106 protein-coding genes, 3 tRNA genes and 6 pseudogenes (1 of these 115 running past the window's edge) are annotated in these 106,078 nt (G+C 53.9%); 63 read left to right on the forward strand and 52 right to left on the reverse strand.

The features are described 5' to 3' along the window. Both tcuC and ACWKXX_RS08220 read right to left on the reverse strand, forming a co-directional pair. Positions 1 to 152 carry the start of an MFS transporter gene (tcuC, locus tag ACWKXX_RS08215; protein ID WP_017693129.1) on the reverse strand. Its footprint begins 1,150 nt before the window's first position, so 152 of the gene's 1,302 nt are visible here — the first part of the coding sequence; its start codon is at positions 150 to 152; the stop codon falls past the left edge of the window. A gap of 260 nt (positions 153 to 412) precedes the next feature. Beyond that, positions 413 to 1,708, reverse strand: coding sequence for a serine hydrolase domain-containing protein (locus tag ACWKXX_RS08220; RefSeq protein WP_261666162.1), 1,296 nt, complete (start codon positions 1,706 to 1,708; stop codon positions 413 to 415). A 95-nt stretch (positions 1,709 to 1,803) separates the two neighbouring features. Between ACWKXX_RS08220 and ACWKXX_RS08225 the strand changes: the two genes are divergently transcribed. Beyond that, complete coding sequence (locus ACWKXX_RS08225) at positions 1,804 to 2,709, forward strand: LysR family transcriptional regulator (protein ID WP_062938725.1); 906 nt, start codon at positions 1,804 to 1,806, stop codon at positions 2,707 to 2,709. Here ACWKXX_RS08225 and fumA read toward each other — a convergent pair. Continuing rightward, a complete protein-coding gene (fumA, locus tag ACWKXX_RS08230; RefSeq protein ID WP_032648818.1) occupies positions 2,698 to 4,347 on the reverse strand; it encodes a class I fumarate hydratase FumA in 1,650 nt (549 codons plus the stop codon). The two genes, ACWKXX_RS08225 and fumA, sit on opposite strands and share 12 nt — an antisense overlap. Before the next feature lie 55 nt (positions 4,348 to 4,402). After that, a complete protein-coding gene (locus ACWKXX_RS08235; protein WP_261666163.1) occupies positions 4,403 to 5,911 on the reverse strand; it encodes an anion permease in 1,509 nt (502 codons plus the stop codon). 608 nt (positions 5,912 to 6,519) lie between these two features. Here ACWKXX_RS08235 and ACWKXX_RS08240 point away from each other — a divergent pair. Next, complete coding sequence (locus ACWKXX_RS08240; protein ID WP_163371726.1) at positions 6,520 to 9,300, forward strand: flavocytochrome c; 2,781 nt, start codon at positions 6,520 to 6,522, stop codon at positions 9,298 to 9,300. 58 nt (positions 9,301 to 9,358) lie between these two features. Further along, the gene (locus tag ACWKXX_RS08245) at positions 9,359 to 10,321 is read left to right on the forward strand and encodes an FAD:protein FMN transferase (protein WP_261666164.1); all 963 of its coding nucleotides are present in this window, start codon (positions 9,359 to 9,361) and stop codon (positions 10,319 to 10,321) included. Here ACWKXX_RS08245 and dcuR read toward each other — a convergent pair. Then, a complete protein-coding gene (gene dcuR / locus ACWKXX_RS08250; RefSeq protein WP_003859556.1) occupies positions 10,302 to 11,021 on the reverse strand; it encodes a two-component system response regulator DcuR in 720 nt (239 codons plus the stop codon). The two genes, ACWKXX_RS08245 and dcuR, sit on opposite strands and share 20 nt — an antisense overlap. Then, entirely contained in the window at positions 11,018 to 12,634 is a 1,617-nt protein-coding gene (locus ACWKXX_RS08255; protein ID WP_017383330.1) for a sensor histidine kinase, read from the reverse strand. The genes dcuR and ACWKXX_RS08255 overlap by 4 nt, the downstream gene beginning before the upstream one ends. A 153-nt stretch (positions 12,635 to 12,787) precedes the next feature. Here ACWKXX_RS08255 and ACWKXX_RS08260 point away from each other — a divergent pair, with 153 nt between their 5' ends. Then, positions 12,788 to 13,651: an N-acetylmuramic acid 6-phosphate etherase gene (locus ACWKXX_RS08260; RefSeq protein WP_059295031.1), complete on the forward strand. Its 864-nt coding sequence runs from the start codon at positions 12,788 to 12,790 to the stop codon at positions 13,649 to 13,651. A gap of 55 nt (positions 13,652 to 13,706) precedes the next feature. On the opposite strand, the gene ompC is transcribed toward ACWKXX_RS08260, so the two are convergent. Beyond that, positions 13,707 to 14,873 (reverse strand): porin OmpC, encoded by a 1,167-nt coding sequence (ompC, locus tag ACWKXX_RS08265; protein ID WP_063931541.1) that lies wholly within the window; start codon positions 14,871 to 14,873, stop codon positions 13,707 to 13,709. A 284-nt stretch (positions 14,874 to 15,157) separates the two neighbouring features. On the opposite strand from ompC, the gene ACWKXX_RS08270 reads away from it, so the two are divergent. The 3 genes from ACWKXX_RS08270 to ACWKXX_RS08280 are packed head-to-tail and all read left to right on the forward strand — an operon-like array spanning position 15,158 to position 17,808. Continuing rightward, complete coding sequence (locus ACWKXX_RS08270; RefSeq protein ID WP_261666507.1) at positions 15,158 to 15,859, forward strand: phosphohydrolase; 702 nt, start codon at positions 15,158 to 15,160, stop codon at positions 15,857 to 15,859. A gap of 43 nt (positions 15,860 to 15,902) precedes the next feature. Continuing rightward, positions 15,903 to 17,336 (forward strand): DNA cytosine methyltransferase, encoded by a 1,434-nt coding sequence (locus ACWKXX_RS08275; RefSeq protein ID WP_261666165.1) that lies wholly within the window; start codon positions 15,903 to 15,905, stop codon positions 17,334 to 17,336. Then, on the forward strand, positions 17,317 to 17,808 hold the full coding sequence (locus ACWKXX_RS08280; protein WP_047063130.1) for a very short patch repair endonuclease: 492 nt from the start codon (positions 17,317 to 17,319) through the stop codon (positions 17,806 to 17,808). The genes ACWKXX_RS08275 and ACWKXX_RS08280 overlap by 20 nt, the downstream gene beginning before the upstream one ends. Here ACWKXX_RS08280 and yedA read toward each other — a convergent pair. Beyond that, complete coding sequence (gene yedA / locus ACWKXX_RS08285; RefSeq protein WP_015572432.1) at positions 17,780 to 18,694, reverse strand: drug/metabolite exporter YedA; 915 nt, start codon at positions 18,692 to 18,694, stop codon at positions 17,780 to 17,782. The two genes, ACWKXX_RS08280 and yedA, sit on opposite strands and share 29 nt — an antisense overlap. 178 nt (positions 18,695 to 18,872) lie before the next feature. Here yedA and ACWKXX_RS08290 point away from each other — a divergent pair, with 178 nt between their 5' ends. The 3 genes from ACWKXX_RS08290 to dgcQ all read left to right on the forward strand — a co-directional run bounded on the left by ACWKXX_RS08290 (position 18,873) and on the right by dgcQ (position 21,829). Then, complete coding sequence (locus ACWKXX_RS08290; protein ID WP_017383336.1) at positions 18,873 to 19,784, forward strand: DUF808 domain-containing protein; 912 nt, start codon at positions 18,873 to 18,875, stop codon at positions 19,782 to 19,784. A 77-nt stretch (positions 19,785 to 19,861) separates the two neighbouring features. After that, on the forward strand, positions 19,862 to 20,044 hold the full coding sequence (locus ACWKXX_RS08295) for a YodC family protein (RefSeq protein WP_003859574.1): 183 nt from the start codon (positions 19,862 to 19,864) through the stop codon (positions 20,042 to 20,044). A gap of 84 nt (positions 20,045 to 20,128) precedes the next feature. Beyond that, entirely contained in the window at positions 20,129 to 21,829 is a 1,701-nt protein-coding gene (dgcQ, locus tag ACWKXX_RS08300) for a cellulose biosynthesis regulator diguanylate cyclase DgcQ (RefSeq protein WP_040117814.1), read from the forward strand. Here dgcQ and ACWKXX_RS08305 read toward each other — a convergent pair. Beyond that, positions 21,814 to 22,614: a mannosyl-3-phosphoglycerate phosphatase-related protein gene (locus ACWKXX_RS08305; protein WP_017383338.1), complete on the reverse strand. Its 801-nt coding sequence runs from the start codon at positions 22,612 to 22,614 to the stop codon at positions 21,814 to 21,816. The two genes, dgcQ and ACWKXX_RS08305, sit on opposite strands and share 16 nt — an antisense overlap. Before the next feature lie 295 nt (positions 22,615 to 22,909). After that, complete coding sequence (gene yodD / locus ACWKXX_RS08310; protein ID WP_017383339.1) at positions 22,910 to 23,137, reverse strand: YodD family peroxide/acid resistance protein; 228 nt, start codon at positions 23,135 to 23,137, stop codon at positions 22,910 to 22,912. 128 nt (positions 23,138 to 23,265) lie between these two features. On the opposite strand from yodD, the gene dsrB reads away from it, so the two are divergent. Beyond that, positions 23,266 to 23,454, forward strand: a complete 189-nt coding sequence (gene dsrB / locus ACWKXX_RS08315) for a protein DsrB (RefSeq protein ID WP_003859583.1) — start codon at positions 23,266 to 23,268, stop codon at positions 23,452 to 23,454. Between the two features lie 99 nt (positions 23,455 to 23,553). On the opposite strand, the gene rcsA is transcribed toward dsrB, so the two are convergent. The 14 genes and pseudogenes from rcsA to fliF form a co-directional block, all read right to left on the reverse strand. Next, the gene (gene rcsA / locus ACWKXX_RS08320; protein ID WP_017383340.1) at positions 23,554 to 24,177 is read right to left on the reverse strand and encodes a transcriptional regulator RcsA; all 624 of its coding nucleotides are present in this window, start codon (positions 24,175 to 24,177) and stop codon (positions 23,554 to 23,556) included. Between the two features lie 290 nt (positions 24,178 to 24,467). Further along, positions 24,468 to 25,260: pseudogene (fliR, locus tag ACWKXX_RS08325) on the reverse strand (flagellar biosynthetic protein FliR); the annotation flags it as partial. 6 nt (positions 25,261 to 25,266) lie between these two features. Continuing rightward, entirely contained in the window at positions 25,267 to 25,536 is a 270-nt protein-coding gene (fliQ, locus tag ACWKXX_RS08330) for a flagellar biosynthesis protein FliQ (RefSeq protein ID WP_003859587.1), read from the reverse strand. Positions 25,537 to 25,546: 10 nt separating this feature from the next. Beyond that, a complete protein-coding gene (gene fliP, locus ACWKXX_RS08335; protein ID WP_015572437.1) occupies positions 25,547 to 26,284 on the reverse strand; it encodes a flagellar type III secretion system pore protein FliP in 738 nt (245 codons plus the stop codon). Beyond that, the gene (gene fliO, locus ACWKXX_RS08340) at positions 26,284 to 26,658 is read right to left on the reverse strand and encodes a flagellar biosynthetic protein FliO (protein WP_015572438.1); all 375 of its coding nucleotides are present in this window, start codon (positions 26,656 to 26,658) and stop codon (positions 26,284 to 26,286) included. Before fliO ends, fliP begins: the two co-directional genes overlap by 1 nt. A 2-nt stretch (positions 26,659 to 26,660) precedes the next feature. Further along, positions 26,661 to 27,074: a flagellar motor switch protein FliN gene (gene fliN, locus ACWKXX_RS08345; RefSeq protein WP_003859592.1), complete on the reverse strand. Its 414-nt coding sequence runs from the start codon at positions 27,072 to 27,074 to the stop codon at positions 26,661 to 26,663. After that, positions 27,071 to 28,075, reverse strand: a complete 1,005-nt coding sequence (gene fliM, locus ACWKXX_RS08350) for a flagellar motor switch protein FliM (protein ID WP_003859594.1) — start codon at positions 28,073 to 28,075, stop codon at positions 27,071 to 27,073. Before fliM ends, fliN begins: the two co-directional genes overlap by 4 nt. A 4-nt stretch (positions 28,076 to 28,079) precedes the next feature. Beyond that, the gene (gene fliL, locus ACWKXX_RS08355; RefSeq protein WP_003859598.1) at positions 28,080 to 28,550 is read right to left on the reverse strand and encodes a flagellar basal body-associated protein FliL; all 471 of its coding nucleotides are present in this window, start codon (positions 28,548 to 28,550) and stop codon (positions 28,080 to 28,082) included. A 106-nt stretch (positions 28,551 to 28,656) separates the two neighbouring features. Next, complete coding sequence (gene fliK, locus ACWKXX_RS08360; protein WP_047731048.1) at positions 28,657 to 29,871, reverse strand: flagellar hook length control protein FliK; 1,215 nt, start codon at positions 29,869 to 29,871, stop codon at positions 28,657 to 28,659. After that, positions 29,868 to 30,311 (reverse strand): flagellar export protein FliJ, encoded by a 444-nt coding sequence (fliJ, locus tag ACWKXX_RS08365; protein ID WP_017383343.1) that lies wholly within the window; start codon positions 30,309 to 30,311, stop codon positions 29,868 to 29,870. Before fliJ ends, fliK begins: the two co-directional genes overlap by 4 nt. A gap of 21 nt (positions 30,312 to 30,332) precedes the next feature. Next, positions 30,333 to 31,703 carry a flagellar protein export ATPase FliI gene (gene fliI, locus ACWKXX_RS08370; RefSeq protein ID WP_047746713.1) on the reverse strand — a complete coding sequence of 457 codons (1,371 nt, stop codon included), beginning with the start codon at positions 31,701 to 31,703 and terminating at the stop codon, positions 30,333 to 30,335. Continuing rightward, entirely contained in the window at positions 31,703 to 32,410 is a 708-nt protein-coding gene (gene fliH / locus ACWKXX_RS08375; protein ID WP_047746711.1) for a flagellar assembly protein FliH, read from the reverse strand. Before fliH ends, fliI begins: the two co-directional genes overlap by 1 nt. Next, a complete protein-coding gene (gene fliG, locus ACWKXX_RS08380) occupies positions 32,403 to 33,401 on the reverse strand; it encodes a flagellar motor switch protein FliG (RefSeq protein WP_003859608.1) in 999 nt (332 codons plus the stop codon). Before fliG ends, fliH begins: the two co-directional genes overlap by 8 nt. Beyond that, on the reverse strand, positions 33,394 to 35,076 hold the full coding sequence (gene fliF, locus ACWKXX_RS08385) for a flagellar basal-body MS-ring/collar protein FliF (RefSeq protein WP_017383346.1): 1,683 nt from the start codon (positions 35,074 to 35,076) through the stop codon (positions 33,394 to 33,396). Before fliF ends, fliG begins: the two co-directional genes overlap by 8 nt. 228 nt (positions 35,077 to 35,304) lie before the next feature. On the opposite strand from fliF, the gene fliE reads away from it, so the two are divergent. Together fliE and yedD are read left to right on the forward strand one after the other, a co-directional pair. Beyond that, complete coding sequence (gene fliE, locus ACWKXX_RS08390) at positions 35,305 to 35,619, forward strand: flagellar hook-basal body complex protein FliE (RefSeq protein ID WP_032669595.1); 315 nt, start codon at positions 35,305 to 35,307, stop codon at positions 35,617 to 35,619. Between the two features lie 74 nt (positions 35,620 to 35,693). Next, on the forward strand, positions 35,694 to 36,107 hold the full coding sequence (yedD, locus tag ACWKXX_RS08395) for a lipoprotein YedD (RefSeq protein ID WP_003859613.1): 414 nt from the start codon (positions 35,694 to 35,696) through the stop codon (positions 36,105 to 36,107). Between the two features lie 102 nt (positions 36,108 to 36,209). Here yedD and amyA read toward each other — a convergent pair whose 3' ends face one another. The 4 genes from amyA to fliD all read right to left on the reverse strand — a co-directional run bounded on the left by amyA (position 36,210) and on the right by fliD (position 40,020). After that, positions 36,210 to 37,697: an alpha-amylase gene (gene amyA, locus ACWKXX_RS08400; RefSeq protein WP_003859614.1), complete on the reverse strand. Its 1,488-nt coding sequence runs from the start codon at positions 37,695 to 37,697 to the stop codon at positions 36,210 to 36,212. 98 nt (positions 37,698 to 37,795) lie between these two features. After that, the gene (gene fliT / locus ACWKXX_RS08405; protein WP_006811148.1) at positions 37,796 to 38,167 is read right to left on the reverse strand and encodes a flagella biosynthesis regulatory protein FliT; all 372 of its coding nucleotides are present in this window, start codon (positions 38,165 to 38,167) and stop codon (positions 37,796 to 37,798) included. Beyond that, positions 38,167 to 38,577: a flagellar export chaperone FliS gene (gene fliS, locus ACWKXX_RS08410; RefSeq protein WP_003859616.1), complete on the reverse strand. Its 411-nt coding sequence runs from the start codon at positions 38,575 to 38,577 to the stop codon at positions 38,167 to 38,169. The genes fliT and fliS overlap by 1 nt, the downstream gene beginning before the upstream one ends. 30 nt (positions 38,578 to 38,607) lie before the next feature. Beyond that, complete coding sequence (fliD, locus tag ACWKXX_RS08415; RefSeq protein ID WP_047716608.1) at positions 38,608 to 40,020, reverse strand: flagellar filament capping protein FliD; 1,413 nt, start codon at positions 40,018 to 40,020, stop codon at positions 38,608 to 38,610. Between the two features lie 269 nt (positions 40,021 to 40,289). Here fliD and ACWKXX_RS08420 point away from each other — a divergent pair. The 8 genes and pseudogenes from ACWKXX_RS08420 to sdiA all read left to right on the forward strand — a co-directional run bounded on the left by ACWKXX_RS08420 (position 40,290) and on the right by sdiA (position 47,480). Continuing rightward, a pseudogene (locus tag ACWKXX_RS08420) lies at positions 40,290 to 41,629 on the forward strand (FliC/FljB family flagellin). Positions 41,630 to 41,792: 163 nt separating this feature from the next. Further along, positions 41,793 to 42,512 (forward strand): RNA polymerase sigma factor FliA, encoded by a 720-nt coding sequence (locus ACWKXX_RS08425; RefSeq protein ID WP_003859623.1) that lies wholly within the window; start codon positions 41,793 to 41,795, stop codon positions 42,510 to 42,512. 54 nt (positions 42,513 to 42,566) lie between these two features. Continuing rightward, positions 42,567 to 43,118, forward strand: coding sequence for a flagella biosynthesis regulatory protein FliZ (fliZ, locus tag ACWKXX_RS08430; protein WP_015570235.1), 552 nt, complete (start codon positions 42,567 to 42,569; stop codon positions 43,116 to 43,118). A gap of 86 nt (positions 43,119 to 43,204) precedes the next feature. Then, entirely contained in the window at positions 43,205 to 44,005 is an 801-nt protein-coding gene (gene tcyJ / locus ACWKXX_RS08435) for a cystine ABC transporter substrate-binding protein (protein ID WP_003859627.1), read from the forward strand. 103 nt (positions 44,006 to 44,108) lie between these two features. Then, on the forward strand, positions 44,109 to 45,095 hold the full coding sequence (gene dcyD, locus ACWKXX_RS08440) for a D-cysteine desulfhydrase (protein WP_017384480.1): 987 nt from the start codon (positions 44,109 to 44,111) through the stop codon (positions 45,093 to 45,095). 21 nt (positions 45,096 to 45,116) lie between these two features. Further along, a complete protein-coding gene (tcyL, locus tag ACWKXX_RS08445) occupies positions 45,117 to 45,785 on the forward strand; it encodes a cystine ABC transporter permease (RefSeq protein ID WP_003859632.1) in 669 nt (222 codons plus the stop codon). Next, positions 45,782 to 46,534, forward strand: a complete 753-nt coding sequence (gene tcyN / locus ACWKXX_RS08450) for an L-cystine ABC transporter ATP-binding protein TcyN (RefSeq protein ID WP_003859634.1) — start codon at positions 45,782 to 45,784, stop codon at positions 46,532 to 46,534. Before tcyL ends, tcyN begins: the two co-directional genes overlap by 4 nt. Positions 46,535 to 46,757: 223 nt before the next feature. Next, positions 46,758 to 47,480, forward strand: a complete 723-nt coding sequence (gene sdiA, locus ACWKXX_RS08455; protein ID WP_017384479.1) for a transcriptional regulator SdiA — start codon at positions 46,758 to 46,760, stop codon at positions 47,478 to 47,480. A 64-nt stretch (positions 47,481 to 47,544) separates the two neighbouring features. On the opposite strand, the gene ACWKXX_RS08460 is transcribed toward sdiA, so the two are convergent. Both ACWKXX_RS08460 and ACWKXX_RS08465 read right to left on the reverse strand, forming a co-directional pair. Then, the gene (locus ACWKXX_RS08460; RefSeq protein WP_003859644.1) at positions 47,545 to 47,769 is read right to left on the reverse strand and encodes a DUF2594 family protein; all 225 of its coding nucleotides are present in this window, start codon (positions 47,767 to 47,769) and stop codon (positions 47,545 to 47,547) included. Beyond that, positions 47,756 to 47,836 (reverse strand): hypothetical protein, encoded by an 81-nt coding sequence (locus ACWKXX_RS08465; protein WP_418235935.1) that lies wholly within the window; start codon positions 47,834 to 47,836, stop codon positions 47,756 to 47,758. Before ACWKXX_RS08465 ends, ACWKXX_RS08460 begins: the two co-directional genes overlap by 14 nt. Positions 47,837 to 48,233: 397 nt before the next feature. On the opposite strand from ACWKXX_RS08465, the gene uvrY reads away from it, so the two are divergent. The 6 genes from uvrY to ACWKXX_RS08495 all read left to right on the forward strand — a co-directional run bounded on the left by uvrY (position 48,234) and on the right by ACWKXX_RS08495 (position 51,786). Beyond that, a complete protein-coding gene (uvrY, locus tag ACWKXX_RS08470) occupies positions 48,234 to 48,890 on the forward strand; it encodes a UvrY/SirA/GacA family response regulator transcription factor (RefSeq protein WP_017384478.1) in 657 nt (218 codons plus the stop codon). After that, positions 48,887 to 50,719 (forward strand): excinuclease ABC subunit UvrC, encoded by a 1,833-nt coding sequence (uvrC, locus tag ACWKXX_RS08475; RefSeq protein WP_017384477.1) that lies wholly within the window; start codon positions 48,887 to 48,889, stop codon positions 50,717 to 50,719. Before uvrY ends, uvrC begins: the two co-directional genes overlap by 4 nt. Before the next feature lie 56 nt (positions 50,720 to 50,775). Further along, positions 50,776 to 51,324, forward strand: coding sequence for a CDP-diacylglycerol--glycerol-3-phosphate 3-phosphatidyltransferase (pgsA, locus tag ACWKXX_RS08480; RefSeq protein WP_003859652.1), 549 nt, complete (start codon positions 50,776 to 50,778; stop codon positions 51,322 to 51,324). Positions 51,325 to 51,487: 163 nt separating this feature from the next. Next, positions 51,488 to 51,563, forward strand: a tRNA-Gly gene (locus tag ACWKXX_RS08485). A 51-nt stretch (positions 51,564 to 51,614) separates the two neighbouring features. Next, positions 51,615 to 51,688, forward strand: a tRNA-Cys gene (locus ACWKXX_RS08490). Between the two features lie 11 nt (positions 51,689 to 51,699). After that, positions 51,700 to 51,786 (forward strand) — tRNA-Leu (locus ACWKXX_RS08495). A 129-nt stretch (positions 51,787 to 51,915) separates the two neighbouring features. Here ACWKXX_RS08495 and ACWKXX_RS08500 read toward each other — a convergent pair. The 5 genes and pseudogenes from ACWKXX_RS08500 to ACWKXX_RS08520 form a co-directional block, all read right to left on the reverse strand. Beyond that, the gene (locus ACWKXX_RS08500) at positions 51,916 to 52,932 is read right to left on the reverse strand and encodes a phage integrase central domain-containing protein (protein ID WP_284329790.1); all 1,017 of its coding nucleotides are present in this window, start codon (positions 52,930 to 52,932) and stop codon (positions 51,916 to 51,918) included. Then, complete coding sequence (locus ACWKXX_RS08505; RefSeq protein WP_017384475.1) at positions 52,916 to 53,164, reverse strand: DUF4224 domain-containing protein; 249 nt, start codon at positions 53,162 to 53,164, stop codon at positions 52,916 to 52,918. Before ACWKXX_RS08505 ends, ACWKXX_RS08500 begins: the two co-directional genes overlap by 17 nt. 210 nt (positions 53,165 to 53,374) lie before the next feature. After that, positions 53,375 to 53,557 carry a hypothetical protein gene (locus tag ACWKXX_RS08510; RefSeq protein ID WP_017384474.1) on the reverse strand — a complete coding sequence of 61 codons (183 nt, stop codon included), beginning with the start codon at positions 53,555 to 53,557 and terminating at the stop codon, positions 53,375 to 53,377. A gap of 2 nt (positions 53,558 to 53,559) precedes the next feature. After that, entirely contained in the window at positions 53,560 to 54,120 is a 561-nt protein-coding gene (locus ACWKXX_RS08515) for a siphovirus Gp157 family protein (RefSeq protein WP_032654105.1), read from the reverse strand. After that, a pseudogene (locus ACWKXX_RS08520) lies at positions 54,117 to 54,611 on the reverse strand (hypothetical protein); the annotation flags it as partial. The gene ACWKXX_RS08515 and the pseudogene ACWKXX_RS08520, both read right to left, overlap by 4 nt. Between ACWKXX_RS08520 and ACWKXX_RS08525 the strand changes: the two are divergent. From ACWKXX_RS08525 to ACWKXX_RS08595, 15 genes and pseudogenes are all read left to right on the forward strand, one after another. Then, positions 54,612 to 55,178, forward strand: a pseudogene (locus tag ACWKXX_RS08525) (DnaB-like helicase C-terminal domain-containing protein); the annotation flags it as partial. Between the two features lie 41 nt (positions 55,179 to 55,219). Then, positions 55,220 to 55,897 (forward strand): hypothetical protein, encoded by a 678-nt coding sequence (locus tag ACWKXX_RS08530; protein ID WP_032654088.1) that lies wholly within the window; start codon positions 55,220 to 55,222, stop codon positions 55,895 to 55,897. Between the two features lie 3 nt (positions 55,898 to 55,900). Beyond that, positions 55,901 to 56,137, forward strand: a complete 237-nt coding sequence (locus tag ACWKXX_RS08535; RefSeq protein ID WP_032654084.1) for a hypothetical protein — start codon at positions 55,901 to 55,903, stop codon at positions 56,135 to 56,137. 110 nt (positions 56,138 to 56,247) lie between these two features. Beyond that, positions 56,248 to 56,517 (forward strand): annotated as a pseudogene (locus tag ACWKXX_RS08540) (DNA cytosine methyltransferase); the annotation flags it as partial. Beyond that, positions 56,517 to 56,855 (forward strand): hypothetical protein, encoded by a 339-nt coding sequence (locus ACWKXX_RS08545; RefSeq protein WP_032654082.1) that lies wholly within the window; start codon positions 56,517 to 56,519, stop codon positions 56,853 to 56,855. The pseudogene ACWKXX_RS08540 and the gene ACWKXX_RS08545, both read left to right, overlap by 1 nt. A gap of 176 nt (positions 56,856 to 57,031) precedes the next feature. After that, positions 57,032 to 57,223, forward strand: a complete 192-nt coding sequence (locus ACWKXX_RS08550) for a hypothetical protein (RefSeq protein WP_261666167.1) — start codon at positions 57,032 to 57,034, stop codon at positions 57,221 to 57,223. Positions 57,224 to 57,291: 68 nt separating this feature from the next. After that, a pseudogene (locus tag ACWKXX_RS08555) lies at positions 57,292 to 57,423 on the forward strand (DUF1367 family protein); the annotation flags it as partial. A 134-nt stretch (positions 57,424 to 57,557) separates the two neighbouring features. After that, the gene (locus tag ACWKXX_RS08560) at positions 57,558 to 59,546 is read left to right on the forward strand and encodes a hypothetical protein (RefSeq protein WP_032654058.1); all 1,989 of its coding nucleotides are present in this window, start codon (positions 57,558 to 57,560) and stop codon (positions 59,544 to 59,546) included. Between the two features lies 1 nt (position 59,547). Then, the gene (locus ACWKXX_RS08565; protein WP_032654055.1) at positions 59,548 to 59,997 is read left to right on the forward strand and encodes a GNAT family N-acetyltransferase; all 450 of its coding nucleotides are present in this window, start codon (positions 59,548 to 59,550) and stop codon (positions 59,995 to 59,997) included. 2 nt (positions 59,998 to 59,999) lie between these two features. Further along, on the forward strand, positions 60,000 to 60,467 hold the full coding sequence (locus ACWKXX_RS08570) for a hypothetical protein (protein WP_032654052.1): 468 nt from the start codon (positions 60,000 to 60,002) through the stop codon (positions 60,465 to 60,467). 2 nt (positions 60,468 to 60,469) lie between these two features. Next, positions 60,470 to 63,178 carry a transglycosylase SLT domain-containing protein gene (locus ACWKXX_RS08575; protein ID WP_032654050.1) on the forward strand — a complete coding sequence of 903 codons (2,709 nt, stop codon included), beginning with the start codon at positions 60,470 to 60,472 and terminating at the stop codon, positions 63,176 to 63,178. Beyond that, positions 63,178 to 66,069 (forward strand): hypothetical protein, encoded by a 2,892-nt coding sequence (locus ACWKXX_RS08580; RefSeq protein ID WP_032654047.1) that lies wholly within the window; start codon positions 63,178 to 63,180, stop codon positions 66,067 to 66,069. Before ACWKXX_RS08575 ends, ACWKXX_RS08580 begins: the two co-directional genes overlap by 1 nt. A 64-nt stretch (positions 66,070 to 66,133) precedes the next feature. Continuing rightward, entirely contained in the window at positions 66,134 to 66,475 is a 342-nt protein-coding gene (locus tag ACWKXX_RS08585; RefSeq protein WP_032654043.1) for a hypothetical protein, read from the forward strand. Continuing rightward, positions 66,472 to 68,082: a phage terminase large subunit gene (gene terL, locus ACWKXX_RS08590; RefSeq protein ID WP_032654039.1), complete on the forward strand. Its 1,611-nt coding sequence runs from the start codon at positions 66,472 to 66,474 to the stop codon at positions 68,080 to 68,082. Before ACWKXX_RS08585 ends, terL begins: the two co-directional genes overlap by 4 nt. Before the next feature lie 20 nt (positions 68,083 to 68,102). Next, positions 68,103 to 70,391 carry a phage tail fiber domain-containing protein gene (locus ACWKXX_RS08595; RefSeq protein WP_050597042.1) on the forward strand — a complete coding sequence of 763 codons (2,289 nt, stop codon included), beginning with the start codon at positions 68,103 to 68,105 and terminating at the stop codon, positions 70,389 to 70,391. Positions 70,392 to 70,419: 28 nt separating this feature from the next. On the opposite strand, the gene ACWKXX_RS08600 is transcribed toward ACWKXX_RS08595, so the two are convergent. From ACWKXX_RS08600 to ACWKXX_RS08615, 4 genes are all read right to left on the reverse strand, one after another. Beyond that, a complete protein-coding gene (locus tag ACWKXX_RS08600; protein WP_063613301.1) occupies positions 70,420 to 71,625 on the reverse strand; it encodes an O-antigen ligase family protein in 1,206 nt (401 codons plus the stop codon). 462 nt (positions 71,626 to 72,087) lie between these two features. After that, on the reverse strand, positions 72,088 to 73,557 hold the full coding sequence (locus tag ACWKXX_RS08605) for a glucosyltransferase domain-containing protein (RefSeq protein WP_032654033.1): 1,470 nt from the start codon (positions 73,555 to 73,557) through the stop codon (positions 72,088 to 72,090). Then, entirely contained in the window at positions 73,550 to 74,479 is a 930-nt protein-coding gene (locus tag ACWKXX_RS08610) for a glycosyltransferase family 2 protein (RefSeq protein WP_032654030.1), read from the reverse strand. Before ACWKXX_RS08610 ends, ACWKXX_RS08605 begins: the two co-directional genes overlap by 8 nt. Then, the gene (locus ACWKXX_RS08615; RefSeq protein WP_032648602.1) at positions 74,476 to 74,838 is read right to left on the reverse strand and encodes a GtrA family protein; all 363 of its coding nucleotides are present in this window, start codon (positions 74,836 to 74,838) and stop codon (positions 74,476 to 74,478) included. Before ACWKXX_RS08615 ends, ACWKXX_RS08610 begins: the two co-directional genes overlap by 4 nt. Positions 74,839 to 74,987: 149 nt before the next feature. Between ACWKXX_RS08615 and ACWKXX_RS08620 the strand changes: the two genes are divergently transcribed. The 4 genes from ACWKXX_RS08620 to ACWKXX_RS08635 all read left to right on the forward strand — a co-directional run bounded on the left by ACWKXX_RS08620 (position 74,988) and on the right by ACWKXX_RS08635 (position 77,579). Further along, on the forward strand, positions 74,988 to 75,218 hold the full coding sequence (locus ACWKXX_RS08620) for a class II holin family protein (protein ID WP_015571338.1): 231 nt from the start codon (positions 74,988 to 74,990) through the stop codon (positions 75,216 to 75,218). Continuing rightward, a complete protein-coding gene (locus tag ACWKXX_RS08625; RefSeq protein ID WP_032654028.1) occupies positions 75,199 to 75,738 on the forward strand; it encodes a lysozyme in 540 nt (179 codons plus the stop codon). Before ACWKXX_RS08620 ends, ACWKXX_RS08625 begins: the two co-directional genes overlap by 20 nt. Further along, entirely contained in the window at positions 75,735 to 76,097 is a 363-nt protein-coding gene (locus tag ACWKXX_RS08630; protein WP_032654025.1) for a hypothetical protein, read from the forward strand. Before ACWKXX_RS08625 ends, ACWKXX_RS08630 begins: the two co-directional genes overlap by 4 nt. 555 nt (positions 76,098 to 76,652) lie before the next feature. Beyond that, positions 76,653 to 77,579 carry a LysR substrate-binding domain-containing protein gene (locus ACWKXX_RS08635; protein ID WP_045910791.1) on the forward strand — a complete coding sequence of 309 codons (927 nt, stop codon included), beginning with the start codon at positions 76,653 to 76,655 and terminating at the stop codon, positions 77,577 to 77,579. Between the two features lie 5 nt (positions 77,580 to 77,584). On the opposite strand, the gene ACWKXX_RS08640 is transcribed toward ACWKXX_RS08635, so the two are convergent. From ACWKXX_RS08640 to ACWKXX_RS08665, 6 genes are all read right to left on the reverse strand, one after another. After that, the gene (locus ACWKXX_RS08640; protein ID WP_032648789.1) at positions 77,585 to 78,055 is read right to left on the reverse strand and encodes a hypothetical protein; all 471 of its coding nucleotides are present in this window, start codon (positions 78,053 to 78,055) and stop codon (positions 77,585 to 77,587) included. 165 nt (positions 78,056 to 78,220) lie between these two features. Continuing rightward, a complete protein-coding gene (locus ACWKXX_RS08645) occupies positions 78,221 to 78,937 on the reverse strand; it encodes an ABC transporter ATP-binding protein (protein WP_017384431.1) in 717 nt (238 codons plus the stop codon). Further along, positions 78,934 to 79,809, reverse strand: coding sequence for an ABC transporter ATP-binding protein (locus ACWKXX_RS08650; RefSeq protein WP_015570244.1), 876 nt, complete (start codon positions 79,807 to 79,809; stop codon positions 78,934 to 78,936). The genes ACWKXX_RS08645 and ACWKXX_RS08650 overlap by 4 nt, the downstream gene beginning before the upstream one ends. Next, positions 79,806 to 81,080, reverse strand: a complete 1,275-nt coding sequence (gene livM / locus ACWKXX_RS08655; protein WP_015570245.1) for a high-affinity branched-chain amino acid ABC transporter permease LivM — start codon at positions 81,078 to 81,080, stop codon at positions 79,806 to 79,808. Before livM ends, ACWKXX_RS08650 begins: the two co-directional genes overlap by 4 nt. A gap of 11 nt (positions 81,081 to 81,091) precedes the next feature. Beyond that, on the reverse strand, positions 81,092 to 82,006 hold the full coding sequence (locus ACWKXX_RS08660; RefSeq protein ID WP_003859667.1) for an ABC transporter permease subunit: 915 nt from the start codon (positions 82,004 to 82,006) through the stop codon (positions 81,092 to 81,094). Between the two features lie 68 nt (positions 82,007 to 82,074). Further along, the gene (locus ACWKXX_RS08665; RefSeq protein WP_126499127.1) at positions 82,075 to 83,196 is read right to left on the reverse strand and encodes a branched-chain amino acid ABC transporter substrate-binding protein; all 1,122 of its coding nucleotides are present in this window, start codon (positions 83,194 to 83,196) and stop codon (positions 82,075 to 82,077) included. 411 nt (positions 83,197 to 83,607) lie between these two features. Here ACWKXX_RS08665 and ACWKXX_RS08670 point away from each other — a divergent pair, with 411 nt between their 5' ends. Then, the gene (locus ACWKXX_RS08670) at positions 83,608 to 84,276 is read left to right on the forward strand and encodes a YecA/YgfB family protein (RefSeq protein ID WP_261666169.1); all 669 of its coding nucleotides are present in this window, start codon (positions 83,608 to 83,610) and stop codon (positions 84,274 to 84,276) included. Positions 84,277 to 84,304: 28 nt separating this feature from the next. On the opposite strand, the gene tyrP is transcribed toward ACWKXX_RS08670, so the two are convergent. Then, positions 84,305 to 85,516 (reverse strand): tyrosine transporter TyrP, encoded by a 1,212-nt coding sequence (gene tyrP / locus ACWKXX_RS08675; RefSeq protein ID WP_045342371.1) that lies wholly within the window; start codon positions 85,514 to 85,516, stop codon positions 84,305 to 84,307. Between the two features lie 191 nt (positions 85,517 to 85,707). Between tyrP and ACWKXX_RS08680 the strand changes: the two genes are divergently transcribed. Then, on the forward strand, positions 85,708 to 85,944 hold the full coding sequence (locus ACWKXX_RS08680; RefSeq protein ID WP_003859673.1) for a YecH family metal-binding protein: 237 nt from the start codon (positions 85,708 to 85,710) through the stop codon (positions 85,942 to 85,944). A 36-nt stretch (positions 85,945 to 85,980) separates the two neighbouring features. Here the strand turns inward: ACWKXX_RS08680 and ftnA are convergent, their stop codons facing one another. Next, entirely contained in the window at positions 85,981 to 86,478 is a 498-nt protein-coding gene (gene ftnA, locus ACWKXX_RS08685; protein WP_003859676.1) for a non-heme ferritin, read from the reverse strand. Positions 86,479 to 86,678: 200 nt separating this feature from the next. Beyond that, positions 86,679 to 87,017 (reverse strand): YecR family lipoprotein, encoded by a 339-nt coding sequence (gene yecR / locus ACWKXX_RS08690; RefSeq protein ID WP_015570249.1) that lies wholly within the window; start codon positions 87,015 to 87,017, stop codon positions 86,679 to 86,681. A 245-nt stretch (positions 87,018 to 87,262) separates the two neighbouring features. On the opposite strand from yecR, the gene ACWKXX_RS08695 reads away from it, so the two are divergent. Further along, positions 87,263 to 87,901, forward strand: a complete 639-nt coding sequence (locus tag ACWKXX_RS08695) for an RpiB/LacA/LacB family sugar-phosphate isomerase (protein WP_003859680.1) — start codon at positions 87,263 to 87,265, stop codon at positions 87,899 to 87,901. Positions 87,902 to 87,943: 42 nt separating this feature from the next. On the opposite strand, the gene ACWKXX_RS08700 is transcribed toward ACWKXX_RS08695, so the two are convergent. Further along, positions 87,944 to 89,362, reverse strand: a complete 1,419-nt coding sequence (locus ACWKXX_RS08700) for an MFS transporter (protein ID WP_017384426.1) — start codon at positions 89,360 to 89,362, stop codon at positions 87,944 to 87,946. Between the two features lie 214 nt (positions 89,363 to 89,576). On the opposite strand from ACWKXX_RS08700, the gene azuC reads away from it, so the two are divergent. Beyond that, entirely contained in the window at positions 89,577 to 89,660 is an 84-nt protein-coding gene (azuC, locus tag ACWKXX_RS08705) for a stress response protein AzuC (RefSeq protein ID WP_003859682.1), read from the forward strand. 106 nt (positions 89,661 to 89,766) lie between these two features. Then, positions 89,767 to 90,018, forward strand: coding sequence for a DUF2766 family protein (locus ACWKXX_RS08710; RefSeq protein WP_003859683.1), 252 nt, complete (start codon positions 89,767 to 89,769; stop codon positions 90,016 to 90,018). An 80-nt stretch (positions 90,019 to 90,098) separates the two neighbouring features. Here ACWKXX_RS08710 and ACWKXX_RS08715 read toward each other — a convergent pair whose 3' ends face one another. Further along, entirely contained in the window at positions 90,099 to 91,442 is a 1,344-nt protein-coding gene (locus ACWKXX_RS08715) for an anaerobic C4-dicarboxylate transporter (RefSeq protein ID WP_017693227.1), read from the reverse strand. A gap of 170 nt (positions 91,443 to 91,612) precedes the next feature. Beyond that, entirely contained in the window at positions 91,613 to 92,116 is a 504-nt protein-coding gene (locus ACWKXX_RS08720; protein ID WP_063863063.1) for a non-heme ferritin-like protein, read from the reverse strand. A 503-nt stretch (positions 92,117 to 92,619) separates the two neighbouring features. Here ACWKXX_RS08720 and ACWKXX_RS08725 point away from each other — a divergent pair. The 6 genes from ACWKXX_RS08725 to otsA all read left to right on the forward strand — a co-directional run bounded on the left by ACWKXX_RS08725 (position 92,620) and on the right by otsA (position 99,420). After that, on the forward strand, positions 92,620 to 93,177 hold the full coding sequence (locus ACWKXX_RS08725; protein ID WP_047727142.1) for a DJ-1/PfpI family protein: 558 nt from the start codon (positions 92,620 to 92,622) through the stop codon (positions 93,175 to 93,177). A gap of 316 nt (positions 93,178 to 93,493) precedes the next feature. Further along, on the forward strand, positions 93,494 to 94,483 hold the full coding sequence (araF, locus tag ACWKXX_RS08730; protein WP_047727144.1) for an arabinose ABC transporter substrate-binding protein AraF: 990 nt from the start codon (positions 93,494 to 93,496) through the stop codon (positions 94,481 to 94,483). 71 nt (positions 94,484 to 94,554) lie between these two features. Further along, positions 94,555 to 96,069 carry an L-arabinose ABC transporter ATP-binding protein AraG gene (gene araG, locus ACWKXX_RS08735; RefSeq protein ID WP_261666170.1) on the forward strand — a complete coding sequence of 505 codons (1,515 nt, stop codon included), beginning with the start codon at positions 94,555 to 94,557 and terminating at the stop codon, positions 96,067 to 96,069. Between the two features lie 14 nt (positions 96,070 to 96,083). Next, positions 96,084 to 97,064 (forward strand): arabinose ABC transporter permease AraH, encoded by a 981-nt coding sequence (araH, locus tag ACWKXX_RS08740; protein WP_003859689.1) that lies wholly within the window; start codon positions 96,084 to 96,086, stop codon positions 97,062 to 97,064. A 153-nt stretch (positions 97,065 to 97,217) separates the two neighbouring features. Beyond that, complete coding sequence (gene otsB / locus ACWKXX_RS08745; protein ID WP_023303910.1) at positions 97,218 to 98,021, forward strand: trehalose-phosphatase; 804 nt, start codon at positions 97,218 to 97,220, stop codon at positions 98,019 to 98,021. After that, positions 97,996 to 99,420, forward strand: coding sequence for an alpha,alpha-trehalose-phosphate synthase (gene otsA, locus ACWKXX_RS08750; RefSeq protein ID WP_015570257.1), 1,425 nt, complete (start codon positions 97,996 to 97,998; stop codon positions 99,418 to 99,420). The genes otsB and otsA overlap by 26 nt, the downstream gene beginning before the upstream one ends. 15 nt (positions 99,421 to 99,435) lie before the next feature. On the opposite strand, the gene uspC is transcribed toward otsA, so the two are convergent. Continuing rightward, a complete protein-coding gene (gene uspC, locus ACWKXX_RS08755) occupies positions 99,436 to 99,864 on the reverse strand; it encodes a universal stress protein UspC (protein WP_017384418.1) in 429 nt (142 codons plus the stop codon). A gap of 795 nt (positions 99,865 to 100,659) precedes the next feature. Here uspC and flhD point away from each other — a divergent pair. The 6 genes from flhD (at position 100,660) to cheW (ending at position 106,065) form a co-directional block, all read left to right on the forward strand. Beyond that, positions 100,660 to 101,010, forward strand: coding sequence for a flagellar transcriptional regulator FlhD (flhD, locus tag ACWKXX_RS08760; protein ID WP_003859693.1), 351 nt, complete (start codon positions 100,660 to 100,662; stop codon positions 101,008 to 101,010). Between the two features lie 2 nt (positions 101,011 to 101,012). Further along, a complete protein-coding gene (gene flhC / locus ACWKXX_RS08765) occupies positions 101,013 to 101,591 on the forward strand; it encodes a flagellar transcriptional regulator FlhC (protein WP_003859695.1) in 579 nt (192 codons plus the stop codon). 123 nt (positions 101,592 to 101,714) lie between these two features. Next, complete coding sequence (gene motA, locus ACWKXX_RS08770; RefSeq protein WP_003859696.1) at positions 101,715 to 102,602, forward strand: flagellar motor stator protein MotA; 888 nt, start codon at positions 101,715 to 101,717, stop codon at positions 102,600 to 102,602. Then, entirely contained in the window at positions 102,599 to 103,528 is a 930-nt protein-coding gene (gene motB, locus ACWKXX_RS08775) for a flagellar motor protein MotB (RefSeq protein ID WP_196064095.1), read from the forward strand. Before motA ends, motB begins: the two co-directional genes overlap by 4 nt. A 4-nt stretch (positions 103,529 to 103,532) precedes the next feature. Continuing rightward, positions 103,533 to 105,542 carry a chemotaxis protein CheA gene (cheA, locus tag ACWKXX_RS08780; RefSeq protein ID WP_017384416.1) on the forward strand — a complete coding sequence of 670 codons (2,010 nt, stop codon included), beginning with the start codon at positions 103,533 to 103,535 and terminating at the stop codon, positions 105,540 to 105,542. A gap of 19 nt (positions 105,543 to 105,561) precedes the next feature. Then, positions 105,562 to 106,065, forward strand: coding sequence for a chemotaxis protein CheW (gene cheW, locus ACWKXX_RS08785; protein ID WP_039270525.1), 504 nt, complete (start codon positions 105,562 to 105,564; stop codon positions 106,063 to 106,065). Positions 106,066 to 106,078: the final 13 nt, after the last annotated feature.

Raw genomic sequence — 106,078 nt, forward strand, 5'->3', positions numbered from 1 at the left:
TCACTGCTTGCCGGAAAAAAAGTATGGGCGATGTAGGTGGCATAAAAGCCGAACAGAAAGAAGTCGAATTGCTCAAGAAAGTTGCCCGACGTGACGCGGAAAATCGCGCCCGCTTTGGCACGAAGCGTTGCAGGTGAGGTTGAGGAAACCATGATTATCTCCAGTTTTATAGTGACGTTATGCTCGTCTGTTTCTGAAAACTGGATCAGGAAGTGGAAATTAATAAGCGCAAATAGCGCATGGACTGATGCGTATGGTGCATTAATGACAATGCATTGACCAGTATTTACATACTCAACAATAACTTAACATTTCGATGATCTTTTATTTACTCGATTTCGCTAAGTTGCTGATATATCAGTTTTGTGACATCGCGCAGGTGAGAAGCCAGGCGGGGCCTGGCTTGGGATTATCAGCGCAGCGCGTTCGCAATCGCGCTAAACATCAGCGACGCTTCCAGCGGCTGGGCGCTGAATGACGGCTCTGCCTGCGGCCAGGTGGACCACTGGACGATAACCAGATTTTCTTTCTGATTAACCATGATCATCTGACCAAATATACCCAGCGCCCACAGGGAATCCTTCAGCGAATTTTCGACTTTCGGCTCCACGTGTGTGGCGGTGGCTGGTACTTCGTTGTTCCACCACTGGTAGCCGTATAACCCCTTCGGATGCGCGTCGGACACCGATCCTTTGGCCTGTGTCCAGGCTGAGGACTGTTTCACCCAGCCCTCGGGGAGGATCTGCTTCCCGTCCGGCAGCGTACCGTTATGCAGGATAAACTCCCCGAAACGCCCCCAGTCTTCCAGCGTGGCGTTGAACCCATGCGCACCCACGTCGTGCTGGCCTTTGCTGTAGGCATGCCACACGCCGTCGCTCGCCATGCCGTACGGCTGCCAGATGGTCTTCTCCAGATACACCGCGAGCGTCATGCCGGTGGCGCGCTCAAGCACATCGCCTAACAGCCAGGCGCCACCCGAGGAATAGGACCAGTTTTCGCCCGCCGGGTGTTCACGGTGTAACCCCTTCACCAGGGTGCGCACGCAGTTGTAGGTGCCCGGCTTCGCTTCGCATTCGGTAAGCCGGGCGAAGTCAGATCGCGGGTTGGTGTAATCTTCGTTCCACGCCACGCCAGAGGTGTGGGTGATGAGCTGTTTTAGCGTTACGCCCTCCCAGGCGGTGCCTTTTAAATCAGGTTCGTATTGGGTGACAAGGTCGTCCAGGGAGTGGATTTTCCCTTCTTTAATTGCAGCACCCACCAGCGCGGAGACCACCGATTTGCCCACGGAACGCGACGTCCAGAGCGTTGAGTCGGTATTGCCTTCACCCAGGTATTTATAGGCCACTTTGCCGTTTTTCAGCACCAGCATGCCGCTGACGTTCTGGCGTTTCAGGTAATCCTGAAGAGTGTAACTCTTACCCTTCACCTGATAGCGGGCATCGGTGAGCGGTTTTTCTGCGGGCGGCAGCGGCGTAGCGTTGCCGTGGCGGAACACATCCCCTGCGTAGTTGCGGTAGTCATTGCGAAAGCCCACCACGCGATCGGCCTGGTTCCAGGTGAGCATGGTATGCGCGTCCGGGAGTCTGGCATCGAAAGGCGCCGGACAGGTGGTGAGGTCGGTACCGTTGCAGGCCGCCATAACGGCGGGCGAAAGCAGGCTGCTGACAACCAGCGCCGCGAGCAGCGTGCGGTTTGTTTTGATTTTCATATTTATCTCGTTTGGCTCAGGAAGGACTTCAGTTTAAGAACCTGCGGCCTATAATAAAAAACGCGTTATGGGGGAAAATCCCCCGTAAAAATTGCGTGGAGAATGGCGTGGCATCACTGATCTATTCCTTTGCCCAGCTTGAGGCGTTCACTGCCGTCGCTGAACACGGCAGCCTGATGAAGGCGGCCAGTAAACTCGGCAAAGATCGTACTACCCTGCGGGATCTGATCGATTTCCTTGAGGATGGGCTGGGCTATGCTCTGTTCCTGCGGGAGGGGCGCAGCCTGCGCCTGACGCCGGAGGGGGAGCAGCTTCAGCGGCAGGCGCACCTGCTGATGCGCCAGGTCAAAGCGTTTGAGGCGTTTGCCAGATCGGTACCGGACAGCGCGACGCAGGACATTGCCCTCGCTTACGATCCGTTCACCCCCAGAGCTTTTTTACAGGCGCTGATTGCCACACTGGCGACGAAAAAGATCCGCCTGAGCCTGACCAGCGCATCGCGCGATGAGGCGGAAGCGATGCTGGCAAACGGTCAGGCCGATCTGGGGATCTGCCAGGCGCGCAACCGCAGCGTGGGCAATGAGATGGAGTGGCGGGCGCTGGGGGCGATCGAAATGGATTTTTACGCCGCAACGGCGCTTTTTGCGGAGGTTGCGTCGCCGGTGTCGCTGCTCGATCTCTCTCTGGTGCCACAGGTGATTATGCATCCCGCGTCAGACGAGCCGGTTGCCCGTCGCCTGCAAATTTCAGGGCACACGCTTTTCACTAACGAACTGGAGATGCTGCGCAGCCTGCTGGAACAGGGCTGCGGCTGGGGGTTTTTGCCGACCCATCTTCAGGCAACGCAGTGGAAAAATGTAAAAAGGCTGCCCACCGAAGTGGGCAGCCAGGGGATAAGCCAGACGATGGTCACTATCTGGAAGCCGGGCAGCGACAAGCGCGGGTTGATCAACGATACGCTGTCGCTGCTTCCGGCGTTATGGAAACGTTCAGCGCTGTGAGCACCCTTTGCACTGTTTATTCTGGATCTGCTGGAAGAAGTCGTTGCCTTTGTCATCCACCAGGATAAACGCCGGGAAGTTCTCCACTTCAATTTTCCAGATGGCTTCCATTCCCAGTTCAGGATACGCCACGCACTCCAGGCTCTTGATGCTGTTTTGCGCCAGCACCGCCGCCGGGCCGCCGATGCTGCCGAGGTAGAAGCCGCCGTGCTTATGGCAGGCGTCGGTGACCTGCTGGCTGCGGTTACCTTTCGCCAGCATGATCATGCTCGCGCCGTGGGATTGCAGTAAGTCCACATAGGAGTCCATACGTCCCGCAGTGGTCGGGCCGAGTGAGCCAGACGCGTAACCTTCTGGCGTTTTGGCCGGGCCTGCGTAGTAAATCGGGTGATCTTTAACGTACTGCGGCAGTTCTTCCCCGTTGTCGAGCAGCTCTTTCAGCTTCGCGTGGGCGATATCGCGCGCCACGATGATGGTGCCGCTCAGCGACAGGCGGGTGGATACCGGGTGCGAGGAAAGCTGCGCCAGAATGTCGGGCATCGGCTTGTTCAGATCAATGCTTACCACGTCGCCTTCTCCCTGCTGGCGCAGGGATTCAGGAATATACTGGCCCGGATTGTGCTCCAGCTTCTCAATCCAGATCCCCTCGCGGTTAATCTTCGCCTTGATGTTGCGGTCAGCGGAGCAGGAGACGCCCATGCCGATTGGGCAGGAGGCACCGTGGCGCGGCAGACGGATCACGCGAATATCGTGCGCGAAGTATTTCCCGCCGAACTGCGCGCCAAGGCCGAGGTTTTGCGCTTCCTGAAGCAGTTCCTGCTCAAGCTGGACGTCGCGGAACGCCTGGCCGTGCGCGTTGCCTTCGGTTGGCAGGCCATCGTAGTAGCGCGCAGAGGCGAGCTTGACGGTTTTCAGCGTGGCTTCCGCTGAGGTGCCGCCGATAACGAAGGCGATATGGTAAGGCGGGCAGGCCGCGGTACCCAGAGTTCGCATCTTCTCAACCAGATAATTTTTCAGCTTCGCCGGGGTGATCAGCGCTTTGGTTTCCTGATACAGATAAGTTTTGTTGGCGGAACCGCCGCCTTTCGCCATGCACAGGAATTTATACTCGTCACCATCAACGCTGTAGAGGTCGATCTGCGCGGGCAGGTTGGTGCCGGTGTTCACCTCTTTATACATATCCAGCGCCGCATTCTGCGAGTAGCGCAGGTTGTCTTCAATATAGGTGTTATACACGCCCTGACTCAGCGCCGCTTCGTCTCCGCCGCCGGTCCAGACGCGCTGGCCTTTCTTACCCATAATGATTGCCGTACCGGTATCCTGACAGGTGGGCAGCACGCCTTTCGCCGCAATCTCGGAGTTGCGCAGGAATTGCAGGGCAACGTACTTATCGTTCTCGCTGGCTTCCGGGTCGCTCAGAATAGCCGCAACCTGCTTCTGGTGAGAGGTGCGCAGCATAAATGCCGCGTCGTGGAAGGCCTGCTGTGCCAGCAGGGTCAACGCCTCTGGCTCGACTTTCAGCACTTCCTGACCGTCGAACTCGGCAACGGAAACGTGCTCTTTGGTCAGCAGATAATATTCGGTGTCGTCATGCGCGAGGGGGAAGGGGTTCTGGTAGAAAAAGGGTTTGTTCGACATAGCGTATTGCTCCATAAAAATAAAACCGCCGGAGGGTTAGCCCGGCGGTCAGGAATCAGAACATCATGGACATCCACGGGTAGCCAATCAGCAGCAGAGCTGCCAGGAAGATGGCGCCGAAGATGGTGCCGAGGCGCCAGTAGTCTTTGGTTGGCAGGTAGCCGCTACCGTAGTAAATCGGGCTTGGACCGGTACCATAGGGGGTGATGATCCCCATCACGCCCAGCGAGGTCACCATCAGCAGAACGAACACTTCCATATTCATGCCCGGAATGGTGGAGGCGATGGTCAGCATCGCAGGCAGCAGCGCCGTGGTGTGCGCGGTGGTGCTGGCGAACAGGTAGTGCAGCAGGTAGAACGCCAGCAGCAGCACGATGGTGGCAACACCCGGAGAGATACCGCTCATCAGCAGGCCGCCTTCTTTACCCAGCCAGCTGATAAAACCGGTGGAGGAGAGGCCATCCGCCAGCGCCACCAGGGTGGCGAACCAGACGAAGGTATTCCACGCGGCTTTGTTACCGGTGATATCGTTCCACTCCAGCACGCCGGTCCACAGCATCAGGCCAACGATGAGCAGGGCAGCCATGGCCGGTTCAATCCACGCCGCGGCGAAGATCCACATCAGCAGCGCACAGCACACGAACACCAGCAGCAGGATCTCATTGCGCGACAGTTTGCCCAGTTTTTCCAGTTCACGGGTCGCCCACAGCGGTACTTCGTTGTTTACCTTCACTTCCGGCGGGTAGAACCAGTAAGCCAGTAGCGGCATGGTCAGGATCAGCAGGATGCCCAGCGGCAGGAAGGCGAGGAACCAGGTCCCCCAGGAGATATCAATTCCAACCGTGCTTTTTACCAGCGCCAGCGCCAGCAGGTTAGGTGCCAGAGCGGAAAGGAACATCGAGCTGGTGATACAGGCCGCGGTGATGGCTACCCACATCAGATACGAACCGATTTTGCGCGCGCTTGGGTCATTGGGTTTTGAACCGTACAGCGGCGGCAGGTTGGCGATGATCGGGTAGATGGTCCCGCCGCTGCGCGCGGTGTTGGACGGGGTGAACGGGGCCAGCAGCAGATCCGCAAACGTAATGGCGTAACCGAGCGTGAGGCTGCGACGGCCCAGGTACTTCACCAGAATCAGCGCCAGACGGCGGCCGAAGCGGGTTTTGTCGTAGCCTGCGGCGAACATAAAGGCACCGAAAATCAGCCAGACGGTGGAGTTACCAAACCCGCTGACCGCCCATTTAAAGGAGGCGCCCGCCAGCTTGAATTTTGGGTCAGCCAGCTGTCCCGGGCTAAAGAGTACCCATTGGCTGCACAGCGCAATCGCCACGACGCCGGTAAGACCGATCACGGCGCCCGGCAGCGGTTCGAAAATTAACCCGACGATGACGCCGACAAAGATGGCGAAGTAGTGCCACGCATAAGGCGGCAGCCCTTCCGGAACGGGGACAAACAACAGCAGGACGGCAACAATGACGGGCAAAGCCATCATCAGCAGTCGTTTTGCTGTTCCATTTGATGCCAGATTCGCCGCAGGAGGCGTTACAGCAGTTTTTGTATTCATAGTTTCACGTCTTAAGTTGTCAAAAATTCGTCGCCCGGCGAAAACACAAATTCGATTGAAATATCCTTTTTGCTTTTTTTAGTTATTTAAGGTGCGGATTTGTGTTTTCACTAATAGCGATTTAACGCATTTTGGTTTGCGCTAAATAAAAAATGATGATGTTTTTATATTGCTCTTTTGAATGCCATAACTATTGATCGCGATCAAAAAAACGGAACTGAATGGCTATTTTTATATTTTTTATAATAACCACTCTGAGTAGTGTGGTTATTCGCTAATTTTACGCATTTTATGTATCAAAACTATAACATTTAAATTCTGGTGCTTTTGTTTATCGTTGTTTTATAGGGTTTTTTGCTAGATTTGGTGTATTGGTTTGACCTTTTATAATTTAACTTTTTTTAAATTCTTGTGAACGAGTGAAACATTCCCGCTAACACCAATGTGTTATTAATGTTATCGAAGGGATTAAATAGTTTATTAACTAACGTAATGACTTTAGAAACTAAAAAAAGCTTTATATTACTATCATGACATCGGCAAAAAACACGAAATAAAAAATCATCCCGATAACGAATTCTTAATTTTTAAAGTTTGGAGTTTCTATTATGAGCACTAACGAACGTATTTTAAGCCCCTTCACATTACCGAATGGTACTGAACTGAAAAACCGTTTGTTAATGGCCCCGATGACAACCTGTACCGGTTATTACGATGGCACCGTGACCAGCGAGCTGGTGGAGTACTACCGCGCCCGCGCGGGCAGCATCGGCACCATCATCGTTGAGTGCTGTTTTGTTGACGATCTCGGCCTGGCGTTCCCGGGCGCAATTGGTATTGATAACGACGAGAAAATCGCCGGGCTGGCAAAAATCGCTGACGCTATCAAGTCCAAAGGCTCCAAAGCCCTGCTGCAAATCTACCACGGCGGCCGCATGGTCGACCCAAAACTGATTGGGGGCCGCACGCCGGTTGGCCCAAGCGCCGTTGCCGCGCCGCGTGACGGTGCCGCCACGCCGGTTGCCCTGACCGCGGAAGAGGTGGAAGGCATGATCGGCAAGTTCGGCGAAGCCGTGCGCCGCGCAATTCAGGCCGGGTTCGACGGCGTCGAAATCCACGGGGCGAATACCTATCTGATCCAGCAGTTCTTCTCCCCGAACTCTAACCAGCGCGACGACGAGTGGGGCGGCAGCCGCGAAAACCGCGCGAAATTCCCGCTGGCGGTGCTGGACATTACCCACAAGATGGTGCGCCAGTACGCGGACGACGCGTTTATCATTGGCTACCGTTTCTCTCCGGAAGAGCTTGAAGTCCCGGGCATTCGCTTCGAAGACACCCTGTATCTGCTGGAAAAACTGGCCGCGCGCGGGGTAGATTATCTCCACTTCTCCCTTGGCGCCGCCCTGCGTCCTTCTATCGTCGATACTCAGGACCCGACGCCACTTATCGAAAAATACTGCGCCATGCGCTCTGACACGCTGGCGCAGGTACCGGTAATGGGCGTTGGCGGCGTGGTGAATGCCACGGATGTGAATGAAGCGCTGGATCACGGTTACGACCTGATTGCCGTTGGCCGCGCCACCATCGCCTATCCGAACTGGACCGATCGCATCGCGGCGGGCGAAAGCCTGGAGCTGTTTATGGACAGTACCCGACGCGAAGAACTGAGCATCCCGGAACCGCTGTGGCGCTTCTCGCTGGTGGAAGCGATGATCCGCGACATGAGCATGGGCGAATCTAAATTCAAACCGGGCACCTTTATTGAAAAAGTGCAGGACGATGCTAACGAGCTGGTGATTAACGTCAGCCTCGAAACCGACCGCATCGCCGATATCGAACTGGCCTCCGGCCCGAGTGAAGACGTCGAGTTTGTCACCAGCTTCGAAGAGATCCGTACCCGTATTCTGGATGCCAACACCCCGCACGTGGACGCGATTACGGGCGCGACCAGCCAGAGCGAGGCGGTGAAAAAAGCGGTCTCGAAGGCGATGCTGAAATCCAGCAAAGCGCTGGCGGCGGAAGAGGGCGCTGACCCGAATGAGACTAAAAGCGTGGATGTGGTGGTGGTCGGCAGCGGCGGCGCCGGTCTGGCGGCGGCGATTCAGGCGCATGACGAAGGCGCGAGCGTGCTGATCGTCGAGAAAATGCCCACCATCGGCGGGAACACCATTAAAGCCTCGGCCGGGATGAACGCGGCGGAGACCCGCTTCCAGCGCGTGAAAGGTATTCAGGACAGCAAAGAGCTGTTCTACCAGGAAAGTCTGAAAGGCGGTGGCAACAAGAACGACCCTGAACTGCTGCGTCGCTTTGTCGAGAACGCGCCGCAGGCCATCGAATGGCTGGCCACGCGCGGCATTATGCTGAACGACATTACCACCACCGGCGGGATGAGCATCGACCGTACGCACCGTCCGAAAGACGGTTCCGCAGTGGGCGGGTATCTGATCAGCGGCCTGGTGCGTAACGTCAACAAGCGCAACATCGAGGTGATGCTGGATACCTCCGTGAGCGACATCATTTTCGAAAATGGCGAAGTGACCGGCGTGCGTCTGACCACCGAAGAGAACGAAACCCTCACCGTGGCAACTAAAAGCGTGATTGTGGCAACGGGCGGCTTCAGCGCCAACAGCCAGATGGTGGTGAAATACCGTCCGGATCTGGCAGGGTTTGTTACCACCAACCACAAAGGGGCGACCGGAGGCGGTATCGCGCTGCTGGAGCGTATCGGTGCGGGCACCGTGGATATGGGCGAAATTCAGATCCACCCAACCGTTGAGCAGAAAACGTCGTATCTGATTTCCGAATCCATCCGCGGCGGCGGGGCGATTCTGGTAAACCAGCAGGGCAACCGCTTCTATAACGAAATGTCGACCCGCGACAAAGTCTCGGCGCAGATCATCGCGCTGCCGGAGAAATACGCTTACATCGTCTTTGACGAGCATGTTCGCGCCAAAAACAAAGCCGCGGATGAGTACATCGCAAAAGGGTTTGTTACCAGCGCCAGCTCGCCAAAAGCCCTGGCGGAAGCGCTGGGGATGGATCACCACCAGTTCCTGGCAACGCTGGAACGCTACAACGGCTTTGTGGAGAAACAGCACGACGATGATTTCGGTCGCACCACCGCGCTGCGTGCGCCAATCAACGAAGGGCCGTTCTACGCCATTCAGATTGCACCGGGCGTTCACCACACCATGGGCGGCGTGACCATTAACACAGAAACCTGCGTGCTGGACAGCAACCACAACGTATTGCCGGGAGCGTTTGCTGCGGGTGAGGTTGTCGGGGGCATCCACGGCGGTAACCGTATCGGCGGTAACGCGGTGGCAGATATCATTATTTTTGGTACGCTTGCAGGACATCAGGCGGCTATGCGTTCGAAAACACGGTAAGGCTCCTGTTTCCCCGGCGGCGCGGTGCCTGCCGGGGCTACATCTGAGGACTCATGCAATGCCTGATAGCCATCGCGTTTACAGCTACTCCGCCGTTCTGATGGGATCGCCCATCCTCCTGAAACTCTTTTCCCATGACGAAGCGCTTGCCTCCCGCGTGTTTCGCCTGATCAAACAGTACGAAGATCTGCTTACCGTTAACCGAGCGCACTCCCAGGTAATGGACATCAACCATGCGGCCGGTCAGCATCCGGTTGCCGTCAGTCGCCCGGTGTTCGAGCTGATCCGCTGCGCGAAAGCGGCCAGCCTGCTTAAAGACAGCGCCTTTAACCTGGCGATCGGCCCGCTGGTGAAGCGCTGGAAAATTGGCTTTAAGGGGGACGCTGTACCGCCCGCGGACGAGATCGCCGCCTTGCTGGGCATCACGCATCCTGCGGACGTGGTGCTGGATGAAGCCAACAGCAGCGTGTTCCTTACTCGCCAGGGAATGGAGATCGATCTGGGGGCCATTGCTAAAGGCTATATCGCCGACAGGGTGCGGGATTACCTGCATAAAGAGGGCGTTGAACTTGGGCTGATCAACCTTGGCGGCAACGTCCAGACGTTAGGCTCGCCGGAGGGCGGCTGGCGCGTCGGCCTGAAAAAACCGTTCGCCGGTGACGCGCTGATTGGCGCCATGACGGTCGAAAACCGGTCGGTGGTGACGTCAGGCACCTATGAGCGCTACTTCGAGCTGAACGGCAAACGTTATCACCACATACTTGACCCACGCACCGGCTACCCGCTGGATAACGAACTGGACAGCGTGACGATTATTTCGCCAGACTCCCTCGACGGCGATATCTGGACCACGCTGATCTACGGCATGGGCGTGGAAAAGGGCTGCGCCGCGCTGCGTTCGCGCCCCGATATTGAAGCCATCTTTGTCACCAAAACAAAAGAAGTGGTGATCTCCTCGATGCACCACTTCCGTTTTACCCTTCTGGACGACAGCCACCGAATTACTGGCAGTACTGTTTGAGTAGGCCGACCTGTTCCGGCTGCAAACGGTAGCGATAAACCGGCCGGCCGGTAGCGCCGTAGTGAATGCTGGTGAACAGGATATTAATTTGCGCCAGCCAGATCAGGTATTTGCGGCAGGAGACGCGGGAAATGTTGACCGCATTCGCCAGATCGTCGGTGGAAAATTCTATCTCCGGATGGCTGTCGATCCACTGGCAAATGGTGCGCAGCGTCTGCGGCGTCAGGCCTTTCGGTAATTTTTTGCTGTCGGCCAGCTCCGGCGCGCCGCCGTGGATCAGCCTGTCGACGTCGGCCTGTTCATAATACTGATGCGATCCCATCAGGCTGCGCTTTGCCTTCCAGCCGTTCAGCGCCTCTTCAAAACGCGGGAACTGGAACGGTTTAATCAGGTAATCCACCACGCCATAGTGCATTGAGGTCTGGATCGTTGCGGCGTCGGAGGCCGACGAGATCATGATGACATCAATCGGGCGGCCCGAAGCGCGGATGATGGGCAGCAGATCCAGCCCGTTATCCTGCTGCATATAGACATCCAGCAGCACCAGATCGATCGGCTGGCCTGGGTTGGCGATCAACGCCTCGGCCTGGTTGAGCGTGGAAGCGACGCCGCAGCAGCTAAAACCCTCAACGCGGTTAACATACAGACGGTTGAGGTCGGCTACCATGGCGTCATCATCGACAATTAACACATTTATCACGCGATATTCCTCTCGCTATCCCAGGGGATCTGAACAAAAAATTGGGTAAATACGCCAGGCTCCGACTCGACGGTAATATCTCCGCCCAGATTCTGGATCTGCTGACGCGCAAGGAACAGCCCAACGCCGCGGTTTTCACCTTTTGTTGAGTAGCCCTTTGTAAAAATAGCCTCCAGCCGCTCGGGATCAATGCCGGGACCGTCATCGCTGACCTCACCGCTCAGCCAGCCGTTCTGATAGTGCAGCAGCAGGCCGATCTCGCCTTCCGGCTGGCCTTCCATCGCATCCAGGGCATTTTCGATTAAATTGCCCAGCACGGTGATCAGCACCGCAACCTGCTCTTCATTGGCGGTGTCAGGAAGCTGACTCTCCTCCGCCAGCGTCAGGGTCACTCCGGCCTCTTTAGCGCGGTTAATTTTACCCAGCAGGAAGCCCGCAATGACCGGCGATTTAACTTTGCGCTGTATTGCGCCGATATCCGTCTGATAATTCTGCGCGGTCTGGATGATGTACTCCTCCAGCTTATCGTAGCGCTTCATGTGCAGCAGGCCGAGGATCACGTGCAGCTTGTTCATAAACTCATGCGTATGGGAGCGCAGGGCATCAACGTAGCTGACCATGCCATCAATACGCTGCATTAACTGGCTGATTTCGGTCTTATCGCGGAACGTGCTGATCGCCCCGATCACCTGATTCTGGCTTTTCACGGGGACCATGTTGCACAGCAGCAGCCGCCCGTTACAGCCGATCTCCTGATCCTGACGGGCAATGCCGGTTTTTGACACTTCGCGCAGGCTGGCCAGCAGCGGTTCACTGCTGCTTTCGGAATGCTGGCCCGAGGTCAGGAGTAAAATTTCTCTGGCGGTGTGGTTAATCATCGTCACGCGCCCGTGCATATCCACGGCCATCACGCCTTCGCGCAGGGACTGCAACATGGCCTGGCGCTGCTCAAAGAGGGCGGAGATCTCGTACGGCTCCAGCCCGAAGAGGATACGTTTCAGTACCCGGACCAGACCCCATATCGCCACTGAGCTCATCAGAACGCTGAATAAGATGGTCCACACGGCGTTGAGCCGTCCGCGGGCAATCTGATCTTCAACTTTATTCAGCGAAATACCCACCACCACCACGCCGATCTGGTCGTGCTGGTCGTCATACACGGGCGTAAAGACGCGCAGCGCTTCTGCGAGCGCGCCGCGGTTAACGGAGACATTCTCTTTCCCTTCCAGGGCGGGGGTCAGATCGTCGCCAATAAAATGCAAACCTAACAGCGCTTCGTTTGGATGGGAATAGCGGATCCCACGCAGGTCGGTGACCACGGTAAACAGCAGGTCGTTGCGCTTCGTCACCGCCTCGGCAATCGGCTGGATGATGCCAGCCTGCGGCGATTCCATCAGGCCACGCTTGATTTCCGGGCTGTCGGCCAGCGTCCGGGCGATACCCAGCGCGGTATCTTTCACGTCATCGCGCGTGGCGCGGGTGATCTGCACAGAGTAAAGCGCGAAAACCACCAGCAGCACCGAGCCGATAATGGCGCACACCATCAGCGTAACCAGCGTATTCAGCTTCATAGGGCGCTTGCGCGTCGGGGGGAAGGGCTGCAAATCGCTCATTAACACTCCGCGATGAAAAAGAAAGGGCTAATTATCGCTGATGACGGGCGTTTCATAAAGCCATGTAAAGAGAGGCGTTTCGTGAGCCTCCTCTCAGGTGACCTATATAAAACACTTTATAGTGTGAGGGTACTCATAATAAGGAGGCAGTTTATGAGCATTATGCTTACCGGTACGGCCAGGGAAAGACGGCACGCCAGCACCACGAACATCGACAGATTATCGACGCTGGATATGCTTAACGTCATACACCAGGATGACGCGCAAATCTCTTCTGCACTTACCCCTCACTTAAGTATGCTGGCCCGCGTGGTGGATAACGCGGCGGCGACGCTTAGCCACGGCGGACGTCTGGTACTGACCGGCGCGGGCGCGTCCGGACGCGTGGCTGAACAGGCGGCAGAAGGGTTTGCGCCGGGAAAACATCCCGTCATTGCGATGACAGCAGGCGATCACGCCGGTAGCTACGCGCGCGGCGTTGCCGACCTTCAGACGATAGAATTTGGCGAGCATGACATGATGCTGGCGCTGTCAGTCAGCGGCAAAACCCCATGGGTATGGGGCGCGATGCGTCATGCGTGGTCTCTGGGCTCAACGGTTGCGATCATTACGGAGGATGCGCAAAGTGAAGCGGCGCAGCTGGCGAGCATGGTCATTGCCCCCGAACTGGGCGCGGATGTGGTGGCCGGGTATACCAACGCTAAAGCAGGCATTGCGCAAAGCATGATCCTGCATATGATCACCACCGGTCTGGCGGTACGTTCCGGACGGGTGTACAGCAACCTGCGCGTTGATCTGGAGGCAAGCAATACCAGATGGGCCGAACGACAAATTGCCATTGTGATGGAAGCGGGGGGATGTAGCCGGGCTCAGGCGAAGGCCGCGCTGGAAAGCTGCAACCACCAGTGCAAAACGGCGGTACTGATGGTGCTGACAGGGCTGGATGCCTGGAAAGCGCACGAATTGCTGGCGCAGAATAACGGGTTTGTTCGCCTGGCCTTGCAGGAAGCGCCATAACATTTCAGCGTCAAATAAAAAAAGCCCGCATCGCGGGCTTTAATATTGATGGGGATTAGAACTGGTAGGTCATGCCTACGCCAACGATGTCATCGGTAGCAATACCGTTGTCATTGTAGAAGGCATCATCTTCGTCCAGCAGGTTGATTTTATAATCAACGTAGGTGGAGAAGTTTTTGTTGAAGCTGTAGGTCATGCCCACGTCGATGTAGTTAACCAGATCCTGGTCTACATAGTCATAGCCATTGCCTGGGTGATAATCGTTACCGCCCAAATCGATGCCTTTAGAATAGACCCACGCCAGGGATGGACGCAGACCGAAGTCAAACTGGTACTGCGCTACGGCTTCAAAGTTCTGTGTTTTGTTGGCGATGCCATCGTTGCCGTACGGAGTCATGTTACGGGTTTCCGCATACATCATGGCCAGGTAGACATCATTAGCATCGTATTTAGCACCGATTGTCCACGCTTCCGCACGTTCACCGCCAGCATATTTGCTGAAGCGGTTATAGGTGCCAGCGCCGTAAGCGACCTGGTCGTTAGTACGGTCAGAGGAAGAATAAGCCGCACCCAGCGTTAGGCCGAAATCGAAGTCATAGGTGGTAGACATACCGAAGCCGTCGCCGTTCTGGAAACGAACATCATCATGGCCGTTTTTGGTGCCTTCCTGATTTTCGTTTGCGTTGCCACCTTCATTATTACCCTGGTATTGCAGCGCAAAGTTCAGGCCGTCGACCAGACCAAAGAAATCATTGTTACGGTAGGTCGCCACACCGTTAGTACGGCCAACCATATAGTTATCCGTCCAGGTGTAAGAATCTCCACCAAATACCGGCAGCATATCGGTCCAGGCTTCAACGTCATACACGACGCCGTAATTACGGCCGTAATCAAATGAGCCGTAGTCGCCATATTTCAGGCCAGCGAATGCCAGACGGTTGAAAGATTTATCCCCTGCGCCTTCGGTGTCGTTAGCGTAGGTTTTATATTCCCACTGGCCATAACCTGTCAGGTCGTTCGTGATCTGCGTTTCGCCTTTGAAACCCACCTGTACATAGGTTTCATCGCCGTCGTCGCCTGGGTTGTCGGAGAAGGTATGACGCGCATCAACCTTACCGTACAGGTCAACTTTGTTGCCATTCTTGTTATACATTTCCGCCGCATTTACTGCGCCAGCCATTAATAACGCGGGTACGAGAATTGCCAGAACTTTTCTTTTCATTATATATTCCCTTTAAATATAAATTGTATGAATATATGTAATTACCCTCCGTAACTACATGGCTGATACTATTCTATGGATTATTATTTAGGTTCAAAAATAAATGTAATTAAAGTGGTGAAAATATTACAAAATATTTCTTTTTATCTCTTTATTTTTCATATGAATTAATTCATTGAAAATATAGCGGGTAATTATTATTAAGTATTTCGTAATTCTATTTATAAAGGATTTTAATTCGGGTGTATTATAATTCACTCACTTTTGAGCAACAGGACAGGATGATGGAACTTGCGCAGTGGCAACACCGTTTTGAGCGCTGGCTCGACGAAAATCATTTTACTGATGATGCGGCGCACGATATCGCCCATTTTCACCGCGTCTGGATGACGGCGCAGGGTATTATGGCTGACGAGGATAGCGATCCGCTGGTTGTGCTGACCGCATGCTACTTCCATGACATTGTCAGCCTGCCGAAAAATCACCCGGAACGTAGCCACTCCTCGCGGCTGGCAGCGCGAAAAACGCGCGAGATCCTCAGTCGCGACTTTCCTGATTTTCCGCCGGATCGTTATGCAGCCGTTGAGCATGCTATTGAAGCGCACAGCTTCAGTGCCGGTATCGCGCCGCAAAGCCTGGAGGCCAAAATTGTGCAGGATGCCGACCGGCTGGAGGCGTTAGGCGCTATCGGCCTGGCGCGCGTCTTTGCCGTCTCCGTTGCGCTGGGCGCCGCGCTGTTTGATGCCAACGACCCGTTCGCCGGAACACGAGCGCTGGATGATAAAGCCTTCGCGCTCGACCACTTTCAGACCAAACTCCTGCGCCTGCCTGACACCATGCAAACCGCGCGGGGGCGCGAACTTGCGCGTCACAATGCCGATTTTCTGATCCAGTTTATGGCGAAGCTGAGTGCCGAATTACAGGGCGATTACCTCGGAACCGACAGCCAGATATTGACCCATTTCCGTCGCAGTGTGCGATCCTGAACTGTGGTACTCTGTTTTCTGTCTTTATTGTCCGGTTAAGAGAATGCAGGAAAATCGATCAGTGACAGTGCCCGCGCCTGAGCGGGTTGAGAAATCAACGGCAGCCGTGCAGGCACTCCTGCGTCAGCTGCTGGAAATGTATGATGCTAAAACGCTGGCAAACCAGCTGGTGGCCCATGGCGAGAGCCACTGGAGCCCGGCGATACTCAAGCGGCTGCTGATAAGCGACAGGGCAGGTCACCGCCTGAGCGATGGTGAGTTCCGCTATCTGCAAAATTTGCTGCCGCGTCCGCCTGCTGCGCATCCAAATTATGCCTTTCGCTTTATCGATCTCTTTGCCGGTATCGGCGGCATTCGCCATGGCTTTGAAGCTATTGGCGGGCAGTGTGTATTCACCAGTGAATGGAACAAACATGCCGTCCGTACCTATAAAGCCAACTGGTATTGCGGTCCCGACGCGCACCAGTTCAACGCGGATATTCGGGATGTCACGCTGAGCCACAAAACCGGCGTCAGCGATGAAGAGGCCGCCGAACACATTCGCAATACCATTCCGGCGCACGATGTGCTGCTGGCGGGCTTTCCGTGTCAGCCGTTCTCGCTGGCTGGCGTGTCGAAGAAGAACGCGCTGGGACGCGCACACGGCTTTGCCTGCGATACGCAGGGCACACTGTTCTTTGATGTTGCCCGGATCATTGATGCCCGCCGCCCGGCAATTTTTGTGCTGGAGAACGTCAAGAATTTAAAGAGTCATGACGGCGGCAAAACCTTCCGCATTATCATGCAAACGCTGGATGAACTGGGTTATGACGTGGCGGATGCAGAGGACATGGGGCCGGATGATCCGAAAATTATCGACGGCAAACACTTCCTGCCGCAGCACCGCGAACGCATCGTGCTGGTGGGCTTCCGCCGCGATCTCAATCTGAAAGGCGATTTTACGCTGCGTGATTTGCCCTCGCTGTATCCGGCGCGCCGCCCGACGGTGGCCGATCTGCTGGAGCCCGCCGTCGATGCGAAATTCATTCTGACCCCGGTGCTGTGGAAATACCTCTATCGCTATGCCAAAAAGCATCAGGCCAAAGGCAATGGCTTTGGGTTTGGCATGGTCAATCCGCTTAATCCTGACAGCGTGACGCGTACGCTGTCGGCGCGCTATTACAAAGATGGTGCGGAAATTCTTATCGATCGCGGCTGGGATAAGGCGCTGGGCGAAAAAGATTTTGACGATCCCCAGAACCAACAGCACCGACCGCGGCGCTTAACGCCGCGCGAGTGCGCCCGCTTAATGGGCTTTGAGACGCCGCAGGGCTACAGTTTTCGCATCCCGGTATCAGATACCCAGGCCTATCGTCAGTTTGGCAACTCGGTGGTGGTGCCAGCCTTTGCCGCGGTAGCTAAACTGCTGGCCTCACGCATCAGCAAGGCCGTTCAGCTTCGTCAGAGCGAGGCCGTCGATGGCGGACGTTCACAATAAGGCCACGCGCAGTAAAAACATGCGTGCCATCGGCACGCGTGATACCGCGATTGAAAAACGGATCGCGGGCCTCCTGACCGCCGTCGGGTTTGAATTCAGGGTTCAGGATGCCACGCTTGCCGGGCGTCCTGATTTCGTCATCGACGCGTACCAGTGCATCATCTTTACCCACGGCTGTTTCTGGCATCATCACGACTGCTATCTGTTTAAAGTCCCGGCGACACGCACCGACTTCTGGCTGGAGAAGATTGGCAGAAACGTCGAGCGTGATAAACGCGATGTTTCTCAGCTTTACGCTCAGGGCTGGCGGGTGCTGATTGTCTGGGAGTGCGCGCTGCGTGGAAGAATGAAGCTGAATGACTTGGAACTGACGGAGCGGCTGGAAGAGTGGATCTGCGGCGGCGGTCAGGCCGCGCAGATCGATACCCAGGGCATTCACCCGATCACGGTTTCTCCACCTCACACCTCGTGACAATCGGTTTCGCGGGCAGCAAATATTTACCCAGCGTGACCAGTACCACGGCAAAGACAATCACACCCAGCGCCAGCCATTCAATCGTCGACAGCACTTCGCCCGCAAAACCGGTACCCAGCAGCACGGCAACCACCGGGTTAACGTAGGCGTAGCTGGTGGCAACCGCTGGTGAGACGTTGCGAATCAGGTACATATAGGCGTTGATGGCGATAATGGAGCCAAACAGCGCCAGATACCCGACGGCCAGGAAACCTGAAAGGTCTGGCATCGCCGTCAGTTTTTCACCCGTCAACGCGGAGGCCATCAGCAGCACAATGCCCGCCGCGAGCATCTCAATCGCACCTGCCATCATCCCGGAGGGCAGCTCGATGCGTGAACCGTAGACCGAGCCGAAGGCCCAGCTCATGGAGCCGATCATGATCAGAACGGCAGCCCAGGGGTTCCCGCTCAGGTTACCGCCGCTGTTCAGCAGGATGATACCCACAAGCCCAATCGCGATGCCCAGCCATTCGAGCTTACGGGTGCGGATCCCGAAGAGGCGACTAAAGCAGAGCGTAAACAGCGGCACGGTTGCGACGACCACTGCGGCGATGCCCGACGGCACGTTCTGGTGTTCGGCGACGGTTACCGCGCCATTGCCCACCGCCAGCAGCAGCAGGCCAATCAGGGCGGCGTTAAGCAGGGGACGCCGCGGCGGTAGTCTGTGGCCGCGCAGCAATAAAAACGCCATCAGCAGCACGCCGGCCGTAAGGAAACGAATACCGGCCATCATCAGCGGGGGCCAGCTTTCCACGCCTATACGAATGACAAAATAGGTGGACCCCCAGATGATATACAGGGAAAAGAGTGCTCCAATGAGCGGTAATAAATGCCGGAAACGCATAGTCCCTCACGACGAAATAAAAAGTTCGCTCATAGTTAACGCCAAAACTATCAGCCTGGCGAGTGCTTTAATTGTGTTGTTGATGTGAAATTTTTGTTGACGCGCGGTGCCAGTTTCCGGGCGGTGAGTTTTGTTCCATACTATTCACTTAATTAGCAAAAAAAGAAGGAAAGAGATTTTGGCAGGAAGTAGCTTATTAACATTACTGGACGACATCGCCACCTTGCTGGATGACATTTCGGTTATGGGAAAACTGGCGGCGAAAAAGACCGCCGGGGTACTGGGAGATGATTTGTCGCTTAACGCGCAGCAGGTCAGCGGCGTGCGGGCGAACCGTGAGTTGCCGGTGGTGTGGGGCGTTGCGAAAGGGTCCTTTATTAACAAGGTGATCCTCGTTCCGCTGGCGCTGCTGATTAGCGCCTTTATACCCTGGGCCATTACGCCCCTGCTGATGATTGGCGGGGCGTTCCTGTGCTTCGAGGGTGCCGAAAAAGTGTTGCATATGTTCGCTGCACGCAAAGAGAAAGACACCCCGGAAATGCGCCAGCAGCGTCTGGAAGCGCTGGCCGCGCAGGATCCAAAAACGTTTGAACGCGATAAGGTCAAAGGCGCGATCCGCACGGACTTCATCCTCTCAGCCGAGATTGTGGCGATTACGCTGGGGATCGTCTCTGATGCCCCTCTGATGAACCAGGTGCTGATCCTGTCCGGCATTGCGATCCTCGTGACGATAGGGGTTTATGGCCTGGTCGGGCTGATCGTCAAGCTGGACGATATCGGCTTCTGGCTGGAAAAAAAATCCAGCGCAATTGCGCGCGGCATTGGGAAAAGCCTGCTGGTGCTGGCGCCGTGGCTGATGAAAACCTTGTCGGTGGTGGGAACCCTGGCGATGTTCCTGGTCGGCGGCGGAATTATCGTGCACGGTGTTGCTTCGCTGCATCACATGATTGAACATTTTGCGTCAGGCCAGGGAGCGGTAGTTGCTGCAATTCTGCCCACACTGCTTAACCTCGTACTGGGCTTTATCGTCGGTCTGATTGTGGTAGCCGTTGTTAAGCTGGTTGAAAAAGTACGCGGGAAATCGCATTAATTATTGCTGACCCCGGATGCAAAAAGACCATTCCTCGTCTAAATTGAAAACGTTTCACCCTGATACAGGAGGCAGGTATGGTCTTTTTGATCAGTGATGAAGTTAAGCCCAAAAATGGTGGTCCAGGTATGATCGTCACCGGGTATTCCAGCGGAATGGTGGAGTGTCGGTGGCATGATGGATACGGCATTAAGCGGGAGGCTTTTCGCGAAGACGAGCTTCAGCCTGCTAATAAAAGGCAAAAACGCGACAAGGCTTAATCACACAACGCCCGGCCTTGCCGGGCGTTTTTACTGGCAGAAGACTTATCATATCGGATGGTGAGCGACAATCAGGGAGTGTGTGTGCAGCACGATACCTTTGTTGTAAAACAATCTTTTTTGCAGTGGCTGCATAAGCGTAGCAATCCCCGTTTGATTGTTAACTTCTGTTTTATCGTTGTCCTGATCTTTTCCACCCTCCTGACCTGGCGCGAGGTTGTGGTACTGGAAGATGCTTATATCTCCAGCCAGCGTAACCATCTGGAAACGGTTGCCAGTGCGCTGGACAGACAGCTTCAGTTCAGCGTCGATAAGATATTGTTTTTTCGCCACAGCATGCGTGATGCGCTGGAAACGCCGCTGGCGTTTGGCGTGCTGCATGATGCGGTAAAGCGTTTTGCGCATTTGCGCACGTCCCCCAGCTGGCAAATTGCGGTTGATAAACAGCGCACGTTACCGATCAACGGTGTTTCGGATGCCTTCGTTGAAAAGACGACCCTTCTGAACCGTGATGATGAGTACCTTGATAATGAACTCTCCGCCGCGCTTGAAGTGGGGTATTTGCTGCGTCTGGCATCCAGCCCTTCCCGCAACGAAGAGCGCGTGATTTATGTCTCTCGCGCCGGATTCTTTCTGGAAACGGATACGCCGGGAAATTCCAGCGATATCGTGCAGCGCTATTACCATCTGGTCACTCAGCCCTGGTTTACCCAACAGTCCGAGCGTGAAAACCGTGCGCGTGCCGTGCGCTGGTTTATCTCGCCGCCTTCCACCTTTGTCGGCAAAAAGCCGCTGATCACCGCCAGCGTGCCGGTTTATTACAATCACGTCTGGTATGGCGTGGTGGCGATGGATTTCACCTTTGCCACCCTGCGTCGCCTGCTGGTGGAAGCCGTGGGCGATAACCCGGAAGGGGAATACCAACTGTATGACAGTCGGCTTACTCAGCTTGCAACGTCTGAATCACCGGCTGCGGACGTTAATCATTTTGACGCGCGCGAATTAGCGCAGATAGCGCACGCGATAGAATCGGATTCCGAAGGTGGCATTCGCCTGGGGAGTCGTTTTGTGAGCTGGGAGCGTCTCGACCATTTTGATGGCATCGTCCTGCGCGTGCACACCCTGGATGAAGGGGTGCGCGGTGATTTCGGCAGCATCAGCATTGTGCTGGCATTGCTTTGGGCGCTGTTCACCGCGATGCTGCTCATCTCATGGCTGGTGATCCGGCGCATGGTCAGTAATATGTATTCGATGCAGAACTCGCTGCAATGGCAGGCCTGGCACGACCCTCTGACCCGGCTGAATAATCGTGGGTCGCTGTTCGAGCAGGCGAAAATGCTGGCGAAGCAGTGTGAACAGCAGTCGCTGCCTTTCTCGGTCATTCAGATCGATCTTGATTGCTTCAAGAGCATCAATGATCGGTTCGGGCATCAGGCGGGTGATAAGGTGTTGTCCCATGCCGCGGGTCTGATTGCCAGCACCCTCCGGACTAAAGATATTGCCGGACGCGTCGGGGGCGAAGAGTTCTGTGTGGTGCTGCCGGGCATGACGCTTGAAGAGGCGGCGGAAGTCGCAGAGCAGATCCGCGAGCGTATCGACAGCAAAGAGATCCTGATTAAGAAAAGTACCACCCTGCGCGTAAGTGCGTCGTTTGGCGTCTCTGGCGCGCAGGAGAAGGGCAATTATCACTTCGAAAATCTGCAATCCACCGCCGATGCGCGTCTGTATGAGGCGAAACAGCGCGGGCGTAACCGGGTCATCTGGCAGGATCACGTCAAAAAGTAATCAAGCCCCTCGCACCAGCCGGTCGGCCCGGTGTGCTGAGTGTGATAAACCCGGGCGGGATCGTTGTTCTTAAGGCTGACGCCCTCCCGGTTGAAGCCTTTCACCACGACGGCAAAGCCTACGCTGTCCAGCAGCGGGGCATCATTCGGGCCGTCGCCCAGGCCCAGCGTCGTCGGTTCGGAACCCTCGTGCAGGCGATACTGGTCCACAAGCCAGTGAACCGCCACGTCTTTGCCGCAGCAGGTATCCAGGATATGCCAGAAGCGTGCTCCCTGGACAATCTTCAGCCCCTGCCGGGCGAGTTCGGCGGCAAAGCGTTCCATTTGTTCATCACTGTCACGCCAGATCAGCGTCACGGAAGCCTCGTGTTTACGCGCAAGCACTGAGCGGGGACGACTCAGCCCAGTCCATTCGGCGACCACGCGCTCGTCCACGTCATCGAAGGTGGTGAATTTAAGATGCATCTCCTGGCGTACCCGGGCAATACACTGCCGGATATCGTCATGCTTCTTTTCTGAGATGAACCGTGCGGCGTTTTCCCACCGTACGTCAGGCTGGATCACCGCGCCGTTTTCCGCAATATAGGGCAACCCGCCAAGCCCCAGCTCCTGCTGGATGTCATCCATCTCGGACGCGGTTTTGCTGCTGCACAGAATGACCGGTACCTGTTCATCCATTAACTTTTCCAGCCAGGGGGCCGCAGGCTGCCAGTCGAGTGTGTGAAAATCCAACAGCGTGCCGTCGAGGTCGGTAAAAACAAGCAGAGTCTCCTCAAACGAAGGCATAACGTCTCCCGGGTGATGATTTCACCTAAGATAAATCTTAAAAAAAACAGGCATTGACGCGCCGTTGAAGTGGAAACGATCCCGACAAACCCACACGCGGCGCATGTTTATACTCATAACCAAAATTCACATGTATAAAATATAATATTCGCTAAGAGAATATATGCTTGTAAGACTATTCCGTTGGGGATAATGTCTTACCTGCATCAGATTTCCTGGTGTAACGAATTTACAAGTGCTTCTTGCATAAGCAAGTTTGATCCCGGTCATCCCCATGACCGGGATTTTTTTCGCCTTAGCGGTTCGTCTCCGAGACGCTAAAGTCATGGATATCCAGCTCGAATGCTTCAGCCAGTTCACGGTAGGTATGGTAATCCCTACCATTGACCACGACACGGTCGGAATTATCCTCCGCGCGATGAACTTCGGACTCACTGATTTCATTGATGGCGGCAAGCAGGGCATCGACATCCACTTCAACCTCACGCTTAATGGTGTCGCTGTACTCTTTGTCGGTCTTCATGGCGGGTTCCTCATTTAATCGTCTCAACAGTTAAGTATAGACCGCACACAAAAACGCCATTCGCGTCAGGTGGCGATGCCAGGCAATGCAATTTGTTCTACACTGGCTCAAAACCACAGGAGGAATGTATGAAGGTCAACGATCGGGTAACCGTCAAAACGGACGGTGGGCCGCGCCGCCCGGGCGTGGTGCTGGCTATAGAAGAGTTTAATGAAGGCACAATGTATCTGGTGTCGCTGGAAGATTACCCGCTCGGCATCTGGTTCTTCAACGAACTGGGGCACCCGGATGGGATCTTTGTGGAAACGGCGGAATAGGGCGGCGTCGGGGGCGTCTTCTCCCCGGCTCCGGCTACTGAAAAGCAAAATCTCTGGCCAGGCCAGAGATCAAGGTAGGGTACAACATGGCCGTGCAAATTAGCGCATATTAACGAAAATCCCATTCGTCACATTATCTGTCAGGCGTACGACATGGTATATGACTTGCTTATTATGCGTTTTAATTTTCCTTTTAATATTTCCTTTGTGTGACGATACTGTTTTTGCCTTGATATTCATCTGGTCTGAGATCTGAATTGTCCCTTGTCCAGCCATCCACATTCTTAGCATACTTGATTCAGTTCTGCTTAATGATAGGGTGGGTAAGTTAACCGCCCCTACATTCTTAACTTCTTTATTCAAATAATCGCCCAGGATATCATCAAGCGACTCTGGTTTAATCGATTTCGAACTGATTAATAAGTTTTTACGCACCAACAAATACTCATCGAAATGAATATTGGCGATCGCCATAAAAACAATAAACAGGGTCTTAGGATGCTGATTAATGATCTGCTTAATGTGCTGACTGTTAGCGGGGTCGTGAATGAAACAGTCCTCATTAATAAACACCACGCCGGGCTTGTGGGCGTCACAAGCGGCTGCGAGTTCTTCAACGGTGTGTGCATCGTTGATGTCTCTCTTTCTTACCCCTCTGCTTGCTAAGTACCCGGTTAACCCTAGCCGGGTGTAGCTGCATAAATCCATAATGATCGTTGACATGGCATACCCTCACTCAATGCGTAACGATAATTCACCACCTGCCTGAGAGCTCATAAACAGCCATACGGGATGGAAAAAATCTCATAAAACCTGTGAGCATGACAAAGACTTTCAGGCGAACTCACTATCCCGTAAAGTTACGTATAATTTGCCAGGAATCATCTTAAAGTAAAGTAAATATTAAGTATTGTGAGGTGGTTAGAAACATTTAAACCGCGTCAGATATATCCTGGTAGATGTTTTTCGAGATTATTTTTAGGAATATCCTCAGAAAGACATTGCAAACACTGCGGGTTATTATTTGCGTGGAAGTTCGCTGACAATATCCGCTAACAGATTGAATATCTCGCTGAATAAATGCTCGCAGAAGGGGGCGATAAGTGGCATCAATAATGACATTAATAAAAGGCCAACCGTCAAAGTCACCGGAAAGCCGATGACGAATACCGACAGCTGCGGAGCCATTCGGTTGAGTAAACCTAATGCGAGGTTAACGGTGAGCAGCAGGGTAATGATCGGCAGCGCCAGCATCAGCCCGTTGAGGAAGATCAGCCCGGCAGCCCGCACCAGCGCCAGAAACGCGTTGCTGTTTACCGGGTTGTCGCCAATCGGCAGCGTGTGGAAGGTGTCCACCAGCATCGAGATGAGCCACAGGTGGCCGTTGAACGAGAGAAACAACAGCATCGCCAGCAGGTCGATAATACGCGCCAGCACGGGCATATTCAGATGGCTGCCCGGGTCAACGAACGTCGCGAAAGACAGGCCCATCTGCAAACCGATAAGTTCACCCGCCGTTCGTACCGCGGCGAAGGCGAGCTGCATCGTAAACCCGACCGCCACGCCAATCATCACCTGTTGCAGGGCAATCCAGATCGCATTCGGGGAAAAGATCGGGATATCCACCGCTGGCAGGGTAGGGGCAACGATAATCGTGATAACCATGCCCAGCCCAATTTTGACGCGTTTAGGCACCGACTTTTCACTGAGTATGGGGGCGGTGGAGATCAGCGCCATGATGCGCAGCATCGGCCAGAAATAGATCCCGAGCCACTGAACAAACTGATCGCTGGTGAAATGCAGCATCGTCCGTCAGCCGATGATGTAAGGCAGATTGGTGAACAGGTTGCGCATATAGTCCAGCAGCAAATTGAGCATCCATGGCCCGGCAACGATAATCGCCACGAAGACGGCAATGATCTTCGGGATGAACGACAGGGTCATTTCGTTAATCTGCGTGGCGGCCTGGAGAATACTGATAATCAGACCGGTGACCAGCGCAACCAGCAGCAGGGGCGCGGCGACGGCAATCGCGACTTTCATCGCCTCCGTGCCCATCATCATGACCGACTCAGGCGTCATTGCGCGCTCCTCAACTGTAGAAACTCTGCGCCAGCGAGCTGACCAGCAGCTGCCAGCCGTCGACCAGCACGAACAGCATGATCTTAAAGGGCAAGGCAATGGTTGCGGGCGGGACCATCATCATCCCGAGCGCCATCAGGACGCTGGCGATCACCAGGTCAATAATCAGGAACGGAATGAAAATGGTGAAGCCAATCTGGAACGCCGTTTTCAGCTCACTGGTCACATACGCCGGGAGCAGAATACGCATCGGCACCGCTTCCGGCCCCTGTAACTCACCGGTGTTAGCGAGACGGGCAAACAGGGCCAGATCCGCTTCGCGCGTCTGGCGAAGCATAAATTCACGTAATGGCTGCGCGCCCTTTTCCAGGGCAACCTGCATGGAAATTTTATCTTCGCTGAACGGCTGGTAGGCCTCGGTGTAAATCTTGTCGATCACCGGCGACATAATGAAAAAGGTCAGGAACAGGGCTAAACCCAGCAGTACCTGATTGGGCGGCGCGGACGGCGTGCCGAGCGCGTTGCGCAGCAGGCCAAACACAATGATGATGCGGGTGAAGCTGGTCATCATTAGCAGGATCGCCGGGATAAAGGTCAGCGAGGTGATGAATACCAGCGTCTGCACGGACAGGGACCAGCTTTGTCCACCGTTCGCCAGCGGCGTGGAAACCAGCCCCGGCAGTTGCGCATACACAGAGGGCGCGAACAGGCCCAGGCCTGTCAGCGTAAGGAATAACAAACGGCGCATCAGGATCTCCCGGGACGCTTGAGCAAACTCTTCATTACGGACTGGAAATCCGCAGGGGCCTGGGCGTTAGCCTCCACCGTGACAGGCGCAGGGGGGAGCGTGTGAAGGACGTTAATGCTGGAGGCGGTCACGCCCAGCACCAGTCGTGCATCTTCCACCTCCACAATGACCACGCGCTCGCGCGGTCCTAGCGGGGTGCTGGCGCTGACCTTCAACCCGCGGGTACCGGCCGTTTTCCCCGCCAGACCGAAACGCTTTGCCAGCCAGGCGGCGATAAGGATAAAGGCAATAATACCGAACAGCGCGCCGCTCACCTGGAGCAGCGGTGAGCCGGGTACGGCGGAGGGCGCGGACAGTGTTGCCTGGGTTTTCATACTTAACGACTCAGACGACGCATGCGTTCGGAAGGGGTAATGATGTCGGTGATACGTACGCCGTATTTATCGGCCACCACCACTACTTCGCCCTGTGCAATCAGGTAGCCGTTGATCAGAATATCCAGCGGCTCACCCGCTAAACCGTCAAGCGCCACCACGGAACCCTGCGTCAGGCGCAGCAGCTCTTTAATGGTCATGCGGGTGCGACCTAGCTCAACGGTCAGCTTGACCGGAATGTCCATAATCAGGTCGATGTCCTGCAACGTGCCGCTGACGTCGCCGCCGCCTAACTGCTGAAAGACCGCGTCTGCCGCGCTTTTCGTCGGCGTCGTTTTCTGCTCGTTTAACGCGTCAGCCCACAGATCGTCCAGTGCTCCGCTGTTTTCATCGGACGGATTGTTCATGTCACTCATTTGGGCTGTTCCTCATTCAGCGAATTCAAAATCGGGTTGATCAAGTGCTCAACGCGTAACGCATACTGGCCGTTAATCGTGCCGTACTGGCTTGTCAGCACGGGTACGCCATCCACATGGGCAATAATGCGGTCAGGTTTATCTATCGGCAAAACGTCGCCGGGTTGTAATTTCAGGATCTGCGATAACCGCATGGAGATGTCGGCGAAGTTGGCCACCAGCTCCAGCTGCGAATGCTGCACCTGACGCACCAGGTTTTCACGCCAGTTCTGATCTTCGTGACGTGAGTTCTCCAGCGGCGGGTTCACCAGCAGTTCGCGCAGCGGTTCAATCATGCTGAACGGCAGGCAGATGTTGAACTCGCCCGTCAGGTTGCCGATCTCGACGTGGAACGGGGTGTTCACGACGATGTCATTCGGGGAGGTGGTGATGTTGGTAAACTTCACCTGCATCTCGGAACGCACGTACTCCACTTCCAGCGGGTTAATCGCTTTCCACGCGTCACTGTAGGATTCCAGCGCCAGCTTCAGCATGCGGTTAATCACGCGCTGTTCGGTATGGGTAAACTCGCGGCCTTCCACTTTGGTCGGGAAACGGCCATCGCCACCGAACAGGTTATCCACCGCGATGAACACCAGGCTTGGCGAGAACACAACCAGGCCGGTACCGCGCAGCGGTTTCAGATGGATCAGGTTAAGGTTGGTTGGCACCGGCAGGTTGCGGGCAAACTCATGATACGGCTGAATGCGGATCGCACCGACGGTAATATCCGGGCTACGACGCAGCAGGTTAAACAGCCCCATACGGAATTGACGTGCGAAACGTTCGTTGATGATCTCCAGCGCCTGTAAACGCTCGCGCACCACGCGACGCTGGGTATTGGGATCGTAGGGACGAATATTATCGTCGCCGGTCAGACCCGGCTTCGGTTCGTCACTTTTATCGCTGTCGCCGTTGAGCAGCGCATCGATTTCTGCCTGAGAAAGAATACTGTCGCCCATGTCGTTACCGCAGAATGAAGGCTGTATACAGAACGTCAGTGACTTCCTGCTTAGGTTGGCCGTTTACCAGCGGGGTCGCCAGCGTCTGTTTAATGGCATCGACCAGCTTTTGCTTGCCCACATCGGTGGCGAGCGCGGAGGCATCCTGACGAGAAAACAGCAGCAGCAGACGGCTACGCACTTCTGGCAGGTAGTCGTTCAGGCGTGCACGGGTCGCTTCATCTTTCAGACGCAGCGTAATACCCACGTAAAGCACGCGATCCGCATCGCCCAGGTTCACGGTGAACGTATCCAGCGGGTAGAAGACCGGCGCCGGTGGAGGCGGCGCTTCAGCTTTGGCGGCCGCGCTGGAGGGTTCCTGCTGCATACGCCAGTAACTGTAGCCTGCGGTGGCGCAGGCCGCGAGGGTAATCAACACCAGCAGCGGGATCCAGATGGAACGCTTGCTTTTTTTGGTGATAGCGGAGTCTGTCATCTGATACGAGCTTCCTGTTTCGGTACAGCTTAATACGGTGATTATCCCGTGTCCGGCTTAGGTCAAAGCGTGGAAAAGACGGGGATAATCACGTTACCTCTGGCGTTTAGGCAAAGATGTCTACGGCACGGCTGCCGCGCGCGGCGGATTGCAGGGCGGCAGGGGCAGGCAATAACTCTTCGCTCTCATCGTTAAACCCACCATGCTGGCCGGAACGCGAAGCGTGCTGTTGCTGCCCGGATGAGGACTGCTGTTGCCCGGCAAAGCCCTCGCTGCTGACGCTGCTTTGGGAAAGCTGAATGCCGTTTTCCGCAAGCTGCGTGCGCAGGATCGGCAGGGCCGCTTCCAGCGCCGCGCGGACGTGGCTGTGGGGCGAAACCATCTGCAACTGCGCCTGGTTGTCATCCAGCTTAAGCGAAATTTGCACCTGACCCAGATCCTCCGGGTGCAGACGCAGCTCTGCGGTCTGCTGTCCCTGCTTTGTGAACAGGGTGATGTGCTGGCTCAGATTCTGCTGCCATTCGTGCGTGCCCAGCGGCTGGCTTAACACCGGCGCTGTCGCAACGGTAGCGGCAGGCTGTGAAGGCGCCAGGTGACTGACGATCGGCGCCAGCGTCGCGGTTGGGCTGGCGGCAGACGACGCCGCGCTCGCTACGTCCTGCTTCTCTGCGACGGCGGCGACGGCTGGCGTAACGGCTGCCGTGGCGGGCAGCGATGTGTCGCTGTCCTGAACCGGCATTTTTTCCTGACCCGTTAACGCATGGCTAAGCGGCTGATGCTGGCCGTTGTCCGTCTGGGCTAGCGCAGAGGGGAGGGCGGCACGGGGGGCGATCTCCCCGGTGCTCGCAGGCTGCGTCGCTACCGGGATGGTGGTCTGCTGGTGCGGTAACATCGCCATCAGCGCGCTTAACCCGGCCAGCTCCTCTTCTTCAGTCGTGGTCTCGCTGTTTGTTTTCGCCTCCGGCTGGGTCAGCGCCTTCAGCGCATCCGTATTCGCGGCGGGTTTCAGGCCGGAGACGAGGCTTTGCAGGGAGACGGCGGTATCTTCACCAGTCAGGGTCTCCTGACGGGAGAGCAGTTCGGCGATTTTGGCCTGGAGCGTGGTATCACCGTTTTTTTCCTTTGCCGCTGTCGACAGCTTGTTGCCCGCCGCTTTCAGATCCGCCAGCGTCAGCGGGGCATCTTTGCCTTTGCCGGTGGTCTCGGTCAGCGCGCCCGCCAGCAGAGAGAGAAAATCTTGCGCGCCCTCAGCGCCTTTCCCGGTCAGCGTGCCGCCGGACGGGTCGCTGTCGGTCATTAGCAGTTGTTGCAGTGTGATCATTCTGGTTTCCTCATTGATGCGCGCTGGGCAAACTCATCCATTTTTTTCTGATCCAGACGGTTTTCCGCCAGGGTCGAGGCTGCAATCTGCCGGTCCTGTAAGGTTTGCCAGGCCTGCAACCGCTGTTTTTTCTCGCGCCAGAAATTCAGCGCGGTATCGACTTTTTGCGTCCACTGGTTGAGCTGCTGGCGATGCTGCTCAATCGCCTTTTCCAGCGTCTGGATAAACTGCTGATAGTTAATCCAGCGCTGGCTACCAATGCCCTGCGCCATGTCGGTGTTAAGGTTGGTGCGATATTCATGCTGATAGTCGATTAACATCTTCAACTGTTCTTCAGCCTGCTGGCACCCGCGTCGCATTGCGCCAAGCTGCAATGCGGCATCATCAACTTCTTTTTCAGCCAGATCTTTCAGCGTTGATAACGCGCTGTTCTGCGCCATGACCTTCGCCCTCCACCTGTGTTACACCTGCGGGAAAATCAGCTCCAGTGCCTGGAGGGAATCTTCCCAGTCGGCGCGTTCAAAAATACCCTGTTGCAGAAATGCCTCCAGCTGCGGCCACAGGGCAATCGCTTTATCGAGCATCGGGTCGCTGCCTTTGGCGTACGCCCCGACGCTTACCAGATCGCGGTTGCGCTGGAAGCTGGAGAGCAGTTGTTTGAAGTTACGCACGCGGGCGTAGTGTTGCTCGGTGATCAAGGCCGTCATCGCACGGCTGATCGAGGCTTCAATATCAATTGCCGGATAGTGCCCGGCTTCGGCCAGACGGCGCGACAGCACGATATGGCCGTCGAGGATCGCTCGCGCGGAGTCGGCAATCGGGTCCTGCTGGTCATCGCCTTCGGTCAGTACCGTATAGAACGCGGTGATGGAGCCGCCGCCGCTGATGCCGTTCCCCGCGCGCTCAACCAACGCCGGGAGCTTGGCGAAGACCGACGGCGGGTAGCCTTTGGTCGCGGGCGGCTCGCCGATGGCCAGCGCAATCTCACGCTGCGCCATCGCGTAGCGGGTCAGGGAGTCCATAATCAGCAGCACGTGCTGGCCCCGGTCGCGGAAATCTTCCGCAATACGCGTGGCGTAGGCGGCACCCTGCATACGCAGCAGCGGCGACACGTCCGCAGGCGCGGCGATCACCACCGAGCGGGCGCGGCCCTCCGCACCCAGAATGTTTTCGATGAAATCTTTGACTTCGCGACCACGCTCACCAATCAGGCCTACCACGATAACGTCCGCCTGGGTATAACGCGCCATCATGCCGAGCAGGACCGATTTACCCACGCCGGAGCCGGCAAACAGCCCCATACGCTGGCCGCGTCCCACGGTGAGCAGGGCGTTAATCGGCCGCACGCCGGTATCCAGTACGTGCTCGATTGGCGTGCGTTGCAGCGGGTTGAAGGGTTGGGTGATCAGCGCGCCGGTTTCGGTGGTATCAGGGGAGGGCAGGCCATCGAGCGGTTTGCCGCTTCCGTCCAGCACGCGGCCCAGCAGCGCCGGACCGAGCGGGAGCTGTTTGCCGCTTTGCAGGCCGTCACCGCTGATGTTTTTCGCGTAGACGCGGGCGCCGGGCAAAATCCCTTCCACTTCTTCAAGGGGCATCAGAAACAGGCGCTGACCGTTGAACCCGACCACTTCGCTTTCCACTTCATGCGTCTCCCCCCCGTCCTGACGCTCAATCACGCAGGTGGCGCCGAGCGGAAGTTGCAGCCCAGTGGCTTCCAGGACCAGACCGGTGGCGCGCGTCAGGCGTCCATAACGACGAACGGATGGCAGCTGCGCCATCTTCGTTTCAAAATTATCGAGCGTGTTAAGCCAGCGCGTAAGGCGAGCGGTCATCAGATGACTCCCGGTGCCGCCAGGCGGCACAGTTCCTGCCAGCGGGTCGCGACGCTGGCATCCAGATCGCCCTCATCCGCCGAGACCTTACAGCCTCCGTGATGGAGCGACGGATCGCCGCGCAGCCGCCAGCCGTGCAGGCTCAGCGTCGCGCCGAGGCTCTCTTCCACGCGCTGCAAATCATCAGGATGAACGCGCAGCTGCGGTTTGCCGCTGAACAGCGGCTCCTGCTGGAGCAGGGCCTGGATCTGCTTAATCAGCGCGGCGTTATCCACTACCGGCGTCTGGCCGATCACCTGACGGGCCGCCTCCAGCGCCATCTGCATCAGGCGCGAGGCAATCACGCTGTCGAGCGCATCCAGCGTGTGCTGAAACTCGCTCACCAGCTGCTGCATGCGGGCATGCAGCGGCGCCTGCTGCTGGCGCGCCTGCTCGATGCCCTGCTCTAAACCTTTCGCCAGCCCTTCCTGATAACCCTGTGCGTGCCCGGTCTGACGGCCTTCGTTCATCCCGGCGTTGAAGCCCTGCTCGTGCGCCTGCATTTGCATCTGGGCCAGCATCTGGGCGCGCTGTTCCTCTTCACTCAGCTCGAGGATGCCCGCCCCGGCGTCGCCCTCGTCGGACGACACAACGGCAGGGGTGAACTCTGCGGTGGGAGGGGAGAGGTCGTCAGGCGTCCAGCGCTTCCACGACAGTTCATCAGACATAGGTGTCGTCTCCGCTGCCAATCACCATCTCGCCGGTTTCTGCCAGACGACGAACAATAAGCAGGATCGCCTTCTGTTCGTTTTCCACCTGAGACAGACGCACCGGGCCACGGTTGGCCAGGTCGTCGCGCAGGATATCGGCCGCACGCTGGGACATGTTGCGCAGGAACTTCTCGCGCAGCGGCTGCTCGGCGCCTTTGAGGGCGATAAGCAGCGATTCGGAGTCCACCTCCTGGAGCAGGCGCTGGATGCTGCGATCGTCCACTTCGACCAGGTTTTCGAACAGGAACATCTCGTCGATAATTTTCTGCGCCAGCTCGCCGTCGAACTCGCGTACCGCCGTAATAACCGCCTCTTCCTGCTGCGTTTTCATCAGGTTGATGATTTCCGCTGCCGTTCTCACGCCACCCATTTTGCTGCGCTTGAGGTTCTGGCCGTCGAGCAGGTTGTTCAGCACTTCGGTCAGCTCCGCCAGCGCGGCTGGCTGGACGCCGCCGAAGGTGGCGATACGCAGCATCACGTCGTGGCGCAGGCGCTCGTCGAACAGCGCCAGAATATCGGCTGCCTGACCCCGTTTGAGGTGGACCAGAATGGTGGCGATAATCTGCGGGTGCTCGTCGCGAATAAGATCGGCGGCGCTTTGCGGCTCCATAAAGTTGAGCGTTTCGATCCCGCTGGCGGTGTCGCGCGTTTCGAGAATATCTTCCAGCAGGCTGGCGGCGCGCTCTTCGCCGAGCGCCTTAACCAGCACGGAGCGCAGGTATTCGTTGGCGTTGACGTTGAGCGCGGCAAACTGCTCGGCTTCCTGCTCAAACTCCGCCAGCACTTCTGTCAGCTGCTTGTTGGAGATCTGGCGCACGTTGGCCATCGCCGCGCTGAGGATCTGCACTTCTCGCTGGGAGAGGTGTTTAAACACTTCCGCCGCGCGATCTTCGCCAATGGTCATCAGCAGGATGACGCTTTTATCGGTGCCTGTAAGCGTATTACTCATGTTCGTTACCCATCCAACCGCGGATGACCAGCGCGACGACGCGCGGATCGTTATCTGACATTTCGCGAATGCGCTGGCTCATCACCTCTGCGCCCATACGCTGGTTAGCACGGCGCTGCTGCATCTGTTCATCTTTGCTGAGACGAACTTCAACCGCTTCTTCCTCGTCCGGACGCGCGTTCTTCTGTTCCAGCGCGGCTTTCTCGGCTTCAGCACGGCGCTGTAGCTGAGGACGAACGCCCTTACGCCACAGCAGCCACGCGACAATCAGCACCAGCAGCCAGCGGCCTGCGGACATCAGCTGATCGAAGAACGCCTGCTGTTGCCAGAACGGCAGTTCGCCACCGGTCTCATCCACCGGGTTGAACGGTGAGTTCACAACGTTGAGGGTATCGCCACGTTTTTCAGAGAAGCCCATCGCTTCGCGGGTTAAATCTTCGATCTGCTTCATCTGCTCCGCCGTGAGCGGCAGCGGTTTACCGTCCGGCAGCGTTTTGTAGTTCACCACCACGGCAACAGAGAGACGCTGAATATCGCCCGTGTTCAGTTTGGTATGGCGGATAGTCCGGTCGACTTCGTAGTTGGTCGTTTCGTTACGGCTGCTGTTACGCGGGCCGGTACTGTTCGCGGTCGAGGTCGTCTGCTGATTCGTTTGCTGACCGTTCTGCGGGTTTGCCGGCGGGGTGGAGATTGGCGCGGCGTTGGCAGGCGCAGGCTGGTTAGAGAGTGCGCCCGGCACACCGCCAGGATACTGGCCGCCGACCTGTTCCGTCTCATTGATTTGACGCGAGCGTAACACGGCGCGGGAGGCATCCCCGTTCGGAGCGTACTGCTCTTCGGTCTGTTCTTTATTCGAGAAATCAATCTGCGCCGTGACCTGCGCGTGCACATTGCTGCTGCCGACCACCGGGCCCAGAATCGCTTCAATGCGACGCTGGAGACGGCCTTCCACGTCGGCGGCGTATTTCAGCTGGGCGTCGTTGAGATCGCGCCCGGCGGTGTTGGACTGCGTCAGCAGATGACCACTCTGATCGACAAGCGTAACGTTACCCGGCGGCAGGCCGGCCACCGCACTGGAGACCAGGTGCGTGACGGCGCTGATCTGACCTTCATCCAGCGCACGGCCAGGTTCGAGGTTAACGGTCACAGAGGCCGAAGGGGACTTTTGTTCACGGACAAACAGGGACGGCTTAGGCATCGCCAGGTGCACGCGGGCACTTTTCACCGGGCCTAAGGTTTCAATCGTACGGGCCAGCTCACCTTCCAGTGCGCGCTGATAGTTAACCTGCTCGCTGAACTGACTGATGCCGAATTTTTCCTGATCCAGCAGCTCAAACCCAACCGCGCCGCCTTTTGGCAGCCCCTGCTGGGCGAGACGCAGGCGAAGCTCGTGCACTTTATCTGCCGGTACTTCAAGCGCACCACCGTTATCGGCAAAGCGATACGGGATGTTCATCTGGGTTAACTGGGTGACGATGGCACCGCCATCCTGGTCGGAAAGGTTGCTGTAGAGCGTGCGGTAATCCGGGCTTTTTGCCCATAAGACCATCGCGACAACGATCGCAATGGCGGCAGCGCCTGCCACAATCAACGGGATCTTAGGGTTGGCGCGAAGGCGGTTCATCCACTCGAGTGATTTATTCTGTGGCGCTGTCGATGCTGCTGTCGCACTCATTGCGCACCTCTTAAATCCTGGTGGTTTACGTTATTCGTGTAGAGAAACAAAACTGACTCCCGGGTCGGCAAACACGACAAAAGTTCCATACTGATGGCCCTGCCATTATTTGATGATTCGGGATTTTCTATGCGTCAAATAACCTGGTTTTTTAACGCTATTTACCGCCATTATCTTATTGACAAGCTGTTAGTCTTGACCTCGTAAAAAACCATCCAGGGGAGAGTCATGGCTATACAGGGCATTGAAGGGGTACTCAGTCAGTTACAGGCAACGGCGATGACCGCCCGTAATCAGAGCGTGGCTGACCAGCCGCCGGGCGTTAGCTTCGCCGGTCAACTGCATGCGGCGCTGGACCGGATCAGCGACAAGCAAAACGCGGCCCGTACCCAGGCTGAGAGATTTACCCTTGGCGAACCCGGCGTGGCGCTCAACGATGTGATGGCCGATCTGCAAAAAGCGTCGGTGTCATTGCAGATGGGGTTGCAGGTGCGTAACAAGCTGGTGTCGGCATACCAGGACGTGATGTCGATGCAGGTGTAAACCTTCCAATCTTACGCTGGCAGCCTGATGGCTTTAATGCCACAATATTTTTTTCTTCGCATGCAGGAAAGATGATGAAAAAAGTAGCAATTGTGGCTGCGATGCTGACGTTAGCGGGATGTGTTCAGGTAGATAACTATCAGGAAGTGATTAAGCACCCGGTACCTTCGCAACTGGCAGGTTACTGGCAGTCGAAAGGGCCGCAGAGCGCGATGGTGAGCCCGGAAGCGATCGCCACGCTGGTGGTGACGCCAGAGGGGGATACGCTGGATTGCCGTCAGTGGCAGCGCGTTATCGCGGTGCCGGGTAAGATCATGCTGCGTTCAGATGATTATTACAACGTGACCCGTAAGCTGGATGTCTATCCGCTGGAGCGTGATGGGGCGGCGCTGGAGTATGACGGTATGGAACTGTACAAGGTTGACCGTCCAACGGTGGAATGCGCAGATTACCTGAGCAAGAATCCGCTGGAGAGTAAGCTTCCGTAGCGGTAAAAGCAAAACGGCAATCATATTGCCGTTTTTAGGGTTTGCTCCCTCTCCCGGTGGGAGAGGGTCGGGGTGAGGGCATCAGGCCGCACTTTCCCAGCACTACAGCGCGTCCTCAATCACCCAGACGCTGACGCTTCCCCCGTTACAGAAGAACGTCCCTTCGCCATCCGCCGCCGTGGTCACGGTTTCCTCGCGGTTGCCTAAAAAATCACGCCAGGTCTTATTGCCGTAATTCTCCCCGAGGCAGATGGTCTTCTCGCCGTCATCACCATTCGACAGCACCACCACACAGCCCGGGTGCTCCTCAGTCCCGCTGCGGCTGAACGCAATGCAGTTTGGATGATCGAAAAACAGCGTCTGCACGCCGTGGGCAAAACGCTGCCGGGCGAGGATCAGCTCGTGGAGCTGTTCAATCACCGGCATATCGATGTGATACGTCTCGCCATCCCCGCCGGTGTCGTCATAGCTGGCGCCAAAAAGATCCGGGTAGAATACGCTCGGCACGCCGTTTTCACGCAGCAGGATGAGCGCGTAGGCCAGCGGTTTGAACCAGGCTTCAACCGGGGCTTCCAGCGCCTGCAAGGGTTGGGTGTCGTGGTTGGCAACCAGCGTCACGGCATGGAACGGATCGGCTTCCACCAGCGTACCGGTGAAAATCTGGCTCATATCGTAGTCGCGTCCCTGGCGTGACGCTTCGTGAAATTTCATTTGCAGCGGCGCATCAAACAGCATGGTTTTACCGTCCACCTGATTGATGTAGTGCTGCAATTTATCCACTTCGTGAGACCAGTATTCCGCCACGATAAACAGCGGCTGCGGGGCCACCTCCTGGACGTGCTCAATCCACTCTTTGTAGAACCAGGCCGGGATGTGTTTTACCGCGTCCAGGCGGAAGCCGTCGCAGTGGGTTTGCTCCATCACCCAGCGCGCCCAGTATTTGATCTCCTCCGTCACCGCGTGGTTGCGAAAATCAATGTTTTCACCCATCAGGTAATCGAAATTGCCCATCTCGTCGTCGACCTGATCGTTCCAGCCTTCGCCGGTGTAGTCGTTCACGATTTTGAAGATACCGTCCTCATTGGGGTTTTCAATGTGGTCGATACCGCTGAAGCATTTGTAATCCCAGATGAACTGCGAATACTGCCCGGCCCGAACGGGGAAGGTGTAACGCGTCCAGGCTTCGCATTCGATGATCTCATCGCTGATTTGGGTGCGATCCTGAGCATCCACGCGCTGCACGCGGACGGGTTCCTTTTCATCGGCCCCCATTTTATGGTTGACCACCACGTCCAGAAGCACCGCAATCTGGTTGCTTTTTAAGGCGTTGATGGCCTCCAGCAGCTGGGCTTTATCGCCGTATTTGGTGGCGACGCTGCCTTTCTGGTCAAACTCACCGAGGTCGAAAAGGTCATAAGAGTCATACCCGACGGAATAGCCGCCGGATGCCCCTTTGTATGCCGGCGGTAACCAGACCATATTGATGCCGATTTCGTTCAGGTTGGGGGCTAATGCCGTGACTTCTCGCCACAGTTCACCGCCGGTGGGGTAGTACCAGTGAAAACATTGTAAAAGTGTTGGGTTGCGCATGCACCATCTCCATGAGGTCGCGAAACTCAAGTATGGAGCAGGTTTGGCAGAAATGCCTGGCGAACGAAACGGTTAACGCTCGAACGCCAGTTAAATGGCTAATTAATATCGCTATTACTTTGCGGAACCAGGACATGACCGCCCTGGTTACCGTAGGTGGAGAGAACGGTTTTCTGGATGGAGGATTGCCCAACCAGCTTCGCCAGTTCATCCATTCTGGCTTGCAGCAACGTTTTTACCTGGCCTTCGTTGTCCAGGATCACCCGCAGCGTCGGGCGAAGCTGCTCCTGAATCTGCATCGAAGGTTCACTTTCCTGAGTGAGACGAGCCAGTGAGTGCACCGCATTAACATAGTCGGTTTCACAGATGATCAGATCATCCCATAGTCCCTGCCGGGCCAGTCGCAACATCAACTGGCTCTGCTCAAGGAGTTGCTGATAAAGGGCATAAAGTTGCGGTGCGTTACTCATTAGACGGCGTCCTGCATCAGTTGTGGCGTACCGGCAACCTCCTTCCACCCGTCAGCGATATTGCGCAGCAAGTTTTCCACCTCTTCGATGGCGCTGGCGTCGTTATTCACGTTGGCGTGCAGGAGGCGACGTACCATATAGGCATAAAGGGCAATCAGGTTTTGCGTGAGCTCATCACCGTTATTTTCCACCAGGCCAACCTTCAGCCCGTTTTCGATAATGTTGATGGCTTTTGAGAGCGCCAGCCCTTTTGCCGGGATATTACCGTCTGCCAGGAACAGACGCGCGCGTACCAGCGCGCTGAGGGCTCCATCAAATAGCATGATAACCAGCTGCTGCTGGCTGGCGCTCATCACCGCGCTTTCAACTTCTATCTTTGCGTAGGCTTGCGTGCCTTTTGCGCCGTACATGTTATCCCCCTCGGGTCTGATTAGCGTTTACTACTTGTTGCTGGACGTATTTTCGAACTGCTGCGTCAGGTAGCTGCTGGTGTTGTTCAGCGAGGTCATCAGTACGTCCAGCTGGGTAAACTGGGCTTTGTACTGCGCCACTCTCGCGTCAATACGTTCGCTCACGGCGTTATATTGATCCGTTAACTTGTTCAGCGTTTTGCTGACGCCATCTTTGGCCGCCTGGATAATGCCTTTACTGGAAAGCCAGTCAGTCAGATGGGTGGCCATGGTGGTAGTGATCCCGGTGGTTTTACCGTCACCCACAACCAAATCTTTCACCGCAGACGGGTTATCCGTCAGCGCTTTTTTCAGCTTGTCGCTGTCCAGCTCCAGCTTACCCGTACTTGGATCGGAGGTAATGCCGACCTGAGACAGCGTTTTATAGGCGGTTCCGCCGACGGAGTTGCCCAGCATGGTTTTCAGCTGCGTCTGGATAGTACGCAGCGTACTGTCTCCGAGCAGGGCACCGTTGCTGGAATCCTGCGCATCTGTACCCGCATCAACCGCCGTATATTTGGTTAATGATGCAAAGCTGTCCTGAAGGGTGTTGTAGGCATCCACCCAGGCTTTCATCGCCGTTTCCGCTTTCGATGTATCTTTAGCGATCGTCAGCGTCTGGTTACCGGTGGTGACATCGTTCAGGTTCAGGGTGATATCTTCCAGCGCATCGCTAATGGTGTTGCTGCTGTTTTCGATATCAACGTTATTCACCTTCAGCTTCGCGTTCTGCGCGGTGACGCTTTCTGTCATGCCGTTGCTGGCGTCGGTGCTGGCGCCGTTGTAACCCATAAAGGATTGCAGGGCGCTGTCGCCGCTCACGCTGATGCTGACCGCGTTGTCCGCCCCGGTTTCGGTGGAGGTGATGGACAGACGGTACTGACCATTACCGACGTTAATAATACTGGCGGTCACGCCGGCGTCAGCTTTGTTAATCGCATCGCGAATGCCGGTCAGCGAGGAGTTTGCCGCGCTGATATCGACGGTCACCGGATCTTTACCGTTACCGGCGGTAAAGGTGATCTTGCTGTCAGCCGTGGCAATGGCCGTTTTGGTATCCGGCTGCGCATTTTTGGTCGTCAGGGTTTGCGCCTGCGCCAGCTGCGACACGCTGATGGTGTATTTACCGGCAATCGCGCTGCCGGTAGTGGTGGCGCTGAATGCTGTGGTACTGCTCGACGTGCTGGTCGCTGTAAACAGGTCGGCTTTATTCAGCGCGGTGTTGGCGGTCTGAAACGCTTCCAGTGAACTTTTCAACGTGCCGTAAGCGCTCAGCTTGGCGGTATACGATGTCTGTTGTTTGGAAATTGGCGTCAGCTGTGCTTTTTCGGCCGTGGTCAGACTATCCAGAATGTCTGCTAACTTAAGACCCGAACCAATCCCCAATGATGAAATACTTGCCATATTTATTCCTTAATCTATCGACACGTAGAACGAATAGTGGGGTTATCGGCCTCAATGGGGGAAAGTTTACGGTTAATTTCTTTTTTTTAATGGCGGGAATAACGGTAATAGAGAAGAGCTTTTCCGTGGCTAAAAAAATTAACGCGATCCTGAAAAAATATCTAAAGGTTGGTTTAGACCAGACGATAACACTTTTGACGGCGATGAAGCCGAAGGGTGGAAACCCAAATCTAACCAAACAGATTTGATGAACAACAGGAATCGAAATCATGGCACAAGTCATTAATACCAACAGCCTCTCGCTGATCACTCAGAACAACATCAACAAGAACCAGTCCGCTCTGTCTTCTTCTATCGAGCGTCTGTCTTCTGGTCTGCGTATCAACAGCGCGAAAGATGACGCTGCGGGCCAGGCTATCGCTAACCGCTTCACCTCTAACATCAAAGGCCTGACTCAGGCTGCACGTAACGCTAACGACGGTATCTCTCTGGCGCAGACCACTGAAGGCGCTCTGTCTGAAATCAACAACAACCTTCAGCGTGTTCGTGAACTGACCGTTCAGGCAACTACCGGTACTAACTCTGATTCTGACCTGTCTTCAATCCAGGACGAAATCAAATCCCGTCTGGACGAAATCGACCGCGTATCCGGTCAGACTCAGTTCAACGGCGTGAACGTGCTGGCGAAAGATGGCACAATGAAGATTCAGGTTGGTGCAAACGATGGCCAGACTATTTCTATTGACTTGCAGAAGATCGACTCTTCTACTCTGGGTCTGAAAGGTTATTCTGTGTCTGGTAATGCGCTGAAGGTTAGCGATGCTATCACTACAGTTCCAGACGCAGCTGCTGGTGATGCACCAATTGCTGTTAAATTTGGTGCAGATGCTACAGCAGCAGCTGCTATCGCTAAAACTCTTGGAGTTAGTGATACTTCTGGCCTTTCTCTGCACAACGTGCAGAAGGCTGATGGTTCTGCTACTGGTTCATATGTTGTGCAGTCAGGTAATGACTTCTACTCAGCATCGTCGCTGCAAACGGTACCGTAACACTTAACACAACAGATGTAACGTATACTGACCCAGCTAACGGTGTTACTGGAGCAACGCAGTCAGCACAAGCAATCAAAGTAACAACCAACAGTAATGGTGCTGCGGTAGGTTATGTTACAGTGCAGGGTAAAGATTACTTAGCTGGTGCTACCGATGGTACAGATGTTGTTGCCAATAGTGCTACTGGTAACACTGATATCGACACTGCTATTCAGTTGAGTGATGATGCAACTGCTGTTCCTCCAACTACTGCAACTAAAACTTTCGCTGGTACTGCTACCAACGATCCACTGGCTCTGCTGGACAAAGCTATCGCGTCCGTAGACAAATTCCGTTCTTCACTGGGTGCGGTTCAGAACCGTCTGAGCTCTGCCGTAACCAACCTGAACAACACCACCACCAACCTGTCTGAAGCGCAGTCCCGTATTCAGGACGCCGACTATGCGACCGAAGTGTCCAACATGTCTAAAGCGCAGATCGTTCAGCAGGCCGGTAACTCCGTGCTGTCCAAAGCTAACCAGGTTCCTCAGCAGGTTCTGTCTCTGCTGCAAGGCTAATCGCCTGTTTAAGCTCAAACCCCGCTTCGGCGGGGTTTTTTCTGTCCGCATTCACGCGTAACCCCCCAAATAACCCCTCATTTCACCCACTATTCACCCGATTAAAACCCCTCCAGAATCGGATAATCATGCCGATAACTCAACTAACGCAGGGCTGTTTATCGTGAATTCACTCTATACCGCTGAAGGTGTAATGGATAAACACTCGCTGTGGCAGCGTTATGTTCCGCTGGTGCGTCACGAAGCATTGCGCCTCCAGGTGCGTTTGCCGGCGAGCGTGGAACTGGACGATCTGCTACAGGCGGGCGGTATCGGGTTATTGAATGCAGTTGACCGGTACGACGCTCTGCAAGGAACGGCATTTACGACTTACGCAGTGCAGCGTATTCGTGGTGCGATGCTGGACGAGCTGCGCAGCCGCGACTGGGTGCCGCGCAGCGTTCGCCGCAACGCGCGCGAAGTGGCGCATGCGATGGGGCAGCTGGAACAGGAGCTGGGGCGCAACGCGACGGAAACCGAAGTAGCGGAGCGTCTGGGCATTCCTGTTGAAGAGTATCGCCAGATGTTGCTCGATACCAATAACAGCCAACTCTTCTCTTATGATGAGTGGCGCGAAGAGCATGGCGATAGCATCGAGCTGGTGACGGATGAACATCAGCAAGAAAACCCGTTACACCATTTACTGGAAGGGAATTTACGCCAGCGCGTGATGGAAGCGATCGAAGCTTTACCGGAACGTGAGCAACTGGTGTTAACCCTCTATTACCAGGAAGAGCTCAATCTCAAAGAGATTGGCGCCGTGCTGGAGGTGGGCGAGTCTCGGGTGAGCCAGCTGCACAGCCAGGCCATTAAACGCCTGCGCACAAAACTGGGTAAGTTATAGGTGAGTCATTCGCCTTGGAAATGCCGCACAACGTATTGACAACTAGGAGTTATCATGACGGTGCAGCAATCTAAAAGACGGCCTTTAAGCCGCTACCTGAAAGACTTTAAACACAGCCAGACGCATTGCGCCCACTGTAAAAAATTACTCGACCGCATCACGCTGGTTCGTCGCGGTGAAATCGTGAATAAGATTGCGATTTCCCGCCTCGACACGCTGATGGATGAAGCCGCCTGGCTTGAAGAGCAAAAAGAGTGGGTAGCGCTTTGCCGTTTCTGTGGCGATCTCCATTGCAAAGAGCAAAGCGACTTCTTCGATATTATCGGCTTCAAGCAATTCCTGTTTGAACAAACGGAGATGAGTCACGGCACCGTGCGTGAATACGTGGTTCGCCTGCGCCGCCTGGGTCAGCATTTGACCATGCAAAATATCTCCCGCGATCTGCTGACGACCGGATACCTGGATGAAAATCTGGAACCCTGGTTGCCCGCCACCAGTACCAATAATTACCGCATCGCGCTGCGAAAGTACGCGCAATATAAAGTCCAGATGCCGGGCGTCATAAAGCAGAAAGTCCGCGCCGGAACAACTTCTGATATATATTAAAAAAGAATAAGATGTAGCGCAGCCGCCTTTGACGTTGCAGGCGATTTCTCTACACTACTCAAAAATTCCACTGTATCGGGGTACTTATGAAATTAGCACTTCTGGGTCGTCAGGCGCTGATGGGGATGATGGCCGTTGCGCTGGTCGCGGGGATGAGCGTGAAAACGTTCGCGGCAGAGAATCTGCTCAACAAAGTTAAAGAGCGCGGCACGCTGCTGGTTGGGCTGGAAGGAACCTATCCTCCGTTCAGCTTCCAGGGCGACGACGGTAAACTGACCGGTTTTGAAGTGGAGTTTGCGCAGGAGCTGGCAAAACACCTCGGCGTTAAAGCCTCCCTGAAACCCACCAAATGGGACGGGATGCTGGCGTCACTGGATTCCAAACGTATTGACGTGGTGATTAACCAGGTAACCATTTCTGACGAGCGTAAGAAGAAGTATGACTTCTCCACGCCGTACACCGTGTCCGGTATTCAGGCGCTGGTGAAGAAAGGTAACGAAGGCAGCATCAAGTCCGCAGCGGACCTGAAAGGTAAGAAAGTCGGCGTCGGTCTGGGCACCAACTACGAAGAGTGGCTGCGGCAGAACGTGCAGGGCGTGGACATCCGTACCTACGATGATGACCCGACGAAATACCAGGATCTACGCGTAGGCCGTATTGACGCCATTCTGGTTGACCGCCTGGCAGCGCTGGATCTGGTGAAGAAAACCAACAATACCCTGGCTGTCGCGGGTGATGCGTTCTCCCGTCAGGAGTCCGGCGTGGCGGTGCGTAAAGGTAACGAGGATCTGCTGAAAGCCATCGATGGCGCCATTGCTGAGATGCAGAAAGACGGCAGCCTGAAGGCGCTTTCTGAGAAGTGGTTTGGTGCAGACGTGACGAAATAAGTCTCTGACTGACAAAAAAAGGCGCTTTTAAAAGCGCCTTTTTTATTTCTCGCGCGTCTGCGTGCATAATGAAATAACAATTGTTTGCGTGACCGGAGGAACCATGTCACTACAGAATTTAACGCGCTTTCCCCGTCTGGAATTTATCGGCGCACCCACGCCGCTGGAGTATCTGCCGCGATTTTCTGACTACCTGGGGCGCGATATATTCATTAAGCGTGACGATGTGACGCCCATGGCGATGGGCGGAAATAAGCTGCGCAAGCTGGAGTTTCTCGCCGCCGATGCTCTGCGTGAGGGGGCGGACACGCTGATCACCGCCGGGGCAATTCAGTCTAACCACGTTCGCCAGACGGCGGCAGTGGCGGCGAAGCTGGGACTCCACTGCGTAGCCCTGCTGGAGAACCCGATCGGGACGCAGGCAGAGAATTACCTGACTAACGGTAACCGTTTGCTGCTGGATCTGTTCAACGTGCAGGTTGAAATGGTCGACGCGTTGACCGACCCGGCTGCACAGCTCGACGAGCTGGCGACGCGTCTGGAAGCGCAGGGTTTTCGTCCGTACGTGATCCCGGTTGGCGGCTCGAATGCGCTGGGTGCCCTCGGCTATGTTGAGAGCGCGCTGGAAATCGCTCAGCAGTGCGAAGGCGCGGTGAGTTTATCCTCGGTGGTGGTGGCGTCCGGCAGTGCGGGGACCCATGCTGGTTTAGCGGTCGGGCTTGAGCAACTGATGCCGGAGGTCGAGCTGATTGGCGTGACGGTTTCCAGAAGCGTTGCGGAACAGAAGCCGAAAGTCGTCACCCTGCAACAGGCGGTGGCTGAACAGCTTGCGCTTCAGGCGAAGGCGGAAATACTGCTGTGGGATGACTATTTCGCGCCGGGCTATGGCACCCCCAATGATGAAGGGATGGAGGCGGTTAAGCTGCTGGCCCGTCTCGAAGGTATTCTGCTTGACCCGGTCTATACCGGCAAGGCAATGGCGGGCCTGATCGACGGCATCGCCCGCAAGCGCTTTAAGGATGAAGGACCCATTTTGTTTGTTCATACTGGCGGGGCGCCTGCGCTGTTTGCCTATCATCCTCATGTCTAAAAATCAGGTAGAAAAATAATAATGCAAGAAAGTATTCAACTGGTTATTGATTCGCTGCCGTTCTTGCTTAAGGGCGCGGTGTTTACTTTACAGCTCAGTATCGGCGGGATGTTCTTCGGGCTGGTGCTCGGGTTTGTGCTGGCACTGATGCGCATGTCGAACATCTGGCCGGTGCGGTGGCTGGCGCGGTTTTACATCTCCGTGTTCCGCGGAACGCCGCTTATCGCCCAGCTGTTTATGATTTACTACGGGCTGCCACAGTTTGGTATTGAGCTGGATCCGATCCCGGCGGCGATGATTGGCCTGTCGCTGAATACCGCGGCGTACACCTCTGAAACGCTGCGTGCGGCGATCTCCTCCATCGATAAAGGACAGTGGGAAGCGGCGGCCAGTATCGGGATGACCCCGTGGCAGACGCTGCGCCGGGCGATCCTGCCCCAGGCGGCGCGCGTGGCGCTGCCGCCGCTGAGCAACAGCTTTATCAGCCTGGTGAAAGACACCTCGCTTGCGGCGACCATTCAGGTGCCGGAGCTGTTCCGTCAGGCGCAGCTGATCACCTCGCGCACGCTGGAAGTGTTTACCATGTATCTGGCGGCCTCGCTGATTTACTGGGTGATGGCGACGGTACTGTCCGCTCTGCAAAACTATTTTGAAAACCAGCTTAACCGCCAGGAGCGTGATCCAAAATGAGTGCAATTGACGTCAAAAACCTGGTGAAAAAATTCCATGGACAAACGGTGCTGCATGGCATTGATCTTGAGGTTGAGCAGGGCGAAGTGGTAGCAATTATCGGCCCGAGCGGGTCAGGCAAAACCACGCTGCTGCGCAGCATCAATTTACTGGAGCAGCCCGAAGGCGGGACGATCCGCGTGGGTGATATCACCATTGATACCGGGAAACCCATCAGCCAGCAAAAAGGGCTGATTCGCCGCCTGCGCCAGCATGTCGGCTTCGTGTTCCAGAGCTTTAATCTCTTTCCGCACCGCACGGTGCTGGAAAACATTATTGAAGGGCCGGTCATCGTCAAGGGGGAACCTAAGGAAGACGCGACGGTCCGCGCCCGCGAGCTGCTGGCGAAGGTTGGGCTGGCAGGGAAGGAGACGAGCTATCCGCGTCGCTTATCTGGCGGGCAGCAGCAGCGTGTCGCCATTGCGCGCGCGCTGGCGATGCGCCCGGATGTGATCCTGTTTGACGAACCCACGTCCGCGCTCGATCCTGAGCTGGTCGGGGAAGTACTGAACACGATCCGACAGCTGGCGCAGGAGAAACGCACGATGGTGATTGTGACGCATGAAATGAGCTTCGCTCGCGACGTTGCCGATCGGGCTATTTTCATGGATCAGGGGAGAATAGTTGAGCAGGGGCCGGCTAAAGCGCTGTTTGCCAATCCGCAGCAGCCCCGAACCCGTCAGTTCCTTGAAAAATTCTTAATGCAGTAGCATTTTAGCGTTCAATTTGCTCCAGATGCCGCTTCTGGAGCAAATTATCCTCCCTTAAACTCCGTTCTGTTGCTTTTTTATTCCGACTGATGTGGATAAGCCATCGCCAAATTAAAGATAATCTGCCTGTGGCCGATATTTTATATAAATAATCATGCTTTATGTGTTAGGTTATATTCACCATAATAATGATTATCTTTATCAGAGGCTTCATTCAGTAAGTATGAGGGATATAGACTTTTTCACCTGGCGACGGGAATGCTTCCTCCGGTTTCAGGAAATGACCTGTGCCGAAGAGGTATATCAGGAACTTCAGCGACAAACGCAGGCGCTTGAATTCGATTATTATGCGCTTTGTGTTCGACACCCTGTGCCATTTACCCGCCCGCGAACCTCCGTCCATTCCAGTTATCCGCAACAATGGATGGCGCAATATCAGTCCGAGAATTATTTCGCCATTGACCCGGTGCTGAAGCCGGAGAATTTCATTCAGGGACATTTGCCCTGGACGGATGAATTATTCACGGATGCCCAGCAATTATGGGACGGCGCGCGGGACCACGGATTACGCAAGGGAATAACGCAGTGTCTGATGATGCCAAATCATGCGCTCGGTTTCCTCTCCGTGTCATGTACCAGCTTACAGGCACACTCGATATCCAGTGAAGAAGTTGAGCTGCGTTTACAAATGCTCGTCCAGATGGCGCTCACCACACTGTTACGCTTTGAACATGAGACGGTGATGCCGCCTGAAATGAAATTCAGCAAGCGTGAGCGGGAAATTCTGAAGTGGACCGCAGAAGGGAAGACGTCGGCAGAAATCGCCATCATTCTCTCCATCTCGGAAAATACCGTCAATTTCCATCAAAAGAATATGCAGAAGAAATTCAACGCACCGAATAAGATCCAGATAGCGTGTTATGCCGCGGCGACGGGGCTTATCTGACTGATATCACGTTCTGCGTGTCAGACGAGAAAACGGCTGAATGCTTTGCATCCAGCCGTTTTTGTTACTGGCGGTAGGCTTGTTTAATTTGCTTAACCGTATTGGCAAAAACAGCGGATTCCGCCTGGTCTTCCATCTGCGCGATCTGTTTTTCCATTTTAATGATCACACGACCAGCATCAGCCTGGCCCATCGCCTGTAGCATAAGCGTCAGCAGCGACTTCAGGCAGTTTACTTCCTGTGCCAGTTCCTGGTTATTCTCGGCAGTGGCAAATTCAGGTGTGCTCATTTATTTTCCTCATTATAAAACAGCGCATGAGCGCGACGATGAAAGTTAAGGCGGCGGAGTATACCACAAGCTACGGCAAAAAATGCAGTGGTTGTTTTTTATACTTATCGCGCAGTGATTATTGGGCGGCGCGGATTATGAAGGTACCCTGTCCAATATGTTAGCGACAATTAAATGTTTATCCCCGGTTCGCCATTCGTTAATTGTTGTTACAAAAAATCGCGCGCTCTTTTTCGTTTGAGTTAACAACTGTTTTAGTAACTTTTCGAATGTCGATGCTAAAAAATAGCGGTAAAAGCCCGGCGGGCAAGGGTTTTCTTTCCACTTACTGTACAGCTTAATTTCCAAAAACGAGACCAGAATCGAATAGCCGATTTTTTAGCGTTTTAATCTTGCATGGAAAACCGTTAATATAAACCCAATTAGCAGTCAGTAGCGTTATCCCTATTCTGGAGACATTTCCTTTGATCAACGTCCTTCTTGTTGATGACCACGAACTGGTGCGCGCAGGGATACGACGCATTCTTGAAGATATAAAGGGTATTAAAGTTGCCGGCGAGGCGTGCTGTGGCGAAGATGCCGTCAAATGGTGTCGCGCTAACTCCGCAGACGTGGTGCTGATGGATATGAACATGCCCGGTATTGGCGGGCTTGAAGCCACGCGCAAAATCGCGCGCATGTTCGTTGATACCAAAGTTATCATGCTGACCGTCCATACCGAAAATCCGCTGCCTGCCAGGGTTATGCAGGCGGGTGCTGCCGGGTATCTCAGTAAAGGCGCCGCGCCGCAGGAAGTTGTCAATGCGATCCGCACCGTACACGCCGGGCAGCGCTACATCGCTTCTGATATTGCTCAACAGATGGCTCTGAGTCAGATTGAACCGGAAAAAACGGAATCTCCGTTTGCCAGTTTGTCTGAGCGCGAATTGCAGATTATGCTGATGATCACTAAAGGTCAGAAGGTGAATGAGATCTCAGAGCAGCTGAATCTCAGCCCGAAAACGGTCAACAGCTATCGCTATCGAATGTTCAGTAAACTGAACATTCACGGTGATGTCGAACTGACTCACCTGGCCATTCGCCATGGTTTGTGCAATGCGGAGTCGTTAATAAGTCAGTGAGTGAAGCGTTCGATTCAAAAGCATTTCTGAAAACCGTCACCAGCCAGCCAGGCGTCTACCGTATGTACGATGCTGGCGGTACGGTTATCTATGTCGGTAAGGCGAAAGATCTGAAGAAACGCCTTTCCAGCTATTTCCGCAGCAACCTTGCCTCCCGTAAAACCGAAGCGCTGGTCGCACTTATACATAACATTGATGTCACCGTAACGCATACGGAAACGGAAGCGCTGCTCCTTGAGCACAACTACATTAAGTTGTATCAGCCGCGCTACAACGTTCTGCTGCGCGATGACAAATCCTATCCGTTTATCTTCCTGAGCGGCGACACGCACCCGCGGCTGGCGATGCATCGTGGCGCTAAGCATGCGAAAGGTGAATATTTCGGCCCGTTCCCGAACGGTTATGCCGTGCGGGAAACGCTGGCGCTTTTGCAAAAAATCTTTCCTGTTCGCCAGTGCGAAAATAGCGTTTATCGCAACCGCTCCCGGCCATGCCTGCAATATCAGATTGGCCGCTGCCTGGGGCCGTGCGTTGAAGGGCTGGTGAGCGAAGAAGAGTACGCGCAGCAGGTGGAATATGTCCGCCTGTTTTTAGCCGGGAAAGACGATCAGGTGCTGACGCAACTGATTGCCCGTATGGAAAAAGCCAGCGCGGCGCTGGAATTTGAGGAGGCCGCACGCATCCGCGACCAGATTCAGGCGGTGCGCAGGGTGACCGAGAAGCAGTTTGTTTCCAATACGGGCGACGACCTCGATGTTATCGGCGTAGCCTTTGACGCCGGTCTGGCCTGCGTTCATGTGCTTTTTATTCGTCAGGGCAAAGTGCTCGGCAGCCGCAGCTACTTCCCGAAAGTGCCGGGCGGCACTGAGCTGGGTGAAGTGGTGGAGACCTTCGTCGGCCAGTTTTATTTGCAGGGCAGCCAGATGCGTACGCTGCCCTCGGAGATCCTGCTCGACTTCACGCTCGATGATAAAACCCTGCTGGCGGAGTCGCTTTCAGAGCTGGCAGGCCGCCGGGTGAATGTTCAGACGAAACCGCGCGGCGATCGCGCGCGTTATCTGAAGCTGGCGCGAACCAATGCCGCCACGGCGCTGACCACCAAACTGTCCCAGCAGTCGACCGTCAGCCAGCGTTTAACCGCGCTTGCTACGCTGCTTAAGCTGCCGGAAGTGAAACGCATGGAATGCTTCGACATCAGCCATACGATGGGGGAGCAGACCGTGGCGTCGTGTGTGGTCTTTGATGCCAACGGTCCGCTGCGGGCAGAGTATCGTCGCTATAACATCACCGGCATTACGCCCGGTGACGATTATGCCGCCATGAACCAGGTGCTGCGCCGTCGCTATGGTAAAGCGATTGAAGAGAGCAAAATCCCGGACGTTATCCTTATCGACGGCGGGAAAGGGCAGTTGGGGCAGGCGAAGGCGGTATTTGAATCGCTCGACGTGGAGTGGGATAAGAACCATCCGCTGCTGCTAGGGGTAGCGAAAGGGGCAGATCGTAAGGCTGGCCTGGAAACGCTGTTCTTTGAGCCGGAAGGCGAGGGCTTTAGCCTGCCGCCGGATTCCCCTGCGCTGCACGTGATCCAGCATATCCGCGATGAGTCGCACGATCATGCCATCAGTGGGCACCGTAAAAAACGGGCGAAAGTGAAAAATACCAGTACCCTTGAGACGATTGAGGGCGTCGGGCCAAAACGTCGCCAGATGCTGTTGAAGTATATGGGCGGATTGCAAGGATTACTCAACGCCAGTATGGAAGAAATTGCAAAAGTGCCGGGTATTTCGCAAGGGCTGGCAGAAAAGATCTACTACTCGTTGAAACATTGAGGGCTCTGTAGCAACATAGAGCTAAATTTTACTGACAACAGACAGTTACCGTCATCATGCGATTTAATATCCCTACGTTGCTCACTCTCTTTCGCGTTGTGCTCATTCCGTTCTTCGTCCTGGCATTTTACCTGCCGGTCGTCTGGGCGCCTTTTGCCTGTGCGCTTATTTTCCTGATCGCTGCCGTGACGGACTGGTTTGACGGTTATCTGGCGCGTCGCTGGAACCAGAGCACCCGCTTTGGCGCGTTCCTCGATCCGGTTGCGGATAAGGTGATGGTGGCAATCGCGATGGTGCTGGTGGCGGAACATTATCATACCTGGTGGGTGACGCTGCCTGCCGCGACCATGATTGGCCGTGAGATTATTATCTCTGCCCTGCGCGAGTGGATGGCGGAGCTGGGTAAACGCAGCAGCGTGGCGGTGTCCTGGATCGGTAAAGTTAAAACCACCGCACAGATGGCGGCGCTGGTATGGATGCTGTGGCGTCCGAATGCCTGGGTAGAGTGGGCCGGCATTGGTCTGCTGTGGGTTGCGGCGGTGCTGACGCTGTGGTCAATGCTGCAATATTTGAACGCTGCGCGCGGTGATTTGCTTGAACAGTGATCGTTTCGGCTTAATTTTCAGCAAACGATCCTGAGATGCAAAAAATAACGTTGACTCAAAACGTCATATCAGTAGAATGCAACGCATCGAACGGCGGCACAGTTAGCCGGACGACAATGAAATCAAGTGGTTAGGAAGTAGTTAAATAGTTACTTGATGACATGCGGGAATAGCTCAGTTGGTAGAGCACGACCTTGCCAAGGTCGGGGTCGCGAGTTCGAGTCTCGTTTCCCGCTCCAGATTAATGCATCGGCAGCTTGCGGGTGCAGGTCGAAAGACAACAGATTTAAGGCGCGTTAGCAAAGCGGTTATGTAGCGGATTGCAAATCCGTCTAGTCCGGTTCGACTCCGGAACGCGCCTCCACTTTCTTCCCTGGCCGGATGGTGGAATCGGTAGACACAAGGGATTTAAAATCCCTCGGCGTTCGCGCTGTGTGGGTTCAAGTCCCACTCCGGCTACCATGGGGAAAATAGAATAAAATCAATGATAAGCAGTGTCGTATAAACCACCGAAAGGTGGTTTTTTATTGCCTGAAATTTGCTTTTCCGAAGATGCGTCCGAAGATGATTTTTCCGCGAACGCATACCCAATCAGTTTTTCTGCCCGCCCACTACTGGTACCACTTTTACTTTCCTGTCATAAATTGCCGTTTGTCGCGAGTTCTTATGGCCGGAAATTGCCTGTTTCTCTTCAAGGCTACCTTCCAGGTCTGAAATGCCTTTTGCTTTCAGATCGTGGAAAGTGAAATCAATCGACAGGTGAGGGTACTTTGCCTGGGCTGCGAGTTTTGCCTCTCGCCAGCGGGAGTTAAAACCATCACGGGTATATTTGCTTCCACTGGGTTGATGGATTAGGAACAAACTTCTTATGCCTGGTTTAAGTGGTAACGCGCGTGCCAGCGAAACCGCTGCGCGTAAACGAGGTGTCCACGCTTTGATCTGCTTCACGCCAGTTTTACCCTGGCAGATAAATATCCCCATATCGCTGATCTGCTCTTCACTTAAAGACAGGACATCGCTTTGCCTGGCAACGCATAAATAAGCGATCTCCATTTCTGCACGGACCACATCAGCCCCAACCTCATATACAGCATTGTATTCTTCATCCGTTACGTAGCGCTCACGTGATACTTCCTTAAATTGCTTTACCCCCTGGCATGGATTTCTTTCTACATGCCCACGTTCATAACCCCAACGAAATACCCGCGAAAGGAAACTCTTTTCCCTGTTTGCCTGCGTTCGGCTGGAAATACCACGCTGATCCATATAACGCCGAATGTGCTCGGGTTTTATTTTTTTTGGGTCTGTTTTGCCAAAAACCGGTAATACCTTACACGAATATTTCGTGTAATCCTTCCTGGTCTCCGGTGACAAATCCATAAAGTCAGGGGAGGCCATAAACATATCGGCAAGGTTTTGGAAGGTATTTTTCCTAACTTCTTCGCCCACTGCTTTTTCGTATGCCAACCAGACAGCTGCCTGTGTTTCTTCAAGGGAACACAGGCGTACGGCTTTATTATCTTTGGTCCGAAACTCATAGGCAGCTTTGCCGCGATATACTCGCGGTGGCATCCAGTTATCGGCGGGGTTTTTACGCTTTCCGGCCATCAAATACGGCTCCGAAATTTGGTTCTTCATCCTCGCGCACCGGGGAGGTTTCCTGGTTGCGGTATTTTATGGGGTTCATGAAATGCCCCCATGTTGTTTTAGGGTGGCCGTCAGCTCTTTCCATAAAGAATATCCCGGCTCGACGCAGGGCATCACACTGTTTTGATTTAAGTGGCGTCCCCGTCAGTTCTATCATCTCTTCTCTGGTGATGATGTCGTGATCGTGTCTCATGGTCTTTCCTCAGCATGCGGTATATCGCATCGTCAGCGTCACTACATGCGCGTTCTATGTCTGACCTGGTCAGAGTCTTCTTTCGTACACTCGCTGATAATTTTCCGATCTTGGTATCAAAGTCTGAGAGCAAAATTGTCCCGGGTTGCCAGTGCAGCATTGCGGCCTCCATTGAGTTGTTGAGGCCACAATGCTATCGGCAGAGAGGGATTAATTCTGATTACGCTTAATCAGGTTATCTTTCAGGAACGCGCCTTTCTCTCGTGTAACCTTGACGTTCTCCGGAAGATGTAACCCCAGCTCACTGCGGCTACGCGCTTCGATGATCCCGTTTGTTCCATCCGGAAACACCACGTGTACCGCATCACCCCTTTTTAGAGTCAGTTTCAGCATAATTAGCGCACCTGTAGGGAGCGTTCGCCGATTTCCAGATGCGCACCCGGTACCGGATTAAGCAATTCCTCTGGAACCTCACCGCCATCGGCTTTGATCTGTTCTGCCGCCGCTTCGGCTGCCTCTATCCGTTCTTTGATAGCCTTTTTGTCAGGGGCGATTACCGTCTGAACGTCGACCACTTCGTCAGGCAATGCGTCAAGATTATCGATCACAACGCTTACCGAACCCTGACGAGCTGTAAAGGTGTTCCTGGGCGTTTTCAGTTTATCGAGGCCAGCACCTAACAGACATGACAGGATGTATTTGCGAAGTTGCTTGTCTTTATTTTCAAAGGACTTTTTGCGCTCAGCCAGACGCTTCATCTCTTCGTCGCAGGTTTTAGCATTGCCCAGGTTGTTGCGCGCCACCACCATAACGGCATCAAGACGGTCAGCCAGTTCGCCTTCAATCCCTTCCAGGGTGTCGGCGATCATCTCCGGCGTCAGTTCGTCAGAGGTTTCCAGCAGGTTTAACAGGCTGGAGTAATCATTTGCTAATGCGATTGCAGTTACCTTGCTCATGCTGTTTTCTCCTGGGCTTTATTCAGTTCTTTCAGACGTTCGTCTTTGATAGTGGTCAGGCGGCGCAGGCGTTTACTCAGGTAGTTAGCATGCTGGCTGTCACCTTTAACCTCAGCGTCTTTACGGTGCACTTCTACTTCACGGGCGATAGATGCAAAAACTTTTGTAACTTCGTTGGCAGATACACCGGTTGCCAGCGTGTTTGCCACCCGTGTGAGCTTGTCGTCCAGTTCCTGGCGCAGGCGTGCAGCATCCTCTGCGTTATCGCTGGCATTTTTAAGTGCGAATTCTTCTTTGTTTTTCTGCCGGTACTCAGGGTTGTCATAGAGACCCATAAATATATCGGCGCTGAATCCGAGCGAAGAGAGCGCCTTTTTAGTCGCATCGGTAAGTGATTTTTTAGTCGCTTCGCCGTCGCAGGTAGGGCCGTATTTACTCCCGTAAAGATAAGGGGTACAGCCGAATGAAATCTCTTCACCGCGCACGCCGTTATCTGGATTGTTGACGCTACCGATCTGACCGTCGAACAAATTCGCGCCATTGCGGAAACGCACAAACGCCGCCACCCGCATTTAGCGATGATTATGGTTGACTACCTCGGCCTGATAAAAAAACCGAAAGCAGAGCGTAACGATCTCGCTGTCGCGCATATTTCGCGAAACCTCAAAACGATGGCTATGCGCCTGCATACGCCCACTTTCGCGCTGAGCCAGCTATCCCGCGCAGTTGATGCGCGCCCGGCAGCACTGCGCCGCCCAGTGATGTCAGACCTGCGTGATTCCGGCTCTATTGAGCAGGACGCCGACAGCATCCTGTTTCTGTATCGCGACGAGGTTTATAACCCTGAAAGCCCTGCCGCAGGTATTGCTGAGGTCATTCTCGGTAAGTGCCGTTTTGCAGCAGCCGGCACCGTGATTTACCAGGAATTCAAGAACGGCCATTTTTTACCAATCGATCAGCATGTCGGGAAGGAGAAAACCCGTATCCAACTGGAGGCAGCTAAACCCAAAAAACAACAGCGTCGGTATTCCGACAAATACAACACCGAACCGTTTTAACCGCGCCTGACCAGCGCTAATTAACCAGCGAGGAAAGACCAATGACCGATTTATTGTATGCAAAAACTACCAGTGCAGATGATGGTTGTGACTGGGGACCAGTAATCATCTGGCGTATGAATGCTGGCGCGCGCGCCCGAAACCGAGCCTGTTACGTTCCCGCACCACGCCCGATCCAGGTAAACCCTGTTTATCGCGTAGCGAAAACAAAAAAAGCACCTGTGCAAGCCGTTAACACATCAGGGCGCTGGCTCAAAACCCACACCGCGACGGTTATCACTGCTAAAGGCGAGAAAACGGTAAAAATCCGCGAAACTGCCACCGTCTGGATTGCCGGGAGCAAGGAGAATTACGACAAACTTACCGGGCAGCGAGTCGGCGCACCGGGCCGTTGCCGCCTCCTGTTGGAGTCGATCACCCCGATTGTACGCAAAGCAAAATCGGCACCCGAAAAGGCCTCCGGAGAGTTATCAGCACAAAAGCTGGTGGCGCTAATGAAGGGCAAAACGCTGTCTTATCAGGGCATTCTCACTGCGATTAAAAAATATCACCCGGACATCAAAATCACCATTGACCAGTTGCACAAACGTATCTGGGGCATGGTTCAGTCCAAATACGTCGGTATTGAACGTCATGATGATATGCCGGTGACTCACTTCACTCTGAAAAACGTTGATCCACGTTTTTATGCTCATTCCGAAAAGAACGTGAGGGCTTAAGGCATGGCCGGGCAATCGGATTATCTCCCGCCCGGTTTACCGCTCAATCGCGCCAAATGGCCGCAGGAATTTCAACTCAAAGAGCATTACGACATGCGCGCTGCTGCGCTTATTCGCCAGCTCTATGAGAAGAAAACCACACGTTACGCGGTCGTTCAGCAGATTGAGGCAACGCCGGAGAGTCAACGAGAGTTTTTTAGAGAGCGCTTAAATTACTGGCGCGCGCAGAGAGAAGGTTAAAAATGAGAGAAGTTTTGCTGGAAAGTGCATATCGAAGGCTCATTGAATTAGAGAACCTTTTACTCCCGATCGTTCCAGACACTGTGTGGCCTGTTGAGGTAGGGATGGTATATTGTGGCCCGGACAGCACAGGCCTGGTGACGCTGGATGGGGTGGTTTATCGCATAGTCGATATTGGCATGCGCATGCTGCAACCGCATGAGCTATACCGGGCGCAGGGCTTCCCGGAGTGGTACATCATCGACCAGGATTTCCGGGGCGTGAAGTACGCGAAGGATAAGCAGGTGGCACGTTGTGGAAACGCAGTTCCTCCGCCATTCGCTGAAGCGCTGGTGAGGGCCAATTTGCCTGAATTATGTCATCAGAATGAGGCTGCGTAGTGGCTAAATCCGCAACTGAGCGCAAAAAAGCACAGCGGGCACGTCAGGCCAGAGCCGGTAACCGCAAACTGGAGCTTCAGCTCGATACCCAGGAGATTGAAATGCTTGAGCGCAACTGCGCCGCCCGGCGCCCTGGTCGTGCGCCGTATGATATGGCCGAATACGTCGCGCTGCTGATCCGTCAGGATGATGCACGGATACGCAACCGCATTAAGCGTATAAGCGTAAGCAAATGCACTAAATGCGGCGACGCGCTTCCGGTAAAAAGCTGCATCATGTCAGGTGATTCGCAGTGCTGGGTTACAGGTGGCTGGAAAAAGTTCATACTGACAATATGAGTCAGCAAAGCAATGTACGCTACCGCCGGGAACGGCGGTTTTTTCTTTTTAAAACATAGCTATACGGAATTCAATTTTTCACCGCTTTAACGTTTTGTGCTCTTAAAGATTTGCACTTCCTGCCACATGGGAGTATATATACTGTAATTTTATACAGTTGTTTGAGAGGGGGAGGCGTGATTGAGAAAACGGAGGTTGGGGATCATCTTCCCGATAACGGACGCGTACTCGTGACCCTCAGAAGTGGCAAGGTTTCTTCCATAAGATTGGCTCATGACGACGAGCATCTTGCTACACTTAAGTCTTTGTTTGAATTGGCTGAATTGTCCGGTTTTACCATTGTTGAAAAGGACAAAATTAAGGTATAATTAAGCTATCGGGCTGAACACCCGATAACCTGTATTTCTGAGCAATTGCTGCGCTAAAGGGGAAACCAATGGCGCAGTATTCTTTTGTAAAATCAGCTGGCGGAGTATTAATCCCGGCAACGCCGGAAGCGCGCGAATTTATCGAAAAAAAATGCCGCATGGGCGCTGTGCTTTACGCCGACTTTAAACAAGCACGTAACCGGGTCCGCCAGCCTGCGTGACAGCCTGACGCAAGAGGCGGCGTTTTTGCTTAAACAGGCCAAAGCTGTCGACGGTCAGGAAGAACCGCCGGAAGAGCTTGGCGGTTACCCTACCTATGAGTCGAGGTTCTGACATGCGCGCGAACCTCATAAAAACCAATTTCACCGCGGGAGAGGTGTCCCCGCGCCTGATGGGGCGTGTCGATATCGCCCGCTACGCCAACGGTGCGAAGATTATCGAAAACGCTGTAGTGGTCGTGCAGGGCGGCGTTGTCCGCAGACCTGGCACTCGCTTTGGGGCAGCGACCAAATACGGCGATAAAAAATCCCGTCTCATTCCCTACGTATTCAACCGTTCTCAGGCTTACATGCTGGAGTTCGGTGACGGCTACATGCGCATTTTTCAGAACGGCAAGCAGCTGGTCAACGAAGACAACACGCCGTATGAAATCGCTAGCCCCTATACTTCTGACATGCTGCCCGCCGTGAATTATGTCCAGGGCGCTGACACCATGTTTCTGGTTCATCAGTCTGTGAAGCCTCACCGTCTCCAGCGACGCGGCCAGACCGACTGGGTACTTGAGCCTGCACCGTTCATCGTTGAGCCTTTCGACGAGGTACGCGATACACCGCAGAAATGGTGCAAGCCATCCGTCAAAGAGTTCGTGGGCTCTGAAATTACGCTGACCCTGAGCGATGCGGATCCAGGCGATAACGAAACACCACCGTTTACCGGGGCTGGGTGGGTTGCTCAGGATGTCGGTTCTTACGTCCGGATTAACGAAGGGCTGGTGCTGATAAAAAGCATTACCAGTGCGCAGGTTGCTGTCGGTACCATTCGCAGCGATTTAAGCGCAACACAGGCAGCGTCACCCGGTTCGTGGACACGTGAGGATACTGTCTGGACTGACGATTTTGGCTATCCCGGTGCGGTTACGCTTTACCAGCAGCGGCTTGTTCTTGCCGGTTCCCCGAAGTATCCGCAAACAATCTGGTGGAGTGAAACGGGCGTTTATCTGTCCTTTGAGATTGGCACCGAAGATGATGACGCGATCAGCTTCACGTTGTCTTCTGACCAGCTCAACCCGATTGTGCATCTGGCGCAAATGAATACCCTGATTGCGCTGACCTACGGCGGCGAGTTTACGATCACCTCAGGCAACGATGCGGCCATTACTCCGACCAATATTTCGGTGAAAAACCCAAGCCCGTACGGCTGCAACGGGATCCGCCCGGTGCGCGTTGGTACCGAAATCATGTTCGTGCAGCGCGCTGGCCGCAAGCTCTACGCAGTGGCGTATGACCCAGACAGCTTTGTTTCCTATTCCGCCAACGATATGACGGTGCTGGCTGAGCACATCACCGCCGGTGGCGTGCTGGACATGGCCTATCAGCAGCAACCAGATGCATTTATCTGGATGGTCAGAGCGGATGGGGTTGCGGTCACCATGGCTATCGATCGCGCTCAGGACGTTATTGCATGGTCCCGTCAGGTGACTTCCGGCGCGTTTGAGTCGGTGGCTACCATCCCGTCCGATACCGACGATGTGGTCTACGCCATCGTACGTCGTGAGATTAACGGCCAGACAGTTCGTTATGTCGAGGTTTTCGACAGTAAGCTTTATACCGATGCAGCCGTGACGGGCACCAGTAGCGCCGGTTCTGCCACGTGGTCCGGTCTTGCTCATCTTGAGGGGCAGACGGTTGATGTGGTGGCCGATGGCGCCGTTATGCCGCAGTACACTGTTTCCTCTGGTCAAATTACCCTGTCCCGCCCGGCGAAAAGCGTGGAAATTGGTCTGCACTTCGAAAGTACGATCGAAACGCTTTCGCCAGAAGTCCAGACCACAGAGGGTACGACACAGAACGCGAAGAAGCGCACCAGCGAAGTGACGATGCGTTTTCTCGAAACAACTGGTGCGGAGTGCAACGGCCAGGTCATCCCATTCCGCCGGTTCGGACCAAAAATCCTCAACCAGCCCGCACCGCTTTTCACCGGCGATCACTACTGGGGAAAACTCGGCTGGGAGCGGGGGGAAGACACCCTGCTTATTCAGCAGCGCCAGCCGCTGCCATTCCATCTTCTTGCGATTATTTTCACGTTCACCAGTAACGGGGGCTGACATGGTACGTAACGCAAAATCCGGGGATATCCCGGCGCTGATCGAGCTGGGCGCGCGGATGTATATCGAGTCCCGCTATTCGCAGAATTCACCTTTTGATGAAGAAAAGTGCGCAGAACTTGCCCGTAACCTTATTTCATCTCCTGCCGGCTGTTTGCTTGTGGCAGAAAAAGACGGTGCTGTAATCGGCTGGCTGGCCGGCGGGATTGCTGAGCAGTGGTTCAGCCGCCAGCTCATGGCCTTTGAGTATGGGTTGTTTATCGCGCCTGAACATCGCGGCGGCACGGCTGGCCCGCGTCTCGCTAAAGCCTTTATCACCTGGGCGGAAGACCACGGCGCCGCCATCATAAATATGGGTATCACCACGGGCGTACATGAAGAGCGCACTGGTGATTTGTATTCACGTCTCGGCCTGTCCCGTACCGGTCTGCTTTATTCCAAAGAGGTGTAACGATGTGTACCGGGTTAGAGGTGGCTGCAATTGGTGCGTCTGTTCTTGCAGCTGGTGGCGCGGTCTATAGCGGGCAACAGCAAAAGAAAATGTCCAACTATCAGGCGGCGCAGGCGGAAGCAGATGCAGAAGCCGCGCAGGCTGCTGCACGCGTAGAAGCTGATCGTATTCGTAAGGCGGGCAGGGCACAAGCAGCCCAGGCAAATGCAGCTCTGGCAGCATCAGGTGTTGACACAGGGGAGGGTACAGCACTGCGTATTCAGTCCGATATTGTGGGTGATGCGGAACAGGATGCGTACCAGACCATTCTAGACGGCGCGAACCAGAGCGCCCGGCTCAACGCGCAGGCGTCTGCTGACCGCATCAGCGGCCGTAATGCTTCAACATCTGGCTATATCAGTGCGGGCAGCTCGCTGCTGAGCGCTGGCGGTACAGCGTATAACGGCTGGAAAAAAGCAGGGAGTAAATAAGCGTGAGAATTCCAACGGGTAATTTTGGTAACGTTGCGCCGCAGGCTAATCCGACCCGGGTCGGTGTCAGTAATGTTGGCCAGATTGGTAACGCTGTAGCTGGGCTGGGGGCTGCTCTGGGCCAGACTGTGGATGATTTGCAGCGTACGCAGGATAAAGCTGATGTGGCTGCTACCCAGGCGATACTTACCGATCTCGATGCGAAATCCAGCGACCGCTGGGAGAACCCGGAGACCGGCGCGCTGGTAACCCGGCAGGGGTTTAAGTCGTCTGGCGTTGGTCTGGACATGGACAAGCTGGATTCATCAGACTACGCAGAAGCCCGCAAACGCGTACCACAGAGCCAGTTGCAGTATTTCGATGCGCAATGGAAAGCTGGTCAGATCCGCCGCGCCAGCACCTACAACAGCTTTGAACGTAGCCAGACCGAACAGGCCCAGCGCCAGCAACTCGACGCGACGGTAAAATCGTCCGTTGAACAGGAAGCGGGGGCGTTTGACGACCCGCAGGCAGCTGCGTTAATTCGCGGCGCCCGGCAGCACTCGATTTCATTGTATGGCCAGGCACAAGGATGGTCACAGGAGCAAATTGACCAGGCGGTTTCTGAGGCAAATTTGCGTGCTACGGACCAGCGAGCCCAGAATTATGCGGTTACCAATCCTCAGGGCTGGTTAAATGGCGATTTTCCAGTGAAAGATACCGGTGCGCTGGATATGCGCGCCATCGGGATAGTTGAATCCGGCGGTAAGCATTTTAATGCCGACGGCAGTATTATCACTTCTTCTGCCGGTGCGCAGGGAAAATACCAGCTGATGCCGGACACAGGTAAGGAGCTGGCGGCGAAGCGCGGTATTGAATATAACCCGGCAGACGAAGAGCAAAATGCCCTGCTGGCAAGCGATTACGCAAATCAGCTGTATGGTAAATACGGCTCTGAAACGCTGGCAGGTGCTGCGTACAACTGGGGTATGGGCAACGTTGACAAACTGATCGCGAAAGCCGGGGACCCACGTAAAGGCGAAATATCTGAGGCTGATTTTGTTCGGCAGCTACCTGCGGAAACTCGCGGGTGGCTGGCCCGGTACCGTAAAAATAAAACCGGACTCGATCCGGTGTCTGTCAACAAAATCGATAATATCGCCGAGTCGAAAATTCGGGAGCAGCGTACAGCCCTGCGCGAGCAAATAGACCCAATTCTGAATAATACAATGGTACAGCTGTATAACGGTGAAGTGCCGGACGCTATGCCTGATAAAGCCTCCATCATGTTTGCGTATGGCGAGCAGGGGGCAAAGGCGGTTAAGCAGCTCGATATTGCGATCAACAACGCCAAAACCTTCCAGGCGATACAGTACGTTTCCCCAGAACAGCAGCAGTCAGAAATTGCGAGGTTAAAGCCTCAGGCAAATGACCCTGATTATGCGCTGAAACTCGATGCATACGGCAAACTTGGCGCGCTGGTGCAGAAAAGCAATGAAGCGATACAGGCGCAGCGTGATGCCCGTCGTTTTAACGAAGCGCTGTCTATGGGCGAGAAACTCGACCCTACCAATAAATCTATGCAAAAAGCCGCTGACGCAACACCAACGGCGCAAAATTTCCGGATTAACGACGCCACTACCCACGACGGGATCGTACAGCAGGTTGCCCAGACCGGGATCATTCCTTCGCAGGTAACCACCCAGTTATCGGCGATATCCCGCTCGCGCAGCTCTGAGGCGGTACGTCAGGGTGCTGAGTTATTTAATCGTCTCTATGACACAGATCCTGCGTCTGTTGGCAACATGCCAAAGGATATGCAAGGGTTTTATCTCACCGTTAAGCAGCTTACCGATTCTGGCATGGCGTCCGAAACCGCTATCGAGCAGGCGCAGAATCTGACCTACAACCAGACCGATGCGCTCAAAGCGCAACTGGCATCAACTCAGAGCACCAAGGAGTACAAAAAAGACCGCAGCAAAGCGATGGATTCCGCAGTGAGCAGTATGTCTGGCTTCTTTAGCTGGGGAAATCCATCAGCCGACGACCAGACGCCGGAGGCTGCACGTTTCCGTAACGATTACCAGTCGCTATACGACATCAACTATCGCACCACCGGCGGTAATGCGGATGCGGCGAAGAAAATGACCAACCAGCAGATCGCACGTACATGGAGTATCAGCGAGGTGAACGGCAGCGCTAAGCTTATGAAATATGCTCCGGAAGCACTTTATAACTACGGACCGTCTGGCTGGCAGGCAGCGCAGTGGAAAGAAGAAAAAGAGAGCCTGATGTATGGCGAACGCAAGGGTGATATCTCCACCAGCCCAACGCAGCTCGGGATCACCTCCGGAAGCGCTGCACCTGTTATCAGTAAAACGCCAGAATCGCGTATTGGCGGAGAACTGGAGATAACTCCTGATGTGCTGACGGCCCGCAATGGCGATTACGCCATCATGGTGCGTACAAAAGATAAGGATGGTATCGAGGCGGTACAGCCGTTCTACGATTCGTACGGCAGACCGATGCGCTGGAAACCGTCACTGGAAGAGTGGGCGCCATACAAAAAAATTCAGGAAGAGCGTGAAGAACATGATCGCAATGAGCTGCAACGCGGTCAGGATATACGCGGGTTCAAAGATAAACACCGCGCACTCGACGAACAGTATAAGCGTCTGCACAACGAGCGTATGGACAGAGTTAAAAATTACTTTTCGTGGAGCACTGAATAATGCCGGTATACGCCACTCATGAAGAAATGAATAACGGATTCACTCCGGCGGGTAATGTCCTGGCGGCGCCTTCCGGGTTTGATGTCCCGTTGCCTGAGGGTACCAACCCGGCCCCCCAGCAGGATGAGCCGTCTGTATGGAGCGCTGCATTTCGTCAGAATAACCTGTTGGGCGAGATGTTCCGCCCGGCGAAGCAGTTTGAGCCTGTAGACGGGTATAACCCCTATGCTGATAAAACCGAGCTGCACGGCTATGAACAATGGGGATCCGCTTTTGCCGACTCCCGTTCGCCAGAAGAAACTGCCTGGCTGAAACAGCAGATTGACGACGAAAACGAGGATCGGCGGGTACTTTCCGAGGCCGGGGGGGAGGGTGTTCTCGCCAGCATTGCCGCCGGGGTTGTTGACCCGGTTACAGTAGCTTCGATGTTCATCCCTGGGGCGCAGGGGGGCGCAGTGGCTCGTATTGCGTCGCAGGCTGCAATCGGTGCGGCTGCAACAGCAGCGAGCGAGGTTGCGCTTAACAACCAGCAAATAACCCGCACATGGGGCGAAAGCGCGTCTCACGTCGCAGCGGGTGCATTGATGAGCGGTGTATTTGCGGCGGCTGGCGCCGCGCTGTCTCCTTCTGTTCGCACTAGGGCCACGCGCGAAGTGGCTGATGCGCTCGATAGTATGAGTATCACGTCAGCGACGGATACGGCAGCGGCTTCCCTTTCAGAAGGTGGTAGCGTCGGCGCGGCACGAATCAGCGAAGCCACGCTCGAAGATCTCACTCCGGCAGCTGGTGGCCCGGTCGGTAAACTGGCGCGAAAGGCAGGTAGCTATCTGACACCGTTCACCCGCCTGATGGAGTCACCGTCGAAGACATCCCGCCGCACGGCTCTTGAGCTGGCAGAGAATAATTATACACTTCAGGGTAATGCCCGCGGCATCGAGACACCTGTCGCCGCAGAAACCCGCGTTCGTGGGTGGCGTCGTGAAGAGGCCGCTGTTGTTGTGACAAACAAGCAGGCCTACAGCCAGTACAAAGCCACCGGTGGTGACCTGAGCTTTTCTCAGTTCCGCGAAGAAGTGGGTAATGCCATGCGCAGCGGCGATGTGCATGCTAATCCGGTAGTGCATGAAACGGCACAGGCGATGCGGACCGTGGTTAACCGGGTGAAAGTGGCGCAGCAAAAGCTGGGCCTGCTGCCGCCTGACGAGGAGCTGAAAGCCATCGGCCAGGAGAGTTATTTCCCGCGCGTGTACAGAGTCGGCAAAATCGTTAACGAGCGCGATAAATTTCGCGACATGCTGGTCGACTGGTGGTCGCGCGGTGAGAAAACCATGTCCCGCGAAGAGGCGGAAATTACAGCTGATGCCACGATCAATAAAATCGTCGGCGCAAAAATCCCGCAGGATTTCGCAAACGTCTTTATGGTGAAAGCGGCAGGCAGCACCCGGTCGCGTACGCTCAGCGTTCCCGATCGCCTGATGAAAGATTATCTGGAGAGCGACGCCAACTATGTGCTGCAACGGCATATTCGCGAGGCGTCGGCAGAGGTGGAGCTGACGCGCGCATTCGGTAATAAATCACTGGAGAAGCAGCTCAAGGATATTCAGGACGAATACGATGCGCTGATGCGCCAGAATCCCAAAGACCAGGCGAAACTGGCGAAAGCCCGCGATAACGATATCCGCGACATCACAGCGCTGCGCGACCGCCTGGCGGGTACCTACGGCATGCCGGACGATCCATCATCATTTTTTGTGCGCGCTGGTGCGTTTCTGCGCAGCGCTAGCTTTGTAACCAAGCTGGGCGGTATGACCGTTTCCGCTATTCCTGATCTCGCGCGCGGTGTGATGGTTAATGGCTTTGGCAATACCATGCGCGGTTACTCAGCGCTAATCAGCCGGTCGCCAGCATTCAAGGCCAGCCGCGCCGAACAGTTAAAAATGGCCGTCGGGCTGGAAACTATCCTGCATACTCGTGCGCGTACGATGGGTGACCTGGTAGACAGTTCTGCCCGCACTACGGCGGTAGAAGCGGGAATGGAGCGCGTTACTGATGCGTTCGGCAAGCTCACGCTGATGGGCCACTTCGATGATATGAACAAATCGGTAAACGGCATGATCACGTCCGACGGCATTCTCTCCGGCGCGTTCGCTGGCCGTCGTCTGGCGAAGCTTGGTATTAACGACAACATGGCCGCGCGTATCCGCAGCGAGTTCGAGAAGCACGGTGAAGTCATCAACGGCTGGCATATCGGTAATTTCGAGAAATGGGATGATCAGCACGTGGCTGGCGTTTTTCAGTCGGCGGTACTCAAAGACGTTAATAACACTGTTATCACGCCGGGGATAGGTGATACACCACTATGGGCCAGCACGCCGCTCGGTAAAACCATCTTCCAGTTTAAATCGTTCGCTACCGCATCCTATAACCGTGCCACACTGGGCGGCCTGCAAGAAGGAACCGGGCAGTTTTATTACGGTACCGCTTTTCAGATTGGTCTCGGCGCGCTGACGTACGCGCTTAAACAGACTGCAAACGGTAAAGAGGTAGACTGGTCGCCGAATAAACTGGTACTGGAAGGTGTTGACCGCTCCGGTATTCTTGGCCCGCTGATGGAATATAACAATATGGCGGAAAAGGCCTCCGGCGGTATGGTGGGGCTGGGTGCTTTGCTCGGTACCGGCACACAGTCACGTTATGCCAGTCGAGGTTTTATCGGCTCTGCATTGGGTCCGACGTTTGGCCTTCTCGATACCATTACCGATGTGACAGCTGGCGTGCTCAATGGCGATGCTGGCGATCGGGTTCTGCACAACGTACGTACGCTGTTGCCGGGTAATAACCTCTTCTGGATTGCTCCTCTGATAAATCAGGTTGACCCTGGTATGCGGTAATCGGTCGGGATTCCGACCTCTTGTCTGTTACATCATTGCCCTGTATTCACTATGGGGCTTTTTTATGCATCAGGATTACAAAACACGCCTTACCGCGCTGAGCGATAAACTCACCGATATGGTGCTCGAAGAAGCCGATCCGGATAACTGGCCGGGGGCAGGGAAGAAACCGAGCGAACTGACGAAAGACGAGCGCGGCGACCGCTACTGGGACAAGAAGAACGCAGCCGCATCGCTGACGCTGTTGATTAAGGTTCACTCCCTTATCGGCATGCAGACGCGCGGAGGTACGCCAACTGATAATCCTGGTCAGGATGATGAAGCTTTTGCGCTGGGCCAGCAGGTATCGAAGGCTGAGCGTGAAGCAGCCGCTATTATCGAGCGTCTCCAGAAAGGCAAAAAATGATCTCCTTCCTCGCCTTCTTTCTGATGTGGGCGGAACGGATGCAGTGGAATGTACCGGACTGTCACTATAAAGCCTGCCACTGGCTGGAGCATCGCGGTAATCTCGCGGTGCTTCGCTGTTTCCGTGGGTTCGGCAAATCGACAATTCTCGCGGTCTATAACGCCTGGCGGTATTACTGCGATCGGCAGTATCGCATTTTGCATCAGTCTGAATCCGATGGTACTGCGTATAAAACCAGCCGCGATACGCAGAACGTTTTACGTAATCATCCGCTGACGAAAGGAATGCTACCGGACGGGCAGGGGACGGTAGAGCAGTGGTGGGTCAACGGTGCGCTGGATTTACGTAACGGCAGCATGTATGCCAAAGGCATTCTGTCTAACGTTACATCCGCCCGTGCCAACGAATGCCAGAACGATGATGTAGAAGTACCCCGCAATATCCAGACGCCAGAAGCGCGTGAAAAGCTGCGCTATCGCCTGGGTGAACAAACGCACATCCTGATCCCCGGTGGCCGCAAACTCTACATTGGTACGCCGCATACGCATGACAGCCTTTACGATGAGGTTGAGTCTATGGGCGCTGACTGCTTGACCATCCGGCTATTTGAGAAAGAAAAACGCGTTGAGGCCAAAGACGCTACGCAGCTGCGATACAGCTTATCTTTCCGGCCGGAATATGTTTTCGCCGGGATCCATAAAAGTGCCCGCCTGCTGGTGGAAGATGTCGACTACAAAATTACGGCAAGCGGGGTTGAATTTGCCACCGCGCCCGACACCGTTATTGATTTCTATGCAGATTGCGCCTGGCCTGAGCGATTCACGCGCGATGAAATGGAGAATCGCCGCAAAGAAACGCGCACGATTAACGAGTGGGACAGCCAGTATCAGCTGCACAGTAAACCCGTCGGCGACGTTCGTCTCGATCCAGACCGAATTCGCGAGTACAACATCCATCCGCAGATCCGCTATGCGAACCGTACGGCCTCGCTATGGCTGGGTAACGTGCAAATCGTCGGTGCTGTAGCCTGGTGGGATGTGGCCACAGGTAAAGTTAAAGCGGATGCTTCGGCGTTCTCGCTGATGCTGACGGATGCGAGAGGGCATTTGTACTGGCACATATGCCAGGAGCTTACCGGGGAGCTGGCAGAGTTTGACGATAACGACAAAATCACTGGCGGCCAGGTGGCGCAGATCAAAGAACTGGTACTCAAATATCAGATCCCGGTTGTGTGCGTTGAGGTGAACGGCCCCGGCAGCTTCGCGGGCAAATTGATTCGTCAGGCGCTTAAGGGTACCGGCTGCGGCGTACGAGAAGAATTCAGTATCACCAACAAGCAGAAACGCATCCTCGATGCGTTTGAAGCGCCCCTGTCTTCTCGGTTCCTCTGGGCGCATACCGATGTGCTCGACGGTCCTGTCTATGGCCAGATGCGTGACTTTAATCCTGCGCTGACCAACCAGCCGGACGACTTCATTGATTCCGGCGCTGGTGCAATAAGTCAGACCCCTGTACGTATCGGGAAAGTGGTCGGGATTCCGACCGGGCATGCGCGCGAAGATTGGCAGTTAAGTGACGGAGATCATCTGGTCGACGTCGATTACTAACCTGCCAGAGGTTTCGCATCATGTCGGTCCCTAACCAGACACCTTATATAATTTATAATGCCAACGGCCTGACGACCGTTTTTCCCTTCGAGTTTTACATCATTAATGCTGGGGATATTCAGGTCTCCATAAACGGTACACCAGTTTCAAGCGGTTACAGCGTTTCCGGCGTTGGTAATGTAACAGGCGGAGATGTGATTTTCATTACTCCACCTGCTGCGGGTACAGTAGTGATGCTGGAACGAGTGGTCCCGACTTACCGTTTGACCGATTACCAGGATAACGGTGACCTGCTGGCCGATACGGTAAACAAGGACTTTGACCGTCTGTGGATGGCTATCCAGCGTTCCTTTATCTACCTTGGTCTGGCATTACGTCGCCCATTGCTTGGAGGGCCGTTTAACGCAGAAGGTTACCGGATTGAGAAGCTTGCCGATCCGGTTAATCCGCAAGATGCTGCGACAAAACGTTACATTGATAATGTGAGTCTTGTTCGTGCGCTGCGTGTCCCTGAAAGCTCCATTCCAACACTTGCACCCGCGGAACATCGAGCAAATAAGCTGCTGGGGTTCAACAGCGCCGGCGATCCAGTATTCGTATCGCCGCCATCGGGGTCTGCCTCAGATGTCATGTTGCAACTAGCTGCAAGTGATGGCTACAAATATATCGGAGAGTGTCCAGATATCTCGACTTTACGGTCGATTGAACCAACAACACTCGGACAGTTAATAAGGGTCAAAAATTACTACTCAGACAAATTTGGTGGTGGGGGCTTCTTCCGCAGTGTTAATCCCGGAACGCTGGTAGAAGATGGCGGTCTTTATATCAAAACGTCCGGCGGAGCTGTGTGGCGGCGGTGCGTCAAAAATAAACAGGTCAGCACAGAAGAATATGGATGCTGGGATGGGAATACAGGATCTGACAACTCTGCACGCCTGTTGAAAGCATGCGCCTCTGGTCTTGACGTGAAAATGATGGGGGAGAATTATAATGTCGTTAGCATCCCTTCAAGTCGATTCAGCCTGACCGGGAGAATGAAAGCCTCTACTGCTGATTTTTCCACGGCATACGGTCGTACGCTCCTGACATTGACTGGAGCGAATGTAACTTATGACATCGATATCGACATGCAGAATTTCGGCGCTGGTGGTTTTATCAACCAGGGTACAGACACTGTTGGTCGCATCAAGGTTTCGAATATCTATGGTGCTAACAGAACGACTTATGGCCTCCAGAACGCAGTAACGGATGAAGGAATAAGAAACACCATTTCTGCCATTATTCGTAATATTCAGAAGGGGGATACTGGCGTTGATCCGCAGCCTGCTGCATTCACCGTAGGTGCTACAACTCAGCGAGGAAACTACCCAGATGTTAATATCTATGACAGTCAAGGTGGGGTAATCGTCGCAGCCACCACTGAAACGGTATTCGGTGTTATCACTGCCAGGTTGATCCACGATAATGGAATTTACTGCCTCGAGGGTAGTCGCGTTTCGATCTCTGAAATGGTTGTTGATAACGGATTAGGCGAGCCCGTTGTAAATGCTGGCGGTATAGTAAACATAGGGGTTCTGCGTATCAGAGAGTGCTCTGGATATGGCATTACATACTCGTACAGTGGAACCATGCGCATCGATGCCTTGTATATCGACAACACCCTAAGTTCATCTATTATGCCAATTCTGCGTAGCCGACCTGATAACGTGAGCAGCACAATCAGGATAGGCCGCATTGAAGGGGCATGTGTACTTGCTGGAGTTACTGCGAGCATTCTTCACTCTATGTTCTCCATTACGCAAGGTGTGACTGATCTGTATATTGGCGATGTAAATCTACGGGTAAATTACGTAACCGGCTCATATCTTGGCATGGCGGATTTTGCAGGGTGCTCAAGGATCCAGTTGGGTAACTGGACGATAGATTTCAATGACACCACAGGGACACTCACATCAGCAAGCATTGCTTACTTCTCTCTGCCTTCTACAGCTCAGTTCGCTGGCTCTCAGGTTGGGTATCAGAATTACAGGTCAACCACGGCGACGGTGAGAATGACTAATATTGGAAACGACACGATAGACTTTGCTGTGGGCCAGGCCGTGCAGGTTAACGCAGGTCCATATATCAGCAGCGCTATCTCTGCTAACTGCCGAATCTTCCATGCCGCAGCAGTACCAACAGCAGGTAAGTGGTACAGCGGGGATAAAATATTCATCATCACACCTGGAACATCAGTGAAACTAGGCTGGGTATGTACACAGTCCGGAGATTTCTCTGGAACAGCACCAACATTCCAGTTGATGGTGTAAAAGAAAAGGCGGCTAATGCCGCCTTCTTTTATTTGTGAGACATCATTTTTTGATAAATGGCATACAGACACAATGCAGCAGGGATCGCTGCCGTTCCCGAGTAAACAACGTGACCAGAGAAGAATGATACGAAGAATATCATGGTAAAGAAGCAAAGTGATATGAGTCTGGACATGCGAGTCTCATAGCATCCATATTTTACTTTTGACCACACAAACTTCATATAGTAGAAGAAGAAAACGACACCGGCTACGCCAAACCACAGGTACATATCAATCAGATCTATTTCTACCGATGATTTTATTCTCTGAAACTCAAGATATTCTTTGGTAAAACCGAAGAAATATTCACCAGTAATAAATGCGGAGTTTCCTTGAATCATTCTCCACGCCGCGTCTACAAACTCATCCCTTCCTGAGAATATTAATCGAGTAATTCCGCCATTCTCATATATATAAACGAATTGAGTCCATTTAGCTCCACTCAGTGTTATGTCTGGGTTGATTATGAAAACCAGCGCGAACACTGCGATAATGGCGGCAGGTATAAGGTACTTTACAGAAAGTGAACGGTATCTAACAAAGAACCATACAGCTACCATTGCGAGAGAAGCAATCATAGCTGTTTTTGTTGAAAGGAGTATGCTGCATCCAAGCAATGCAACAAGCAGGAAGAAAGTCCAAAAGTATCTATAGAAATAAAGTGAAACAAATGCAGCAAGGAACATAAGCAAAATGCTTACTTCATTTCCAGCAAAGAAGAACCCTTTAGCGCCGACAGAGTATTCAGCGTAAGCATCACTTAGGGCGGCGTCTCCATATGCAGAATAACCGTAACCCATTTGCGCCATAAGGAAATTGAGAAGCGTAAACCCTAGCGCTGAAACTGCTCCCAACGCGGCCATCCTGTGAGAAACTCTCAGTGCCGAGAGGGTGTCATAAACGACAAACATTAGCAGGCATCGAATTGCTATCTGCACAGTTTCTACCGGGAACTCATTGAGTTCAAAAGTAGTATAGCCGAGTATCGGACCAAGGCACAGGATAAGCATAAAAAATGAATAGAACAAAAACCGTTTGATTCTGGTTGCCGCGAGCAGCAAAAGGCACAGACCTAATACAGCAGCTTTATAGAGAGGGGACACAAACCCTATGTCTCGCTCATAAGATAGCCACCCATTCAGCATGTCTACCGGTACAGAAAGGCAGAGAATTAGTATAAGAATTAATCGCATTTTTTATTCTTAAGATAGATTTCTAGTGTTAGCCAGGCTGCTATGAGCAGTAAAAAGATAGCCACTACCCACTTGTTATCCACAGATCCAGTGACAAGCAAGCATACCATTGAGACACCCAAAACTCTTGGGAGGTTAATCCCTTCTTTCATATGTCAGTACCGGGTAGTGCAAAGACGAAAAGCACAACTATCATGATGATTAGCCACTCCATCTTCTTCTCCTCAAAAAAGCAGTTTATCACATGTTTAGGAAAGTTCACTTATTCAGAAGGGCGAGTAAGATTCACTGTATGTATCACCAGCAAAAAGAGAACGGTTTCAAATTGTATAACTTATGACCATTGATTGGTATTGCTAATGATAAAAAACAAGCCATCATCACTGCATTTAATGGTGACAAATTAAATTTATGAACCTAATAAAATTAAGGAAGGCCGAAAAGTATCGGCCTTCGACTAAGTTAGTTCACGTCTTTACATTTTGTAAAGTCTATTATTACCGCGTCTGAATTGTGCATAACAAAATAGTCATCATTAGCAATTAATACACCTTGTTTGCATAAAGCATCTCTGGTTGCTCTTCCTTTGCTTATATGAATATAGTTGAGATAGATCCCATACTGCCGCATGAAGTAGTTTGCGAAAACCCAGTTCTCTCTTATGGATGGGGTAATCAGTTGACGAATGACAGGGAAGTTGTCTGCATATTTATTAGACACCTTGGAAAGCTCAGGCATGCCTATAAAAACAAGATTCTTAAATGGTTTATTTAAATTGTTAATATCTTTGGCAATTACTATTGCCCGATATTCATCAAGCCTTTTTTGCATGGTTGAAGCATTCCCATACGCTGCGGAAAGTGAGAAAGCGTAAACCACCGGGACAATCATCAGGAATTTCCAGTATCGGCTTAAGAAATATATCGCACAAAATACCCCAATGAATACTATGGCATTAACGCCAAGCAATACGCGGGGGTTTGTCACTGGTTTATAGAGTAATAGTAAGGGGCCAGCTATGCATATAAAAATAACTGGAAATGCAATGAGTATAGTTAACTTATCAAACGCAAGGTTTAATTTGTTTTTATTGTTATTGTGTGTAAATAAAGACTTTATCCATATCACTAATAGCAATACTACCAGAGCAACTGCTATCACGTATGCCGTTGTATCTAGTGAGTTTAATACTCTATCGTAAAATGCTTGAGCATTACTAAAAAGCAGACCTATCGGATCTGGTTTTTCAGTAATCATAATACTGTGATTTGTGTTGTAATCACCCTCGATAAAGGCAGGTACAATTGCTAAAGAGTAAATCACCTGAGCTACAAGTAATGATATGGCTTTGTATAAAGCGGTAAGTAAAATGCGACCTTCGCTATTTATTCCTGCTAGTATTGCAGCAAAACAAACTAGTATGATGTACACATTTATAGATGGCTGATAAAGACACATGGTGCCAATCAGCAAGACGGTGCCAACTGCACAGCCAGCTAAAGGTCTGAACTTTCCTGGGATTGTGAACGCAAGAGATGCGAATAATAATGATAAAGCCATAGGCAGAGAATCGAACTGATAAGAAAGATTCTCTAAATAAAACGGAGATATAATAAAAGAAAAAGCCAGTATGTTTCTTTTTGCTTTATCCTCAACACCAAAGTGCTCAGCAAGTAGAGCGCCGCAGAGCACAGTAATTAGCATTGCAATAATTATGGTGAAAGGGGAAAGGTTACTTATAGGGAATCCAAAGCTTAGACCCTCCATAATCCAGTCACTTAGTGGCCTTCCGTTTACACCCCATTTAGTATAACCCTCCGTTGCCCTTCCTATATCATCATTAAACATACGTCCTGCAATAATGATAGGAAGGATGTACACTAATCCTGCAATGTACGCAATTTTGTATCTGCTGAAGAACTGTTCAATCATCTTTCTTGCCCTTGTTTTTAAGCACATATCTTGGACGATTTTTCACTTCAACATATATCCTGCCAATGTATTCTCCAAGTACGCCGATACCGATCAACTGAATGCCGCCAAGGAAAAGAATAGATACCAGTAAAGATGGATATCCACGGACAGCATTACCGAACACCAAAGTGTCGAAAATCATCCACGCGCCGTAAAGGAATGCCACCCCAGCAACAAACAGGCCGATGTAAGTCCACATACGCAGAGGGAATGTAGAGAAGCTTGTGATCCCTTCAAGCGCCAGGTTCCACAACTTCCAGCCGTTAAACTTCGTGCTGCCTGCAACACGCTCGGCACGGGCGTACTCGACTACATCAGTGCGACCACCAACCCATGACAAGACACCTTTCATGAAAAGGTTACGCTCAGGTAAAAGCTTAATATTTTCTACAACCTCACGAGACATGAGACGGAAGTCACCAACGTTTTCTTCAATCTTCGGATTGCTGATCTTGTTGTGCAGCTTATAGAACCACTCAGCCGTCTTGCGCTTCAGTCGGCCATCTGTTGAGCGATCAGAGCGTTTAGCCAGAACCATATCAGCCCCGGCTTGCCATTTCTCTATCAGGTGAGGAATGACTTCGATAGGGTCCTGCAAGTCTACGTCGATCGGGATAATCGCTTCACCGGTCGCGTGGTCAAGCCCGGCGAAAAGAGCGGGTTCTTTCCCAAAGTTACGAGTGAATGACAGTGGAACAACAAGCGGATCGGCAACAGCAAGCGCGTTGATAATTGATTCTGTCGCGTCTTTACTGCCGTCATTAATGAAAACTATCTCAACCTCATGCTTCTGAAGCCCTTCAAATTCCCGAACAGTTTTATAAAAAATAGGTATCGCGTCTTCTTCGTTAAAGACGGGAACGACCAGAGAAATTTTCATTTCGCATCCCTAAAGACAATGAACTTTGAATAAATAAAACCGCACACCAGACTGATGGCGGAGAAAAGAATGAGAGTTACGATCGGAGCCATGCCGGACTTATCGGCAGCCCAACCAACAGCCGCGCTCAGCGAGCCCATGAACCCAACGTAAAGCATGTAACGCATGGTTGTGGTGGAAGACTTGAACGTGAACCTGGCGTTTGCAAAGAAGCTGAATGACACCGCCACGACGAACCCGGCGAAGTTGCCAAGTGCCTGGCCTGTGTGAAACGCATATATGCAAATAGCGAACACAACCCAGTGAATGAGCGTGTTTATGACACCGATCGATGTGTACTTAGCGAAGAGCTTTAACATTATGAGAATCAGTCTATTCTGAAAGGCAAAGAGTTTAGCACTTGTCACTAACCTAATCGACCTCCTCTATATGGTCGGGATTCCGACCGGTCTCCACGCTTACCCTCGGCTCACACAAATATTTTCCCCACAGGGGGTGAGGCATGAGGATGAACAACCTATCAGACGTAGCGGCAGGACTATCCTACGGCACATCTATTGGCAGCTTTGGGTACTGGCTGTTGCAACTACTCGATAAAGTGAGCCCCAGCCAGTGGGCTGCAATCGGCGTTCTTGCAAGTATTCTCTTTGGTTTACTGACGTATCTGACCAACCTGTATTTCAAAATCAAAGACGATCGTCGAAAAGAGGCCAGAGATAATGGCTACCAGCAAGACTAAATTCAGCGCCGCAGTTCTCGGACTGATCCTTGCCGGGGCGCCTGCTTCCGTCATCCTCGATCAGTTTCTGAATGAAAAAGAGGGAAACAGCCTCACAGCTTACAAAGACGGCGGTGGGGTCTGGACTATTTGTCGTGGTGCCACAATGGTGGATGGTAAACCGGTGGTGCAGGGCATGAGGCTGACCCAGGCGAAATGCGACCAGGTAAACTCCATTGAACGTAATAAGGCGCTGGCTTGGGTAGAACGAAATATAAAGGTGCCGCTGACCGAACCACAGAAAGCCGGTATTGCTTCGTTCTGCCCGTACAATATCGGCCCCGGTAAATGCTTCCCATCAACGTTCTATAAGCGCATCAATGCCGGTGACCGCAAAGGGGCCTGCGAGTCGATCCGCTGGTGGATTAGAGACGGTGGCCGCGACTGTCGACTGACAAAAGGCCAGGAGAATGGCTGCTATGGTCAGGTTGTACGCCGGGATCAGGAAAGCGCACTTGCGTGCTGGGGGATAGACCAGTGACCATTAAAGCAAAGCTGTTAGCGCTGGCCGTTCTGCTGGCCCTTTTCGCTGTTACCTTTTACGCGGGTTATCTGAAAGGCTGGTACGCCCATAGCGAAAAGGTAAACAGTGAGCATGCAGCGAAAAACAAAAAGGCTGAGAAAGCCGTCGCCAGTAGTGAGCAGAAAGCGGCAGCGGCCAGCGCAGAAGGTAAAGTGATTTACCGGACCATTTACCGAGATGTGGTGAAATATGCTAACGACCCGAATCATACTAAGTGCGATTTTGACGATCACGCTGTGCAGCTGCGGCAGCGAGCCCTCGATGCGGCCAACTCCATCAGCGGATTTGATGCAGGAGCCATGCAAGGGAGCGAGTAAAGCAGGAACAGACAGCGACGAAGATCTGCAAGCAGACATCGAAACAGCGGAATGCCTGCGGCAGTTACGGCTGGATAAATATCGTTGGCAAGCTTGGTACAGGGCTACGGAATAACGCACTCTTATTCACTAATCATTCCGAAGATTGGTGCCGGAGAGGTTGTAAGTGCATGTATTTAAGGCGTATATATTTGGGTCTATGTTCGGAATATTTTTATAATCTACTGATTTTATTGGTTTTAACAACCAATTTAAAATCCCTCGGCGTTCGCGCTGTGTGGGTTCAAGTCCCACTCCGGCTACCATGGGAAAAAGCAGAATAATCAAAGCAATAAGCAGTGTCGTGAAACCACCGAAAGGTGGTTTTTTTGTGCCTGCCATTCTGCTAATCAACAACCTTCATTTCTGACCCTCACGTAATAAAACAACGATCCTTTTCAACGGAATTAAACAGATACCCATTATGCTATCGTGTAGCGGGCGCGATTTGCAGTGTGAAGATTTGCAGGTTTGCGATCCTGATTCCCCATGCCATCACCTCATTTAAGGGACGCTATGTCTTTACCGCCATTGTATGCACTGCGTGCGTTTGAAGTTGCTGCGCGGTTGAACTCCTTCAGTAAAGCCGCTGAAACGCTCAATATTACACCGGGCGCGGTCAGCAGACATGTTCGTACCCTTGAACTGTGGTTCGACTGCGAGCTTTTCAAAAGGCAAGGTCCTCGGGTGGAGGTCACTGAAGCCGGGCGAGTGCTTGCCGGGCAGCTGAACGAAAGCTTCACGAGCATTGAATGGGCCTGCCGGGTATTTCGTAGTGAAAACCACCTGCTGCGGCTTAAAGCACCCAGTACCCTGACCATGAGATGGCTTCTCGACGTGCTGCGATCTTTTCGCAACAACCATGCAAAACCACAGGTTGAGATTGCCAGCGTCTGGATGGACATTGACACCGTTGATTTCAATCTTGAGCCCTACGATTGCGCCATTCTTCTCGGCAATGGGCGTTTTGGTGACACAACGGAAAGCCAACTGCTATTTCATGAATGGCTTATCCCGGTTTGTACTCCATCACTTATCGAACCGGCCCGGCAGCGGCTTCCGCAATGCGATCTGATCCATCCTTCACCGGACAGACGTGACTGGCGGCGCTGGCTGCGAAGAACAGGATTGTTCCCGGGGCTCGATATGAGCAGCGGTATGGTGTTCGATACCCTTGAACAGGGAAGTATTGCCGCGATGAACGGGCACGGCATCGCTATCGCCGACCTGCATCTCACGCTTGATGCCCTGAAAAGTGGCCTGCTGGGCCTGCCTTTCAGGGAAGCTATCGCGACGGGGGATGGCTATTACCTCGTCTGGCCAAAAAATTCACTCAAAAGAGAGAGCATTCAGCATCTTCTGGCCTGGCTGCAAAACCATACCCCGGTCGTTCCGGCGCTGGATATCGATTATCTGGAATACGATGACAGTCGGATTTATTAATACCGTTATGAATAAGATATATTTGCCATCTTTTTATAACGTTCTGGCAAAGCGCTGTTCAGGTTGAGCACCTTATCCAGAATATAAAATGCTGGCGTGTTTTTCTGCTGTTCAGCGTCAATAATTGCCGCACGTAATAGTGTGGCGGCAGACGAAATCTTGTGAAAATAGTCCTCAGACTCGGGCGTCTGTAATTCACCAGAAGTGGCGTAACGCACGTCCGGCCAGCCAGAGAAGTTGAGCAGCGGGAGAGGGTTGCCTGCTTCGGGCTGACAGGATGAAAGCAACGCAGCTGCTTTTTGGGGATCGCGATAGGCAACTGAAAGCATATACGCGCGCTGCGAAAACGGTAACAGGGCGTCAGAATGATTTTTGGTGGAGATAAGCAGGGTCATAAAATTCGCTAAATCGCCATCTGATGGAGTTTCAGATGGCGATATAATTTTTATTAATTGAAATAAAGCATCAAGTGTCATGTTTGCCCCGGTTCCTCTCATTATGAATATTCAGTTTGCGCCTGAATGTTTTAATTGGCCCACCGTCAGGGTAGGTCGAGAGGATAATATTGGAAGGTGTGCGTTTTTGAAAAACGATTAATAATGGCAATCACTGTGAGTTTTTCTCACTATAGCCTTTTCATTTCACACTCCACCCAGATACGCCTTCCTCACCTCCGGATCCTTCAGCAACGCCTCGCCGCTGCCGCTTAACCGAATCTGCCCGTTAACCATCACATAGCCGCGGTCGGACAACTTCAGCGCGTGGTGCGCATTCTGCTCGACCAGAAAAATCGTCATTCCGTTACGGGCCAGTTCGCGCAGCGTCTGGAAAATCTGTTTAACCACGATTGGCGCGAGGCCGAGGCTGGGTTCATCCAGCAGCAGAAGTTTAGGACGGCTCATCAGCGCGCGGGCGATAGCCAGCATCTGCTGTTCACCGCCGGAGAGCGTCATCGCCCGCTGGTTACGTCGCTCCTTGAGGCGGGGGAAGAGGTCGAACATGCTTTGCATATCTTCCGCTGCATGCTGATTGCCGACGGGGATTGTCCCCATCAGCAGGTTCTCTTCTACAGACATATCCGGGAAAATGCGTCGTCCCTCAGGTGCCTGCGCGATGCCACCGGTGGCAACATAGTGGGTGGATTTGTGGCTGATATCCTCGCCGCAGAAGAGGATCTGCCCGTTGCGGATCCGGGGCTGACCAAAGACAGACATCAGTAATGTTGACTTCCCCGCGCCGTTAGCGCCAATCAGGGCCACGGTTTCCCCTTTGTTAACCTCAAGCGAAACCTGCTTCAACGCCTGGATCACCCCGTAGAAAACATCCACATCCTGAAACTGAAGCATCGGTTCGCTCACAGATTTACCTCGCTTTCGTCGGTGCCCAGATACGCGGCAATCACTTTTTCATTGTGCTGGATTTCAGCCGGTTTACCTCTGGCAATCACATCGCCATGATCGAGCACAATGATGTCATCCGAAATGCCCATCACCATCCCCATATCATGCTCGATCAGCAAAACCGTAATGTCATGGTGGTCGCGCAGGAACCGGATGATCTCACTCAGCTTGTGCGTTTCCACCGGGTTCAGGCCGGCAGCAGGTTCATCGAGACAAATCATCTCCGGGCCGGTACACATGGCGCGGGCGATTTCGAGGCGTCGTTGCTGGCCATAGGACATTTCCCCGGCCAGACGGTTCGCGCAATCCACCAGATCCACCACCTCCAGCCAGTAAAACGCCCGGTCCAGCGCATCGTTCTCTGAGCGACGATACGCAGGGGTGTTCAGCACCCCCGCCAGCAGATTGCGGTTGACGCGCATGTGCTGTGCCACCAGCAGGTTTTCCACAACGGACATCTCGCGGAACAGGCGGATGTTCTGAAAAGTGCGCGCAAGACCCGCGCGGTTCACCAGATGCGTGCCGCCAAACATCTTATAGAACAGGCGTTGACCAAGTTGCGCCGGGTTGAGCCAGTCGCCCGGCTGGAATTTCTGGCCGAGCACCTGAATGACATTGGTGGTTTTATTTCGTGCATTGAACAGAATGTTGCCGCCGGAGGCCCGGTAGAAACCGGTCAGGCAGTTAAAGACGGTCGTTTTTCCCGCGCCGTTAGGCCCAATGAGTGCGGTAATGGAGCCGCGCTGCACCTCAAGATTGACGTCGTTTAAGGCCTTGATCCCGCCGAAGTGCATCATCAGATGTTCTACACGTAAAATCGTTGCGTTCATGGCGCCACTCCTTTACGCACGGCAAATCCGCTGCGGTTGATGCGGATCAGACCGCGAGGACGCCAGATCATCATCACCACCATCAGCATGCCAAACAGCAGCACGCGATATTCCGCAAAGCTGCGCAGCAGTTCCGGCGTGACGGTCAGCACAAAGGCGGCCAGTACGACGCCGACGGTGGAGCCCATCCCGCCCAGGACCACAATGGCGAGGATCAGGGCCGATTCAAAAAAGGTGAAAGAGGTCGGGTTAACAAACCCCTGGTAGGTGGCAAAAAACACCCCGGCGATACCTGCCGTCGATGCGCCCAGGGTGAAGGCCGAGAGTTTGACCAGAACGTGATTCAGCCCCATGGAACGGCAGGCAATCTCATCCTCACGGAGCGCTTCCCACGCCCGTCCAATGGGCATTCGGGTCAGCCGGTGTTTAATGTACAGCACCAGCATGACTACCAGGAACAGCACCGCATAGATGAAGATAAACTTCAAGTTGGGGTTATAGGTCAGGCCGAAGAACTCGTGGAAGGGGACGCCGCCTTCTTTGGCGCGTCGGCCAAACTCCAGGCCAAAAAAGGTCGGGGCAGGGGCTGAAACGCCGTTAGGCCCGCCGGTGAAGGTGAGCCAGTTGTTCAGCACCAGGCGGATGATCTCGCCAAACCCGAGCGTGACGATGGCGAGATAATCCCCGTGCATGCGCAGCACCGGAAAGCCGAGCAGGGCGCCCGCGCCCGCGGCCATTAGCGCCGCCAGCGGCAGCATGCTCCAGAACCCAAGCCCCAGATACTGATACCCGAGCGCCAGCCCGTAAGCGCCGATGGCATAGAAGGCGACATAACCCAGATCCAGCAGCCCTGCCAGGCCAACAACAATGTTCAGCCCAAGACCGAGCAGGACGTAGATCAGTCCGAGAATGGCAACCGTCAGAACGTATTTAGTGGCCACAAACGGGAAGCAGATCGCCAGCGTGACAATCAGCGGAATGATCCAGCGCATGCGGCTTTTATACGCCGGCGGCCGGACATACACCCCCGCATTGTCGGATTCAAACCGCGCCTGTAAACGTCTTCCGGCCGCCGTAGCTGAAAAGGCGCTCAGCAAAAAACGTCCCACCATCACCGTGCCTACAATCCACGCCAACCGCTGGCCGTCAAAGGTAAAGCTGTAACCATCCAGTATCACGCCCGCAATCGGGCCGAAAATGATCAGGGCGATCATTCCGGAAAAAATCGAGTCCAGAATGCAGCGCTTCAGGGAAAAACCGTCAGAGGTCATCGCGTTGTTCCTTACACTTTAGCCACGACAGGGCGGCCCAGCAGCCCCTGAGGACGGAAGATCAGAATTAAGACCAGCAATCCAAACGAGAACACGTCTTTATAATCCGAGTTCACCATCCCGGAGAATTGCGCTTCTGCGACGCCCAGAATCAGCCCGCCAAGCATCGCACCGGGCAGGGAGCCGATGCCGCCCAGCACCGCCGCCGTAAAGGCCTTAATGCCGATAACGAACCCGACGTAAAAATCAAAGGTGCCGTAATTCATGGTGATCAGCACGCCCGCCAGCCCGGCCATCGCTGCGCCGATAACAAACACCAGCGAAATAATTCTGTCGGTGTTGATACCCAGGATGGAGGCCATCTTACGATCCTGCTGTACCGCACGGCACATGCGTCCTAAGCGGGTACGGTTGATAATCCAGGTCAGCACCAGCATGCCCGCGAACGAGGCGATGAGAATAAAGACTTTGGTATAGGTTATCTGGACAAACCCTTCGCCGAGGTGAAAACGCAGCACGCCATCCAGCATGGTCGGCACGCCCTGCTGGCGCGGGCCCTGGCTGAGCTGGACGTAGTTTTGCAGTATCAACGACATCCCGATGGCCGAAATCAGCGGTGCCAGACGCGTCGAGTTGCGTAGCGGCTTATAGGCGATGCGCTCAATCGTCCAGCCATAAACGCCGGTGACCACGATGGTGAAAACCAGCGTCCCCAGGATCAGCAGCGGAAAGGAGTGGAGTCCAAAAAACGCCAGCAGGGCCAGGCCAATGGCCGAGAGATAGGCGGAGATCATATACACTTCGCCGTGGGCGAAATTGATCATACCGATGATGCCGTACACCATGGTGTAGCCGATGGCGATAAGACCGTAGACCGAACCCAGCGTTAAGCCATTAATTAATTGTTGCAGGAAGAATGTACTCATGGTCGCGCACCTGAATAAAGGGTTACGCCGACAGTCAGACCTGCCGGCGCTGAGCAGATTCCGTCCCGTTATGGCACTTCTTTATATTTGCCTTTGTCATCCCACTTATAGACCACGTAGTCAGAGACTTTGAGGTCACCTTTGCTGTCCCAGGCTTTTTTACCCATCACCGTGTCGACAGGGTTGGCCTTCAGCCACTCGCTGGCTTTTGCGGAATCCGTCCCTTTCGTGGCCTTGAATGCCGCCGCGATAGCCTGCACAGACGCGTAGGCGTAGAGGGTGTATCCTTCAGGTTCAAATTTACCGGTGCGGAATTTCTCGATGACGGCTTTTCCGTCCGGGATCAGGCGCGGATCTTTACCGAAGGTCATGTAAATACCGTTGGTGTATTGCGCCCCACCGGCGGCGGTGACCATCTCTTCATTGACGATACAGTCTCCCGAGAAGAACTTCGCCTGCACGCCCTGTTCACGCATCTGGCGAACCAGCGGGCCCGCTTCCGGGTGACAGCCTCCGAAGAACACCACGTCCGGTTTTTGTGCGCCAATTTTGGTCACCAGCGCGTTAAAGTCTTTCTCCCCGCGGGATAACCCTTCGTACATCACCTCCTTCACGCCGCGTTTCGCCAGCGCCGCCTTAGTGGCGTCCGCCAGCCCCTGGCCGTAGGTGTCTTTATCGTGGATGATGACCACCCGTTTGGCTTTCAGCTTATCAAGAATGAAATCGCTGGCGACCTGGCCCTGCTGGTCGTCACGTCCGCACATGCGAAATATATCGCTCATGCCACGTTCGGTAATAAGCGGGTTCGTTGAGCCGGGGGTGATGGAGAGGATCCCGGCATCGCTGTAGACCTCGGAGGCGGGCATGGTCGACGAGGAGCAGAAGTGGCCGACGACCGCTTTCACCTTATCCTGATCAACTAAGCGGTTGGCAACGGCGACGGCCTGTTTGGGCTCGCAGGCGTCGTCGCCCTGAACCAGTTTGATTTTCTCACCGTTGATCCCGCCGGCGGCGTTAATGTCTTCCGCCGCCTGCGTAGCGCCATGCCAGTATTGATCGCCGTAGGTTGCGTTCGGGCCTGTGAACGGCCCGGCCACGCCGATGACGATATCGGCCTGCGCGGAAAAGGCCGTCACCAGACAACCGGCCAGCACCAGGGAGAGGGGAGTTTTGGTAAATTTCAGCGACATTATTATGTTCCTTAGCAAAGAGGTTTTTGCACCAGGTATAAACCCGAACGCCTGATGGCATCGTAAATCCAAAAACAAGAGCGAGAACAAAATGCACTTTAGAAGCAATCTCATGCTTAATACGGCGAGGATCCCACGCACCGCGAAGCGCGCAGAACATTAAGCAAAAAGGTTGCCAGAATGGTTAATCCCTTGACCGGGTCACAACACGTTGAGTATAGAGCGCCGTTTTATGCGCCTTTGCGGGATGAGATGAATTTACAGCGGAGATCACATCTCCTTAACAACAAAGCCCATAAGTTGTGCAACGGTCACGATTTGCACGTTTTTGCAGCAATAAAGACCTAAACTTCAGATAGGCACGCGCGGCGATATATGTCAGGATCGTTTTTTTTATCAGGAGTATCAGCAATGGCTGAAGGCCCATTAAATGAAAGCGAGATGGCGTGGCTGGAAGAGACATTAATCTCTTACGGTCACGACGATGCATCCGTGATTGACGTGTCCGAACTGGACGGCATGCTTACCGCAGTACTTTCCGGTCCCGTCGTGGTGGAGCCCGACACCTGGCTGGTGGCGGTCTGGGGTGGTGAGAAGTATATTCCGCGCTGGAAAAACGATCGTGAGATGAACCGTTTTATCGATCTCTGCTTTAAGCACATGAACGATATTGCCGAGCGTTTGAGCGAATACCCGGATCAGTTTGAACCGCTGTTTGGCTATAACGACGTTGACGGTCAGAGCTATACCGTGGTGGAAGAGTGGTGCTATGGCTACATGCGCGGCGTGGCGCTGACGGACTGGTCATCCCTGCCGGAAGCGCTGGAAGCGGACCTGGCGGTGATTGCCCTGCACGGGACGGAAGAGAGCAGCGAGAAGCTGGATGCGCTGACCGAAGAGGAGTACATGGCCAGCATCGAAAGCATTCAGCCTGCGGCGCTGCGTTTGTATAACTACTGGGTGGCTAACCCGCAGCAGCCGGAAGCGAAAAAGCCGATCGTTAACGGGTCGAAGGTGGGGCGTAACGACCCGTGCCCGTGCGGGAGTGGGAAGAAGTTTAAAAGCTGCTGCCTGCACTGAAAAAAGGGGCTATTCATAGCCCCTTTTTTTATCCCACTTCCGGCAGCATCCCCGCTGCAATCAGCACCTGCACCAGAATAATCACCACCCCACAACCAAACACCACGCACAGCATTGGCGTACCGCCCGCTACGCGATACCCCTGCTGCGGATGTTGCTGGCGGCTCTTCCACGCCAGCAGGGAAGGCAGCAGCAGGGCCAGTACCGATAACGCCACGCCAGCATACCCCAGCGCCATCACAAACCCGCGCGGGTAAAAGAGCGCGAAGGCCAGCGGCGGCAGGAAGGTCATCGCCCCCGTCTGTAAGCGTCCGGCAACGGTATTGCGACGCTGGAACAGATCCGCCATATAGTCAAACAGGCCAAGCGCTACGCCGAGGAAGGAGGTTGCCAGCGCCAGGTCTGCAAACAGATGTACCGCCAGCTCCACGTGTGAAGAGGCCACCACGTTACGCAGGGCAACCAGGAATCCATTCAGACCAGAATGCTCTGCCATCAGGCCGATAAAGGTATTGGAATCAATACTGCCCAGCGTCACCAGCTGCCAGAACAGGTAAGCAATCAACGGAATGGCGCTGCCGATAACAAAGACGCGGCGCAGCTTGCGAATATCACCGTTCATATAGCTCACGATGCTCGGCACGCTGCCGTGAAAACCGAAGGAGGTGAAAATAACCGGGATGGCCGAAAGCGCCAGACCTTTCTCCAGCGGGAGGGAGAGCAGGTTAATCTTGTGAACATGCGGTGCCAGCAGCACCAGCATCACAATCAGGAAGAGAATTTTGGCGCTGAACAAAAAACGGTTAAACAGATCGACCAGCGATGTGCCCGCACAAACCACGCCGCCACCGATCAGCGTAAAGACAATGGCGCCTGTTTCCGGTGAAAGTGACGCACCGAAGCCGTCATTGATACTTGACGCAATCAGCTCCCCGGCGCCGCTGATGTAAGCGGCAGTCAGGGCGTACATCAGGAACATCATGCTGAAACCGGTGATCCACTGCCCGTAGCGTCCAAGATAGCGTGCAGCCAGGGAGCCTAAGCCAGTATCGGCAGGGACATGCTGATAAACCTCCAGCAATAATAGCGCGGTGTAACACATCAGGGCCCACAGACCGCCAAGCAGCACTACGGTAACCCCAAACCCGACGCCGGCGGCAGCCAACGGCATGGCCAACATTCCTGCGCCAATTGTCGTTCCGGCGACGATAAAAATACTTCCCAGAGTTCTGTTCTTCACGCTTTCCTCTACAACGCTTCCATACCGCGACTCATTCTGCGGCGCAGAGTAAGGGAAAAGCACCATCTCGTCAAATCACCGTTACATAGGGTGTAATAATTAATTTACAAAAAGAAAAGGGTAACCTGAGCCAGCGCAAAGCGTGCCGTAGAGGGAACGTTTAGTCTGCTTTTTATTTGCGAGAGGTAACCATGTCAATTCACGGACACGACGTGCTGAATATGATGATTGAGTCAGGTGAGCGCTATACGGAGGAGAGTCTGGTTGAGGCGATACATGCCCGCTTTGGCGAAGCGGCGCGTTTCCATACCTGTTCAGCTTCGGAGATGACGGCCGCGGAGCTGGTGGCGTTTCTGGCGGCGCGCGGAAAATTCATTCCAGCAGCAGACGGATTTTCCACTCACGAAAGTAAAATCTGCCGCCATTAAATAATGCGGTGCTGAAAACTCAGCACCGCTTTTCTGTTAATTCTGGGTATCGAGCGTCGACAGCTCTTTATCAATGAAGTACAGACCTTCCCCGGATTTACCTGCCAGAGATAATTTATCCAGCACGGATTTAAACAGCTTCTCTTCTTCGTGCTGTTCAGCCACATACCACTGAAGGAAATTAAAGGTTGGATAATCCTGGCTGGTCATGGCGGCATGAGCCAGTTCATTAATTTTCTGGGTGATCAGCTGTTCATGCTCATAGGTGGCGCGGAACAGTTCATCAAGAGAGCCGTATTCGGCAAAAGGCGATGCCACGTTATCAATGCGCGGCAGGCTGCCAGTGTCCGTCAGGTAATCAAACAGACGCTGCATGTGCGTCATCTCTTCCTGGGCATGACGACGCAGGAAGGCGGCCGCCCCTTCAAAGCTGTGATAGCTGCACCAGGCGCTCATCTGCTGATAAAGCAGGGAAGAAAAAAGCTCAAGATTCATTTGCGCATTGAGCTTGTCGATCATTTCAGTTTTTAACATGGTGCAGCTCCGGTTTATTAATTCTGGTTCACGATGAGCGACACTATAATTTGTTATTTAATTATTTGCAAAAAGTAAAATAAATATTTCTTTATTAAAAATACGAATGGGAATAAAACGCATTGCCGCCATTTATATTTATTAATGAGAATTGTTTTAGTTCTTATTAAATAAACTGCCAGCGTGACTGGCAGTAGCGGTTAATACCACGGATTCTGGCTGGAAGAGGTAACAGCATATCCCTGACATTTATACTGAATGGTCACACTTTCGTTCAGACAGAGTGAACCGCTGATCAGGGTGCAGGTTTTAATTGGCTGCCCGTAGGCTGACGCAGTGGCGTAGCCCATATGTTGACAGGCTTTGGTTGCCGTACCGTTATTAACATACTCATCAGACCAGGCGTTTTGCAGCATGGCCTGGCCATAGTCGAGGCGCACAATTCCGTTTGGGGCATCCGTACTGCTGACTTCTGCCTGACGGTTGATACTGCATCCGGCGAGCAACAGGATCGTTCCGGCTATGATTACACGTTTCATGGTTCACTCTGCGTGACGGGAAATACGCCATTGTAACCAACGCGATGGTACGCAATGGCTGGAATAGCCGGAGGATCTGCCCTCTCACTGTGCAACGAGCCGGGCCAGCGCGCGAAATTGTGAGCGCATCTTTATTTTTTAAAACAAGTTTTCACTTAATTTGAAAGTGCGTTTGTTTGATAGTAAGGTTAAGTTGAAAAGGTATCCACAGCGGGATCGCCCGCCATGCATTCAGGAGAGACAAGATGAAAATTGCACTGATGATGGAAAACAGCCAGGCCGCTAAAAATCCCATCATCCTTAATGAGCTGAAAGCCGTTGCTGATGAGAAAGGTTTTCCGGTCTATAACGTCGGTATGAGTGATGAGAACGATCATCATCTCACCTATATTCACCTGGGCATCATGGCGAGCATTCTGCTTAACGCTAAAGCCGTTGATTTTGTTGTTACCGGCTGCGGTACCGGGCAGGGCGCGCTGATGTCCCTGAACATCCATCCGGGTGTGATTTGCGGTTACTGCATCGATCCTGCGGATGCTTTCCTGTTTGCGCAAATCAACAACGGTAACGCGCTTTCTCTGCCGTTTGCGAAGGGCTTCGGCTGGGGGGCAGAACTGAACGTACGCTTTATCTTTGAGAAAGCGTTTACCGGACGCAATGGCGAAGGCTATCCACCAGAGCGTAAAGAGCCGCAGGTGCGTAACGCCGGGATCCTGAACCAGGTGAAAGCGGCGGTGGTGAAAGAAAACTATCTGGATACCCTGCGAGCAATCGATCCTGAGCTGGTTAAAACCGCCGTATCAGGCCAGCGCTTCCAGCAGTGCTTCTTCGAGAACTGCCAGGACAAAGAGATTGAAGCCTTCGTGCGCGGTATTGTTGGCTGATTTACTTTGCCGGGCGGTGCGTTGCCTGCCCGGCAGATAGCGTTACTTTTTCGATGAGACCGCGCTGCCCGCATCTTTGGTCAGACGCAGCGTGTCAACCATTCCCACCAGGCAGATCAGCGCGATTGCCACAAATGCCAGCCGGAAGCTCATTCCCGGCATACCGGCAATCCCCATCGCCTCACTGACTTTTTCCCCGATACGAATACCAATCGCCCCGAGCGTGATCCCAAGCCCCACGGCAAGCTGCGTTGCGGTTGAAAACAGGGTATTGGCATAGCTCATCTGCGCCGATGGCACATCCGCAAAAGCCAGCGTACTGATGGCTGTAAACTGAATCGAACGGAAAACGCCGCCCAGATAAAGGATCAGCATGATGAGCCACGCGGGCGTCTGCGGCGTAAGAAACGCGCAGGCCAGCAACGCCAGGACATTCAACGCACCGTTAATCAGCAACAGCCGCTTAAACCCCAGGCTGCGGATAAGCGGCGTCGTCGCCGGTTTAATGGTGAGGTTGCCAACGAAAACCGCCAGCACCAGCAGGCCAGAATGGAACGCGTCCATGCCAAAGCCGACCTGGAACATCAGCGGTAACAGGAACGGAACCGCGCTGATGGAGGCGCGAAACAGCGATCCGCCGTACAGGGTGACGCGAAACGTCGGCACCTGCATCGCATCGAGCCTGATCATCGGCCAGGTTGCCCGCTTAAAGTGACGCAGCGCCAGGCTTAAGGCGACGACACCGACGATAAACAGCGTGGCGGTTAATCCTGTTCGCAGAGGCTCTGCGCCCATCAACTCCATCGCATAAACCAGGCTCACCATGGCAAGGGTGGTGACAACAAAACCCGGTAAATCAAACGGTCGGCGCGTATCTTCATGCAGGTCTGGAATGATGCGCAGCGCCAGCAAAATGGCGATTATCCCCAGCGGCACGTTAATAAAGAAGATCCAGCGCCAGTCGGCATAGCTGGTAATGAACCCACCCAGCGGCGGGCCGATGATCGGCGCGACCAGCGCAGGCCACGTCAGGGTGGCGATTGCCGTGATGAGCTGATGTTTTGGCGTGGTGCGTAGCACGGCCAGGCGACCTACGGGCACCATCAGCGCGCCACCCATGCCCTGGAGGACGCGCATCGCAACGAACTGATCGAGCGTGGTGGACAGGCCGCAAAATACCGAGGCCAGCGTGAAGATCGCCAGCGCGAGGGCAAACACTTTTCGCGCGCCGAAGCGGTCGGCGATCCAGCCGCTGGCGGGGATCAGTACGGCCAGGGTGATCAGATAGGCGCTGATGCCGATATTCAGATCCACCGCCTGGTCGCCGAAGCTTTTTGCCATATCCGGCAACGCGGTGGCGATCACCGTCCCATCCAGAAACTCCATAAAGAAAGCACCGGCCACCAGCAGCGCCGCAGGCGATAATCCACGGCTCTCTTTGCCGGATACGTTTTCACTCATTCTCTTCCTGCCCGCTCAAAAAATTTTATAAACATTTACTGGAATTTATAAGCCTGTAACGTGCGGATTTATCATGGCTTTTTTTAACAAACCAGCAGCACTGAGGGTTTAATAACCGTGATGCAGGTCACAAAATGGTTGATTTTTGTGATGGTGGTCATATTATAAGCGTATTGACAATAACACCTGCATAACACGTTACTGGAGCAACATAATGAAACTGCGCAAAATCCTGAAAAGCATGTGGGCAAACTACTGCACAACGTTTAAAGACGTCCCACCGGGTGCGATGTTCTGATAAAAAAACCTGCTTCGGCAGGTTTTTTTATGTCTGCGGACGACGAGAGGGAGATGGAAGGGCGTCTGTTTTGCTACTATGGCGCCCTTTGAATAAGGAGAACCCCATGTCACAAAACCTGAGCGCCGATCAGGAACTGGTATCTGACGTCGTCGCCTGCCAGCTGGTTATCAAACAAATCCTTGATGTGATTGACGTTATCGCGCCGGTTGAGGTACGCGAAAAGATGTCGACCCAGCTGAAAAACATCGATTTCACCAACCATCCTGCTGCGGCGGACCCGGTTACGCTCCGCGCGATCCAGAAAGCGATTGCGCTGATTGAACTCCGCTTCACACCGCAGGGTGAGTCACACTAAAATAAACCGATGTTTTAAAATTAGAAACTCTTTTCTGCTTTTACGTCGAAGGGCGACAGAGCCTGTCGCCCGCAGAAGGATCAGAAGAACGTCTGCACCAGCAGATAGCTCACCACGCAGGCACAGCTGACGCCAATCAGCCCCGGCAGAATAAAGCTGTGGTTGATGATGAATTTACCGATGCGGGTGGTGCCGGAGCGATCGAACCCGATACAGGCCAGATCGCTCGGATAGGTGGGCAGCACAAAGTAGCCGTAGGATGCCGGGAAGAAGGCCACCAGCATTTTCGGATCGATGCCCAGCATCAACCCCATCGGGGCGACCGCGGTCAAGGCCGCAGCCTGGCTGTTGACCAGTTTTGATACCAGGAACAGCACGATGGCATACGTCCAGGGATGACTTTTCACCACCCCCTCCAGCGCCATTTTCAGCTCGTCGAGATGCGCCTGAAAAAAGGTATCGCTCATCCACGCCACGCCAAACACCGAGAAAATCGCGACCATCCCCGCCTTAAATACCGCCCCGTTTGAAATGGCCGACGCATTCACCTTGCAGGTCATCAGCATGATGGCCCCGGCGATCAGCATCATCATTTGAATGACAAGGTTCATCGACAGGGCTGTCATTTTCCCTTTGATCTCAAACGCCGGACGCAGCTCGGGCAGCGCACCCAGCAGGACCACTACGGCAATCCCGGCGAAGAAGATCCACGTGGACCAGTAGGCCTGTTTCGGGAAACGTTGATCCATCAACGTCTCCGTTCCTCCATAGATAAACTCCCGCTGTTTCGGATCTTTCAGCTTTTCCTGAAATTCGGGATCGTCTGCGAGGTTTTTCCCGCGACGCAAGCTCCACAGTGCCGCAATGGCGACGCCAGACAGTGAGGCCGGTACGGAGACCGCAAGAATTTCAAGGATCCCCCACGCGTGGCCGATACCGTGCTGCGCACCAAGAATCGAGACCAGCGAAACGACGGCCACGGAAACGGGGGAGGCGGTGATCGCCATCTGAGATGCCACCGAGGCCACCGCCATCGGCCGTTCCGGGCGTATGCCTTTTTTCAGGGCGATATCCGCGATAATGGGAAACATGGTGTAGACGACGTGCCCGGTCCCGCACAGGAAGGTCAACATCCAGGTGGTAAACGGTGCGAGAAGGGTGATGTGCTGGGGATGTTTACGCAGCAGGCGCTCTGCAAACTGCATCATTACATTCAGGCCACCGGCGGTCTGTAGCGTGGCCGCACAGCCGATGACGGCGAGGATCGTGAGCATCACGTCAACCGGCGGTTTACCGGGTTGCAGACCAAAGACAAAACTCAAAACAAACAGGCCGATGCCGCTTATCAGCCCCAGGCCCATCCCGCCGAAGCGGGTGCCTATCAGCAGGCAGAGGATAATGACAATAAACTCAATGGTGATCATGATGCTCCCTCGTTAATGAATGTAATTAAACAAATCATTACACGATGTATGGTTATTCATTGGGAGCAAGATCTGATTTGTTAAATGTCAGCAAAAGCAGGGAGTTGGTACCCACTCCCTGACGGGAGTGGGTGAAGGGACTTAGTGGTGACGGGAGTGGGTGAAGGGACTTAGTGGTGTTGCACGGTAGCAATGTCGAGAAGATGGCGGTCCGTCTGCTCCAGACAAATCCCCGCGCGTTTCGCGTTGCGGATTTCATCTGCGAGCGTCTTCAGCATCATGCCATCCTGCTGCTGCTCTCTGTCCATATCACGTAAAAACTTGAGGGTAATGATGTCCCGTTGCGCTTTGGCTTCATCAGCCAGTTTGCTCAGCTTCGCACAGCGTTGCTCATACTCTTCGAGCGTTTTCTGAAACAGTTCTTCCAGAGAAGTGTAATTATCTTCAATCGTTTCAAGCTCTTTGACGGTAGGGTTTGCCCCGACAGCTTTCAAAAAGTTAAAGACGCGCATCATGTGCGTGACGTTACTTTGCGCCTGAGTACGAAAGAAGGTGGCAGTGCCGTTGAGGCTTTTTCTGGAACACCACGCGCTCAAATGCAGATGCAGATTTGAAGCATAAAACTCCAGGTTCATCTGGGCATTCAGTTTTTGCATCATCGTTTGGGTAGTCATTCTCATATCCTTATTGACTGTGGGACTTGATGTCCGCTACTTAACCTGACCCAGCAGGTATTGACGATTGAATGGCAGAAATAGATTTCTGCAAGGTAAAAAACTCGAAAATTCACTTCCTGTGTTCGATTTAAATAAGCATACGCTTCTCTTTGACTTAAGAAAACTCTTAATAAGGCTGTGTTTACCATACATTACAAATTTAAATATAGCCCAGAATAGAAAGAGGGTTAAGAGATTGTATTTAATATAACTTGTTGATTTTAATGGGTGTGAAATTAATATCGCTCATTTTTATCGTTTCAGGAAACGTTCTTTGGCGGGAAATTCTGTAAAAGTGTTAAATCAGAAATAATATCTGCAAATATATCCTGTCGTATCAAATTTGAGCTAAATCAATTTTCACTCAATATACGGTTCTGTGATCGCGTCGCAAGATTGTGATCTGATAAAGAGTGAAAATGAAACACTGTTTTACATCGTTTCATTCGTTGAGGTTTATGATGGCTAACGTTGCGGTGCTGCTGGCACCCGGTTTTGAAGAAGCAGAAGCGATTATCACGATTGATATTCTGCGGCGTTTACAGATTGAAGTGGAGACGCTGGCCTGTGCGGAGTCCCGTGCGGTAGTGAGTTACCACAATATCCCCATGGTGGCTGACAGTACGTTAACGGAGCGCATTAATACGCTGTATGACGCAGTCGTGTTGCCCGGTGGGCCGCAGGGGAGCGTCAATCTTGCGGCTAGCAAGCAGGTGCTCCGCTTTGTTTCCGCGCATGACGAGCACGGCAAACTCATCTGCCCAATCTGCTCTGCGGCCGCGCGGGTGCTGGGCGGTAACGGGCTACTGAAGGGGCGTCGCTACGTCTGTTCCGGCGATCTCTGGCAGAGCGTTGATGAGGGAGTATATGTGGATGCGCCGGTCGTTGAGGATAATAACCTCATCAGCGGCAAGGGGCTGGGGCACGCTTTTGACTTTGCGCTGACGCTCTCTGCTCGTCTGTTGGGTGACGACGCCCCCGTGCGCGATCATGCTGAACACATCTATTACCGCTGGTAATTTTTCTGCCGGGCGCTAAGGCGTCCGGGTTACAGGGATTTCTTAGCTGACCTTATGGATAATCCTGCTTAACTCCCTTCCATTTGTAGGACAATTACGTCCTTTTTTATGTCATTTTTCGCTGAATTTATGTACGCAATTACTGTAATTCTGCGGTGTGATGTCGCTCTCTTATGGATGATTAATTTCCCGCTAAAACTATCTCCAGCAATAACGCTTATGACGAGGTAAGCGCTAATGCCTTGTTTTAAGTCCGATTAAATAAGTTGTTCGCCATTATTCCCTACAGATAAGAATGCTAAAGCTGGAGTTTACCATGCACAAATTTACTAAAGCGCTGGCGGCCATCGGCCTGGCTGCCGTTATGTCACAATCCGCTATCGCTGAAAATTTAAAGCTCGGTTTTCTGGTTAAACAGCCGGAAGAGCCGTGGTTCCAGACCGAATGGAAATTTGCTGATAAAGCCGGAAAAGATTTGGGATTTGAGGTAATTAAAATCGCCGTACCTGACGGTGAGAAAACGCTGAACGCCATTGATAGCCTGGCGGCCAGCGGCGCGAAAGGTTTCGTTATCTGTACGCCGGATCCAAAACTGGGGTCAGCGATTGCCGCGAAAGCGCGCGGTTACGACATGAAAGTGATTGCGGTGGACGATCAGTTCGTGAACGCCAAAGGTAAACCGATGGATACCGTTCCGCTGGTAATGATGGCGGCCACTAAAATCGGTGAGCGTCAGGGCCAGGAGCTCTACAAAGAGATGCTAAAACGCGGCTGGGATGTCAAAGAGACCGCCGTGATGGCCATTACCGCTGACGAGCTGGACACCGCCCGTCGTCGTACCACCGGGTCCATGGACGCCCTGAAAGCGGCTGGCTTCCCGGAAAAACAGATCTACAAAGTTCCGACCAAATCCAACGATATTCCGGGCGCCTTTGATGCGGCGAACTCCATGCTCGTCCAGCATCCGGAAGTGAAGCACTGGCTGGTGGTGGGGATGAACGACAACACCGTGCTGGGCGGCGTGCGTGCAACGGAAGGCCAGGGCTTTAAAGCACCGGACGTGATCGGGATCGGCATCAACGGCGTTGACGCCGTGAGCGAACTGTCTAAAGCGCAGGCGACCGGTTTCTACGGCTCTCTGCTGCCAAGTCCGGATGTCCACGGCTATAAATCCAGCGAAATGCTCTACAACTGGGTGACCAAAGGGGTTGAGCCGCCGAAATTCACCGAAGTGACCGATGTGGTGCTGATCACCCGCGATAACTTCAAAGAGGAGCTGGCGAAAAAAGGACTGGGCGGTAAGTAATACGCTGTGATTGCGCCCCTCACTCACCGTGAGGGGCCAGACGTACACACTACAGGAATCACGGAGTCGTTATGCAACAGTCTGATCCGTATCTCTCTTTCCGCGGCATCGGTAAAACGTTCCCCGGTGTAAACGCGCTGACCGATATCAGCTTCGACTGCTATGCCGGCCAGGTTCACGCCCTGATGGGGGAGAATGGCGCGGGAAAATCCACGCTGCTAAAAATTCTCAGCGGCAACTACACGCCCACCACCGGCACGCTGGCTATTCGCGGCGAAGAGGTGGCCTTTGCCGACACCACGGCAGCGTTAAATGCGGGCGTCGCTATCATCTATCAGGAGCTGCATCTCATTCCTGAAATGACCGTGGCGGAGAACATCTATCTGGGCCAGCTTCCGCATAAAAGCGGCGTGGTCAACCGCTCGCTGCTCAACTATGAAGCGGGCTTGCAGCTCAAGCACCTTGGGCTGGATGTCGATCCGCAAACGCCCCTTAAGTATCTCTCCATCGGCCAGTGGCAGATGGTGGAAATTGCCAAAGCGCTGGCACGTAACGCCAAAATTATCGCTTTTGACGAGCCAACCAGCTCGCTCTCGGCGCGTGAAATAGAAAATCTCTTTCGCGTGATCCGCGAGCTGCGCAAAGAGGGCCGCATCATTCTGTACGTTTCTCACCGAATGGAAGAGATTTTTGCCTTAAGCGATGCCATCACCGTGTTTAAAGATGGCCGCTACGTGCGCACCTTCACCGATATGCAGCAGGTCAACCATGACCAACTGGTGCAGGCGATGGTCGGACGCGATCTGGGGGATATTTACCACTGGAAACCGCGCGAGTATGGCCTTGAGCGTCTGCGTCTGGATAACGTCAAAGCCCCGGGCGTGCGCACGCCCATTTCACTCTCGGTGCGCAGCGGCGAAATCGTCGGGCTGTTTGGCCTTGTGGGGGCAGGGCGCAGCGAGCTGATGAAAGGGCTGTTTGGCGGCACCCGAACAACCCAGGGCCAGGTTTTCGTCGACGGGAAAAAGGTCGATATTCAGAAGCCTGCGCAGGCGATTAACGCGGGGATTATGCTCTGCCCGGAGGATCGAAAGGCCGAGGGCATCATTCCGGTGCACTCGGTGCGCGACAACATCAACATCTCTGCCCGGCGCAAGTTCATCCGCGCGGGATGTCTGATTAACGACGGCTGGGAGGCGAGCAACGCGGATCACCATATCCGTTCGCTGAACATCAAAACCCCCGGCGCTGAACAGCTGATCATGAACCTGTCCGGCGGCAATCAGCAAAAAGCCATTCTGGGGCGCTGGCTGTCGGAAGATATGAAGGTCATTTTGCTGGATGAGCCAACGCGCGGTATCGACGTGGGGGCGAAACACGAAATCTATAACGTCATCTATGAACTGGCAAAACGCGGTGTGGCGGTCCTGTTCGCCTCCAGCGATCTGCCTGAGGTGCTGGGCGTCGCCGACCGCATTGTTGTGATGCGTGAAGGTGAAATTGCCGGTGAATTGCTGCATGAACAGGCGAATGAACAACAGGCGTTGAGTCTCGCCATGCCTAAAGTTAGCCAGGCTGTCGCCTGAGTAAGGAGTCAATGATGTCCTCTGTTACTACATCCGGAGCGCCGAAGTCGGCTTTCAGTTTTGGCCGCATCTGGGACCAGTACGGCATGCTGGTGGTCTTTGCTGCCCTGTTCGTCGCCTGCGCGATTTTTGTGCCGAATTTCGCCACGTTCATCAATATGAAGGGGCTGGGGCTGGCTATCTCCATGTCCGGCATGGTGGCCTGCGGAATGCTATTCTGCCTGGCCTCCGGCGATTTTGACCTGTCGGTTGCCTCGGTGATTGCCTGTGCAGGCGTCACCACTGCCGTGGTGATCAACATGACCGAAAGCCTGTGGATCGGCGTGCTGGCCGGGCTGCTGCTCGGCGTGCTGAGCGGCCTGGTGAACGGGTTTGTCATTGCGCGCCTGAAGATTAACGCCCTGATTACGACGCTGGCGACCATGCAAATCGTGCGCGGTCTGGCCTATATCATCTCCGACGGGAAAGCCGTGGGGATTGAAGACGAGCGCTTCTTCACGCTGGGCTATGCCAACTGGCTGGGTCTGCCTGCGCCAATCTGGCTGACGGTAGGCTGTTTGATCCTGTTCGGTTTCCTGCTTAACCGCACCACGTTTGGCCGTAACACGCTGGCGATTGGCGGCAATGAAGAGGCGGCGCGTCTGGCGGGTGTCCCGGTCGTACGGACCAAGATCATTATCTTCGTGCTTTCCGGGCTGGTATCGGCGGCGGCGGGGATTATTCTGGCGTCGCGTATGACCAGCGGCCAGCCAATGACCTCCATTGGTTATGAGCTGATCGTCATCTCAGCCTGCGTTTTAGGGGGCGTTTCCCTCAAGGGCGGCATCGGAAAAATCTCATATGTGGTGGCGGGGATCCTGATTCTGGGGACCGTGGAGAACGCCATGAACCTGCTTAATATTTCTCCGTTCTCTCAGTACGTCGTACGCGGCCTGATCCTGCTGGCAGCGGTGATCTTCGACCGTTACAAGCAAAAAGCGAAGCGTACCGTCTGATTTATTTTTAGCCATCAATATGCTCAACTATTAACCATAGTTGACCCCCTGACCGGCCCGCCAGTTTTGCTGACGGGCCGGTTGCCAAATGGCGAGCACCGTCACACTGTCTATACTTACATGGCTGTTTTGTTCACTGTAAGGAGGATTAGGGTGGCTGACTTGTTAACCGCACCGCCTGTACTGCCCGGAAAATTTGCTTTCTTTTTTGACCTCGACGGGACGCTCGCCGGGATTGAACCGCATCCGGATGACGTCGTTGTACCGGACACGGTGTTAGAGAATTTGCAGCAGCTCTCCCGACAGAACGAGGGGGCACTGGCATTGATTTCAGGGCGCTCAATGGCCGAGCTGGACGTGCTCGCCAGTCCTTATCACTTTCCGCTGGCCGGTGTGCACGGAGCGGAGCGCCGCGATATCCATGATCAACTGCATATAGTTTCACTCCCCGACACGCTGATTCAGGCGCTGCATACGCAACTCTCTTCGGCTCTGGAAATGCTTCCCGGTACGGAACTGGAAGCCAAAGGCATGGCCTTTGCGCTGCACTACCGTCAGGCGCCCCATCATGAGGCGGCGATATTTGCGGTGGCAAGAAGCGTGGCGGAAGCCCATCCGGAGCTGGCGTTACAGCCGGGTAAATGTGTGGTCGAGATTAAACCGGCAGGAATTAATAAAGGCGCTGCCATTGCAGCGTTTATGGCGGAAGCGCCGTTCAAAGGGCGTACGCCAGTCTTTTTTGGGGATGACCTGACCGACGAGGCCGGGTTCAGGGTGGTAAACCAGGCCCAGGGCATGTCTGTCAAGGTGGGATCTGGTGAAACCATTGCCGGATGGCGGCTGGAAAATGTCGCCAGCGTCTGGCAGTGGATATCTGACGTCGCTAACCAGCAACAACAACAAATAGCGCAAAACAACGGGAGAAATCATTATGGGTCGCTTAGTCGTCGTCTCTAATCGCATCGCACCGCCGGATGATAAAAAAGCCAGTGCCGGTGGCCTGGCGGTCGGGGTATTAGGTGCCCTCAAAGCCGCGGGTGGTCTCTGGTTTGGCTGGAGCGGGGAAATCAGTAATGATGAGAAACCGCTAAAAAAGGTGTCACGGGGCAATATCACGTGGGCCTCCTTCGCCCTGAGTGAGAAGGACTACGATGAATATTATTCCGAGTTCTCAAATGCCGTGCTGTGGCCAGCGTTTCACTATCGTCTGGATCTGGTGAAATTCCAGCGTGAATCCTATGAAGGCTACATGCGCGTTAACGCGCTGCTGGCAGATAAACTGCTGCCGCTGATCGAAGAAGACGATATTTTATGGATCCACGATTACCATCTGCTGCCCTTCGCCAGGGAGCTGCGTAAACGGGGTGTGAAGAACCGGATCGGCTTCTTCCTGCATATTCCGTTCCCGACCCCGGAGATCTTTACGGCGCTGCCGCAGCATGATGAAATTCTTGAAGCATTGTCTGATTACGACCTGCTCGGTTTCCAGACGGAAAATGACAGGCTGGCGTTCCTCGACAGCGTGTCGGGTAAAACCCGGCTGGTCACTCACGGCGGCAAATCTCACACCGCGTGGGGACGAAATTTCCATACCGAAGTCTACCCGATTGGTATTGAGCCAGACGAAATCGCCGAGCAGGCCTCTGGTCCGCTGCCGCCGAAGCTTGCCCAGCTCAAGGACGAACTCAAGCACGTTAAGAATATCTTTTCGGTTGAACGACTGGATTATTCCAAAGGGTTGCCGGAGCGATTCCTCGCTTATGAAACCCTGCTGGATAAATTCCCGCAGCATCACGGCAAGATCCGCTATACCCAGATAGCGCCGACCTCGCGCGGTGAGGTTCAGGCTTACCAGGATATTCGTCACCAGCTGGAGACCGAAGCAGGGCGCATCAACGGGCGCTATGGTCAGCTCGGCTGGACTCCACTTTTCTATCTGAATCAGCACTTTGAGCGCAAAATCCTGATGAAAGTGTTCCGCTATGCGGACGTCGGGCTGGTCACCCCGCTGCGCGACGGGATGAATCTGGTGGCAAAAGAGTATGTAGCAGCACAAGATCCTGCTGACCCGGGCGTGCTGGTGCTGTCCCAATTTGCCGGTGCGGCAAACGAGTTAACCTCGGCGCTGATTGTGAACCCTTACGATCGCGATGACGTGGCAAATGCCCTGAACCGCGCGTTAACCATGCCGCTTGCGGAACGTATTTCACGTCATTCAGAAATGATGGAGACCATCGTCAAGAATGATATCAACCGCTGGCAGGCGCGTTTTATTGACGATTTGCGCGCGATCCAGCCGCAAACTCAGGAAGGTGATCTGCAAAAAAAGATCGCGACCTTCCCTAAACTCGCCTGATTTTCTCCGGGGGCATTAATTGCCCCCGAGAGGCACCAGCAGGACATCCACCTGGCTTGACGAAACGATGGATTTTGCCGAGCATGCCGCCCGGGAAAAAAAGCTCTGGTTATGATTTCCGCAAATGACCAGGTCAACATTCTGTTTCTGACAAATGTCGAGAATATGTCCACTTAACTCGCCGGTGGCAATCACCGTCTGGTGGACAGGATATTTTGCCCGCTCAACCAGCTCGCGCAGAAATTGCTGCGTTTCCTCCTGAAGAACCTCACGAATATCTTCCAGCATTGGCGCTGCCAGTTGATTATACATTTCGGGTTCAGCAGCCAGGGTAATCAGACTTATGCGGGCATTATTCGGGCGGGCAATGGAAACGGCACGGGCGACGAGTTGATGACTTTCGGGGGAAACCGCAACAGAAACAAGAAGATGGGAGTAACTCATCACACACTCCTTTTATGTCAGAATGACACGTTTCTCAAGCTTTACCTCGAATCTGCCGCTTCTGCAAGAGGCACATGCGACAATAGTGTGAAGCTTATCATAATTATTCATTAATTATTCTTATAAGAAGAATAACGAAATGGGGACGCTAAATGAAAGTAATTAACAACTTAACGTAAATCACACATTTAGCCTTCCGTGCTGTTAAATCGCGTTAACCGATCGTCAACGCAAGCGTGATGGTTACCCATGGAAACTTTTTTCTCGAAAGGAAAACTTAACCTGCTGTTTTTACTTAATTAACTCCGCCTCTTCTCTGGCGTTCGCGCCCGTTGTGACGCGAAAGGGCAGTGCTTCTTCGACGTAGCAATTTTCATACCCGATCCCCTCATCCCTCTGCATGAGTATTCGTTCCATAAGAATATAAACAAGCTTCAGTTGCTCAATAAATAGTCAAATTACAAGTCACGCTGATGGATTTATGGGGTACATTCGCGTAAATTATGTGACGGAGATCACATTTTTTTAAATTCCAGGGGGGGCTGCATTGTATGTGTCAAAACTGACGAGTAGAGTTTGCGTCGAATTAGGAAAAATCTTAGTTATTTGTAAGAAAAGATAAAATGTGTAACCGACATTTTGGCCATGTTAACCGGTCACGCGCTTTACGACGTACAAACCTAAATTCAACTATGCATTTGGCCTTTTCTTTTTATACCGGGTGATTTCCCGGCGACATCACGGGGTGCGGTCTTTCCGCATAAAAATAATAGTTGGTTATTCGGGATGGGAAAAATGCATACATCCGAGTTGCTAAAACATATTTATGACATCAATTTGTCATATTTATTGCTCGCGCAGCGTTTGATTAGTCAGGACAAACCGTCAGCGATGTTTCGTCTGGGTGTTAACGAAGAGATGGCAACCATGCTGGGTGGATTAACCCTCCCGCAAATGGTCAAGCTGGCTGAAACCAATCAACTTGTCTGCCAGTTCCGTTTTGATAACCCGCAGACTATTACGCGTCTGACTCAGGAATCCCGCGTGGATGATCTGCAACAGATCCACACCGGTATTCTTCTCTCCACCCGCCTGCTCAACGAAATCAGCCAGCCTGATGACGTAGCCCGGAAGAAAAGGGCTTAACAATGAGCGAAAAAAGCATTGTTCAGGAAGCCCGTGATATCCAGCTGGCGATGGAACTCATCACGCTCGGTGCGCGTTTACAAATGCTGGAAAGCGAGACGCAGCTGAGCCGTGGTCGTCTGATCAAGCTGTACAAAGAATTGCGTGGTAGCCCGCCGCCAAAAGGCATGCTGCCGTTTTCGACTGACTGGTTCATGACCTGGGAGCAGAACATTCATGCTTCCATGTTCTGTAACGCCTGGCAGTACCTGCTTAAAACGGGCTTATGCAGCGGCGTTGATGCCGTGATCAAAGCCTACAAACTTTACCTTGAGCAATGCCCGCAGCAGGAAGAGGGACCCCTGCTGGCGCTGACCCGCGCCTGGACGCTGGTGCGTTTTGTTGAAAGCGGAATGCTTGAATTGTCCCGCTGCAACTGCTGTGACGGCAATTTCATTACCCACGCACACCAGCCTGCGGGCAGCTTCGCCTGTAGTTTGTGCCAGCCTCCATCCCGAGCCGTAAAAAGACGTAAACTTTCCCGGGATGCTGCCGATATTATTCCACAACTGCTGGATGAACAGATCGAACACGCTGTTTAACCCGAACCTGTGGGCAAGATTCCAGCAGCGGTAAGCGATTACCGCTGCTTTTTTTTACCCTGCGTTCAGGTCATGCGCTCGAAATGAACGTCCTGCCATAGTCACTAGCGGAAGGATGATGTCGTGCTTATCTTATTAGGTTACCTGGTAGTTCTCGGTACAGTTTTCGGCGGTTACATGATGACCGGCGGGCACCTTGGAGCACTCTATCAACCGGCTGAACTTGTCATCATCGGCGGTGCAGGGGTAGGGGCTTTTATCGTTGGTAACAACGGCAAATCGATCAAGGGCACGCTGAAGGCGATTCCGCTGCTGTTTCGTCGCTCGAAATACACCAAAAGCATGTATATGGATCTGCTGGCGCTGCTCTATCGCCTGATGGCGAAGTCACGTCAGCAGGGGATGTTCTCGCTGGAGCGGGACATCGAAAACCCGAAAGAGAGCGAAATTTTCGCCAGCTACCCGCGTATTCTGGCCGACGCGATGATGCTCGATTTTATCGTCGATTACCTGCGACTGATCATCAGCGGCAACATGAACACCTTCGAAATTGAAGCCCTGATGGACGAAGAGATCGAAACCCACGAGAGCGAGTCCGAAGTACCGGCCAACAGCCTGGCGCTGGTGGGCGACTCGCTTCCGGCGTTCGGCATCGTGGCGGCGGTCATGGGCGTCGTTCATGCCCTGGCCTCGGCGGATCGCCCGGCGGCTGAACTGGGGGCGCTGATTGCCCACGCGATGGTGGGGACGTTCCTCGGTATTTTACTGGCCTACGGCTTTATCTCCCCGCTGGCGAGCGTGCTGCGCCAGAAGAGCGCCGAAACCACCAAAATGATGCAGTGCGTGAAAATTACGCTGCTCTCAAACCTCAACGGCTATGCGCCACCGATTGCCGTCGAATTTGGTCGTAAGACGCTTTACTCCAGCGAACGTCCGTCGTTTATCGAACTGGAAGAGCACGTGCGCGCGGTGAAAAACCCTAACCAACAGACGACAACTGAGGACGCATGAAAAACCAGTCCCATCCGATCGTCATCGTAAAAAAGCGCAAGCATAAGGGGCACGGGCACGGTTCTCACGGCTCCTGGAAGATCGCGTACGCCGACTTTATGACCGCCATGATGGCCTTCTTTCTGGTGATGTGGCTAATCTCCATCTCCAGCCCGAAAGAGCTTATTCAGATTGCGGAATATTTCAGAACGCCGCTGGCGACGGCGGTTACCGGCGGGCCGCGCATTTCTAACAGCGACAGCCCGATCCCCGGCGGCGGTGACGATTACACCCAGCAGCAGGGCGAAGTGAAAAAACAGCCTAACATCGACGAGCTGAAAAAAAGGATGGAGCAGGCGCGCCTGAAAAAACTGCGCGGTGACCTGGATCAGCTGATTGAAGCGGACCCTAAGCTGCGCGCGCTGCGTCCGCACCTGAAAATTGACCTGGTACAGGAAGGGCTGCGTATTCAGATCATCGACAGCCAGAACCGGCCGATGTTTAAAACCGGCAGCGCCGACGTGGAGCCCTACATGCGCGATATTCTGCGTGCGATTGCACCGGTGCTGAACGGTATTCCAAACCGCATTAGCCTGTCCGGACACACGGATGATTTCCCGTACGCCACGGGAGAGAAAGGATACAGCAACTGGGAGCTTTCTGCCGATCGCGCCAACGCCTCGCGTCGCGAGCTGGTGGCGGGTGGGCTTGATGATGGCAAGGTCCTGCGCGTGGTCGGCATGGCTGCAACCATGCGCCTTACCGACCGCGGACCGGATGACGCCATCAACCGTCGTATCAGTCTTTTAGTGCTGAACCAGCAGGCGGAGCAGGCCATCCTGCATGAAAACGCCGAAAGTCAGAATGAGTCACTGGACGATTTAAAACAGCCTGGGGCCATCCCTTCGGCTGCCGTTCCAACATCGCCACCAGCCAATCCGAGGTGATAGCGTGAGCATGGATATTACCGATTTTTACCAGACATTTTTTGATGAAGCCGACGAATTGTTGGCCGATATGGAGCAACATTTGCTGGATCTGGTGCCCGAGGCACCGGACTCAGAACAGCTCAATGCCATCTTCCGTGCGGCGCATTCCATTAAAGGCGGTGCCGGAACGTTTGGATTTACCATTTTGCAGGAAACCACCCATTTAATGGAAAACCTGCTGGATGAAGCACGACGCGGTGAGATGCAGCTCAATACCGACATTATCAACCTGTTTTTGGAAACGAAAGATATTATGCAGGAACAGCTCGACGCCTATAAAAGTTCGGCAGAGCCTGATGCCGCCAGCTTTGAATACATCTGCAACGCGCTGCGTCAGTTAGCGCTGGAAGCCAAAGGTGAGGCGTCTGCGCCCGCTGTCCCTGCGGCAAAACTGAGCGTTGTTGACGCCGTGGCCGAACCCGATACGGCGCCTGACGCGCCCGCAGGAAAACTGCGCGTGGTGCTGTCACGTCTGAAGGAGAACGAGGTCAACCTGCTGGAAGAGGAGCTGGGGAACCTGGCGACGCTCAGCAACGTGGTGAAGGGCAAAGACAGCCTGGCCGCGACGCTCGACGGCGGGATTGGCCAGGATGACATCGTGGCGGTGCTCTGCTTCGTGATTGAAGCGGATCAGATTGCGTTTGAAACCGAGGCGGCGGCCGTTGAAGCGCCTGCTCCGGCAGAGAATACCCCTGCGGTAGTTGCCGCTGCCCCGGCCCTGAAAGCCGTGCCAAAAGAGACGGCCGCTCCGGCCCGCGGTGAAAAACCAGCGGCGCGTTCCAGCGAGTCCACGAGCATTCGCGTGGCGGTGGAGAAAGTGGATCAGCTGATCAACCTGGTGGGTGAACTGGTCATCACCCAGTCGATGCTGGCCCAGCGCTCCAACGAGCTGGACCCGGTGACCCATGGCGATCTCATCACCAGCATGGGCCAGTTACAACGTAACGCCCGCGATTTACAGGAATCGGTGATGTCCATCCGCATGATGCCGATGGAATATGTCTTCAGCCGCTTCCCGCGCCTGGTGCGCGACCTGGCCGGCAAGCTCAACAAACAGATCGAACTCACGCTGATGGGCAGCTCCACCGAGCTGGACAAGAGCCTGATTGAACGCATTATCGATCCGTTAACGCACCTGGTGCGTAACAGCCTCGACCACGGCATCGAGCTGCCGGAAAACCGCGTAGCAGCCGGAAAATCGCCCGTGGGCAACCTGATCCTGTCAGCGGAACATCAGGGCGGCAACATCTGCATCGAAGTGACCGATGACGGCGCGGGCCTGAACCGCGAGCGCATTCTGGCGAAGGCGATTTCGCAGGGAATGGCAGTCAACGAAAATATGACCGACGAAGAAGTGGGCATGTTGATTTTTGCCCCGGGCTTCTCAACCGCAGAGCAGGTCACCGACGTTTCCGGCCGCGGCGTGGGCATGGACGTGGTGAAACGTAACATTCAGGAGATGGGCGGTCACGTTGAGATCCAGTCTAAGCAGGGCGCGGGCACCACGATTCGTATCCTGCTGCCGCTGACGCTGGCCATTCTTGACGGCATGTCCGTTAAAGTGGCGGACGAAGTCTTTATTCTGCCGCTGAACGCGGTGATGGAGTCCCTCCAGCCGCGTGAAGAAGATCTGCATCCGCTGGCGGGCGGCGAGCGCGTGCTCGAAGTGCGCGGCGAGTACCTGCCGCTGGTGGAACTGTGGAAAGTGTTTGAAGTGGACGGGGCAAAAACCGAGGCCACGCAGGGTATCGTTGTGATCCTGCAAAGCGCCGGACGCCGCTACGCGCTGCTGGTCGATCAGCTGATTGGTCAGCATCAGGTGGTGGTTAAGAACCTGGAAAGTAACTACCGCAAAGTGCCGGGGATCTCTGCTGCCACCATCCTGGGTGATGGTAGCGTCGCGCTGATCGTCGATGTATCGGCACTTCAGGGATTAAATCGTGAACAACGTGTGGCGAACACAGCCGCCTGATTAAGTAAAAGGTAATAACATGACCGGTATGAGTAACGTAACGAAACTGGCGGGCGAGCCATCTGGACAGGAATTCCTGGTTTTCACTTTAGGGGATGAAGAGTACGGTATCGACATCCTGAAAGTGCAGGAAATTCGCGGTTACGACCAGGTAACGCGCATTGCGAACACGCCAGCGTTTATCAAGGGTGTGACCAACCTGCGCGGTGTGATTGTGCCTATCGTGGACCTGCGCGTGAAGTTTAGCCAGGGCGATGTGGAGTACAACGAAAACACGGTGGTGATCGTCCTGAATCTGGGGCAGCGCGTGGTGGGGATCGTGGTGGATGGCGTGTCTGATGTGCTGTCGCTGACCGCCGATCAAATCCGTCCTGCGCCGGAGTTTGCGGTCACGCTGTCGACGGAATACCTGACGGGGCTGGGTGCGCTCGGCGAGCGTATGCTGATTCTGGTGAATATTGAGAAGCTGCTGAACAGCGAAGAGATGGCGCTGCTGGATATTGCGGCGAATCATGTAGCATAAAACAAAGCCGGGT

Source organism: Enterobacter sp. UPMP2061, assembly GCF_053709615.1.

Coding starts and splice junctions, on each gene's coding strand:
- ACWKXX_RS08220 (WP_261666162.1), bottom strand. CDS start 1,708: ATGAAAATCAAAACAAACCGCACGCTGCTCGCGGCGCTGGTTGTCAGC.
- fumA (WP_032648818.1), bottom strand. CDS start 4,347: ATGTCGAACAAACCCTTTTTCTACCAGAACCCCTTCCCCCTCGCGCAT.
- ACWKXX_RS08235 (WP_261666163.1), bottom strand. CDS start 5,911: ATGAATACAAAAACTGCTGTAACGCCTCCTGCGGCGAATCTGGCATCA.
- ACWKXX_RS08240 (WP_163371726.1), top strand. CDS start 6,520: ATGAGCACTAACGAACGTATTTTAAGCCCCTTCACATTACCGAATGGT.
- ACWKXX_RS08245 (WP_261666164.1), top strand. CDS start 9,359: ATGCCTGATAGCCATCGCGTTTACAGCTACTCCGCCGTTCTGATGGGA.
- ACWKXX_RS08255 (WP_017383330.1), bottom strand. CDS start 12,634: ATGAGCGATTTGCAGCCCTTCCCCCCGACGCGCAAGCGCCCTATGAAG.
- ACWKXX_RS08260 (WP_059295031.1), top strand. CDS start 12,788: ATGAGCATTATGCTTACCGGTACGGCCAGGGAAAGACGGCACGCCAGC.
- ompC (WP_063931541.1), bottom strand. CDS start 14,873: ATGAAAAGAAAAGTTCTGGCAATTCTCGTACCCGCGTTATTAATGGCT.
- ACWKXX_RS08270 (WP_261666507.1), top strand. CDS start 15,158: ATGGAACTTGCGCAGTGGCAACACCGTTTTGAGCGCTGGCTCGACGAA.
- ACWKXX_RS08275 (WP_261666165.1), top strand. CDS start 15,903: ATGCAGGAAAATCGATCAGTGACAGTGCCCGCGCCTGAGCGGGTTGAG.
- ACWKXX_RS08280 (WP_047063130.1), top strand. CDS start 17,317: ATGGCGGACGTTCACAATAAGGCCACGCGCAGTAAAAACATGCGTGCC.
- yedA (WP_015572432.1), bottom strand. CDS start 18,694: ATGCGTTTCCGGCATTTATTACCGCTCATTGGAGCACTCTTTTCCCTG.
- ACWKXX_RS08295 (WP_003859574.1), top strand. CDS start 19,862: ATGGTCTTTTTGATCAGTGATGAAGTTAAGCCCAAAAATGGTGGTCCA.
- ACWKXX_RS08305 (WP_017383338.1), bottom strand. CDS start 22,614: ATGCCTTCGTTTGAGGAGACTCTGCTTGTTTTTACCGACCTCGACGGC.
- yodD (WP_017383339.1), bottom strand. CDS start 23,137: ATGAAGACCGACAAAGAGTACAGCGACACCATTAAGCGTGAGGTTGAA.
- dsrB (WP_003859583.1), top strand. CDS start 23,266: ATGAAGGTCAACGATCGGGTAACCGTCAAAACGGACGGTGGGCCGCGC.
- rcsA (WP_017383340.1), bottom strand. CDS start 24,177: ATGTCAACGATCATTATGGATTTATGCAGCTACACCCGGCTAGGGTTA.
- fliQ (WP_003859587.1), bottom strand. CDS start 25,536: ATGACGCCTGAGTCGGTCATGATGATGGGCACGGAGGCGATGAAAGTC.
- fliP (WP_015572437.1), bottom strand. CDS start 26,284: ATGCGCCGTTTGTTATTCCTTACGCTGACAGGCCTGGGCCTGTTCGCG.
- fliO (WP_015572438.1), bottom strand. CDS start 26,658: ATGAAAACCCAGGCAACACTGTCCGCGCCCTCCGCCGTACCCGGCTCA.
- fliN (WP_003859592.1), bottom strand. CDS start 27,074: ATGAGTGACATGAACAATCCGTCCGATGAAAACAGCGGAGCACTGGAC.
- fliM (WP_003859594.1), bottom strand. CDS start 28,075: ATGGGCGACAGTATTCTTTCTCAGGCAGAAATCGATGCGCTGCTCAAC.
- fliL (WP_003859598.1), bottom strand. CDS start 28,550: ATGACAGACTCCGCTATCACCAAAAAAAGCAAGCGTTCCATCTGGATC.
- fliK (WP_047731048.1), bottom strand. CDS start 29,871: ATGATCACACTGCAACAACTGCTAATGACCGACAGCGACCCGTCCGGC.
- fliJ (WP_017383343.1), bottom strand. CDS start 30,311: ATGGCGCAGAACAGCGCGTTATCAACGCTGAAAGATCTGGCTGAAAAA.
- fliI (WP_047746713.1), bottom strand. CDS start 31,703: ATGACCGCTCGCCTTACGCGCTGGCTTAACACGCTCGATAATTTTGAA.
- fliH (WP_047746711.1), bottom strand. CDS start 32,410: ATGTCTGATGAACTGTCGTGGAAGCGCTGGACGCCTGACGACCTCTCC.
- fliG (WP_003859608.1), bottom strand. CDS start 33,401: ATGAGTAATACGCTTACAGGCACCGATAAAAGCGTCATCCTGCTGATG.
- fliF (WP_017383346.1), bottom strand. CDS start 35,076: ATGAGTGCGACAGCAGCATCGACAGCGCCACAGAATAAATCACTCGAG.
- fliE (WP_032669595.1), top strand. CDS start 35,305: ATGGCTATACAGGGCATTGAAGGGGTACTCAGTCAGTTACAGGCAACG.
- yedD (WP_003859613.1), top strand. CDS start 35,694: ATGAAAAAAGTAGCAATTGTGGCTGCGATGCTGACGTTAGCGGGATGT.
- amyA (WP_003859614.1), bottom strand. CDS start 37,697: ATGCGCAACCCAACACTTTTACAATGTTTTCACTGGTACTACCCCACC.
- fliT (WP_006811148.1), bottom strand. CDS start 38,167: ATGAGTAACGCACCGCAACTTTATGCCCTTTATCAGCAACTCCTTGAG.
- fliS (WP_003859616.1), bottom strand. CDS start 38,577: ATGTACGGCGCAAAAGGCACGCAAGCCTACGCAAAGATAGAAGTTGAA.
- fliD (WP_047716608.1), bottom strand. CDS start 40,020: ATGGCAAGTATTTCATCATTGGGGATTGGTTCGGGTCTTAAGTTAGCA.
- fliZ (WP_015570235.1), top strand. CDS start 42,567: ATGACGGTGCAGCAATCTAAAAGACGGCCTTTAAGCCGCTACCTGAAA.
- tcyJ (WP_003859627.1), top strand. CDS start 43,205: ATGAAATTAGCACTTCTGGGTCGTCAGGCGCTGATGGGGATGATGGCC.
- dcyD (WP_017384480.1), top strand. CDS start 44,109: ATGTCACTACAGAATTTAACGCGCTTTCCCCGTCTGGAATTTATCGGC.
- tcyL (WP_003859632.1), top strand. CDS start 45,117: ATGCAAGAAAGTATTCAACTGGTTATTGATTCGCTGCCGTTCTTGCTT.
- tcyN (WP_003859634.1), top strand. CDS start 45,782: ATGAGTGCAATTGACGTCAAAAACCTGGTGAAAAAATTCCATGGACAA.
- sdiA (WP_017384479.1), top strand. CDS start 46,758: ATGAGGGATATAGACTTTTTCACCTGGCGACGGGAATGCTTCCTCCGG.
- ACWKXX_RS08460 (WP_003859644.1), bottom strand. CDS start 47,769: ATGAGCACACCTGAATTTGCCACTGCCGAGAATAACCAGGAACTGGCA.
- pgsA (WP_003859652.1), top strand. CDS start 50,776: ATGCGATTTAATATCCCTACGTTGCTCACTCTCTTTCGCGTTGTGCTC.
- ACWKXX_RS08500 (WP_284329790.1), bottom strand. CDS start 52,932: ATGGCCGGAAAGCGTAAAAACCCCGCCGATAACTGGATGCCACCGCGA.
- ACWKXX_RS08505 (WP_017384475.1), bottom strand. CDS start 53,164: ATGAGACACGATCACGACATCATCACCAGAGAAGAGATGATAGAACTG.
- ACWKXX_RS08510 (WP_017384474.1), bottom strand. CDS start 53,557: ATGCTGAAACTGACTCTAAAAAGGGGTGATGCGGTACACGTGGTGTTT.
- ACWKXX_RS08515 (WP_032654105.1), bottom strand. CDS start 54,120: ATGAGCAAGGTAACTGCAATCGCATTAGCAAATGATTACTCCAGCCTG.
- ACWKXX_RS08530 (WP_032654088.1), top strand. CDS start 55,220: ATGACCGATTTATTGTATGCAAAAACTACCAGTGCAGATGATGGTTGT.
- ACWKXX_RS08535 (WP_032654084.1), top strand. CDS start 55,901: ATGGCCGGGCAATCGGATTATCTCCCGCCCGGTTTACCGCTCAATCGC.
- ACWKXX_RS08560 (WP_032654058.1), top strand. CDS start 57,558: ATGCGCGCGAACCTCATAAAAACCAATTTCACCGCGGGAGAGGTGTCC.
- ACWKXX_RS08565 (WP_032654055.1), top strand. CDS start 59,548: ATGGTACGTAACGCAAAATCCGGGGATATCCCGGCGCTGATCGAGCTG.
- ACWKXX_RS08570 (WP_032654052.1), top strand. CDS start 60,000: ATGTGTACCGGGTTAGAGGTGGCTGCAATTGGTGCGTCTGTTCTTGCA.
- ACWKXX_RS08580 (WP_032654047.1), top strand. CDS start 63,178: ATGCCGGTATACGCCACTCATGAAGAAATGAATAACGGATTCACTCCG.
- ACWKXX_RS08585 (WP_032654043.1), top strand. CDS start 66,134: ATGCATCAGGATTACAAAACACGCCTTACCGCGCTGAGCGATAAACTC.
- terL (WP_032654039.1), top strand. CDS start 66,472: ATGATCTCCTTCCTCGCCTTCTTTCTGATGTGGGCGGAACGGATGCAG.
- ACWKXX_RS08595 (WP_050597042.1), top strand. CDS start 68,103: ATGTCGGTCCCTAACCAGACACCTTATATAATTTATAATGCCAACGGC.
- ACWKXX_RS08600 (WP_063613301.1), bottom strand. CDS start 71,625: ATGCGATTAATTCTTATACTAATTCTCTGCCTTTCTGTACCGGTAGAC.
- ACWKXX_RS08605 (WP_032654033.1), bottom strand. CDS start 73,557: ATGATTGAACAGTTCTTCAGCAGATACAAAATTGCGTACATTGCAGGA.
- ACWKXX_RS08610 (WP_032654030.1), bottom strand. CDS start 74,479: ATGAAAATTTCTCTGGTCGTTCCCGTCTTTAACGAAGAAGACGCGATA.
- ACWKXX_RS08615 (WP_032648602.1), bottom strand. CDS start 74,838: ATGTTAAAGCTCTTCGCTAAGTACACATCGATCGGTGTCATAAACACG.
- ACWKXX_RS08620 (WP_015571338.1), top strand. CDS start 74,988: ATGAACAACCTATCAGACGTAGCGGCAGGACTATCCTACGGCACATCT.
- ACWKXX_RS08625 (WP_032654028.1), top strand. CDS start 75,199: ATGGCTACCAGCAAGACTAAATTCAGCGCCGCAGTTCTCGGACTGATC.
- ACWKXX_RS08635 (WP_045910791.1), top strand. CDS start 76,653: ATGTCTTTACCGCCATTGTATGCACTGCGTGCGTTTGAAGTTGCTGCG.
- ACWKXX_RS08640 (WP_032648789.1), bottom strand. CDS start 78,055: ATGACACTTGATGCTTTATTTCAATTAATAAAAATTATATCGCCATCT.
- ACWKXX_RS08650 (WP_015570244.1), bottom strand. CDS start 79,809: ATGAACGCAACGATTTTACGTGTAGAACATCTGATGATGCACTTCGGC.
- livM (WP_015570245.1), bottom strand. CDS start 81,080: ATGACCTCTGACGGTTTTTCCCTGAAGCGCTGCATTCTGGACTCGATT.
- ACWKXX_RS08660 (WP_003859667.1), bottom strand. CDS start 82,006: ATGAGTACATTCTTCCTGCAACAATTAATTAATGGCTTAACGCTGGGT.
- ACWKXX_RS08665 (WP_126499127.1), bottom strand. CDS start 83,196: ATGTCGCTGAAATTTACCAAAACTCCCCTCTCCCTGGTGCTGGCCGGT.
- ACWKXX_RS08670 (WP_261666169.1), top strand. CDS start 83,608: ATGGCTGAAGGCCCATTAAATGAAAGCGAGATGGCGTGGCTGGAAGAG.
- ACWKXX_RS08680 (WP_003859673.1), top strand. CDS start 85,708: ATGTCAATTCACGGACACGACGTGCTGAATATGATGATTGAGTCAGGT.
- ftnA (WP_003859676.1), bottom strand. CDS start 86,478: ATGTTAAAAACTGAAATGATCGACAAGCTCAATGCGCAAATGAATCTT.
- yecR (WP_015570249.1), bottom strand. CDS start 87,017: ATGAAACGTGTAATCATAGCCGGAACGATCCTGTTGCTCGCCGGATGC.
- ACWKXX_RS08695 (WP_003859680.1), top strand. CDS start 87,263: ATGAAAATTGCACTGATGATGGAAAACAGCCAGGCCGCTAAAAATCCC.
- ACWKXX_RS08700 (WP_017384426.1), bottom strand. CDS start 89,362: ATGAGTGAAAACGTATCCGGCAAAGAGAGCCGTGGATTATCGCCTGCG.
- azuC (WP_003859682.1), top strand. CDS start 89,577: ATGAAACTGCGCAAAATCCTGAAAAGCATGTGGGCAAACTACTGCACA.
- ACWKXX_RS08710 (WP_003859683.1), top strand. CDS start 89,767: ATGTCACAAAACCTGAGCGCCGATCAGGAACTGGTATCTGACGTCGTC.
- ACWKXX_RS08715 (WP_017693227.1), bottom strand. CDS start 91,442: ATGATCACCATTGAGTTTATTGTCATTATCCTCTGCCTGCTGATAGGC.
- ACWKXX_RS08720 (WP_063863063.1), bottom strand. CDS start 92,116: ATGACTACCCAAACGATGATGCAAAAACTGAATGCCCAGATGAACCTG.
- ACWKXX_RS08725 (WP_047727142.1), top strand. CDS start 92,620: ATGGCTAACGTTGCGGTGCTGCTGGCACCCGGTTTTGAAGAAGCAGAA.
- araF (WP_047727144.1), top strand. CDS start 93,494: ATGCACAAATTTACTAAAGCGCTGGCGGCCATCGGCCTGGCTGCCGTT.
- araG (WP_261666170.1), top strand. CDS start 94,555: ATGCAACAGTCTGATCCGTATCTCTCTTTCCGCGGCATCGGTAAAACG.
- araH (WP_003859689.1), top strand. CDS start 96,084: ATGTCCTCTGTTACTACATCCGGAGCGCCGAAGTCGGCTTTCAGTTTT.
- otsA (WP_015570257.1), top strand. CDS start 97,996: ATGGGTCGCTTAGTCGTCGTCTCTAATCGCATCGCACCGCCGGATGAT.
- uspC (WP_017384418.1), bottom strand. CDS start 99,864: ATGAGTTACTCCCATCTTCTTGTTTCTGTTGCGGTTTCCCCCGAAAGT.
- flhD (WP_003859693.1), top strand. CDS start 100,660: ATGCATACATCCGAGTTGCTAAAACATATTTATGACATCAATTTGTCA.
- flhC (WP_003859695.1), top strand. CDS start 101,013: ATGAGCGAAAAAAGCATTGTTCAGGAAGCCCGTGATATCCAGCTGGCG.
- motB (WP_196064095.1), top strand. CDS start 102,599: ATGAAAAACCAGTCCCATCCGATCGTCATCGTAAAAAAGCGCAAGCAT.
- cheW (WP_039270525.1), top strand. CDS start 105,562: ATGACCGGTATGAGTAACGTAACGAAACTGGCGGGCGAGCCATCTGGA.